Origin of the sequence: Plantactinospora sp. B6F1 (genome assembly GCF_040120695.1) — a bacterium.
Taxonomy (GTDB): domain Bacteria; phylum Actinomycetota; class Actinomycetes; order Mycobacteriales; family Micromonosporaceae; genus Plantactinospora.
This window is the reverse complement of the sequence record NZ_JBEEAC010000006.1, coordinates 1-115343: the sequence shown is the minus strand read 5'-3', so window position 1 is coordinate 115343 and position 115343 is coordinate 1. Positions and strand designations below refer to the sequence as shown.

Sequence of the window (115343 nt, the reverse complement as noted above, 5' to 3'; positions counted from 1 at the left end):
CGAAAACCCGGCGCTGTACGTCGGCCCGGTGGATACGGATCGATCCACCACCGATCTCGTTGCCGTTGCAGACGATGTCGTACGCGTACGCCAGCGCCCGGTCCGGTGCCTCCTCGAACCGGTCCACCCAGTCGGCGTTCGGCGAGGTGAACGGATGGTGCACGGCGGTCCAACCGCCCGCACCGCCACCGTCGGAGTCCGAGGCCGGCTCGAACATCGGCGCGTCGACCACCCAGCAGAACGCCCAGGCGCTCTCGTCGACCAGTCCGGCCCGCCTGGCGATCTCGGCCCGGGCCGCACCCAGCAACTCCTGCGCCTCCCGCCGCTGCGCGCTGGCGGCGAAGAAGACCGCGTCGCCCGGCTTCGCCCCGACCGCGTCGGCCAGCCCGGTCAGGTGCTCGGCCGACAGGTTCTTCGCCACCGGCCCCCGGGCCTCGCCGGACTCGGCGTCCAGCACCACGTACGCCAGGCCACGGGCGCCGCGCGCCTTCGCCCAGTCCTGCCAGCCGTCCAGCTCCTTGCGGCTCTGCCCGGCACCACCCGGCATCACCACCGCGCCGACGTAGCCACCGGCGTCGATCGCCCCGGCGAAGACCCGGAAGGCGGTCCCCCGCAGGTAGTCGGTCAGCTCGGTCAGCTCGACCCCGTAGCGCAGGTCGGGCTTGTCGGAGCCGTACCGGTCCATGGCGTCGTGCCAGGTGATCCGGGGAATCGGCCGGCTGATCTCGTGCCCGGCCAGCTCCCGCCAGAGCGTGGCGACGATCTCCTCGCCGAGGTCGATCACGTCGTCCTGGGTGACGAACGACATCTCGATGTCGAGCTGGGTGAACTCCGGCTGCCGGTCGGCCCGGAAGTCCTCGTCCCGGTAGCAGCGGGCGATCTGGTAGTAGCGCTCCATCCCGCCGACCATCAGCAGCTGCTTGAACAGCTGTGGGGACTGCGGCAGGGCATACCAGGTGCCGGGCTGGAGGCGTACCGGCACCAGGAAGTCGCGGGCGCCCTCCGGCGTCGACCGGGTCAGGGTCGGCGTCTCGATCTCCAGGAAGTCGCGGGCGTGCAGCACGCCCCGGGCGAGCTGGTTGGCCGCCGAGCGCAGCCGCATCGCCCGGGCCGGGCCGCTGCGTCGCAGGTCCAGGTAGCGGTACTTGAGGCGTACGTCGTCGCCGGCCTCCACCTGGTCGTCCACCGGCAGCGGCAGCGGCGCCGCCTCGGAGAGGATCTCCAGCTGGTTGACCGTCACCTCGATCTCCCCGGTGGCCAGCTCGGGGTTGTCGTTGCCCTCGGGGCGGCGGGTCACCTCGCCGGTCACCCGCACACAGAACTCGTTGCGCAGCGCGTGCGCCGACTCCATCCCCTCCCGGAAGACCACCTGCACGACGCCGGAGGCGTCCCGCAGGTCGACGAAGATGACCCCGCCGTGGTCCCGCCGGCGGGCGACCCAGCCGGCGAGGGTCACCGTGCGGCCGGCGTCGCTCGCGCGCAGGGTGCCGGCGTCATGGGTACGGATCACGACAGGTGTCTCCTCACGTCTGTCCGGGCGGTCCGGGCTGCTGCCCCGACATTCTGTCAGGACGGCCCGGACCGCCCGGCGCCCCTCCCGGTCAGCCGGCTGGTCGGCCAGCGGCGTGCCGGAGGCCGGCTGGTCGGCACACGGTCGCGCCCGCCGGTTACTCCAGCCGCCGGAGCGGTATCGCCCGGGTCCGGGTGAAGGCACCGGCCAGCACCGTCGCCAGGACCGGTGGCAGCAGCGCGAGGAGCAGCAGATAGAGCCAGGGCGTACGCCAGTGTGCCGAGGTGTTGAACGCGACGTACCCGGCGGCCGGGCCGAGACCGGCGAGCAGGCCGAGCGGTGCGCCGAGCCCGGCCACCACGGCAGCCTGGGCGGCCACGATCCGGCGGCGTACCCGAGGGCCGGCCCCGACCGCGGTCATCGTAGCCAGGTCGTCGCGCAACTCGGCGCCGGTCAGCCCGACCGCGACCCCGGTCGCCACCACGGTGACCACCGCGCTGACCGCCGCCAGCACCCAGAACATGGTCCTGGTCTCGGTCGGGCCGCGCTGCGGCCGGGCCGGCTCGACCACGATCGGGGCCGCCGGCAGCGGGATGGCGGCGAGCTGGGCCCGCAGCAGCACCGTGGTCGCGGCGGCGACCTCGTCCGGCCGGGGCGTCCGGGTGGTGTCCACCAGCAGCCGCCCCGGTGTCACGGTGAGCCCGAGCCGCTGCGCGGTCTCCTCGGCGAGGACCATCGCGGGCAGGTCCCGGAAGTACTCGCCGGAGACCGCCACCACCACCGGCACGGTCACCGGTGCGGACTCGCCGATCGCGACAGTGGCCCGCCCGTCGACGGCGAGGGTGTCGTTGAACAGCACCGCCGCGCCGTCGCGCAGCGCGGCGACCTCGGCTGCGGTCGGCTCCCGGCCGGTGACCGCCCGGATCGTCTCGGCACCGCCGACCGCGATCGCCAACTGGTCGCCGGCCGGGCCGGAGTGCTGGGCCGGATCCCAGGACGGTGGGACCAGCACCGCGCCTGGCGACAGCTTCGGGTCGGTGCCGATCCGCAGCGCGACCGCGTCCCGGGCCGGCAGTGCGGCGGCGAGGCGCTGGATCCCGGCCGGGCCGAGCGCACTCGCCGCCTCGGCGGGGAGCAGGATCTGCCCGTCCCGGGCCTGCCGCCACACCTCCGCCGCGTCGCTCCGGGCCGCGCCGACCAGCCCCAGCGCGACACTGCCGGCAACCGCCGCGCTGACCGCCGCGACCGCCGCCCCGGTACGCAGCCGGTGCCGGGCCGAGTGCCGAAGCGCCAACCGGGCCGAGACCGGCAGCCCGGCCGCGAGCCACCCGACGACCCGGACCAGCGCGGGCGTGCCGGCGACGACCCCGAGCAACAGCAGGATCCCGCCGAGGGCGATGAGTTCTGCGCGGCCGTCCGGATGCGCCGACCAGAGCAGGATCGCCACGCCGGCCACCAGCAGCACCAGACCCGCCACCAGCCAGCCCAGATCGGTCCGGGACCGGTCCCGGTGGCCGCCGAGCGTGGCCCGGACCGGCCCCCGGGCGGCGGAGCGGGCCGGGAGGTACGCGGCGGCGAGCCCGATCAGCACGGTCAGCGCCGCGACCCCGGCGACCGACCCCAGCGGCACACTCAGACCCAGCACCGGATGGTCCGAGACCCGTTCGACGATCGGCTGGGCCAGGATGACGGTGCCGACTCCGGCCAGCGCGGCGATCCCGGCCGCGACGGAACCGTGCAGCAGCCCGCCGGCCAGCACGATCCGGCCGACCTGGCGCGGGCTGGCTCCGGCCGCGGCGACCAGGCCAAGCTCCCTGCGCTGCCGCCGGGCGCCGACCAGGAACGCCGCGCCGACCAACAGTGCCACCTGGGCGGCCACGAAGCTGACCACCAGGGTCGTGGCGGCGGCCTGGGTAGCCCGATACTGCGCGCTCGGCGCCAGGGTGGACCGGTCCCGCAGGCTGTACTCGATGCCGGCCGGCTCCGGTGCACCGTCCGGCCCGGTCACCGCGCGCCTCCCGGGTGGTGGCCCGGACCAGCTGGCGCCGGCCGGCAGGCCGACCAGCAGCGCCTGGGCGGGCCCGGTCGAGAGCGCCGCCTCGGCCGGTACGACCAACGCCGGCAGCCGCAACGACCGGCTGAGGTCGACGATCCCGACGACGGTCAACTCGCGCAGCGGCATCCCGGCACGAATCGGGTCGCCGACCGTGAGTCCGAGTTGGTCGGCGAGGGTCTGGCTCACCGCCACCTCGGCGGCGCCCCGGGGCACCGCCCCGGCCCGGACGACGTACCGGCCCTGGTTGAGCGGGTCGGTCAGGTCCGTCGCCTCGTACTCGAAACTGGCGAGCCCGTCGCCGGGGGTGGCGACGATCGTACGGCCGGTGGTGTGCGGGGCGGTGTGGCTGCCCGGCGGCAGGGTGCCGGCCAGCTTGGCGAGGTCGTCCGGAGCCGCGCTGATGATCAGGTCGGTGGCGCCCATCGTGAAGGTGGCGTCCCGGTCGACGGTGCCGAGGTTGGCCCAGGCGACCGTCAGCACCGTGGCCGCGTACGCCGGCAGGAGGAGCATCAACAGGATCAGCGCCGAGCGGCCGGGATGGCGCCGGGACGTGCGGCGGGCGATCCGCAACGCGGTACGCCACGAGCCGACGAACTCGCCGGTCATGCGTGCCCGCCGAGGAGCTGTGCTGCGGTGGTTCGGGGTCCGGTGGAGTCGACCAGCCGGCCGTCGCGAAGGAATATGGTGCGGTCGGCCCAGCCGGCGTACCTGGGCTCGTGCGTGACCATCACCCCGGCGGCGCCCGCGTCGACCTGGGTCCGGAGTACGCGCAGCACCGCCTCGCCGGTCGCCGAGTCCAGCGCGCCGGTCGGCTCGTCGGCGAGGACGAGTCGACGCTGCCCGATCAGTGCCCGGGCGATCGCGATCCGCTGCTGCTGCCCGCCGGAGAGCTGGTCGGGGAAGCGGTGGGCGAGTTCGTCCAGGCCGACCCGGGCCAGGGCGGCGAGTGCCTCGCGGCGGGCCGCCCGGGGGCGTACCCCGGCGAGTTCCCGGGGCAGCGCGACGTTCTCGGCGGCGGTCAGGTCGGTGACCAGATTGTAGTTCTGGAAGACGTAGCCGATCCGGTCCCGGCGCAGCCGGGCCAGCGCGGTCGGGGCCAGGTCGGCGAGGCTGGCGCCCTCGACCTCGACGCTGCCCCGGGTGGGGGTGTCGAGCCCGCCGGCCAGGGCGAGCAGTGTGGACTTGCCGGAGCCGGATGGCCCCATCACGGCGACCAGCTCTCCGGCTGCCACCTCGAAGCTGACCCCGGCCAGGGCGTGCACCTCGGTCTCGCCGGAGTGGTAGGTCCGGCTCACCTGGTCGAACCGCAGCACAAGGTCGCTCATCGCACCGGCTCCGTCTCGTCGGCTCCGGCCGGCTGGTGGGCCGCAGATGGCTGACGGACTGTGGTCGGCTGATGGACTGCGGATGGCTGGTCGGCCGCCGAGCTGGCCGGGCGAGCGGTGTGGCGGCGCCGGCGGAGCACGGTGGCTTCGACGTGGTCGAGCCAGCGCAGCTCGCTTTCCAACGCGAAGACCAGGTGGTCGAGCAGGAGCAGCCAGGCGAGGTCGTCGCCGTCCTGGTCGGCGGTGCGGCGCAGGTCGGTGACGTCCCGCATCTGCCGCATCGACTCGGTGCGCTGGGTCTGCACGACGGCGGCCACGTCGACGTCCGGGGTGGTCGCCGCCAGGGCGAGTTTGATGGCCAGCTCGCTGCGCGGCCGGTCGGTGTCGGTGACCGGGGTGGCGAACCACTCGGCCAGGGCCACGCGACCGTGCTCGGTGATGGCGTAGACGGTCCGCCCGTCGTCGTTGGCCCCGGCGGCGGCGACCAGGCCATCCCGGTCCAGCCGGTCGAGGGTGGTGTAGAGCTGACCGACGTTGAGCGCCCAGGTGCCGCCGGTGCGGGCGTCGAACTCAGTCCTGAGCTGGTAGCCGTATTTGGGTCCGTCGGCGAAGAGGGCGAGCAGCCCCCAGCGCACCGCGTTTCGCTGCATGAGCAGGAACCTTACTCGATAAGTAGTTACTGAGTAAATAAGAGGGTGATCGTACGTGCGTTCGACAGTGGCTACGATGGCCGGATGAGAGCCGGCGCCTACCAGCCCTCGATGCTGGACCTCGCCACCGACGACGGGATCGCCGGGGACGGTGCCGCCCTCGGCCCGCTCGCCGGGGCGCTGCGCCGGCACGAGCTGGGCTCCGGCGCCTGGGTCGACCACCTGCCCGGCTGGGTCAGCGGCTCCGACGCGGTGCTGCGTACCCTGCTCGACGAGGTCGACTGGCAGGCCGAACGCCGCCGGATGTACGACGATGTCGTCGATGTCCCCCGCCTGCTCCGCTGGTATGCCGGCACCGAGCCACTCCCCCACCCGCTGCTGACCGCAGCCCGCGATGAGCTGTCCCGGCACTACGTCGCCGAGTTGGGCGAGCCGTTCGTCACCGCCGGGATGTGCCTCTATCGCGACGGACGGGACAGCGTCGCCTGGCACGGCGACACCCACGGCCGCTCGGCCCGGGAAGACACCATGGTCGCGATCGTCTCGTTCGGCTCACCCCGACCGCTGCTGCTGCGCCCGCGCGGCAGCGCGCCGAACCGGGCCGAAGCCGGCCGAGACAGCGGCCGAGGCGGCGGGGCGTCGAGCCTGCGCTTCCCGCTCGGGCACGGCGACCTGGTGGTGATGGGCGGCTCCTGCCAACGCACCTGGGAACACGCCGTGCCGAAGACGACGCGGGCGGTCGGCCCCCGGGTCAGCGTCCAGTTCCGCCCGACCGGCGTCGCCTGAGCGGCAGCCCAGGATTCACCTCGACCCTTATCCGGAAACTGCCGCCTGGCGCTCCGATCCTGAATCGCCGAGCAGCCGTCCACCGGACGCCCCCGCCCGTCTGAACTGCTATCCGAGGGCCACCCACGCCTTCCTGAGTACCCCCGGCCTGGTGCCGGCCGCCCGACCCGCGCGCCGGGAGATCCTCGCCTTCCTCCGCGGTCACCTGCATCCAAGCTCGCGAGGGTGACCAGCACGACGCCGCGGGCCCGGACCGACCGCTCGGTCAATCCGTCGGCAGCGAGTCCACCGCAGCCGCGAGCAGATCGCGGAGGTCCTGTTCGGCACCGGACGGAAAGGTCTCCGGCTTGACCAATTGGTACGCGACGTGGACCTCGAAGTCGGCGCCGACCCACGCCCACCCGTCGAATCGCGCCTCCCCGTCCTGGTAGGGCTTGACGACGAAGCAGGAGTGATCCCCCGGCCCGTCCTTCGTCGGCTCGCCGCCGATCCTGGCGCACCGCTCCGCCCGCCACGCCTCGTCGTAGCTTTCGGTGCCGTCCATCGCGACAGTGATGCCGATGTCGCCGCGCATCCCGCCGGTGCCGGAGGTCAGGTCCACGGCGCAGCGCCGGGTGCCGCTGAACTCACTCAGCTGGGACGAAGGCATCGATGTGGAGCCGGGAGCGAGTCGGGCCAGCATGTCGTCGGTGATCAGCTCACACGGGTCCCGCAGTTCCGATGGGGGCGCCGGCGCCTTCGGCCCGCCGCAGCCGACCAGCCCGACCACAAGCATCCCGACGAGCAGCGTCATACGGGCACCCGTACGCATCAACAAACTTTCCACCATCGATCGTGTGCCGCAAGCTGGGCCTGCCCGACGCACTGGTCGAGCGCGGCGTAGATGTTACCGCTGCCGTCCCGGACGACGCTCGCCTGGCTGGATCCGAGCCAGCCCGCCAACCGGCCCACCCGACAGGCGCGGGCCGTCCCGATAAGGGGGACATCCGGAAGTCGTTGACTCCGCCATGATGCGCCTGACGTTGCGGAGGTCGGCCTTCGGCCGGCAGATCGAACGCGAGCGACAGACCAACCACGAAATGGATTGAACCTGGAGAGTGAGTAATGCGATGTGAGATCTGCGGTACGCCACTCGACAGGCCCGGTCAGGGTCACGCCTGCGGGACCGGGGCGGCGGCACCCCTGGTGGGAAACGATTCGTGATCACCTGAGCGGTGCTCGCCGGCCCGGGAACGGCCGGCTCGACCGCCTCGGCACCAGGGATCGCCGGAATGCCACAGGTGGTCGAGGACTCCCGGGCGACTTCAGGGTGCCGGAAGCCGCCCGGAGGTCGGTCCAGGCGACACGATCCGCTGGCCGGTAGCCCAGCCGTACCCGGAACGGTCGGGTCAGCCGGTCCAGCGGCGTGCCCTCGCACCCCACCGCGCGGCGGCCACCAGTAGCGCGCCGAGCGCCATGGCCAGCCCTCCGATCAGGGGTCGAGCCTGCGACCCCACTGACGAGGTGACGGCCGTCGAGGATTCTCTCGTCCGCCGGTATTGACCTTGGTTATCGGCGACGATATGTTTCTCCGCGCCGGAGCAGAAATGCCGCTCCGGACGCTGACACGGGGGTTTCAGTGGTGCGCGACGTGCCACGTCGCCTCCTTCTGGCTACCCTCCGTCAATTGACGCTGCCCGAATGGGACGCGCAGGAAGGTGGTCGAATGATTTCCACTACCGGCACATCTGGCGACCGGGAAAATGGCGAGCATCCCACAGCCGACGCTCAACCGGCGGCCGGACCTGGTCCCGGCGATCTCTGCTCGGGCTCGCCGGCGCGGGGGCGGCGGGCCTGGTCCTCGGCGGCGGCGCCGTACCGGCACACGCCGGCGGCACGTCGCCGGTGAATTGCGCAGAGTCGTTTCCGACCGATCTGGTGGTGCCCTTCCACGGGGATCTCGTCTCCCGCATCGAACTCTGGGACCAACCGACCTATTATCTCGGCAACACTTTCACCGGGGCATACGACGCAGCGTTCTACCACCGGGTCGAGTACTTTCTGGAGGATTGGTATTACCTCCTCCCCGACCATTGGCGCAACCCCATGAGAATCAACGTCCTCGGGGTGCACGTCGACAAGGCGAACAGCTGGCACATGTACGGCCGGGCCATCGACTTCGCCTCGATCAGCATGCTCGACTCGAACGGCGGGAACCGGTTCACCGCCTTCGAGTGCGCGGTCGACACCTGGGGTACCAAGCGGGACTTCAACATCGACCGCCGCCGCTACTGGGCCGCCGTCGCGGCGATCAACTACCGGTCGGCCGACGTGCTGCACTACCTGTACAACGCCGAGCACCGCAACCACGTACACATGGACAACGGGCGGTCGGGAACGGCGACCACCACCACCTTCAACTCCGGCTCTCCGGTGCTGGTGAAGACCGTCCAGGCGTGCCTGACCTACATCTGGGCATCTCCGTCACGATCGACGGCATCTGGGGGCCGCAGACCGACGGCGGGGTGCGCACCGACCTGACCCGGGTCGGCCTGACCGGGACGATCACCACCGCCGCCAACTGGAAGGCGTTCCTGCACAACAGCACCTGGTACGGCACCCGGAACGGCTACAGCTCGAGCATCCCCCCGGCCCCGACCACCCGGCCGAACAAGCCGCTGTAGGCAGCGGTCGCCGGAGCCAATCGGGCGACCGATCGGGGTGACCCGCGTGGATGGCGGGTCGGCGAGCGGCCGACCCGCCATCCCGACCGCGCCCGGTTGGACCGGCTGCCGTTGCCCTGGCCGGCCGGCGCCGCGCGCCCCCGGTTTCGATACGCGCGATCGGATCCGCCTGATCACGTATCGTGACGGCATGCCTGCGGTGCCCTGGTGGGCCGTGCTCTCGGCAATGGCGCTGCCCGGCCTGCTGGTCATCGGCTGGAGTACCGCAGCCGCCCGAATACGACCCGTGGGCCGACACCATCAGCGCGCTCTCCTCGTACGGCCCTCTCGACCGGGTGATCCTGGTCGGTCTGCTCGCCGGGCTCGGCGTGGCCCACCTGGTCACCGCGATCGGACTGCGGCCGGTCCGTCCACTCGCCCGGCTGGTGTACGCGGCCGGCGGCCTGGCGACCGTCGTCGTGGCGGCGGTCCCGAAGGTCGACTCCGACACCCCGCCGGCACACGGGGTCGCCGCCGTGATCGGGTTCGTCGGGCTCGCCGTCTGGCCGGCCGTGGCCGTACTGCCGCTGCCGCACCGGGCAGCGCCGATCCGGCACTGGCCCGAGCCACCCGGCATGGTCCGGGACCGGCCCTGGGTGCTGCGCCCCGGCGTCGGCTGCTCCGCCACGGTGTTGATGCTCGGCTTCGGGCTCTGGCTGGCGACGCAGCTGACCGACGACGGGTCGGCCGGGCTGGCCGAGCGGTTCACCGCCGCTTCGGAGGCGCTGTGGCCGCTGGTGGTGACGCTTGCCCTGTTCCGGCACGACAGCCGACCCGCCGCACACCCGCAACGGCGGGCGACCCGCCGCCACCCGCAATAGCCGTTGACCGACGCCATCCGCACGGCCGGCGGCCCGTCCGGGCCGGACCCCCGAGCGCGCCGATCGGCGTGACCGGGCCGGACCCTGGAGTGCGCCGATCGGCGTGACCGGGCCGGTGGGTGCCGGAGTGTTCCGGCGGCCCATCGGTCCCGATCACGCCGATCGGGGTTGCTGTCGGCTCAGTAGATGCTCACGCCGTACGCGTTGAGCGCCTCGACGACCGGCTGGAAGTAGGTGGTCCCGCCGATGCTGCAGTTGCCGCTGCCGCCGGAGGTCAGCCCGAGCGCGGTGTTGCCGGCGAAGAGCGGGCCGCCGCTGTCGCCCGGCTGGGCGCAGACGGTGGTCCGGATCAGGCCGGAGACGGTGCCGCTGCCCTGGTAGGTGACGGTGGCGTTGAGCGCGGTCACCCGGCCGCTGCGCACCCCGGTGGTGCTGCCGCTGCGCTGCACCGACTGGTTGACGGTCGGGTTGGCCGCACCGGTGATGTCCCGGTAGCCGCCGTAGAGGTAGACGTCACCCGGCTGCTGGGCGATACCGCTGGCGTACCGGACGATGCCGTAGTCGTTGCCGGGGAAGCTGCTGCCGGCCCGGGTGCCGATCACCGAGCCGCCCGAGCTGGCCGACCAGTTCGCCCCGGCGTTGGTGCAGTGCCCGGCGGTGAGGAAGTAGTAGGTGCTGCCGCTGCGGACGTTGAAGCCCAGCGAGCACCGGCTGCGGCTGGTGTAGATCGCCTGGCCGCCGGAGATGGTGGTGCTCAGCGTGCCGGGGATCGACTGGATCCGGACGGCGCCGCCGAAGCGGGCGATGACGGCCTTGATCCTGGCAAGCTTGGCGCCGGTGACCGTGCTGTCCACCTCGACCGCGACCTGGTTGGTGACCGGGTCGACATACCACGCGGTGCCCGGGATCCTGGCCGACCGGTCCAACTCGGCGGTGACCCGGGCCAGTTCGGCGGAGCCGCGGGTCACGACCCTGGGGGTCGCCCCGGCGGCCCGGACCTGACGGGCCGCCGCCTCGTCGGTCACGGTGACGACCATCTTGCCGTCGTCGTCCAGGTAGGTGCCGGCGGACCGGGCGCCGAGCCGCTCGGAGAGCGCGGTCGCGGCCTCGGGCGTGGCGACCGGGGCGGCCTGCGCGGGCACACCGATCAGCATCCCGGCGACGAGGGATCCGGCCGCGGACGCGATCGCGACAAGGCGGATCGAAGACCTTGTGGGTCGCATGTGGAGCCTCCCATGGGGGGTTTGGAGGTGTCTGCGCCGAGTCGGCACATCCGATATGAGTATTCAGACATCTAAGATCATGAACAAGATGTCTAACATATCGCCTGCAACGGGGCGTACGCCTTATGGCCGCCTCCGTTGTAGAGCGTCAGAACGGTCTATATGATTCGCCCACCTCAGTCGGCTCAGGCAACCGCGATCCGGAGGCCGCCCATGTCCGCTCCCCGCCGTACCCGCACCCTGCTGTCCGCTCTCTCCGCCGCCGCCGTACTCGTCACCTCGGTCGGGCTCGTCGCCAGCCCTGCGCACGCCGACCCCGGTCCACCACCCGCCTCGATGGCCAGCCTCGGTGACTCGATCACCCGGGGCTTCAACGCCTGCGGGTGGTACGTCGACTGCCCGTCCCGCTCGTTCAGCACCGGCGACGACTCCGGGGTGAACAGCCACTACCTGCGCATCCGTGCGGTGAACCCGGCGATCGGGGGTCGCAACCACAACGACGGGCGCTCCGGCGCCAAGTCCGCCGACATGGCCGGCCAGGCCGACATCGCCGTCTCCCAGGGCGTCGGCTACGTGACGATGCTGATCGGCGCCAACGACGCCTGCACCAGCTCCGAGTCGAGCATGACCCCGGTGAGCACCTTCCGGAGCAACATCGACGCCGCGCTGGGCCGGCTCCGCGCCGGGCTGCCCAACGCCCGGGTGTTCGTGATCAGCATCCCCGACATCCAGCGGCTCTGGTCGGTCGGCCGGGGCAGCCTCGCCGCCCGTACCGCGTGGTCGCTCTTCGGCATCTGCCAGTCGATGCTGGCCAGCCCGACCTCCAACGCCCAGGCTGACGCGGACCGGCGCGCCCGGGTACGGCAACGGGTGGTCGACTACAACAACCAGCTCGCCCAGGCCTGCGCCATGTACGGCTCGAACTGCCTGTTCGACGGCAACGCGGTCTTCAACTACCCGTTCACGCTGGGCCAGTTGTCCGGCTGGGACTACTTCCACCCCAACACGTCCGGGCAGCGGGCACTGGCCGAGATCTCCTACGACGCCGGATTCGGCTGGTAACGGGGGGACCTATCCGACCCGGTCGGGCGGGGGGCGGTAGCCGACGAGCCCGTCCCCCGCCGCCACCACCAGCAGTCCGGGCAGCGCCACCAGACAGGTCACCGGGGCACCCACCTCGATCGCCCGGCCCGGCGTTCCCGGCTCGCCGACGGGCTGCCACCGCAGCACGCTCCCGTCTGCCGCCACCAACCAGCTGGTCCGGCCGCCCCGGACCAGGGCCAGCGACCGTACCGGCCGGGTGGCGGTCAGCACGACGACCGGCTCGGGCGGCAGCCCGTCGACCACCGGTGCCGGGTCGGCGGGCTCGCCACCCGCCGCGGGTTCGCCACCCGCCCCCGCCGGGCCGCCGCCGGTCCCGGGCTGCCCGTCGCCGAGGGCCCGGTTCGACCCGAGCAGGTCCGTGACGTCGGCGCAGCGGACCTGCCCGTTCCGGCCGGCCCCGAACACCAGGGCACGCCCGTGGACGGTCGCGGTCAGCACGGCGTACGCGGCACCGCCGTGACCGTCCAGCACCGTCCACCCGGAAGACCCCCGGGCGGCGAGGTCCCCGAGCCGTGCGAGGTCCCCGAGCCGTGCGAGGTCCCAGAGTCGTACGGTGTCGTCCTCGGCGGCGGTCGCCGCGACCGGCACCCCGGCCAGCTCGCCGACCGCCAGCCCCCGGATCCGACCGGAGTGCCCGGTCACCGGTCCGGCCAGTCGGCCGGTCCCGAGGTCGGCCCGCAGCAGCGCGGCCCCCTCCGCCACCAGCAGCATCCGGCGGCCGTCGAACAGCGCCGTGGCGAGCGGCCCGACCGTCGGGGCACCACCGGCCGGACCGGTCGGCTCCCACGGCTCCGCACCGGGACGACCCGCCCGGTTCCGGCCGACCGGCACCGTGCCGATCCGTTCGCCGGTGCCCGGGTCCCAGAGCTCGACGTCGTCCGGCCGGACGTCGGCCAGCAGCGGGTACGTCCCCGGCACCAGTCTCACCCCGCCCGGAATCCCGTCGGCCGGCAACTCGACCTCCAACCCGGTCGCGGGCTCGAACCCTCGGACCCGGTTACCGGACAACGACCCGAACAGCACCGGCCGGTCCGCCGACCCGCCGACCGCGAGACACTGCCCGGGAACGCCCAGCGGATCAGCGTCGGCCCGAGCACCGGGCGGAGGGTCACGCCGGAACGGGTACGGCCGGTCGGGGTCCCAGACCCAGACCAAGCCGGCGCCGTCCCCGGTGACCAGCATCGGGCGCCCGCCCATCTCGATCGAGATCGTCCGGGTCGGCGCCGCCTCGTACGGATAACGGAAAGCCTCGCCCAGTTGCCGGCCCGTCTCCGGCAGCCAGGCCCGTACGGTCGCGTCGTCGCCGCTCCACAGCACCGTACGCTCGCCGAGCCGGCCGGCCAGCACGGAGTTGACCTGGCCGGTGTGCCCGGTGAACGCCGGCCCCAGCGGTCGCCCGTCGCGCAGATCCCAGGCCCGGGCCACCCGGCCGGCGGCGCCGAGCAGGATCGGCCGGCCGTGCCAGTCCGCGAACCCCAGCACGGCCACCAGCCCGGCGGACTCGAAGCCGCACTCGCCGAGCGACTGGACCCGGACACCGTCCTCGCCGAGCGGCTGGACCCGGACACCCTCCTCGCCGGCCGGCGCGAACTCCAGCCGCCACAGCGACACCCGGCCGGTACCGGTGCCGGCCGCCACTACGGCAGCCTCGCCCGCCCCGGTCGTCGCCAGCACGCTGATCCGCTCGCTCCCGGTCCGGAACGTGCGCAGTCGGGCACCCCGGTCGACGCCGAGCGACCAGATCTCCAGGTGCGGCGATCCGCTGGTCAGCACCGCGAACGGGCGACCGGCCAGGGTGACGGTCGCCAGGGACCGCACGTCGCCGCACCACTGCCGCCAGCGGGACCGACCACTGTCGAGGTCGCTCACCTCCAGGTAGCCGGCGCCGGCACCCGAGACGACCAGCTGCTCGCCGTCGATCCGGGTAACCGCGGACGCCCGCGCGTGGGCCCGTTCGTCCACCGCGCCGACCAGCACACCATCGGGCAGGTCGAGCACCACCCGGGCGCCGGCATAGCTGGTGACCAGTGCGCGGGGCCTGCCGGTCCGGTCGTCGGTGAAGCCGACCAACGCGGCGACCCAGGCCGGCACCGGCTGGTACGGCCCGGTGCGCGCCGGCAGCGGTCGAGGTCGCCGACCGGGCGGACCCCAGGTCCAGCGCGGTAGACCGGACCAGGCCGGTTCGGCGGCGGAGCGCTTCGGCGTACGCCGGCCCGTCCCGTCGGTGATCAGTGGCATGCCGTCCCGGGATGCCGCCCGTCCACGGCTCTGGCGGGCAGAGAACGCGGGAAACACGATTGGACTATCCCTCTGGCGAATTGGTCGGTACCGGATCGGGGCAGCGGAATCGGATCGGATCGGATCGGCGGAATCGACCGGCGAATCGACCGGAATGAACGACGCGGAAATGATCTGACGCGTCATGCATCGACGATCATTGACCGCATCCTAGTCCGGATCGAACACTCCGCCGGACCCGCGAAAGGAGCGGCATGCCCGACACTGGTGACATACCCGACACGTTCCGGACCTACCGGGTATCCGTCAGGCGCGGAGGCCCGAGCCGCCCGCCGCCAGGCACGCGCCCCGCACCCCGAGTCACGCCACCCGACCCCGCCTCCCCCGCGCGGGGGAGTGGCCCTCCCCTGTGAGCGTTGCTGTCCCAGCCCGCACAGCGGCTACCGTCGCGATCATGACTGATGCTGCTCGCCCGCGTCGCTGGCCGGCGTACACCATCGCTTTACTGTTTCTCGGATACGCCGCCGGGAAGGCTGCCTTCGCCATGGAGTCCCGGCTCGGCTTTCCGGGTGGTCCGCCTGTCTCGGCCGAGGAGACCGTGCGCTACTTCATGGACCCGGCCGTCGCGCAGTGGAGCGCCACCGCCACCGGCCTGCTGGGCGCGGGCCTCGCCCTCGCCACGGTCACGCCGCTGGCTCGGAGGGTGCCGAGAATGCTGATGCTGCTGGTACTGGCCGCCATGCTGCTCGCCGTCGGCGGCGGCGCCGGGATCATGGCAGTGGACGGCTTCATCGGCCTCGGGATCGGCTGGCAGTGGTACCACGGGGTGGTCGGGACGGTCGTGATCGGGCTGCTCCTGGCGATGATCCACTCCTACGTGACGTCGACGCGGCGCCGTGTCGCGGGCTGAACGGGGACACCTCGGCGCGTACGGAGCGGCGGTGTGTGCGGCCGCGTACGGATCGATGAAGTTCGCGCAGGCGCTGGGGGCCGAGGCGCTCGCCGACAAGGATCCCCTTCCCCCGGAGATGCGCGAACGGCTGCTGTCACGTGATCCGCTGTTCGTGGCGAGCCACTGGGTGCTGGCCGCTGCCGCCGTGGTTGGCATCATCGTTGCGCTGGCAGCGGTTCGCCCCTGGGGAGCGGCCGTTCCGCGTCGGCTGGTGCTCACGATCGCGTGGGTGCTGGGCCTTTTCATGATCGCCCGGGCGATCGGGGTGCTCGGGTTCGGTTTCGTGGGCGACACGTTGTTGCTGGCTGGGGTCCGTCCGCCGCCCGCCGAGCACGCCGCCCTGGCCCGTGACCTGGCGCGCTGGGATCTGCTGCTGTGGTCGCCCTTCTTCCTGCTGTGGGGGACCTGCTGGATGCTGACGGGATGGACGCTGCCACAGCGGTGAACCGCTGAGGTCTGTGGTCCGGTTCGGACCTGATCGATCACCCGCGGCGCTGTCCACCTGCCGACCGACCCGTCCCCGGATGCGCGGCGACACTACACACCCCGGCTATACACTTCGTGTATACGCGTGGTGTAGAGTCCGCCGCATGTCGATCGGACAGACTTTCCTGGGCCTCCTCGAAGCCAGCCCCCGGCACGGCTACGAACTGAAACGGGTCTACGACGAACGGTTCGGCCAGGCCCGCCCGCTGCACTACGGGCAGGTCTACTCGACCCTGGCCCGGCTGCTGAAAAGCGGCCTGGTCTCGGTCGACGGGGTGGAGCCCGGCGCCGGGCCGGAGCGGAAGCGCTACGCGATCACCGCAGCCGGGGTCACCGACGTACAACGCTGGCTGACCCGACCGGAGAAACCTGACGTCTACCTGCAGAACACCCTCTACACCAAGGTCGTGCTCGGGCTGCTCACCGGCCGCGACGCCGCCGACATCCTGGACGTGCAGCGCGCCGAGCACCTGCGCCTGATGCGTACCCTGACCCGACGCAAGGCCGACGGCGACCTCGCCGACCAGCTCATCTGCGACTTCGCGCTCTTCCACCTGGAGGCCGACCTGCGGTGGCTGGAGCTGACCGCCGCCCGCCTCGACCAACTGGCCGCCACGCTCCCCGCCGGCACACCGGCCGGCCCGACCGCACCGCACGGCGATCCGGCGGCATCCCAGAACCACCCGACGGCAGCACAGAGTCACCCGACGGCAACACACGACGACCCGACGGCACCGCACAGCGTCCCGACGCGACGCGAGGTAACGGCATGAACACCGAGGAACAGCCGCTGCTCGCCGCGGTCGAGCTGCACAAGGCGTACGGGGCGACCCCGGCGCTGGCCGGGGCGAGCCTGGCGATCCGGGCCGGCGAGGTGGTGGCCGTGATGGGCCCCTCCGGCTCCGGCAAGTCGACCCTGCTGCACTGCCTGGCCGGGATCGTCCCGCCGGACGCCGGTACGGTGCGGTACCGCGACCGGGAACTCTCCGCGATGTCGGATGCCGAGCGCAGCGCGCTGCGCCGCAGCGAGTTCGGCTTCGTGTTCCAGTTCGGACAACTGGTGCCCGAGCTGACCTGCCTGGAGAACGTCGCACTGCCGCTGCGGCTGTCCGGGATACGCCGCCGCGAGGCCGAGCGCCGGGCGGCGGACTGGCTGGCCCGGTTGGAGGTCGGCGACGTGGCCGGTAAGCGCCCCGGCGAGGTCTCCGGCGGGCAGGGTCAGCGGGTCGCGGTGGCCCGGGCCCTGGTCACCGCCCCCCGGGTCGTCTTCGCCGACGAGCCGACCGGCGCGCTGGACTCGCTCGCCGGCGAGCAGGTGATGCGGCTGCTCACCGCGGCGGCCCGGGAGGCCGGCGCCGCCGTCATGCTGGTCACGCACGAACCACGGGTCGCCGCGTACGCCGACCGGGAGGTCGTGGTGCGCGACGGCCGTACCCGCGAGACCGTGCTGGCGGACCGATGAGCCGGCACCGCGCCACCGGGTGGGTTGCGGACCTCGCCCTCGGCGCCCGGCTGGTCTTCGCAGGTGGCCGCAACGGGCTGCTGCGTACCCTGATGACCGCCGTCGCGGTGGGTCTCGGGGTGGCCCTGCTGCTGACCAGCACCTCCGTCTCCACCATGCTGGACGGCCGGTCGGAGCGGAACGCCGCCCGCGACGACCAGTTCCTGGGTGCCGCCCAGCCGCCGCCCGGCGAGCGGACCCTCCTCGTCACGGCCTCCGACACGGTCTACCGCGACGAGGTGATCCGGGGTCGCCTGCTCCAGCCCGACGGCGCGCACCCGCCGGTTCCACCCGGGCTGACCCGGCTGCCCGGCCCCGGCGAGTTGGTGGTCTCCCCCGCGCTGGCCGACCTGCTCCACTCGCCGGACGGAGCGCTGCTCCGGCCCCGGCTGGATCACCCGATCGTCGGCACCATCGCCGACGAGGGCCTCTCCGGCCCCAACGAGTACGCCTACTACCTCGGCACCGCCCGGCTCCGGGCCGGCGGCGGCACGCTGCGGATCGACCACTTCGGATCGACACCGAGCGGCGAGGGTCTCGACCCCGTACTGACGCTGCTCGTCCTGATCATCTTCGTGGTACTGCTGCTGCCGATCGCGGTCTTCGTCGCCGCCGCCGTACGCTTCGGCGGCGAGGCCCGGGACCGGCGGCTGGCCGCGCTCCGGCTGGTCGGCGCGGACGCGGTGACAACCCGCCGGGTCGCGGCCGGGGAGGCGCTGGTCGGCGCCCTCCTCGGGCTGCTCGCCGGCGCGGCCTTCTTCCTGCTGGGCCGGCAACTGGTCGAGCTGGTCACGCTGGAGGGGATCAGTGTCTTCGCCGGGGACGTCCGGCCCCACCCGGCGCTGGCCGCGCTGATCGTGCTGGCGGTGCCGGCCGTCGCCGTCGCGGTCGCACAGCTCGCCCTGCGCCGGATCGTGGTCGAACCGCTCGGCGTGGTACGCCGGTCCGGCAGTCGCCGGCGCCGGCTCTGGTGGCGGTTGGCCCTGCCGGTGGTCGGCGCCGCACTGCTCGCCCCGCTGCACGGCGGGATCGACCAGACCGGTGGCCCGGTCAACCAGGCCCGGGTGATCACCGGGGTGACGCTGTTGTTGATCGGGGTCACCGCGCTGCTGCCCTGGCTGGTCGAGGCCGTGGTCGGCCGGCTGCGCGGCGGCAGCGTCTCCTGGCAGCTCGCGATCCGCCGGCTGCAACTCGACAGCGAGTCCTCGGCCCGGATGGTGAGCGGGGTGGCGGTCGCGGTGGCCGGCGGGATCGCCCTGCAGATGCTCTTCGCGGGTGTCCAGGGCGTCTACGTCCGCAACACCGGCCAGGACGTCAGCCGGGCGCAGACGATGGTGCTGATCCGCGACGACCTCCCCGGGGTCGACGCCGACTCGCTGGCCGAGCGGTTCCGGGCCGTGCCGGGGGTCGAGGGGGCGGTCGGCGTCCTGGACACCGCCGTCTCGCCGGTCGGTTCGGTGCCGGACGAGTACGGCCAGCGGCCCGGCACCCTGCTGCGGATCGCCAACTGCGCGGCGCTGCGCGAACTCGCCACCCCGGACCGCTGCGTGGACGGCGACGTCTTCCAGATCATCGACGAGCAGTCCCCGGACCCGGCCGGCCTGCCGGCCCCCGGCCAGGCGGTGGAGGTCGGCTTCCGCCACCCGGAGACCACCACCCGGTGGACCGTTCCGACCAGTCTGCGGGCCGTGCCCGGCCGGACCGACCCGGCCGGCAACCAGTTCGCCGGCCTGCTCGCCACTCCGGGTGCGCTCGACCCGGCCACGCTGCGCGGGGTCGGTGCCCGGGTCTACCTCAGCATGGACCTGTCCCGGCCCGACACCATCGAACTCGTCCGCAACGCGGCGGCCGAGTTCGGTCCGGCGGCCGAGGTGCAGACGCTGCGGGCCACCGAGGAGGCCAGCCGGTTCGCCCAGATCCGCCGCGGACTGTACGTCGGGGTGCTCGCCACTCTCCTGCTGCTCGGGGCCAGCCTGCTGGTCGGCATCCTGGAGCAGTTGCGGGAGCGACGCCGTTCCCTGGCCGTACTGGTCGCGTTCGGCACCCGGCGCGGCACGCTGAGCGCCTCGGTGTTCTGGCAGACCGCCGTGCCGGTGCTGCTCGGCCTCGCCCTGGCGATCGTGCTGGGTACGACGCTCGGCGGCATCCTGCTGACCCTGGTCCGCCAGCCGGTACGCCTCGACTGGCCGAGCATCGCCAGCATGTCCGGGATCGCGGGCGGCGTCGTGCTGCTGGTGACCGTTGGGAGTCTGCCGGTGCTGTGGCGGCTGCTCCGACCGAGCGGCCTCCGTACGGAGTGAGCGCTCCGCACGGCCGGCTCCACCGGGTGGCAGCGGCGCGGCTCGACCGGTGGTGATTCGGCCCGGTCCCGGGACAGCCTCCCGGGACCGGGCCGCCCCCCCCTCCCCCGGTGTGGCTCTGTCAGGCCCCGGCACGGCGGGCCAGCCGGGCGTCCCGCCTCTCCTCGAACCGGGTCGCCGCCCGGCCCAGCCCGTCGAGGTGCGCCGCCATCTCCTCGCGGGCGGCCTCGCCGTCGGCGTCCAGCCCGGTGACGTTCCAGACGTCCCACTGCCGCAGCACCGGCAGCAGTACGTCGTCACGGTGCTGGCGCAGGTCGTAGATCCCGGCCAGGGCGATCGCCACCGACTTGCGGGCGAAGCCCTCGATGCCGTTGCCGGGCATCTGGAAGTCGGCGACCACGTCGGCGACCGCCCGCATCGTCTGGCTCGGTGCCAGTTCGAACGCGGCGCCGAGCAGGTTGCGGTAGAAGACCATGTGCAGGTTCTCGTCCGCGGCGATCCGGGCGAGCAGTTGCTCGCAGCGCGGGTCGCCGGTGACCCGGCCGGTGTTGCGGTGCGAGATCCGGGTGGCGAGTTCCTGGAACGAGACGTACGCCAGCGAGTGCAGCACCTCGGTGTCGTGCGGGTTGACGTAGCCGGCGGACATGTGGGTCATCCGGGCCCGCTCCAGCGCCACCGGATCGACCGCCCTGGTCACGGTGAGGTAGTCCCGGATCGCCGTGCCGTGTCGACCCTCCTCGGCGGTCCACCGGTGCACCCAGGTCCCCCAGGCCCCGTCCCGGCCGAAGAGGGTCGCGATCTGGTGGTGGTACGACGGCAGGTTGTCCTCGGTCAGCAGGTTGACCACCAGGGCGGTCCGAGCCACCTCGGGCACCCTGCTCTGCTCCGGTGCCCACGCCTCGCCGTCGAGGATCCCGTCGAAGGTGCGCCCCTCACCCCACGGCACGTACTCGTGCGGGAACCACTCCCTGGCCAGCCGGAGGTGCCGGTCGAGGTTCTCCGCGACGACCGGCTCCAACTCGATCAGCAGAGCGTCCTGGCGCAGCGGTGCGGCGGGGGTGACGGTCACGGGCTCTCCCTACGCATGCGTAACTTACGTTAGCGTAGGTTACGGCCGTCACCCCGGGTCCGCAAGATCAGCCCACCGTCGGCCAGAGATCCGCCGCCGGCGGCTGCCAGACGTCCGGCGCCGCCGCCACCTGGTCACCGGAGCGGATGTCCTTCACCTCGTCCCCGACCCCGTCGGCACCGGGGAACCAGACGAACGGGATACCGCGCCGCTGCGCGTACCGGATCTGCTTGCCGAACTTCGCCGCCGACGGCGACACCTCGGTCGGGATGCCCCGCCGGCGTAGCGCGTCGGCGATCCGGTTGCTCTCCGGCCGGCGCTCCTCGGCCGCGAGCGCCACCAGCACACAGGTCGGCACGTCCCGGGAGATGGTCAGCGCGCCCGCGCCGAAGAGCAGCCCGAGCAGCCGGGTGACCCCGATCGAGATGCCCACCCCCGGGAACCGGGCGTTGCCGTCGCTGGCCAGGTTGTCGTACCGGCCACCGGAGCTGACCGAGCCGTACCGCTCGTACCCGCGCAGCTGGGTCTCGTAGACGGTACCGGTGTAGTAGTCCAGGCCCCGGGCGATGCGCAAATCGGCCACGCAGAGCCCCGGGGCGTGCGCGACCGAGTTCTCCATCACCGCGACCAGCTCGGCCAGCCCCTCGTCCAGCATCGGGTCGGTCACCCCGAGCCCGCGCACCGCGTCGGCGAAGGACGGATCCGGGGTGGCGATCTCGGTCAGCGCCAGGCACGCCTTGGCCTGCGCCTCGGTCGCCCCGGCGGTCTCGGCCAGCAGCGCCGCCACCCGGGCCGGCCCGATCCGGTCCAGCCGGTCCACCGCGCGCAGCGCCGCCAGCGGATCGGCCAGCCCGATCCCCCGGTAGAAGCCCTCCAGGATCTTGCGGTTGTTCACCTGGATCGTCACCGGCGGCCGCCCGTCGGTGCCGCCGAGCGGCAGGCCGCCGAGGGCGTCGCCGAGCACCAGCGGGATCTCGGCCTCGTGGTGCGCCGGCAGGATGTCCCGGTCCACGATGTCGATGTCGGCCTGGAGGAACTCGCGGTAGCGCCCCTCCTGGGGACGCTCGCCCCGCCAGACCTTCTGGATCTGGTAACGCCGGAACGGGAACTGCAGCCGGCCGGCGTTCTCCAGCACGTACCGGGCGAACGGCACGGTCAGGTCGAAGTGCAGCCCCAGGCTGCCCTCGCCGGCACCCGCCGGCCCCTCCTCCTGGAGGCGACTGACCAGGTAGACCTCCTTGGAGGTCTCGCCCTTGCGCAGCAGCTGCTCCAGCGGCTCGACGGCGCGGGTCTCCAACGGCGCGAAGCCGTACAGCTCGAAGGTGCGGCGGATCCGCTCGAGGACGTACTGCTCGATCATCCGCTGCGGCGGCGCCCACTCCGGGAAGCCGGAGATCGGTGTTGGCTTGCTCATGATGCTCCTGTCGGAACTCGCGCGGAACACGCGCGAGCGGGGATTACCAGCCCCGGGTGGGCGCAACCCCCGGCCCGTGGAGGCCGGCGACCTCGATCAGGTACGGATTGCTCGCCCGCTCGCGGCCGATGCTGGTCGCGGGTCCGTGGCCGGGCAGCACGACGGTGTCGTCGGCGAGCGGGAGGATCTTCTCCCGCAGGCTCGTCACCATGGTCGGCAGGCTGCCGCCCGGCAGGTCGGTGCGGCCGATCGACCCGGCGAAAAGCACGTCGCCCGCCAGGCAGATCTGCTCCGCCGCCCAGTCCACCCCGGGTGGAAGGGGCAGGTCGGACCGGACAGCCGGGCCCGCGCCCGGCAGCCGGAACAGCACCGACCCGCCGGTATGGCCCGGGGCGTGGTCGACGGTGATCTCCAACCCGGCCAGCGCCAGGGTCGCCCCGTCGGTCAGCTCCGCCACATCCTCCGGCTCGGCGTACGGCAGCCGGCCGCCGAAGAGCTGGGTCAGGTCCATCGAGAGCGCCTTGCTCGGGTCGGCGAGAAGTTCGCGATCGTTCGGATGCACGTACGCCGGGATGCCCCGGGCGCCACAGACCGGGGCGACCGAGAAGGTGTGGTCGAGATGACCATGGGTCAGCAGTACGGCCGCCGGCCGCAGCCGATGCTCGGCCAGCAGGTCGTCGAGCCGGTCCAGCACCCCGATGCCGGGGTCGACGACGACACACTGTTCCCCGGGCGCGGTGGCCAGCACATAGCAGTTGGTGCCGAAGGCGTCCGCGGGGAAGCCGGCGACGAGCACGTCCGCTCCTCCCATCCGACGATCTCAGTAACAGTTCGACCCTCAGGTCACAGTTACGGTTCGGCCCCACCATATCGGGCGTCGGGTGCGCGCCACCGCCCGTACGCACCCGCCTCCGCGGACAGCGGAGCACACAGTGATAATCTCCGATGGTCTCAAGGTGACCTCGTACAACACTTTCCCAGCCGCTACCCGTACACTCTGGCGGGCGTGTGGCGTGGCGCACTTGACGCCGGGCGGCGAATCGTGCCGTGGCCAGCACGACCACCGGCACCGTGACCACAGGTAAGACGACGACCAGGGCACATGGAAAGGGGAGCTCGGGTGGCTTCCAGCAGAGACCGGCAGCGCAAACTCGCGCGGGCCAAGCTCGACCGGCAGATGGCCCGGCGGGCGGCCGCCGCCCGGCGCAGGCGGCAGGTCCGGGCCGGTATCGGCTCCGCCGTCGCGCTGCTGCTGATCGTGCTGGGCTCCTTCTGGGCGCTCGGCGGCTTCGACCGCGACCCGGCCGACGACACCGCCACCCCGGAGACCTGCACGTGGACCAGCCAGGACGCCCAGGCGAACACGAACCTGAAGGACGTCGGCACCCCGCCGACCCGGGACCTGCCCACCACCGGCACCCGGCCGATGACGATCACCACGAACCAGGGTGCCCCGATCACCGTCGAGCTGGACCTGGCGAACGCACCGTGCGCGGGGGCGAGCTTCACCCACCTGGCCGGGAAGTCGTTCTTCGACAACACCACGTGCCACGAACTGACCACCGAGGGAGCGCTGCACTGCGGCGATCCGAGCGGTACCGGGCAGGGCGGCCCGACGTACACGTTCTTCAGCGAGAACACTCCGGACGCCCCGGCGGCCCCGACCGCCGATCCGTCGGCCAGCGCCAGTCCCTCGACGGACCCGTCGCCGAGCCCGACGGCCAGCACTCCCGCCGCGCCGATCTACCCGGTCGGCACCGTGGCCCTGATCAGCAACCCGCCCGGCGCCAACGGCAGCCAGTTCCTGATCTTCTTCAAGGACTTCAGCCCGACCCAGCCCAACTACCCGATCGTCGGCCGGGTGACCAGCGGACTCGACGTGATCAAGAAGATCGGCGCCATGGAAACCGTGGACAATGGTTCTGGCGTCAAAGTCAAGCCGAAGACCGACGTGGTGATCCAGAGCCTCACCGTCGGTGAGCCGTCCTCGGGCGACCCGACGACGGCGCCGACGGCGGCGACCCAGACGCCGACCGCACCGTCGGCCAGCCCGACGGTCGCCGGACAGTCCTGAGAACCACAGAGACCAGCCCAGCCGCGGACCCGGCCGCGCGCTGCACATAGTCCAGGAGGAGCCACCGTGACGTCCACCAGAGAGCGGCAGCGCGCCGCGGCGCGCGCCAAGCTGGAACGGGAGATGGCCGAGCGCGCCGCCGCCGCCCGCAAACGCCGGCAGGTGCAGGCGAGCATCGGCGCCGGGGTCGCGTTGCTGCTGGTGGTCGCCGGCACGGTGTGGTTGGTGATGAGCATCGGCGACGACAAGGACACCCCGACCGAGGCCGGCGCGGCCACCTGCGCCTGGACCGACATCCCGGCCGAGCAGCGCAACGAGGCGACCAAGGACGTCGGGCTGCCCCCGACCTCGGTGAAGAACACCGGCAGCCAGACCATGACGATCGACACCAATCTCGGACAGATCACCGCCAAGATCAACCTGGCCGACGTGCCCTGCACCGCCGCCAGCTTCACCCACCTGGCCGAGAAGAAGTTCTTCGACAACACCAAGTGCCACCGGCTGGTGACCCAGGGCCTCCAGGTGCTCCAGTGCGGCGACCCGAGCGTCACCGGCGACAAGTGGAAGGAGACCGACGGCACCGGCGGGCCGGCCTACCGGTTCGCCGAGGAGAACCTGCCGACGGACAAGCGGCCGCCGTACCCGGCCGGGGTGATCGCGATGGCGAACTCGGGCCAGCCGGGAAGCACCGGCAGCCAGTTCTTCATCGTGTACGGCGACTCGCAGCTGCCCGCCTCCTACACCGTGCTCGGCACCGTCACCAGCGGTCTGGACCTGGTGGCCCAGGTCGGCGCGGCCGGTGACGACGGCGCCTTCGCCCAGCAGGCCGGTGGCGGCCACCCGAAGAAGGAAGTCCTGATCAAGTCGCTGACCATGAGCGCCCCGGTCGGCTGAGCGCCGGAGCCGTAGACACCACGGCGCCGCGTCGCCCCTCTGCGGGGCGGCGCGGCGCCGTTCTTGCGTGCCCGGACGGGGTCCCCCGCCTGCGTGTGCCCTGCGGACGGGCTCAGGCGCCCGAGGTGACCCGGTAGGCGTCGAAGACGCCGTCCACCTTGCGTACGGCGGCGAGCAGGTGCCCCAGGTGCTTGGGATCGGCCATCTCGAAACTGAACCGGCTCACCGCCACCCGGTCCCGGGTGGTGGTGACGGTCGCGGAGAGGATGTTTACCCGCTCGTCGGAGAGCACCCGGGTCACGTCCGCGAGCAGCTTGTGCCGGTCCAGCGCCTCGACCTGGATCGCGACCAGGAAGGTCGAGGCCGAGGTGAGCCGCCAGCTCACCTCGACGATGCGCTCGGTCTGCACCTTGAGGTCCTCGGCGTTCGCGCAGTCGTCCCGGTGCACGCTCACCCCGCCGGAGCGGGTCACGAACCCGAACACGGTGTCCGGCGGCACCGGCGTGCAGCAGCGGGCCAGCTTGATCCAGACATCGCTGACGCCGCGGACCACCACGCCCGGGTCGTTGCTGTTGCCCCGGCGCTGCGGACGGGTGGCGACCGCGGTCTCGGCGAGGTCCTCGGCGGCCCCCTCCTCGCCGCCGTAGCCGGCCATCAGCTTCTGCACCACGGACTGCGCGGAGACCTGACTGTCGCCGACCGCGGCGTAGAGCGAGGCGACGTCGGCCAGGTGCAGGTCCCGGGCGATGGTCATCAGGTTGTCCGTGGTCAGCATCCGCTGCAACGGCATGCCCTGCTTGCGCATCGCCTTGACGATCGCGTCCTTGCCGGCCTCGATCGCCTCCTCGCGCCGCTCCTTGTTGAAGTACTGCCGGATCTTCGTCCGCGCCCGAGGGCTCTTGACGAAGCCCAGCCAGTCCTGGGTCGGGCCGGCGGTGTCGGACTTCGAGGTGAAGATCTCGATCACGTCACCGTTGGAGAGCGTCGACTCCAGCGGCACCAGCTTGCCGTTCACCCGCGCGCCGATGCACTTGTGCCCCACCTCGGTGTGCACCGCGTACGCGAAGTCGACCGGGGTCGAGGCGGTCGGCAGCGGGATCACGTCCCCCTTGGGAGTGAAGACGTAGACCTCCTGGCTGGAGAGGTCGAAACGGAGCGCGTCGAGGAACTCGCTCGGGTCGGCCGCCTCGCGCTGCCAGTCCAGCAACTGCCGCAGCCACGTCATCTCGTCGATGTGGGCCGGCGGGCCGACGATCGTCTCGCCCTTCTTCTCCTTGTACTTCCAGTGCGCGGCGATGCCGAACTCCGCCGTACGGTGCATGGCGTACGTGCGGATCTGCATCTCGACCGGCTTGCCGCTCGGCCCGATCACCGTGGTGTGCAACGACTGGTACATGTTGAACTTCGGCATCGCGATGTAGTCCTTGAACCGGCCCGGCACGGGCTGCCAGTTCGCGTGGATCACACCGAGTGCCGCGTAGCAGTCCCGCACCGTGTCGACCAGGATGCGCACGCCGACCAGGTCGTAGATGTCGTTGAAGTCCCGACCCCGGACGATCATCTTCTGGTAGATCGAGTAGAGGTGCTTGGGCCGGCCGGTCGTCTCTGCCTTGATCTTGGCGGCGCGGAGGTCGACCTGCACCTTCTGGGTCACCTGCCGCAGCAGCGCCTCGCGCTGCGGCTGATGCTCCCCGATCAGCCGGTTGATCTCCTCGTAGCGCTTGGGGAAGAGGTTGGCGAAGGCCAGGTCCTCCAGCTCCCACTTGATGGTGTTCATACCGAGCCGGTGCGCCAGCGGCGCCAGGATCTCCAACGTCTCCTTGGCCTTCTGCTCCCGCTTGGCAGGCGGCAGGAAGGTCAGGGTACGCATGTTGTGCAGCCGGTCGGCCAGCTTGATGACCAGCACCCGGGGGTCCTTGGCCATCGCCACCACCATCTTGCGGATCGTCTCCGCCTTGGCCGCGTCGCCGAGCTTGACCTTGTCCAGCTTGGTGACGCCGTCGACCAGCAGCGCGACCTCGGCGCCGAAGTCGACGCGCATCTGGTCGAGCCCGTAGTCGGTGTCCTCGATGGTGTCGTGCAGCAGCGCGGCGACCAGGGTGGTGGTGTCCATCCCGAGGTTCGCCAGGATGGTGGCTACCGCCAACGGGTGGGTGATGTAGGGGTCACCGGACTTGCGGTACTGCCCGGAGTGCCACCGGGCGGCCATGTCGAAGGCGCGTTGCAGCAGCCGCGCGTCCGCCTTGGGGTGCGACGCGCGGTGTGTCGCGATCAGCGGCTCCAGCACCTCGCTCACCTGCGGGGTCTGCCAGGGCGCGTTGAACCGGGCCAGCCGGGCCCTCACCCGGCGCCCGGTGGGCGCGTTCGCCAGGGCGAAGCTGGTCGCGGGCGGCTGCGGGCTCCCGCCCGCCATTCCGGCGAACTCGCCGGCCGCCCCGGAGGCCACGCTGGCGCCGATCCCCGCCGGTACGGCCGGGACGCCGCCACCGCCGCCCTCGGCCGGAGCCGCACCCGTGCCAGCGGCCGGGCCGCCACCGGCGGAACCGGCCGGCGAAACGCCAGCGCCCCCGGCCGGAACAGCGCCGGCGCCCGGTCTGCCGAGCGCGGTGGTCGGCACGCCGGCCGCCGGGACGGTGCTGTCGTCGGCAGGGCTGCCGCCGGCCGACGGGGCCGAGCCGAGGGGTCGCGTCGCCGCGCCGGCCCGCCCGGGGCCGGTCTGGGACTGTTCGGCGGCGGGCGCCGGCTCCTCGGGGGGACCCTGGGGACGGCCGGCTCCGCTGGCCGGGGGCTGGGCTGCACCACCGGCGCTGGCCATCGCGTCGGCTGGAGTGGTCGTGACGTCGGCGGGGTTGTCAGCCTCGTTGGTGGGATGCACCATGCCCTCCGCCGGAGGGGCGACATCGGAAGACACCGGCCTCCTCAACATTTCGCCGGGAATGACCCGACCGTAACCGGTCGACCCGGGCCTACGCCAGTCACGGGCAGGTCGCCCGGGCCAGCACGAAGGGCAATCCTACCCGTCCGGAAGGGCTGGCGACGGTCCTGACGGGCGTATGCGGTGGTCGGATGGTGACTCGGGGTGCTAAACGGTCAGCAAGGCATGAACCGCCCGGGGCGCCAGCAGGTCCCGGCCGTTCAGGAAACTCAACTCCAGCAGCACACTGAACCCGGCCACCGTGCCACCGGCCCGCTCGACCAGTTCCAGGGTGGCCTGTGCGGTCCCACCGGTGGCGAGTACGTCGTCGACCACCAGGACCCGGTGTCCGGCGGTGAACGCGTCCTGGTGCACCTCCAGGGTGGCCTCGCCGTACTCCAGGGCGTACGAGGCGGCGTACGCGGCCCGGGGCAGCTTGCCGGCCTTGCGTACCGGCACCACCCCGACCCCGGTCGCGTAGGCGATCGCGGCGGCCACCACGAAGCCGCGCGCCTCGATCCCCACCACCACGTCGAACGAGTCCCGACCGTGGTGGTCGACGATGTTGTCGATCACCGCCCGGAAGGCGGCACCGTCGGCGAACAGCGGCATCAGGTCCTTGAACACGACGCCCGGCTTCGGGAAGTCGGGTACGTCCAGCACCCGGCTGGCCACCAACTGGGCGGTGACCGGGCCGCTGTCGCCACGTACCTCGGTCTGGGTCTCCGTCACACTGCGTCCTCTCCGGGCAAAGGCGCCCGACCCGCCCGCCTCTGCGGCGGCGCGTCGGGCGCCTTTCGATCCGTTCGTCCGGCTCAGCGCCGCTTGCCGCCGGGGCGGTTGCCACCGGAGCGGCCGCCGCGGGCGCCACCGGACCGCTTGCCCGTCGGACGGGAGCCGACCTTCGGCGCGGTTCCGGCCAGCGCGGTCGCCTCGGCCGGAGCCTCCTCGGTCGCGGGCTCGGCGGCCGGCGCCTCGGCGGCCTGCTGCCGGGCCTGGCCGGGTTGCCGGGCGGGGCGGCGGGGGGCTGAGGCGTCCCGGCCACCACCGGCCCGCCGGGCCAGCACCCGCTGGGTGTGCTGCCGGATCCGCGGCTCCCGCTCCTTCAGCGTCACCAGCAGCGGCGTGGAGAGGAAGATCGACGAGAAGAACGCGGCGCCCATACCGACGAAGAGCACCAGGCCGAGGTCCTTCAGCGTGCCGGCGCCGAGCAGTCCCGCACCGATGAAGAGCAGGCCACCGACGGGCAGCAGGGCGACCACCGAGGTGTTGATCGACCGCATCAGGGTCTGGTTCAGCGCCAGGTTGGCTGCCTCGGCGTACGTCTGGCTGCTGCCCCCGGTGATTCCTCTGGTGTTCTCCTGGATCTTGTCGAAGACGACCACGCTGTCGTAGAGGGCGAAGCCGAGGATGGTGAGGAAGCCGACGATGGTCGATGGGGTCACCTCGAAGCCGACCGCCGAGTAGATGCCGGCGGTGAGCAGCAGGTCCAGCAGGAGGCCGCTGACGGCGGCGATCGCCATCCGCAACTCGAACCGGATCACCAGGTAGCCGGTGACCAGCACCACGAAGATCACCAGACCGAGCAGTGCCCGCTGGGTGATCTGGGCACCCCAGGCGGCGCTGACCCGGCTGTCGCTGATCTGGTCGACCTCGATGCCCAGGTCGGCGGCGACCGCGGTGCGGACGTCGGTGGCCTGTTGCTGCTCCAGCGGGGAGGTCCGGAACAGGTAGGTGGCGTTGGCGCCGTTGCCGACCTGCTGGCTGGAGACCACCTGGGCCGGCCCCGCCGGCGTCGACTTGTCGGCGAGCGCGTTGCCGATCGCCGCCTCGGCCCGCTCCATGGTGCCGACCGAGACCGGCACCTGGAACTCGTTGCCGCCCCGGAACTCGATGCCGAGGTGGAAGCCCTGGATCACGAAGCTCAGGACGGCCAGCAGCACCAATCCACCGGCGACGCTGAACCACAGCTTGCGGCGGGGGACGATGCTGAGACCGGCTTCACCGCGGTACAAGCGGCTGGCGAGCCCACTCCTGCTCATCTCAGGCCTCCTTCACGCGGGTCTTGCGGGTCGTCGGCGTCTCGTCGTCGTCCCGGTTGTGCAGAGCCCGACCCAGCCCGCTGACCCGTGGCGACAGGAAGGCCGGGGTGCTCGCGAACAACGTCATGATCGGATGCCGGAAGAGGAAGACGACCACCAGGTCGAGGATGGTGGCCAGGCCCAGCGCGAAGGCGAAGCCCTGCACGGTGCCGACCGAGACGAGGTAGAGCACCACGGCCGCCATGATCGAGATGGCGTTCGCCGAGATGATCGTCCGGCGGGCCCGGGCCCAGGCGCGGGGCACCGCGCTGCGCGGGCTGCGCCCGTCCCGGATCTCGTCTTTCAGTCGTTCGAAGTAGATGACGAAGGAGTCTGCCGCCACACCCAACGAGACGATGAAACCGGCTATCCCGGCGAGGGTCAGGGTGAAGCCGATCTGCCGGCCGAGCACCACCAGCGCGCCGAAGACCAGGATGGCGGAGAGGACCAGGCTGAGGAAGATCACCGAGCCGAGCAGCCGGTAGTAGAAGAATGCGTAGATGACCACCAGGAGCATGCCGATGCCGGCGGCCAGCAGACCGGCCCGCAGGTGCTCGGTACCGAGCGTGGCGGTGATGTTCTGCGCCTCCTGCGCCTTGAAGGTCAGCGGCAGGGCGCCGTAGCGGAGCTGGCTGGCCAGCTCGTTGGCGCTGGCGCTGGTGAAGCTGCCGCTGATCTGGGAGTCACCGGTCAGCACGCCCAGGATCTCCGGCGCGGAGATGATCTTGTTGTCCAGCACCACCGCGACCCGGCACCGGCCCTCGTCGCCGAGGGCCGCCTGGTCGCACTGGCCGTCGGTGTTGTTGTACGCCTCGCGGGTCAGGTTGGTCCACTTGCTCTGCCCCTCGCCGGTGAAGTCCAGACTGACCACCCACTGGCTGGTCGTCTGGTCCAGCACACCGGCGGCGTCGTCGACGTCGGTCCCCTCCACCTTGGCGACGTCCAGCAGGCTCTTGGTCTGGCCGGCCTCACAGGCCACCACCTGCTCGTTCGGCTCCTTGATCGAGCCGGGCGCCCGCTGGTCGAGCTTCTCGCAGGTGATGGTCGGCACGTTGAACTGGACGCTGGCCGGCAGGACCCGGATCTCCTGCGGGGTCAGCTCGGCGAACGGCTTGAGCTTCTCGGCGAGCGCCGGGTCCGCACTGAAGTCCGCCGGCGCCTGGAGCGCGGTGGCCGCGGCCCAGGCCTCGGCACCGACCTTCTGCTCCACCGCCGCGCGCTGCTGCTCCAGCGTCATCTCGTCCGGGTCCGCCGGGGCGGCGCTGGCCGAGCCGCTCGGTGCGGGCGAGGCACTGCCGCTCGGCGTGGGCGTGGGCGCCGGAGCGCCGCCGCCCTGGCCGCCGGCGGCCGGCGACGAGGTGGCGGCGGGAGACGGGTTGCCGGACGGGCTGGCGCTGCCGGCGGGGGTCGGGCTGCCGGACGGGGCCGGGCTGGCCGACGCGCCGGGCGACGGTGCGGTGTTGACCGGGCCGCCACCGTCGGTCATCTTGAGCACCTTGCGGAACCGCAGCTCGGCCGGGGTGCCGACATCGTCGAGGTCGGCATTCTGCCCCGGCACCGAGATCACGATGTTTCGGTTGCCCTCGGTGACCACCTCGGCCTCGGCGACACCGCGGCCGTCCACCCGGGCCTGGATGATCTGCCGGGCCCGCTCCAGGGAGGCAGCCGGGGGCGCCTGACCGGCCTCGGTGGCCGCCTCCAGGGTCATCCGGGTGCCGCCGACGAGATCCAGGCCGAGCTTCGGCTCAAGCCGATCCGTCCAGCTGCCCTTGGCCCCGGCGGCGAAGAACACCAAAAGATAGAGGACGGTGAAGATCAACCCGAGCACGGCCAGCTGCCGCCCGGGTCGCATCTGTCCCTGAGGTGGTGCCACGGCTTTCCTGTCTCCCTGCGCGGTTCGGCCGCTAGTGGTGGGCGGCGGGTCGGACGCCGGAGGAGTCCGGCGAGATGCGTACCGCACCGGCGGGGGTCCCACCGGCCCGTTGATCTATTATGGTCGATGCCAAACCTGCCCCGTCGGGCGGGTCGGTCATTCCTTCGCGTCGACCTCTTCGGGCACCGACTCGACCCGCTCGACCTTCTTGACGACCCGGGCGATCGCCGGCCGCGCGTACCGCGTCTGCACGCCGGGCGCCACCTCGAGCATCACGGTCTCGTCGTCCACGCTGGTGACGGTGCCATAGAGGCCACCGATGGTGACCACCTCGTCACCGGTGCCGATCGAGGACTGCATCTGCTCGGCCTCGCGGCGCCGCTTCTGCTGCGGCCGGATCATCATGAAGTACATGACGACGAAGAGCAGGACAATCATGAGCAGCGGCATGAAGCTGCCAGCTCCGCCGCCGCCCTCTGCTGCCATAAAAGGCACTGTTACGACCTTCCCATCGGCCTCGCCCCGGCACGTGCGCACCGGAGCGGAGGCAGGAACTCACGTCCTGTACAAACCGCGGCGAGTCTAGTCCCTGCACCTGAGAACACCGAATGCGGCACAGATCACGAACGGATCACACCTCCTGGGAACCCGCGGAGAAGAGATCGGGCCCCGGAGACCCGCTCGAACCAAATGTACCATTTGGCGGAGTCCGTCCCAGGTGTCGCCAAGCGGCCTCGGTGGCCACCCGCCCCCGCGGAGTACGGGCCAACAGCCCGGCCCGGACCAGGAAGGGCTCGCAGACCTCCTCGACGGTGTCCGGCTGCTCCCCCACCGCCACCGCCAGGGTCGACAGCCCCACCGGGCCGCCCCGGAAGGAGTCGACCAGGGCCGTCAACACCGCCCGGTCGAGCCGGTCCAGCCCCAGCTCGTCCACGTCGTACACGCGCAGCGCCGCCCGCGCGGTCTCCCGGTTCACGGTCCCGTCCGCCCGTACCTCGGCGAAGTCGCGTACCCGGCGCAGCAGCCGGTTGGCGATCCGGGGCGTCCCCCGGGACCGGCCGGCGATCTCCGCCGACCCGCCCTCGGTGATCGGCACCCCGAGGATCCGCGCCGAACGCTGGATCAGCACGTCCAACTCGTCCGGGGAGTAGAAGTCGAGGTGCGCGACGAAGCCGAACCGGTCCCGCATCGGGCCGGTCAACAATCCCGACCGGGTCGTCGCGCCGACCAGGGTGAACGGCTCGACGTCCAGCGGGATCGCGGTGGCGCCCGGCCCCTTGCCCACCACCACGTCGACCCGGAAGTCCTCCATCGCGCTGTAGAGCAGCTCCTCGGCCGGCTTGGCGATCCGGTGGATCTCGTCGATGAAGAGCACGTCGCCCTCGGCCAGGCTGGTCAGGATCGCGGCGAGGTCACCGGAGCGCTCGATCGCCGGACCGCTGGTGACCCGGATCCCCGCGCCCAGCTCGGCGGCGACGATGTTCGCCAGGGTGGTGTTGTGCACGACCAGGTCGTTGACCGTGAAGGTGTGGTCGTCGGCGACGGTCAAACACCGGCACGGATGCAGGCCGGCGGGCTCGACCGCGACCACCCGGTCAGCGGCGAGACCCCGCGCGAACCGGTCCCGGCGCGGCAGGGCGCCCGGCGTCGCCGGGCCGGGCGAGCCGGGCGAATCGAGAGACCCCGGCAAACCGGGGGACCTGGGCGAGCCGGGGGATCCGGACGGCGCCCACTGCGCCAGCCGCCGACCGCGCTCGTCCAGCACGCCGGCCCGTTCGACGAACCGGGCGACGTCGTCCCGTCCGGTCACGCTCAACCGCCACGGCGCGGGCGGCCGCCCCTGGCCGTCTCGACCGGCCTCGATCCGGGACTGGACGCCGAGCCGCAGCAGCAGGTGCTGCACGTCCCGGAGCAGGCCGGACGAGGCGCTGTGGAACCCGACCAGCACGCCCGGATCGCGCCGGCCCACCGACCCGGCGACCGCGAAGTACGCCCCGAGGAAGGCGCCGACCTGCCGCTCGTCACCCCGGAAGACGAAGGGCGGGAGCCGGTGCGCCGGGCCCCCGACGCCGAGCAGGCGGCCGGCCGACCGGAACTCGTCGGTCGACTCGGCGGCGCCGGCCGTCAGCTCGGGACGCAACACGTTCGCCAACACGTCCCGGTCGGTCAGGTCGCCCGCCTTCGTCCACCCCTCGGTGGTCCAGAACGGGTGGTCCGGCGCCGCCACCACCTGCCGGCCGCTCGCCGTCCGGATCCGCACACAGTCGAGTTCGCCCTGCTCGTGCACGGCCTCGACCAGCGCCGGCCGCCCGGTGCGGGTGACGACGCGGTCCCCCGGCACGATCTCGCCCAGCCGGCGTCGGGTGCCGTCGGCGAGCAGCACCAGAGCCTCCACCGAGACCGGCTTACCCAGGCCCGGCGGCCCGGAGAGCAGGATGTGGTCCGGCGGGGCGCCGCGGCCCATGGCGCCGCGCAGCAGCAGGTCGAGCTGGTCGCGCACCCGGTGCTGGGCGATGAAGTCGGCGAGCCGCTTCGGGCGTACGGTGACCTCGGCGTCCCGCTCCGTGTCGCTCGCGTACGCCGAGACCAGCCCCTCGGAGTCGGTCACCGGGTCCGACCCAGCAGTCGGATGGCCTGCTTCAACAGCACCGGCACCGGCGGCACCTCACCGTCGACCGTCTCCGCCACCGCCGCCACCGCCTGCTCCGCCTGGGACGCCGTCCAGCCGAGCCCGACCAGCGCCTGCCGCACCTGCTCCGGCCAGGCGCCGGCGGTGACCCCGGCCGCGCCGTCCGGGCCGACCGGGATCGGACCGATCCGGTCGCGCAACTCCAGCACCAGCCGCTCCGCCCCCTTCTTGCCGATCCCCGGCACCCGGGTCAGGGTGCCGGTGTCGGCGTTCGCGATCGCCTTGCGCACCACGTCGGGGGCGTGCACCGCGAGGACCGCCTGGGCGAGCCGGGGTCCGACCCCGCTGGCGGTCTGGAGCAGTTCGAAGAGTTGCTTCTCGTCGTCGTCGGCGAAGCCGTAGAGGGTCAGCGAGTCCTCCCGGACCACCAGGCTGGTGGCGAGCCGGGCGGGCGAGCCGACCCGCAGCCCGGCCAGGGTGCCGGGCGCGCACTGCACCGCCAGGCCCACCCCGCCGACCTCGATCACCGCGCCGTCCGGGGACAGCCCGGCGACCACACCCCGGACACTCGCGATCATCCCGTTCCTCCCTGTCGCTTCGGGCCCGGCCGGGCCCCCCGGCGGGACGTACCCGGACGGGCGGCGTCCCGGGCCGCCGCCGGCGCCGTACGCTGCCGGGCCGCGCTGGCCGCCGCCGCGAGGCGGGCCCGGGTGCCACCGCGCCAGATGTGGCAGATCGCCAGCGCCAGCGCGTCGGCGGCGTCGGCCGGCCGGGGCGGCTCGGCCAGCCGCAGCAGCCGGGTCACCATCGCCATCATCTGCGCCTTGTCCGCCTGGCCGGAACCGGTGACCGCCGCCTTGACCTCGCTCGGGGTGTACGTCTGCACCGGCAGCCCGGCCCGGGCCCCGGCCAGCACCGCCACCGCACTGGCCTGCGCGGTCCCCATCACCGTCCGCACGTTGTGCTGGCTGAAGACCCGTTCCACCGCCACGGTGTGCGGCTGGTGCTCGGCGACCAGCCGGGTCAGCTCGGTGTCCAGGTGCAGCAGGCGCAGCGGCAGCTCGTCGGCCGGGTCGGTGTAGACGACGTAGTACGCCACCAGGGCGCACGGCCGGCCGGGTACGCCCTCGACCACGCCGACCCCGCACCGGGTCAACCCCGGGTCGACGCCCAGCACCCGCACGCCGCCCCCTCCCCGTGCCGCAGCACGTACGTGTGTTCGACACCCTACTGGCCTGCTGCGGAGCCGGAAACGCCGACACGCCCGTACCCGATCATCGCCGGCCGGGCTCGGTCGCCCGCCGGCGGTCGCCACATAGGCCGGTGCCGGAGTATGTGGCCGGCGCCCATGTGCCGCCGACCGGTTGCCTCGTAACTTTCTCGGCCATGACGGTAGAACCGGGTCGGGACGACCAGGCCGCGCGAGGGCGGCAGCAGGAGGCTGCGGCGCCGGCCGACGGCCCGACCGGTGCCCGCCACCCGCGGGTCGTCCGGCTCGACCTGTCCGGCAAGACCGCCCTGGTGACCGGCGGTGCCGGCGGCATCGGCCGGGCCTGCGCCGTCCGGCTGGCGGCGGCCGGCGCGAAGGTGATCGTGGTGGACCGGGACGCCGGCCGGGCCGAGACGGTCGCCGCCGAGGTCGGCGGCCGGGCGCTCGGGCTGGACCTCGCCGATCCCGGTGCCGTCGACCGGATCGACCCGGGGCTCGACATCGTGGTCAACAACGCCGGGCTGCAACACGTGGCGCCGCTCGACGAGTTCCCGCCGGAACGCTTCGACCACCTGCACCGGGTGATGGTCACCGCGCCCTTCCTGATCGTCCGGCGGGCGCTGCCGCACATGTACGCCGCCGGCTGGGGCCGGATCGTCAACATCTCCTCGGTGCACGGGCTGCGCGCCTCGGCGTTCAAGGCGGCGTACGTCTCCGCCAAGCACGCCCTGGAAGGGCTGTCGAAGGTCGTCGCCCTGGAGGGGGCGACACGCGGGGTGACCGCCAACTGCGTCAACCCGGCCTACGTCCGCACGCCCCTGGTCGAGGGACAGATCGCCGCGCAGGCCACCGCGCACGGCATCGCCGAGAGCGAGGTGGTCGAACGGATCATGCTGGCCCGGGCGGCGATCAAACGGCTGATCGAGCCGGAGGAGGTGGCAGAACTCGTCGCCTACCTCTGCTCCCCCGCCGCCTCCTCCCTCACCGGCGCCTCGATTCCCCTCGACGGGGGTTGGACGGCGAACTGAGTGGACGCCGACGCAGAATGAAGCCCGTGTCCTCGCCGATCGAGTTTCTGGAGCTGCTGGCCCGGGAGGCCGCTCCGGTCGAGTTCGAGGGGCCGCTGGTGGCCGCCCGGGCGGCCGGGGTTCCCGCCGAACGGCTCGCCGAACTAGAGGCGGCGAAGGTGGTGGCGCTGCGGGTACGGGCGCTGCTGGAACGGCGGCGGCGCCGCGAGGCGGAACTCTCCGGCCTCTACGACACCGCCAGCGACCTCGCCGGGCTGCGCGACTCGGACGACGTGCTGCGGGCGATCGTGCGCCGGGCCCGGCACCTGCTCGGCACCGACGTGGCGTACATGACGCTGGTCGACGACGACCGGGGCGACACGTACATGCGGGTCACCGACGGTTCGATCTCGGCCCGGTTCCAGGGGCTCCGGCTGCCGATGGGCGCCGGACTCGGCGGGCTGGTGGCGCAGACCGGCAGCCCGTACGCGACCGCGAACTATCCGCGGGACGCGAGGTTCCACCACACCGGGGAGATCGACGCCGGGGTACGCGAGGAAGGGCTGGTCGCCATCCTCGGGGTGCCGCTGCGGCTCGGCTCCCGGGTGATCGGGGTGCTCTACGCCGCGAACCGATCGGCCCGGCCGTTCGCCCGGGAAGAGGTGTCGCTGCTGCTCTCGCTGGCCGCGCACGCCGCGGTCGCGATCGACACGGCACGGCTGCTCGCCGAGACCCGGGCGGCGCTGGCGGAGCTGTCGGCGGCGAACACGACGATCCAGGCGCACAGCGCGTCGGTGGAGCGGGCCGCCGCCGCGCACGACCGGATGACCTCGCTGGTGCTGCGCGGCGGCGGGGTGGAGGACGTGGCGGCGGCGGTGACCGAGATACTCGGCGGCGCGCTGCTGGCGTTGGACGCCGAGGGCCGGACGCTGGCCCGGGTCGGCGAGATCGGCGAGCCCGACCGGGCGGCGCTGGACGAGGCGGTGGTGGCGTCGCGCACCGAGGGGCGCAGCGTGCACCGGGGCGACCTCTGGTACGCCGCCGTCGTCGCCGGTACGGAGAATCTCGGCGCCCTGGTCTCCCGCCCGGAGGAGGAACTGGTCGACGCCGACCAGCGGATCCTGGAGCGGGCGGCGCTGGTCACCGCGCTGCTGCTGCTGTTCCGGCAGACGGTCGCCGAGGCGGAGGGACGGGTCCGGGGGGAGCTGCTCGACGACCTGATCGCCCGACCGGTGATCGACGTCGCCGCGTTGCGCGGCCGGGCCCGCCGGCTCGGCGTGGACCTGGACGCGCCGCACGTGCTCGTGGCGGTGGCCGACGACGCGATGACGGGCAGTACCTCGGTGCGGCAGCGGGTCACCTCCTGGGCCAGCACGTACGCCTTGGCACACGGCGGGCTGGCGGCGGGCCGGGACGGGCGGGCGGTGCTGATGCTGCCGGGCGGCGACGCGGGTGCGGCGGCCCGGACCGTGCTCCGGGACCTGTCCCGGGCACTGGGCCGGCCGGTCACCGCCGGAGCGGGCGGGCCGGCGACCGGACCCGCCGCACTGGCCGGGGCGGCCCGGGAGGCGGAGCGCTGCCTCACCGCGCTGCGCGCGCTGGGCCGGTCCGGCGAGGGGGCCAGCAGCGCCGAACTCGGCTTCGTCGGGCTGCTGCTCGGCGCGGTCGAGTCCGGTGGCGAGCGGGAGGTGGCCCGGTTCCTGGTCGACACCATCGGTCCGGTGGTCGACTACGACGCCCGCCGGGGGACCGCGCTGGTGAAGACGCTGGAGGCGTACTTCGGGGTGGGTGGCAGCCTCGCCCGGGCGGCGGAGCTGCTGCACGTGCACGTCAACACCGTGACCCAGCGGCTGGATCGGGTCGGTCAGCTGCTCGGTGCGCAGTGGCAGAAGCCGGAGCGTGCGCTGGAGGTGCAGCTCGCGCTGCGCCTGCACCGGCTGCGCAGCTCATCCGGGCCGGCCGCAGCCGACGGCTGATGCGGTGTCCAGTAACGTTCGCCGGGTTTTGTCGTATCCGTGGCTCATTTGTCGTACCCGTGGCTCAACGGCGGACGGTGGGGCCGCCACCCGCGCTCAGCGGACGGCGATGCCGGCGATGACGGCGTCGACGACCCGCGCCGGCAGGTCGTGCTCGTCCAGGTCAGGCTGGGCGCGGAGCAGCCGCTGCATCACCAGCGGCGCGGTGAGCAGCGCGACGGTGAGCTCGACGTCGAGGTCGGCACGCAGCTCGCCGAGGTCGATCCCCCGGCGCAGCACCTCGCGGATCATCCGCCGTCGCGGCTCGACCATCTCCTGGTAGAGCCGGTACTGCTCGGGGCTGCGGCTGATCACGGGCATCAGGCAGGGCATGATCTGCCGCATCCGGGGGTCCGGGTTGTGCCCGGTGTTGCCGACCAGCGTGACCAGGTCCTCGCGTACGGACCGGCCGGGCGGTGGCGGTGGCGGCGGCTTCAGCCGGCGCAGGGCGTCCTGGAGCAGGGCCTCCTTGCCGGACCAGCGCCGGTAGATGGTCGCCTTGCCCACCCCGGCCCGAGCGGCGATCGCCTCGATCGACAGCGTCTCGATACTGCTGTCTCCGGCGAGCAGGTCGAGCGCGGCCTCCAGGATCGCCTCGTCCGCGCGGATGCTCCGCGGGCGTCCTGGCGCCCGCGGAGCATCCGTCGTCTCGGTCACGTCGCCCATTGTCCCCGGTCGCTCAGGCGGCGACCAACTCGGGATCGGCCACCGGCTCCGGCGGCAGCAACTGCTCCTCGGCCATGCGGCCGGGCAGCCAGCGGAGCACCACCAGGATGCCGAGCGCGGCGATCGCCGCCGACAGCCCGCTGGCCCAGTGCATGGCCGTCACGAAGGCGTCGTTGGCGGCGCTGGTCACGGCCGAGCCGGCCGGACCGAGCCGCTCCGCGACCGCGTACGCCCCGGAGACCGACTCGGACGCGGCGTCCCGGGCCGGCGCCGGCAGCGTACGGGCCGCCGGCTCGATCTGGTCCCGGTAGACCCCGCTGAGCACCGAGCCGAGCACCGCGACGCCGAGCGCGCCGGCGACCTGACGGACGGTGTTGCTGACCGCCGAGCCCACCCCGGCCTTCTCCCGGGGTAGCGCAGACATGATCGACTCGGTCGCCGGCGGCATGATGTTGGCCATCCCGACGCCCTGGACGAAGAAGATCAACCCGATGATCCAGATCGGGGTGGTCGCGGTGGCGAAGGCGAACGCCACCAGCGCCCCCGAGGTGAGGGCCAGCCCGGTCACCGCAACCGCCCGGCCGCCGTACCGCTTGACCATGGCGGCGCTGCGCGGTGCGAAGACCAGCTGGGCGACGGCGAACGGCAGCATCAGCAGACCGGTCTCCAGCGGGCTGTAGCCACGGACGAGTTGCAGGTAGAACGCACTGAAGAACATCACGCCCATGGCGGCGAAGAAGACCAGGCCGATCACCGCGACCGGGGCGGCGAACCGGGGTACCCGGAACAGGCGTACGTCCAGCGACGGGAACTCGACCCGGCGCTCCCAGGCCACGAACGCGGCGAGCACGGCCAGCCCGCCGACGATCGACGCCCAGACCAGTGGCCGGCCGAAGCCGTGCTCGCCACCGTCGATGATCCCGTACGACAGGGCGACCAGGCCGACCACCGAGAGCAGTACGCCGATCACGTCGATCCTGCCCGGCCTCGGGTCCCGCGAGTCGGGCACCAGCAGCGCCACCGCGACCAGCCCGATCAGCACCACCGGCACGTTGATCAGGAAGACCGAGCCCCACCAGTAGTTCTCCAGCAGCAGTCCACCCAGCACCGGGCCGATCGCCACGCCGAGACCGATCGCACCGGCCCAGACCCCGATGGCGCGGCCGCGCTCCCGGGGATCGAAGACGTTCGAGATGATCGACAGGGTCACCGGCATCACGGCGGCGGCCCCGAAGCCCATCAGGGCACGGGCGCCGATCAGTTGCCCCGGACTCTGCGCGTACGCCGACAGCAGCGATGCGAGGCCGAACATCGCCAGGCCGACGAGCAGGAACCACTTGCGTCCGTACCGGTCGCCGAGCACACCGAAGGTGAACAGCAGCCCGGCGAAGACCAGGGTGTACGAGTTGATCGACCATTCCAGTTCGCCCTGGCTGGCGCCGAGGCCGTGCACCGGGTCGGCCAGGGTGCGCAGCGCGACGTTCAGGACCGTGTTGTCCAGCACGATCACCAGCAGGCTGATCACGAGCACGCCGAGAATGGCCCAGCGCCTCGGGTGCCCGGTGTTTTCGGTTAACTCCATGCCTTGATGTCCCCCCGAAGCCCCGCGATCGCCGAATTCGGCCCGCGGGGAAGTTTTTGACCGCACCGACACTAGTCAGCCGAGAACCGAAACGGCACCGTTCCGTATCGTATTGTGAGGCGCCTCACCCCCTGCTGTCGTCAGCCCAGATCGACGACGGTGGGACGGCCGTTCCGAGGGCCGTTGACCTCAACCAGACCTCACCTGAGATATTCCCTGGATGCCCCCTCCGGCCCGGCTGGTCCCGGCCCCCTATCGGGCCGCGTTCGCCGAACCGGCCTTCCGCCGGCTGCTCTCCGGGCTGGTGGTCTCGCACCTCGGCGACGGGATGAGCGTGGTGGCGATCGCCTGGCTCGCGCTGCGGCTCGCCCCGCCGGACCAGGCCGGGCTGATCGTCGGCGCCGCCGTGACCGCGTACGCGTTACCGGCCGCCGCCGGGGCTCTGCTGTTCGCCCGCTGGCTGAGCCGGGCCGCCGCCCGCCGCCTGGTACTGGCAAACTCGGTACTCCGGGCCGGTGCGCTCGGCGCAGTGGTCGTACTGCACCTGCTCGACCAGCTCACCGTCGGGCGGTACGTCGCCCTGCTCGCGGTCTCGTCGCTGCTCGCCGCGTGGGGCACCGCGGGGACGTACACGTTGATCAGTGAGATCTTTCCGGCCGAGCGCCGGCTGCCGGCGAACGCGCTGGTCGGGACGAGCCAGCAGGCCGCCTTCGTGGCCGGCCCGGCGGTGGCCGGCCTGCTGGTCGCCACCATCCACCCGGCGCTGGTGCTCGGCCTCGATGCGCTCAGCTACCTGCTGCTGGCGGTACAGGCAGCCCGGCTGCGTCCACCGGCCGCCGGCGGCCGGCCGTCCGGCGCCCGACCGACCGGCCGGGGCTTCCGGATCCTCGCCCACCGCCCTGAACTGATCGGGTTGATCGCGGTCACCGCCGTCTTCTACTTCCTCTACGGCCCGGTCGAGGTGGCCCTTCCGCTGTACGTCGCCGACGAGCTGAGCGCCGCCGCCGGACTGCTCGGCGGCTACTGGACCGTGTTCGGGGTCGGCGCAGTCGTCGGCGGCCTGCTCGGCGGGATGCTGACCCGGGCCCGGCAGTGGCCGGTGACCATCGCGGTGATCGCCGGCTGGGGCCTGCTGCTGGTCCCGTTCGGCCTGGCCGCCCCGGTCTGGCTCACCCTGGCCTGCTTCGCTCTCGGCGGCCTGGTCTACGGGCCGTTTCCCGCGTTCAGCCTCGCACTGTTCCAGAACGCGGCCGACCCGGCGGACCTGCCCGCGGTGCTGGCCGCCCGGGGCGTGGTCACCGCCGCCGCGACACCGCTCGGCGCGGCACTCGGTGGTCCGCTGGTGACCGCGTTCGGTGCCGCCGGCACGCTGTTCGCCTCCGGGCTCGGCACGGTCGCGCTGGCCCTGCTCACCGCCGGCACGCTGCTGCTGCACAGCCGGGTCCGCCGTACCCGACCTGCGGCCGCAGACCGGTGATCTCGCCGTGCCCGACCGGCGGCCGCACACAGGTGAGCTCGGCGTGCCCAGCCGTCCGCACACAGGTGAGCTCGGCGTGCCCGACCGGCGGCCGCACGCCGGTGATCTCGCCGTGCCCAGCCGTCCGCACGCAGGTGAGCTCGGCGTGCTTGCCCGGCCCACGCCGGCGGGATCGGGGCATAGCGCCCGGACCTGTCCGACGTCGATTCGCCGAACGAGGCGTCCGATCACCGCCAGACGGCGGCCCGGCGCTCGCGCACGATGGTTCACATGAGTGAGGTTATTTCAGCAAAGAGCCGTGTTCTGGATGGAAAGGTAGCGTTCGTCACCGGCGGGAGCCGGGGCATCGGTGCGGCGGTGGCGGTGCGGTTGGCCGAGGAGGGCGCCGACGTGGTGCTGACCTACCAGCGCGACGCCGAGGCGGCCGGCGTCGTGCTGGACCGGATCAAGGAGATCGGCCGGCGCGGGCTGGCGATCCAGGCGGACAGCGCCGACCCCGAGGCGATCGTCTCGGCGGTGGACCGCGCGGCCGGCGAGTTCGGCCGGCTCGACGTACTGGTCAACAATGCCGGGGCGTTCATCGTCGGGCCGGTGACCGAGTTGGGGCTCGCCGAGTTCGAGCAGACCGTGGCGGTGAACGTTCGGGCACCGTTCCTCGCCGCACAGGCGGCGGCCCGGCACATGGTCGACGGTGGACGGATCATCACCATCGGCAGCAACATGGCCGAACGAGCACCGTTTCCGGGCTTCGCGCTCTACTCGATGAGCAAGACCGCACTGACCGGGCTGACCAAGGGACTCGGCCGTGATCTCGGGCCCCGGGGCATCACCGCGAACCTGGTCAACCCCGGCCCGACCGACACCGATGCCAACCCGGCCGACAGCCCCATGGCGGAGACCGTTCGCGGTCTCACCGCCGTCGGCCGGTACGCCGAGCCGGCCGAGATCGCGGCGGCGGTCGCCTGGGTGGCCAGCGCCGCCAGCTCGTACGTCACGGGCGCGACGATCGACGTCGACGGCGGCTTCAGCATCTGATCCGATTCGCCGGCCGGCGGAGGGGTCGGAACCGCGCCTGGACCGTCGGACGACCGGCGGTCCAGGCGACCGACCCACCACCGCGCCCACCCCACCGGCCCAGGCCGACGCCGACCCCCGCTCCCGGCGGTGGCCGGCCCCGGAACGCCCGGCCACGACGACTCAGGTCGGTACGCCCGGCCACGACGACTCGGAGCCGGAGCGCCCGGCCACGACGGCTCGCGGTTCGGCGTGTGTGCCACCGTCGGCGCGGGTTCTAAGGTTGATGCCCGGATCGGCGGGAAGGCGGCGGGACGTGCGGGTGACGATGGCAACTGCCGCAGCCCGCACCGGTCGCGGAAACGAGGACTTCGTCGGCGTGGTTCCCACGGCGATCGTGCTGGTCGACGGTGCCGGTGGGGTGTCCGGTGCCGAACTGGTCTGCCGGCACGGCCCGGCCTGGTACGCCCGCCGGTTGGGGGTGGAACTCCTCGGTCTGCTGTCATCCGACACGAACCGGCCCGTTCCGGCGCTGCTCGCCGAGGCGATCGTGCAGGTGGCGGACGCCCACGGTCCCGGCTGCGATCTCGCTGATCCCCGCAGCCCGTGGGCGAGCGTGGCGATCCTGCGCCTGCGCGACGGCCACGCCGACCACCTCGTGCTCGGCGACTCGTTCCTCGTCCTCGACCGAGCCGGCGACTCCGCCGGAGCGAGGGCCCCGCTCGTCGTCTCGGATCCCCGGGAGGTGACGCTGGCCCGGCCGTACCGGTCCGCGCTGGCAGCGGCGGTCGAGGGCAGTGCCGAGTACGAACAGGTCCGCCGCGACGGCATCGCCGTGCTGCGCGCCAATCGCAACCGGCCAGGCGGCTACTGGGTGGCCAAGGAGGACCCCCGGGCGGCGGCCGAGGCCGTCATCGGCAGCTGTCCCGTCTCCGAACTGACCGGTGCGGTGTTGCTCAGCAACGGCGCCAGCCGGATCGTCGACCGGTTCCGGCTCGCCGGCTGGCCCGAGGTGCTGGCGATGCTCGCGTCGAGCGGGCCCGCCGCGATCATCCGCCGCGTCCGCCAAGCGGAGGCCCAGCAGGCGGTGGCGGCGGACGACGCCACCGTCGCCTACTGCACCGACCTCGCCGAGGGCCCGGCGGCGAGCGTGCCGGGCAGCGGTTCGTGTGCTGTCGCTGCCCCTTGAGGGGCAGCAACAGCACACGAAGCGATCTCAGGGGTGGGGTGGCTCGTCGTTGACGATCGTGAGCGTGCTGCGGTACGCCACCGACGACGAGTCCCCGTCCGGCCCCCGGTCCGGCGGCTCCACCGAGCCTTCGCTCCAGACCTTCGTGGCCCGGTACGGGTAACCGTCCTGCCCCGGCGCCTCGACGCGGAAGAAGACCCGCTGCCCGGCTGACAGGCTGCGGTATCCCGGGGCGACGACGGCGGAGAAGTGCACCCAGCAGCCGCCTGGGGCCTCGACGGCATCGAGCACCCCCCACCCCCGGTCGGGGTCGAACTCGCGTACCACGCCGACGATGGGCTCGCCGGGGGTTGTCGGCTCACCCGAGCTCAGCCGACCGCCGCCATGACCTCGTCGGAGACGTCGAAGTTTCCGTAGACGTTCTGCACGTCGTCGGAGTCCTCCAACGCGTCGATCAACTTGAAGACCTTGCGGGCACCCTCTTCGTCCAGCGGGACGGTGACGCTCGGCACCAGGGAGGACTCGGCCGACTCGTAGTCGATGCCGGCATCCTGCAACGCGGTCCGTACGGCGATCAGGTCACCGGGCTCGGAGACCACCTCGAACGCCTCGTCCAGGTCGTTGACCTCCTCGGCCCCGGCGTCGAGGACGGCCAACAGCACGTCGTCCTCGGAGAGCCCCGCCTTCGGTACGATCACCACGCCCTTGCGGGAGAACATGTACGACACCGAGCCCGCGTCCGCCAGCGAACCTCCGTTGCGGGTCAACGCGGTGCGTACCTCGGTCGCGGCACGGTTGCGGTTGTCGGTCAGGCACTCGATCAACAGCGCGACGCCGCCCGGGGCGTACCCCTCGTACATCACCGTCTGCCAGTCGGCCCCGCCGGCCTCCAGGCCGGAGCCGCGCTTGACGGCGCGGTCGATGTTGTCGTTCGGTACCGAGTTCTTCTTCGCCTTCTGGATGGCGTCGAAGAGGGTCGGGTTACCGGCCGGGTCACCACCGCCGGTACGCGCCGCGACCTCGACGTTCTTGATCAGCTTGGCAAACATCTTGCCGCGCTTGGCGTCGATGACCGCCTTCTTGTGCTTCGTCGTCGCCCACTTAGAGTGGCCGGACATACCTGACCTCCATCGTTACCCGGCGTCTGTGTCGACTGCACCGCGCGTCATGTTCTCCACGAAGAACCGCCGAACCCGCGACAATCCTACCGACGCGGTGGTGGCGTACTCACGCGTGGCACGGGGTCGGATCGGTCGTTGCCGCCGGGCGGGACGGGTCACCGGCCGTCGCTAGGCGGAGACGCCTGCCTCCCGGACGAGATCGACGAACCAGCGGTGCAGCCGCCGGTCGCCGGTCAGCTCCGGGTGGAAGGCGGTGGCGACGGCGTTTCCCTGCCGGACCGCGACGATCCGCCCGGCCGCCGGGCCGCCGCTCACCCTGCCCAGCACCTCCACCCCGTCGGCGACCCGCTCGACCCAGGGCGCCCGGATGAAGACCGCGTGGAAACTCGGCCCCGGGATGCCGGCGATATCCACCGGCGCCTCGAAGGAGTCGACCTGCCGGCCGAAGGCGTTGCGCCGGACGGTCATCTCGATGCCGCCGAAGCTGCGCTGGTCGGGACGGCCGTCCAGCACCTCGGTCGCCAACATGATCATGCCGGCGCAGGAGCCGTAGACCGGCATGCCCGCGTCGACGCGCTTGCGGATCGGATCGAGCAGGTCGAAGGTCTCGGCGAGCTTGCTGATGGTGGTCGACTCCCCGCCCGGGACCACCAGTCCGTCGACCTGCTCCAGCTCCTCCGGCCGGCGCACCGGCCGCGCTTGCGCGCCCGAGGCGGTCAGCGCGGTCAGATGCTCTCGTACGTCGCCCTGTAGCGCCAGAACCCCGACGACCAACCCCGGCGCACTCGCGCGGCGAGTCCTCGCGGAAGCCGAGGTCACCAACCCCGCTCCGCCAGCCGGTGCGGCACGGGGATGTCGTCCACGTTGATCCCGACCATCGCCTCGCCGAGCCCTCGCGACACCTTGGCCAGCACGTCGGGGTCGTCGTAGAAGGTGGTGGCCTTGACGATCGCGGCGGCCCGCTGCGCCGGATTGCCGGACTTGAAGATCCCGGAGCCGACGAAGACGCCCTCCGCGCCGAGCTGCATCATCATCGCGGCGTCCGCCGGGGTGGCGATGCCACCCGCGGTGAAGAGCACCACCGGCAGCTTCCCGGTCTCGGCCACCTCCCGGACCAGCTCGTAGGGCGCCTGCAGCTCCTTGGCGGCGACGTACAGCTCGTCGCCGGGCAGCGAGCCGAGGCGGCCGATCTCGGCCCGGATCTTCCGCATGTGCGTGGTGGCGTTGGAGACGTCGCCGGTGCCGGCCTCGCCCTTGGAGCGGATCATCGCCGCTCCCTCGGTGATCCGGCGCAGCGCCTCACCCAGGTTGGTGGCGCCGCAGACGAACGGCACGGTGAAGGCCCACTTGTCGATGTGGTTGGCGTAGTCCGCCGGGGTCAGCACCTCGGACTCGTCCACGTAGTCGACGCCCAGCGCCTGGAGCACCTGCGCCTCGACGAAGTGCCCGATCCGGGCCTTGGCCATCACCGGGATGGAGACCGCCTGGATGATGCCGTCGATCATGTCCGGGTCGCTCATCCGGGAGACGCCGCCCTGGGCCCGGATGTCGGCCGGTACCCGCTCCAGCGCCATCACCGCGACCGCGCCGGCATCCTCGGCGATCTTGGCCTGCTCGGGGGTGACCACGTCCATGATCACGCCACCCTTGAGCATCTCGGCCATACCCCGCTTGACCCGCGCGGTACCGACCACTCCGGTGGCGCTGACGGTCGGCTCTCCAGCCGCGGTCGACTGGTCGGAACCGGACTGGGCGGTGGATTCGGACACGGCGTTCTCGCTCCTCGACAGTGGTGCGGGCGGGTGAGGTCGGCTCGGGTAGGTGAAGTCGCACTCGATGCTACGCGGGGTGCAACGCCGGACCGACAGCCAATCAGACCCCGGGTGGCCTGCCCTGTGGCCGGGCTCACCCTGCGGCCGGGCTCCTCTGCGGCCGTGGATCGCACCCGTCAGCCGACCGACAGTTCCGGGCGGCTGTTCAGGGTCGGGTCGTCGATGTCGAAGTAGCGCGGCAGTTCGTGCTTGCGGGACATCCGGAACAGGCGTACGACGGGGCGGCGCCGCAGGGACAGCGCGTCGCGTACCAGATCGGTGTGGACCTGACGGGCCAGCGCGAGCCGCCGGCTGGCACCGATCACCGCCGCCGCGGCCGGCTCCTCTGGATCCAGCACGCTGGACCGCAACTGCCGGGTGAGGTCGTTCTCCGCGGCCTCCCGCTCCTCACCCTCGGCGTCGAGGGCGATCCGGGACGCCGCGTACAGCTCCAGCACGTACCGCTCCTCTGCCAGGACCGCGGCGGCGGCCGCCCGGCGGAGCAGGTGCGCGTCCAGAGCCCGGGTGGCCGACCGCACCCGGGCGTGCATCCGGTCGACCCGGGCCGCGATCCAGACCAGGTACGCCGTCACCAGGACCACCGCCACGACGACGCCCACCACCCACCACATGCCCGGCATCGTAGTGCGGCCCCCATTCCCGTCTCGTCGGCACGTCACCGGCGCACCGCGGACCAGCCCGGCCAAACCGCCCGTACCACGCAGTCGGGCAGCACCGGCCCCGGACGGGCGGCGCGGGACGGTCGGTGTGCTTTCGCACCCTTCTGGACCGGTTCCGGGGCCAGTCAGCCGGGCCCGATCCACTCCTCGTCCAGCACCCGACCGTCGGTTGCCTCGATCGCCGTCGCGTACACCTCCAGAACCCGGCGGGCCACCGTCGGCCAGTCGAAGGTTTCGACCACCTCCCGGGCACAACCGGACAGCTCGGTCCGGCGCACCGGGTCGTCGAGCAGGGCGGTCAGGGTACGCCGCAGCGCCGTCGAATCCCCGGTGGGAAAGAGCTCACCGGCCCGGCCCCCGTCCAGCACCCGACGGAAGGCGTCCAGATCGCTCGCCACCACGGTCGCTCCGGCGGCCATCGCCTCGGTCAAGATCATCCCGAAGGATTCGCCTCCGGTGTTCGGCGCGACGTAGAGGTGCACGCTGCGCAGCATCCGCGCCTTCTCCGTTTCGGGGACCCGGCCGAGGAAGGTGATCCGGTCCCGCAGCCCCTCCGGTACGCCCTCGTGCAGTTCGGCCACGTCCCCCGGGCCGGCGACCAGCAGCCGCAGCCCCGGACGCCGCGCGGCAAGCGCGACGAACGCCTCCCGGAGCACGCCGAAGCCCTTCCGGGGCTCGGTGAACCGGCCGAGGAAGCCCAGCGTGCCCCCCTCGCCCGTCCCGCACGGGCCCGGCCACCCGGGCAGCGGCTCGGCATCGGCGAACTTCGCCACCGCCACCCCGTTGGGGATCTCCACCGCCCCGCCGCCGAGATGCTCGACCTGGACCTTGCGGGCCAACGCGCTCACCGCGATCCGGGCGGTGATCCGCTCCACGGCGAACTGCAACACCCCCTGGGCGGCGGCCAGCGCCCGGGACCGGGTCATCGCGGTGTGGAAGGTGGCGACCACCGGCCCTCGGGCGGAGAGCACGGCGAGCAGGGAGAGGCTGAGCGTGAACGGCTCGTGCACGTGCAGCACGTCGAAGCGGCCCCGGGCCAGCCAGCGCCGGACCCGGGCGGTGGAGACCGGGCCGAAACTGATCCGGGCCACCGACCCGTTGTACGGCAGCGGCACCGACCGGCCGGCCGACACCACGTACGGCGGCAGCGGCGAGTCCTCGTCCGCCGGTGCCAGCACGCTCACCTCGTGGCCGAGCCCGATCAGCGCCTCGGCGAGGTCGATCACGTGGTTCTGCACCCCGCCGGGGACGTCGAAGGAGTACGGACACACGATGCCGATCCGCACTGCGCCTCCCTCTCAGGCCGGCTCGGACATCGACGGGGCGCCCGGTGTGCCCGGCCCCGCCCCGGCCGGGCCCGCCGATCCGGCGGCCGACCCAGGCGTACCGGCGGAGATGCCGGGTTCGTCGATCCAGACCCGTTGCAGCATGTGCCAGTCTTCCGGACGCTGCGCGATGCCCTCGGCCAGGTGGTCGGCGATCCGCTGGGTCAGCGTCCGGACCCGCTGGTCGAGTGGGCCGGTATCCGCCGCCGGCACCTCCAGCGGCCCGGTCAGCCGGCCCCGTGGACCGGCCGGGTCGTACCAGAGCGCCGCCACGTAGAGCGGGGCACCGGTCCGGACGGCCAGCAGCGCCGGGCCGGCCGGCATCCGGGCCCGACCGCCGAAGAACCGCACCTCGACGCCGCGCGCCGACAGGTCCCGGTCGGCGAGCAGCGGTACCAGGTACCCGGCGGCGAGCCGCTCGGCCAGCACCTCGAAGGGTGCCCGGGCACCACCGTGGGTCGGCAGGATCTCCATGCCGAGCCGGCGCCGGAAGCCGACGAAACGCTCGAACACCCCCTCCGGCTTGAGTCGCTCCATCACGGTGGCGATCGGCCAGCCGTTCGCGGCGACCCAGGCGCCGGCGGCGTCCCAGTTGCCGGAGTGCGGCAACGCCACCACCGCGCCCCGGCCGGCCGTCATGTCGGCGGCGAGCAGCTCCTCGCCGTCGAGCCGGAAGTCGTCGCGGAGCTGCTCACGACTGCGGGACGGCAGCCGGAAGACGTCGAGCCAGTAGCGGGCGTACGAGCGCAGGCCCCGGCGGACCAGATCTTCAAGGCCGGACTCCGGCAGGTCGGGGCCGACCACCCGGCGCAGGTTGCCGGCGAGCCGGAGCGTCCCGGGGCCGCGCCTGCGGTACGCCTGGTCGGCGGCGGCCCGGAACAGCGCCGCCGCGGCCGGCCGGGGCAGCGCGCGTACCGCCCGCCAGCCGGCCAGATAGGCGAACTCGACCGGGGTCACCGGCCGGCCCGCCGCACTCTCACGCCGCCACCCGCCCGGTCACGCGTCCACGCCCGTCTCGGCGCGCTGCGCCTGCCGGTAGACGTGGGTCATCCGCTGCGCGACGGTGAAGACCGAGACGGCGGCGAGCAGCCAGAGCGCGGTGACCAGCGCCCAGTCCAGCCCGAGGCCGGTCAGCAGCCCGCCGACCCCGACGATGAGCAGCCGCTCGGTCCGCTCGGCGATCCCGACGTTGCAGGTCATCCCGAGCCCCTCGGCACGGGCCTTGACGTACGAGACGAGACCACCGACAACCAGGCAGATCAGCGCGGCGGCGACCCCGACGTGGTCGTCCTGGGTGGCCAGCCAGTACGCGACGGCGCCGAACACCGCACCGTCGGAGACCCGGTCCATGCTCGAATCGAGGAACGCGCCGAACCGGCTCGACCCGCCACGCATCCGGGCCATCGTGCCGTCGAGCAGGTCGGTGAGGGCGAAGAAGGTCACCACGAGCGCACCGGCCACCAGGTAGCCCCGGGCCCCGAGCGCGACCGCTCCGACCACCACGCCGAGCGTTCCGGTCACGGTGACGGCGTTCGGCGTCACCCCGACCCGCAGCAGGGTCCGGGCGATCGGTTCGACGACGCGGGTCATGCCGGCCCGGGCCGACACCTGGAAGATCTTCGCCATGGCCGTCCCACCATAACGGGCCGGGAACGGTGACGGTACGCGCGGTGGCGCATAGTTCACGCCGCAGGCTTGTGTCACGACTTGTACGGGTGTGAGATCGGAGCAGGGGACGTGACGCCGATCACCTGTCACCCGGCACGTCTCCGGCAGCACGGCAGGCCACCCGAGGATATCGCCGCGGAGTCGCCAGGGCAGCTCCCCCGTCGCGCGCGGCGGTCGCCACCAACCACCGGCTTAGGGAGGTGCGCCCCAATGGCGCAGAAGAGTTCGGAGAAAGGGGTCACCGGCCCGGCGCCGGTGGTGGACGAGCCTGGCAGGGTTCGCAACGTGGTGCTCGTCGGGCACTCCGGAGCGGGGAAGACGACCCTGGTCGACGCCCTGCTCGCGGCGACCGGCACGATCTCGCGGCCCGGTTCGGTCGTCGACGGCACCACGGTGTGCGACCACGACCCGGCCGCGGTACGCCAGCAGCGCTCGATCAGCCTGGCCTGCGCGCCCCTGCAGCACAACGGCATCAAGGTCAACCTGTTGGACACCCCCGGCTACGCCGACTTCGTCGGCGAGCTCCGGGCCGGGCTGCGGGCGGCGGACGCGGCGCTCTTCGTCGTCTCCGCCGTGGACGGGATGGACGGGGCGACCGCCGCGCTCTGGCAGGAGTGCGCCGCGGTCGGGATGCCCCGGGCCGTGGCGGTCACCCGGCTCGACCACCAGCGGGCCGACCTCGACGAGACGGTGGCGCTCTGCCAGCGGGTCTTCGGCGACAACGTACTCCCGCTCTACCTGCCGATGCTCGACGACGAGGGCGTGGACGTGGTCGGCCTGATGGGCCTGATCACCCGCCGGGTCTTCGACTACTCCGCCGGCCTGCCGGCGACGGTCCGGGACCCGGACCCGGAGCACCTGCCGGCGATCGGCGACGCCCGCAACGAGCTGATCGAGGGCATCATCGCCGAGAGCGAGGACGAGACCCTGCTGGACCGCTACCTCGGCGGCGAGGAGATCGAGACGCAGCTCCTGATCAACGACCTGGAGAAGGCCGTCGCCCGGGGGCACTTCTATCCGGTGGTGCCGGTCTGCGCGGAGACCGGGCTCGGTGTCGACGCCCTGCTGGAGCTGCTGGTCTCGGCGTTCCCGACCCCGCTGGAGCACGACCTGCCCACCGTCACCGGCGTCGACGGCTCGCCGCAGCCGCCGCTGACCTGCGACCCCGACGGACCGCTGGTGGCCGAGGTGGTCAAGACCACGATCGACCGGCACGTCGGCCGGGTCTCCCTGGTCCGGGTCTTCTCCGGCACGCTCCGCCCCGACCAGGTGGTGCACGTCTCCGGGCACGGCATGGCCGAGCGCGGCCACCCGGACCACGACGCCGACGAGCGCGTCTCGCACCTCTACTCGCCGCTCGGCGCCGCGCTGCGCGAGGTGCCGTACTGCGTGGCCGGCGACATCTGCGCGATCACCAAGTCGGGTACGGCGGAGACCGGTGACACCGTCTCGGCCAGGGAACACCCGCTGCTGATCGAGCCCTGGGAGATGCCCGAGCCGCTGCTGCCGGTGGCGATCGTCGCGAAGAGCCGGGCCGACGAGGACGCGCTGGCCAAGAACCTGGCCCGGCTGGTCGCCGGTGACCCGACGATGCGACTGGAGCGCAACCCGGAGACCCATCAGCTGGTGCTCTGGTGCATGGGCGAGGCGCACGCCGAGGTGGTGCTCGACCGGCTCCGTGGCGGCGGGGTGGACCTGGAGACCGAGCCGGTCCGGGTGGCGCTGCGCGAGACCTTCGCGGTGTCCTCGAAGGGGCACGGCCGGCACGTGAAGCAGTCCGGCGGGCACGGTCAGTACGCGGTCTGCGACATCGAGGTGGAGCCGCTGCCCCGGGGCGCGGGATTCGAGTTCGCCGACCGGGTGGTCGGCGGCGCCGTGCCGCACAGCTACATCCCGTCGGTGGAGAAGGGGGTACGCACCCAGATGGGCCGGGGCATCGTCGCCGGCTATCCGGTGGTGGATCTGAGGGTGACCCTGGTGGACGGCAAGGCGCACAGCGTGGACTCGTCCGACGCCGCCTTCCAGACCGCCGGCTCGCTGGCGCTGCGGGACGCGGCGGAGAAGGGGCAGGTCAGCCTCCTGGAGCCGGTCGACGAGGTGGTGGTGCGGGTGCCGGATGCCAACGTCGGTGCGGTGATGAGCGACATGTCCGGGCGGCGAGGCCGGGTGCTCGGCACCGAGCCCGATCCGGCCGGCGCCGACCACACCCTGGTCCGGGCGGAGGTGCCGGCGACCGAGCTGATCCGGTACGCCGTCGAACTCCGGTCGATGACCGCCGGTGGCGGCACCTTCCGACGCTCCTTCGCCCGCTACGAACCGATGCCCGCGCACCTCGCCGACCAGATCCGCAAGGAGCACGCCCCCCGCTGACGTGTAGGGAAGGCCCCCGCTGGGGCAGAAAACGCCAAGCGGGGGCCCTTCCCTGCAAGCAGGCGCTCCACCTCGGCGGACCCGGACCGGCGGGGCCGGCCGCTACCTGTTCCGGCCGAGGGAACACGAGGTACGCAGCCACCGCGCACACCTGCCGGCGGTGCGCCGGGTGGAGTCCTGGCCGGAGCTGATGGCGCTGATCGAGGGTGTCGATCAGACAGATGTTCGAATACCCTGAGCGTGGGTATCCGGCCGGTGAGGAGGTCGGGATGACACCGCTGCTGCGCGCCGCACTGGAGTACGCCGCTGCCGGCGTACCCGTGCTCCCGCTGCACTCCCCGACCGCGACCGGCTGCACCTGCCGGCGGCCCGACTGCGACCGCCCGGGCAAGCATCCCCGCTGGCACCGCAGCCTGCTCCGGCACGGCCTGCACGACGCGAGCGCCCGGCCGGAGGTGATCCGGCGGTGGTGGACCCGCTGGCCGGAGGCGAACCTGGCACTGCGCACCGGTGACCGGTTCGACGTCTGCGACGTCGACCCGCCGGACGGGGTCGCCGCGCTGCGTGCCGTGGTCCGGGGGCGCCGGATCACCGGGCCGGTGGTCCGGACCGGTTCCGGTGGCTGGCACCTCTACCTTCGCCCGACCGGCGCGGGCAACCGCACCGGACTGCTGCCCGGCGTCGACTGGCGCGGCGCTGGCGGCTACGTCGTCGCCCCGCCGTCCCGGCACGCCAGCGGCCGGGACTACCGCTGGATCCGCCGGCCGGAGGTCCCGCTCGCCGCCTGCCCGCCGGAACTGACCGCGCTGCTCTTCCCGCCGGCGCCGCCGCCCCGCCCGGGACTGGCCGGCCCGGGCGGCGCCGACCGGCTGCGGCACCCCGACCGGTACGCCGGCGCCGCGCTCGCCGCCGAGGCGAGCACCGTTGCCGGGGCGACGACCGGCACCCGCAACACCACGCTCTACCGGGCGGCGTACCACCTCGGGCAGCTCGCCGCGCTGGATCTGCTGGACGACCACGACATCACCGTCGTCCTCGCCGATGCCGCCCGCCGCAGCGGACTCGGCCGCCCCGAGATCGCCCGGACGATCCGGTCCGGGCTGCGCACCGGTCATCGGCAGCCCCGGCACGGCCTCGCCGCCTAGCTCCGTCTCCGGCCGCGCCAGACCAGATCGCGCGCCTGGTCACCGCACCCGGCGACACACTGTCGTGGAGGGCGACACCCTGCTGAGGAGACTGTCGAGCTGCCCCGCCCGTGCAGCCATGCCCGTCATCCGCCGTACGCTGTCCCGACAACCGGGTTTGGGGTATGCCCCACCTGTGCACCCAGCTCGACAGTGCGCGTGCCAGCTACTTGCCCGCCGGCTTCGTCGCTCAGCCGGCCGTTCGTCTCCCGCCGGCCTCGTCGCTCAGCCGGCCGTGCTCGCCCAGGCGGTGCCGAGCAGGGTACGGGTGTCGGCGAGCAGCTGCGGCAGCACCTTGGTCTGGGCGATCACCGGCATGAAGTTGGCGTCCCCGCCCCACCTCGGCACCACGTGCTGGTGCAGGTGGGCGGCGATGCCGGCACCGGCCACCCCGCCCTGGTTCATGCCGATGTTGAAGCCGTGCGCGTTGCTGACCCGCCGCACCACCCGCATCGCCGTCTGGGTGCAGTCGGCCAGCTCGGCCGTCTCCGCGGCGTCCAGCTCGGTGTAGTCGGCGACGTGCCGGTACGGGCAGACCAGCAGGTGCCCCGGGTTGTACGGATAGAGGTTGAGCACCACGAAGACCCGCTCGCCCCGGTGCACCACCAGGTTCTCCTCGCCCTCCCGCTCCGGAGCCAGGCAGAACGGGCATCCGGTCGGCTTCTCGTGCCCCTCCCCCGGCCTGTCCGGGCCGGAGATGTAGGTCATCCGGTGCGGGGTCCAGAGCCGATCGAGCCCGTCGGGCATGCCGAGTTCCGCGTGGGGCGCCGCGCCTGTCACGCCGACGATCCTACGACCCGGCCTCCCCACCGGTCGGTTCGGCGGTCGGACCGGTGTTGACCCGGGCTCGGACCACCTCCACGACGTGCGCCACCGCGTCGGCGAGCGGTACCCCGTTGCGCTGTGACCCGTCCCGGTAGCGGAACGAGACCGCTCCCGCCTCCACGTCCGCGTCCCCGGCGATCGCCATGAACGGGATCTTCTGCTGCTGGGCGGTACGGATCTTCTTCTGCATCCGGTCGTCCGAGGTGTCCACCTCGGCCCGGATCCCCTCGGCCCGCAGCGCGGCGACGAACCCGTGCAGGTGGGTGGCGTGCTCCTCCCGGATCGGGATGCCGACCACCTGCACCGGGGCCAGCCAGGCGGGGAAGGCCCCGGCGTAGTGCTCGGTCAGTACCCCGAAGAACCGCTCGATCGAGCCGAAGAGCGCCCGGTGGATCATCACCGGCCGCTGGCGAGTGCCGTCAGCGGCCTGGAATTCCAGGCCGAACCGCTCGGGTTGGTTGAAGTCGACCTGGATGGTGGACATCTGCCAGGTGCGCCCGATCGCGTCCTTGGCCTGGACGCTGATCTTCGGGCCGTAGAAGGCCGCGCCGCCCGGATCCGGCACCAGGTCGAGCCCGGACGCCTCGGCGGCGGTCCGCAGCGCCTCGGTCGCCTCCGCCCAGTCCTCGGCCGAGCCGATGAACTTCGGCGAGTCGTCCCGGGTCGACAACTCCAGGTAGAAGTCGTCCAGGCCGTAGTCGCGGAGCAGGTCGAGGACGAACGCCAGCAGCGTGGTCAGCTCGCCCGGCATCTGCTCCCGGGTGCAGTAGATGTGCGAGTCGTCCTGGGTCAGCCCGCGTACCCGGGTCAGCCCGTGCACCACTCCTGACTTCTCGTACCGGTAGACGGTGCCGAACTCGAAGAGCCGCAGCGGCAGCTCCCGGTACGACCGCCCGCGCGCCCGGAAGATCAGGTTGTGCATCGGGCAGTTCATCGCCTTGAGGTAGTAGTCCGCGCCCTCGAACTTCATCGGAGGGAACATGGTGTCGGCGTAGTACGGCAGGTGGCCGGAGGTCTCGAAGAGCTGCGCCTTGGTGATGTGCGGGCTGTTGACGAACTCGTAGCCGGCCACCTCGTGCCGGCGCCGCGAGTAGTCCTCCAGTTCCCGGCGGATGATCCCGCCCTTGGGGTGGAAGACCGCCAGGCCGGAGCCGATCTCGTCGGGGAAGCTGAACAGGTCCAGCTCGGCGCCGAGCTTGCGGTGGTCGCGCCGGGCCGCCTCCTCCAGCACCTTCAGGTACGCCTTCAGCGCGTCCCGGGTCGGCCAGGCGGTGCCGTACACCCGCTGGAGCTGCGGGTTGCGCTCGTTGCCCCGCCAGTACGCGGCGGCCGAGCGCATCAGCTTGAACGCGCCGATCAGCCGCGTGCTGGGCAGGTGCGGCCCCCGGCAGAGGTCGGACCAGCAGACCTTGCCGCTCTCGGCGTCCAGGTTGTCGTAGATGGTGAGGTCACCGGCGCCGACCTCCATCACCTCGCCGGCGTCGAAGCCCGTCCCGCCACCCTCGGACCCGGCCCCCTCGCCCTCGCTGCGCTGCCGGTCGCCCTTGAGGGCGATCAGCTCGATCTTGTAGGGCTCGCGGGCCAGTTCGGTGCGGGCCGCGTCCAGGCTGTCGAAGCGGCGCCGCCGGAACCGCTGGCCGGACTTGACGATCTCCTGCATCCGCTTCTCCAGCCGGTCGAGGTCCTCCGGCTGGAACGGGCGGTCGACGTCGAAGTCGTAGTAGAAGCCGTTGTCGATCGGCGGGCCGATCCCGAGCTTCGCCTCCGGGAAGGTGTCCTGGACGGCCTGGGCCAGCACGTGCGCGGTCGAGTGGCGCAGCACGTTCAACCCGTCCGGCGAGTCCAGCCGTACCGGATCGACGACGGTCTCCACCTCGGGCGCCCAGTCCAGGTCGCGCAGCTGCCCGTCGGGGTCGCGGACCACCACGATCGCCCCGGGGCCGGCGTGCGGCAGGCCCGCCGCGGCCACCGCCTCGGCCGCCGTCGTCCCGGCCGGGACGACAACGGGGTCGGCACCGACGGGGGTACGGGGTTGGGACACGGTGGCTCCTCACGATCATGGACGAATCGGGCGTGGCCGACGGGATCGGCTCGCCCAGATGTTATCGGTCCTGCGTTTTCCTCCTGCCGGCGCCGCTACCTCGGCGTTAGATTGACGCCGTGGCACCCGTGGACGCCGTGAGCGCACTACAGCGTAGATACCAGACCTTCTTCGGCACCGGGCCGGGCGTACCGTTCGCGGTGGCGCCGGCCGGTGGTCCGGTGCGGACCTTCGGCGCCGGGGCACCGCAGTTCACCATCGTGGTCAAGGACGAGCGGGGCGCGAAGGCGCTGGCCGCGCTCGACCAGTTCGCCGTCGCCGTGGCCTACCTGCAGGGATCGCTGGACGTCGAGGGCGACCTGGCGGCGGCGCTGCGGATGCGGTCGTTCTTCACCGACCGGCACCCGATCGCCTTCCTCGGCCGGTTCGTGCCGGCGCTGCTGCGCGGCCGTCGCGAGGACGACCGGCGGGCCATCTCGCACCACTACGACGAGGATTCGGACTTCTTCCTCACCTTCCTCGACCACCGGCACCGCTGCTACACCGAGGGGGTCTTCGCCTCCGACGACGAGCCGCTGGAAGACGCGATGACCCGGAAGATGGACCTGGCCCTGGAGGCGATCGGGGTCGGCCCCGGCGACCACGTGCTGGAGGTCGGCGGCGGCTGGGGGGCGTTCAGCGAGCATGCCGCCCGCAAGGGGGTACGGGTCACCACCACGACGCTGTCGGTGGAGTCGGAGCGCTTCCTCACCGAGCTGTTCGACCGCGAGCGGCTGCCGGTGCGGGTTGTCCGGGAGCATATCTTCGGCTACTCCCCGGGCGAGCGCTACGACGCGATCGTCAACATGGGGGTCACCGAGCACCTGCCCGACTACCGCACGACGCTGCGCAAGTACGCCGAACTGCTCCGTCCGGGCGGCCGGGTCTACCTGGACGCGCTGGCGATGCGCCACAAGCACATCGTCTCCACCTTCATGAAGCGGTACGTCTACCCGGGCGGTTCGGCCCCGCTGCTGCTGCACCAGTACCTGCGGCACGTGGCGCACTCGCCGTTCGAGCTGCTCAACCTGGTCGACGATCGGCACAACTACTACCTGACCTGCCGGGAGTGGGCGCGCCGGCTGGACGACGCCCGGGACGAGATCGTGCGGCGCTGGGGCGAGCCGCTGTACCGCCGGTTCCGGCTCTTCCTCTGGGGGTCGGCGGCCGGCTTCGACACCGGGATGGTCCAGGCGTACCGCTGGGTGCTGCAACTGCCGCCGGCCCGGTAAGGCAGGGCCCTTCTTATCGCGTTTCTGTTGTAGAAGGGCCCCCCTCCGTGCACCCGGGATTGCGGGTGGGAGCGCTCCTGCCTAGGGTTGAGGCCGAGCCGAGAACGACGATCGTCGATTGCTGCGGTCACCGTACGGCGGGGAGCGGCGCCGGCCGTGCGGGAACCTGCCGCCGGAAGGACGTCCCGTGCGTACCCGATCCCGCGCCGCGCTGCTCATCGCCGGCCTACTGACCCTGGCCGGCCTCGGCATCGGCCTGCCCGCCCCGCCGGCCGTGAGCGCCGCCGCGCTGCCCTACCAGGACTCGGCGCTGCCGGTCGCCACCCGGGTCGACGACCTGCTCGGCCGGATGAGCCTGGACGAGAAGATCGGCCAGATGACCCAGGCCGAACGCGCCTCGGTCACCCCGGCCGACATCACCGGCTACCGGCTCGGTTCGGTGCTCTCCGGCGGCGGCTCCGCGCCGACCCCGAACAACGCCACCAGCTGGGCCGACATGTACGACCGGTTCGCCAACGCCGCCCTCGGAACCCCGCTGGGCATCCCGCTGATCTACGGCTCGGACGCCGTGCACGGGCACAACAACGTGGTCGGCGCGACGATCTTCCCGCACAACATCGGCCTCGGCGCGACCCGCGACCCCGAGCTGGTCCGGCGAATCGGCCGGGCCACCGCCGAGGAGGTCGCCGGCACCGGGGTGAACTGGACCTTCTCCCCCTGCCTCTGCGTGGCCCGCAACGACCGCTGGGGCCGCACCTACGAGTCGTTCGGCGAGGACCCGGCGCTGGTCAGCTCGATGACCACCGTGATCGACGGCCTCCAGGGCGAGGCACTGGCCGGCCCCGCCTCGGTACTGGCCACCGCCAAGCACTACCTCGGCGACGGCGGCACCACGAACGGCACCGACCAGGGCAACACCCAACTCTCCGAGGCCGAGTTGCGCGCCGTGCACCTGCCGCCGTTCGCCGAGGCGGTCCGCCGGGGCGTCGGCTCGGTGATGATCTCGTACAGCAGTTGGAACGGGCAGAAGCTGCACGGGCACGACTACCTGATCAACGGCCTGCTCAAGGGCGAACTCGGCTTCGACGGCTTCGTGGTCTCCGACTGGAACGGCATCGACCAGCTCGACGGCGCCACCGGGTTCACCGCGGCCGAGGTCCGGCAGGCGGTCAACGCCGGCATCGACATGGTGATGGCGCCGACCGGCTGGCGGCAGTTCATCACCCATCTCCGGGCCGAGGTCCAGGCCGGCCGGGTCAGCCAGGCCCGGATCGACGACGCCAACCGGCGGATCCTGACCAAGAAGGTCGAGCTGGGCCTCTTCGAGCGGCCGCTGGCCGACCGGTCGTACCTCTCGACGGTGGGCAGCGCGGCACACCGGGCGCTGGCCCGGGAGGCGGTGGCGGCCTCGCAGGTGCTGCTGAAGAACGACGGCGGCATCCTGCCGCTGGCCACCGCGAACAACCGGATCTTCGTGGCCGGCAAGAGCGCCGACAACATCGGGTACGCCAGCGGCGGCTGGACGGTCTCCTGGCAGGGCGGCAGCGGGGCGATCACCCCCGGCACCAGCATCCTGCAGGGGATCCGGAACGCGGTCGCCTCCTCCAGCACCGTCACCTACCAGGCCAGCGGTACCGGCATCGACAGCTCGTACCGGGCCGCGATCGCGGTGATCGGCGAGACGCCGTACGCCGAGGGGCGCGGGGACCGGCCGAGCGGGATGGGTCTGGACGCCACCGACCTGGGCACGCTGGACCGGCTGCGCGCCTCCGGGGTGCCGGTGATCGTGGTGCTGGTCTCCGGCCGGCCGCTGGACATCGCCGGACAGTTGCCGGACTGGCGCGCCCTGCTCGCCGCCTGGCTGCCCGGCACCGAGGGCGCCGGGGTGGCCGACGTGCTGTTCGGGGTACGCCCGCCCACCGGCCGGCTGCCGGTGAGCTGGATGAGCAGCGCGAGCCAGCAGCCGATCAACGACGGCGACGGCAAGACGCCGCTCTTCCGGTACGGCTTCGGACTCGGCTACCCCGACCAGCCGCCGCCGACCACCCCACCACCAACTACCGCGCCACCGACCACCCCACCACCAACTACCGCGCCGCCGACCAGCCCGCCACCGACCACCGCGCCGCCGACCAGCCCGCCGGGCGGCGCCGGCTGTCAGGTGACGTACGCGGTCAACGAGTGGTCCGGCGGATTCTCCGGAAACCTCACGATTCGCAACACCGGTACGTTCGCGTGGACCGGCTGGACCCTCGGCTTCAGCTTCCCCTCCGAGGGGCAGCGGGTGGTGCAGGGCTGGTCGGCCCGGTGGACGCAGTCCGGCACCGCGGTCACCGCGACCAACGAGAGCTGGAACGGCAGCCTCGCGCCCGGCGCCTCCGTCGGGATCGGCTTCACCGGCAGCCACACCGGCAGCAACCCCCGGCCGACCGGTTTCACCCTGAACGGGCAGCCCTGCGGCACCGGCTGAGCCGCCATCGGTCCGCCCGGATCCGACCGACCGGCGATCCGGGCGGACCGCCGCAGCCGCCATCAATTCACCCGACTTGCCACGGGCAGTACGGTCATCAGGTGGCCACCGTCCTCCTGGTCGAAGACGACCATGTCGTACGCGGCGCCATGCTGCGCTCCCTGGCCGACCGCGGGCACGCGGTGCACGCGGTAGGCACGGCGCTCGATGCCCTCCGCCGGGTCGCCGCGGAAACCCCCGACCTGGTCGTACTCGACCTCGGGCTGCCCGACCTGGACGGCGCCGACGCGCTGCGGATGTTGCGCGGCATCACCGACGTACCGATCATCATCGCCACCGCCCGCGACGACGAGCAGGCGATCGTCCGGCTGCTCCGGGCCGGCGCCGACGACTACATGGTCAAGCCGTTCACCGGCGCCCATCTGGATGCCCGGATCACCACTGTGCTCCGCCGGGTCGGCCGGGCGAGCCGTGCCGTCGAGCCGGCCGTACACTCCGTCGGCGGGCTGCGGATCGACGTCGGCGAACGGAGTGCACTCCTCGACGGGGTGCCTCTGGCGCTGACCCGCAAGGAGTTCGACCTGCTGGCCTATCTCGCGGCACGGCCCGGCCGGGTAGTGTCCCGCCGGGAACTGTTGGAGGAGGTATGGCGGCAGCCATCGGTCGGCGAGGATCAGACCATCGACGTACATCTGTATTGGCTGCGCCGCAAAATGGGAGAGTCCGCGGCGAAGCCCCGCTACCTGCGCACCGTGCGGGGGGTCGGGTTCCGGTTGGTGGTACCGGACTGAGGTTGGCGCTGGCCTACCTCGGGGCCGGCATGACCACGATCGTCGCGCTCGCCTTCCTGGTCCCGCTCGGCACGGCGTTGCAGCGCGACGCCCGCGAGGACGCGCTCGGCGAGGCCGCCCGGCGCAGCGCGGTGGTCACCGGCGCGCTGGCGGTCACCGCAGACCCGGCGGCGCTGGGCCGGGTCGTCGAGTCGACCGCCGGCAACACCGGCGATCCGCCGGTCGTGCACGGACTGTCGCTCGGCGGCGAGCCACGGGCCGCCGCCGGCGACGTCGACCGGGCGATCCAGACCGGTGCACCGGTCGTCGCCGAGGTCTCCGGCGGCGTGGTCCGGCTCGAACCCGTACCGGTCGCCGGCCGGGTGCTGGTGGTCGAGGTCTTCGTCTCCGAGGCGGCGCTGACCGCCGGCACCGGTGGCACCTGGCTGATGCTGATCCTGGTGGCGATCGGCCTGGTGGTCGCCTCGGTGATCGTGGTGGACCGGCTCGCCGCCAGGGCGGTCGCCTCGGCCCGGGGCCTGGTGCAGGCGGCGCTCGCCGTCGGCGACGGCGACCTGGACGTACGGATCCAGCCGAGTGGCCCCCGCGAGCTGGCGGAGGCCGGTTACGCCTTCAACCGGATGGCGGACCGGCTGGTCACCTCCCGCACCGACGAGCGCGAACTCGTCGCCGACCTGTCGCACCGGCTGCGTACCCCACTGACCGTGCTGCGGCTGGACGCCGACGCCCTCGACTCCGACGACACCAGCGTCGGCTCGTTCAGCGCCGCCGAGCTGGACCGACGGCGGACGATCCGCCGGATCCGGCAGGCGATCGTGACGCTGGAGGGTGAGATCGACGTACTGATCAACACCACCCGGAAGACGGTCGCCCAGGAGGCCGCGCCGGGCAGCTGCGACGTCAGCGAGGTGGTCCGGGACCGGATGGTCTTCTGGTCGGCGCTGGCCGGCGACCAGAACCGGTCGCACCGGGTCATCGGCGCACACACCCGGATCCCGGTGCCGGTGCCCCGGGCCGAGCTGGCCGCCGCCCTGGACGCGGTGCTCGGCAACGTCTTCCGGTACACCCCGCAGGGCACCGCGTTCGAGGTCGCCGTCAGCCGCCGGGACGGCTACATCGCGGTCCGGGTGGACGACGCCGGGCCCGGCATCGCCGATCCGGACCGGGCGCTGCGCCGGGGGGCCAGCGACCGCGGCTCCACCGGGCTCGGCCTTGACATCGCCCGCCGGGTCGCCCAGCAGGCCAACGGCTCGGTCAGCATCGACCGGGCCCGGCTGGGCGGAGCGAGCGTGGTCATGCTGCTGGCCGACCCGGACGCGGCCCCCCGGCAGGTGAGCCGGTTCGGGCTGGTCGGCCGGCTGGCCCGGGAGAAGGACGCGGTCACCCGCCGCCGCTGGTCCCGGCCGCGCTCCTCCGGCGACTGACCGGATTCCCGATTGGACCGGGCGGCCCGGCAAGGAGTTTCTGGTTCCGTGCAAGTCTTCCTTAGGTCTGGATTAACGCCCGTCCGAGCGCCCCGCCTCGGTGGCAACATCGAACCCGATCCCATCCTGCTCCACCGGGTCACCTACCCACAGATGTTTCGCCCAGCCCGGCCCGTGGAGCCTGGCGCGCGGCGGAAGCACGGTCCCCCACACCTGGCTTCCGCCGCGCGCCGACAAGTTCGGCAGAGGTCGAGCCGGCGTGCCGCCGCCGCGATGCGCGCGGTGACGTACCGGTCGATCTCGGCCCCATGATCGCTGACCCGGCGCGGCCGCCCGCAGCACCCCGCGCCGGGTCAGCCTTTCTCCCAGTGCGTCGGCGGCTTTCTCACAGAGCTTCGGCGACTTCCGTCCAGCTCTTCGGCGATGCCCGGAGTCAGGACCGGTGTGCGGTCAGGTAGGCGTCAATCTCGGCGACCAGCTTGTCCCGCTCCGGCGGCGCCAGGAACGAGGCGGTGACGGCGTTGCGGGCCAGCCCGGCCAGTCCGGCGGCGTCGAGGTCGAGCAGTCGGGCGGCGATGGCGTACTCGTCGTTGAGGGTGGTGCCGAACATCGGCGGGTCGTCGGAGTTGACCGTCACCAGCAGCCCGGCCTCGACGAGCCGGCGCAGCGGGTGCTCCTCGATCGCGCGAACGGCCCGGGTCCGGACGTTGGAGGTCGGGCAGACCTCCACCGGGATCCGCCGCTGCGCCAGGTGTTCCAGCAACGCCGGGTCCTGCACGGCCGAGATGCCGTGCCCGATCCGCTCCGCGCCCAGTTCACGCAGCGCGTCCCAGATGGTCCCCGGACCGGTGGTCTCACCGGCGTGCGGTACGGAGCGCAGCCCGGCCGCACGGGCCTGGTCGAAGTACGGCTTGAACTGCGGCCGGGGCACGCCCACCTCCGGACCGCCGAGCCCGAAGCTGATCAGCCCGTCCGGCCGCTCGTCGAGGGCGATCCGCAGGGTCTGCTCGGCCGCCGGCAGCCCTGCCTCGCCGGGGATGTCGAAGCACCAGCGCAGCGAGACGCCGAGTTCGGTCTCGGCGGCCCGCCGCGCGTCCTCGATCGCCTCACAGAACGCCGGCGCGGGGATCCCCCGGTGCACGTGCGAGTACGGCGTGACCGTCAGCTCCGCATACCGGACCTGCTGGCGGGCGAGTTCCCGGGCCACCTCGTAGGTGAGCAGCCGGACGTCGGACTGGTCGCGGATCAGGTCGACCACGCTCAGGTAGATCTCGACGAAGTGGGCGAAGTCGCGGAACTCGAAGTAGCCGGCGAGCGCCTCCGGGTCCGCCGGCACCCGGGTCCGGCCCTCGTGCCGGGCGGCCAACTCCGCCACGATGCGCGGCAGCGCGGAGCCGACGTGGTGCACGTGCAGCTCCACCTTGGGCAGTCCGGCGATGAACGCCGAGAGGTCGGTCACGGAAACTCCCTACTGACGGGCGCCGGTGCGGGCGACGAAGAAGACGCGGTGGAACGGGAACTGCACCAGCCCGTGCCGGACCGGGTACGCCTCGACCAGGCGCTCGTTCAGCGCGGCCCGGAAGTCGTCCCAGTCCGTACCCTCGCCGCCCAGCGCGGCCTGGAACGGACGCAGCGCCGTACCCTCCAGCCAGCTCAGCACCGGATGGTCGGTGGCGCCGGAGGGGGCCGGGAGCAGGTGCACGTAGGTAGTTTCCCAGGCGTCGACGGCGCAGTTCGCACCGGTCAGCAGGTCGGCGTAGCCGGCCGCGTCCCGGACCGGTGCGGTCCGGCGCAGGTCGGCGACCAGGTGCCGCCAGCGTGGGGCCTCGGCCACCTCCCGCAGCGCGCGGTGCGAGGCGGCGTCGAAGTTGCCCGGCACCTGGACCGCGAGCCAGCAGCCGGGTTCCAGCTCGCGGGCCCAGCGCAGCAGCAGCTCCTCGTGCCCGGGCACCCACTGCAGCACGGCGTTGCAGACCACCACGTCGATGTCGGCTCCGGGCGCCCAGGTCCGGACGTCGGCCACCGCGAACTCGACCCGGGAGCGGGTGGCGGCGGCGAGCATCTCCGCCGAGGAGTCCAGCCCGACGACCCGGGCTGTCGGCCAGCGGGCCGGCAGGGTCGCGGTCAGGTGACCGGGGCCGCAGCCCAGGTCGACCACTGTCCGGGGGCGCTCGGCGGCCACCCGGGCGAGCAGGTCGTGGAAGGGGCGGGAGCGTTCGTCGCCGTACCGGAGATAGCTGGTCGGGTCCCACATGACTCCCCTTAAACCGTACGTACGTCTTGCTCAGCATAGCGGCGCCGCGCCGCCCCGGCAGGCCCGAATCCGCCCCGGGATAGGCTCCCGGGCGTGGAGAAGCGGAGATTCCCGCGGTGCGACCGCGAGGTCGGCGTCGTCGGGCTCGGCGCCTGGCAGCTCGGCGCCGACTGGGGCCAGGTCAGCGAGTCCGAGGCGCTGGCGGTGCTGACCGCCGCCGTCGAGGGCGGAGTCACCTTTCTGGACACCGCCGACGTGTACGGCGACGGGCGCAGCGAACAACTGATCGGCCGCTTCCTGCGCGAGCGGCCCGACGCCGGACTGACCGTCGCCACCAAGATGGGCCGCCGGGTGCCGCAGACCCCGGACGCGTACGTCCTGGAGAACTTCCGGGCCTGGACCGACCGGTCCCGGGCGAACCTGGGGGTCGACGTGCTCGACCTGGTGCAGTTGCACTGCCCACCCACTCCGGTCTTTTCCACCGACGCCGTCTACGACGCCCTGGACACCCTCGTCGCGGAGGGACGCATCGCCGCGTACGGGGTCAGCGTGGAGACGTGCGACGAGGCGCTCACCGCGATCACCCGGCCCGGGGTGGCCAGCGTGCAGATCATCCTCAACGCACTGCGGCACAAGCCCGTCGAGCGGGTACTCCCGGCCGCGCTCGCCGCCGGAGTCGGCGTCATCGCCCGGGTGCCGCTCGCCAGCGGCCTGCTCTCCGGCCGGTACGACGCGCACACCACGTTCCCCAGCGACGACCACCGCAACTACAACCGGCACGGCGAGTCGTTCGACGTCGGCGAGACGTTCTCGGGGGTGGACTACGAGACGGGGCTGGAGGCGGTACGGCGACTGCGTCCGGCGGTGCCGGAGGGTGCCACGATGGCGCAGTTCGCGCTCCGGTGGATTCTCGACCAGCCCGGTGTCACCGTGGTCATCCCCGGCGCCCGCAACGCCGGACAGGCCCGTGCGAACGTGGCCGCCGCGGCGCTTCCACCGCTGTCGGCCGAGGCGACCGCCACGGTGGACGCGGTCTACGCCGAACTGGTCCGCCCGCAGGTGCACAGCCGCTGGTAGGTCGATCGCCCGGAGCGCGCGACCGTCCCGCGAGGCGACGTGCGTTCAGCCCCGCCGTACGGTTGGCTGGTTACGACGGGTCCGTCGTCGCGGCGGACGCGACCGTTCGTCGTCGCGGCGGACGCGACCGGTTGGTCATCGCGCCCGACGCGACCGGTTTCATCGTGCGACGGACGCGACCGGTTCGGCGCGGACGTCATTGGTTCGGCGCGGACGCGCTTGATTCGGCGCGGGAGAGGATCGGCGATACTGATGAGGGGATGGCTCCCGCTCACGCTCGGGTTGCTGGCCGTCGTCGTCGGCGCAGTGTGGACGTTGCAGGGGCTGGGCCGGCTGGGCGGCAGCGTGATGAGCGGCGAACCGCTCTGGGCCGTGATCGGCCCGGTGGTGGTGGTCGCCGGGCTGGTACTGGTGGTGCTGGGCCTGCGCGCCCGCGGCCGGAGCAGGCCCTCCTGACCGGCGGCGGGCCGGCGCTGCCGGTCGGACCAGTCCTGACCTGCGCCGGACACTCGTCGAGCCCCTGCGCCGGACACGCGTCGAGCCCCGCGGGGCGCGGGGCTCGACGTGGATCCCAAAGCAATCGAAACTCGGGCCGGCGGGGGCCGGCCGTCACGGAATCAGATGGGGCGAACCTGCTCCGCCTGCGGCCCCTTCTGGCCCTGAGCGATCTCGAACTCCACCCGCTGGTTCTCCTCCAGCGTGCGGTAGCCGCTGGTCTGGATGGCCGAGAAGTGGACGAACACGTCAGCACCCCCGCCGTCGACGGTGATGAAGCCGAAGCCCTTGTCTGCGTTGAACCACTTCACGGTTCCCTGCGCCATGTGTATCTCCTTCTAAAACTGGCGGCCGAGCACGCCGTGCGGCCGGTTGGCCGTTTTCGAGCAGCGGCGCCTTGAGTCGGCCCCCACGAAGGAGGACTTCCCTCGACCCACGCCGTCTCTCAACAGCGTGGAACAGCAAACCACGTACGCAAAAACTTCGCATAGCCTACCCGACGAAATTCTCCGACATGTGACCTGAGAAGGCGGCCGGCGGCCCGAGGCATCGACGGTAGGGGACGGCGACGGCGCGGTCCACAGCGCACGGTAGCGCCACCGGCGGACCCGACACCGTCGAGCGGACCGAGCACGCCACCGCGGCGAGCGGCAGCACCATCCCACCCACCCGACGACCGGCCCGCACGGGATAGCGGTCGGGGTCGGGGCCTCGCCGGGAGCGATCCTCGCCCCGGGGCCTCGCCGGGATCGGCCGGTTCAGTCGGGCCAGCGGCCGGTGAGCCTGCGTACGCCGACCGCGCCGCCACGGTCCACGGCGGCCCGGACGACCGCGAAGATCGCCCCCTGCAACGCGGCGGCGGCCAGGATCTCGCCCCAGCCCCGGTCCTCGTCGACCGGGTCGGGCGCCTCACCGTCGCCGGCGGTCATCTTCCAGACCTGCCGGAACACCGCTCCGGCGGCCACCCCGGCGGCCATGCCCAGGAGGATGCCCACCGGCCGGTACGCCACCTTGCTGACTGTCCTGCTCACCCACGTCTCCCTCGTGCCACCAGCACCACGACCGCCAGCGCCAGGGCCCCGGCCGCGAACACCGCCCAGGACACCGGATGGCGCAACGCTACCGAACCTGCGTCGTGCACCGACGACCGGACGTTCGCGGTGGTCTGCCCGGCCCGCCGCTTCACCTGCTCCCGGGTCTGCACCGCCGAGCCCTTGAGCCGGGCCTTGACGTCCGCCTTGGCCGCCAGGGCCTGCACGGTCTCGCCCAGCTCGGCCCGGGTCTGCCTGATCTCCGCCCGGAGCGCCTCCGGGTTGCCGAAGCCGTTGCTGCGGGTCATCACTGTCCCCTGTCCCGGACCGCCGTGGCCACCGTGTTCACGTCCGCCCGCAGGCTGTCCGCCGTCGCGCTCGGCATCGGCGGCACCGCACGGCGTACCCGGCTCCGGCCGACCAGCGCCAAGCCGCCGGCCAGGATGAAGAGCGCCCCTGCGACGACCAGGGCGGCGGCCCATGCCGGGATCACCAGCGCCAGGCCCAGCACCGCGGCGGCGACCAGCAGGCCGAGCCCGCAGAGCGCCAGCACCGCACCACCGCCGAAGAGCCCCATCCCGATCCCGGCGTGCCGGCCCTTGTGGGCAAGCTCGATCCGGGCCAGCGCCAGCTCGTCGCGGGCCAGCCGCTTCACCTGCTCCTTGGCGCGCTGCATCAGCTCCGCGGTGGACTGCTCCGCGACCGGTCGAGCGGGGTCGCGTACGACATCGGCCATGCTGTCCCTCCTATCCCGGTTCCTGGGCTGTATGCCCCGGTCGCCGGTGGTTCAATCCTGCCGTCCGCCCGTGGCGCCCGATGTCCGTTCGCCACCGCCCGGCACGCCGGCACCCCGCACGGTGTCCGGTTCGGCCGCGCGGTGTCCGGTTCGGCCGCGCGGCCGAACGGTGCCGGGCGGGCGGCTGGTCGGTGCGACGGAGGAGACGCACCGTCCCGCCCCGCTGTGGTTAGTGTCCGCCACCGGACGGGCCGATGACGGCCGATCCGGCAGGTCAGCGGGGTGACGCCTCGGCCGGCTCGTCGGGGCCGACGAAGGCGCTGCTCCGGGCCTCGCCGTCACCGGTACCGCCGAAGAGCCGGGCGTCGTCCGGCGGCTCGTGCTCGGCCGCGCGCCTCTCGGCGGGGCGGCCAGGAACCGTCCGGTGCGGCTCGGTGGAGCGGCCGGGTGCCGTCCGGCGCGGCTCGGCCCCCGGCCAGGGCAGCCGACCCGAGGCGTCACCGATCTCGGTACGCAGCCGGGGCAGCGCGGTGGGCCGCTGGTCCCGCAGCCAGCCGACCAGGTGCTCGCGGACCAGGCAGCGCAGGTCCCAGAGCTTCGGCGCATCGGCGGCGCTGACCAGTGCGCGCAGCCGGACCATCCCGCCGACCGCGTCGGTGACCTGGAGTACGCAGGTCCGCCCGTCCCACAGCTCGGTACCCTCCACCAGCCGGCGCAGCTCCTCCCGCATCGCCTGTACCGGCACCGACCAGTCCACCTCGAACTCGGCGGTACCGAGCACGGCGGCCCGGGTGCGCGTCCAGTTCTGGAACGGCTTGGTGGTGAAGTACGACGTCGGCAGGATCAGCCGCCGGTCGTCCCAGATCTGCACCACCACGTAGCTGAGGGTCAACTCCTCGATCCGGCCCCACTCCCCCTCGACCACCACCACGTCGTCGAGCCGGACCGCGTCGCTGAACGCCAGTTGCAGCCCGGCGATGACGTTGCCGAGCACGCTCTGCGCGGCCAGCGCGGCGACCACACCGATCACGCCGGCCGAGGCGAGCATGCTGGCGCCGACCCCGCGCACGCTGGGGAAGGTCATCAGCATCACCCCGACCGCCAGCACCACGATGACCGCGATGGTGACCCGGCGCAGCATGACGACCTGGGTCTTGATCCGCCGGGCCTGCCGGTTGTCCGGTACGTCGGTCCGGAACCGGGCCAGCGCGGTGTCCTCGCTGACCAGCAGGAAGGAGGCGACCAGCCAGGCGATGGCGGCGATGACCGCCAGCACGAGCAGGTGCAGCAGGGTCCGCCGCCACGGCGTACCGATGCCGTAGCCGGTGCTGAACCGGACGCCGAACTGGATCGCCAGCACGGTCGCAGCCACCTGAAAGGGTCGGTGCGAATGCTCGGACAATTCGCTGAGCAGCACGGACCGCCGGCCGAGTCGGCGTACGGTCCGGTGCACCACCTCCACCACGACCAGCGCGAGCAGCGCCGCGCCCACCGTCGCGATGACCGTCCACAGATAGCTGTCCACCAATGTTCTTCCTTCCATGCCGAAGCCGGGTGCCGCCACGGGATGTCTCCCGAGCCGCACCCGGCGAGGGCTGCCGAGCATGCGGGGCAAAGAGTGCAGAATGCCCCAGAAAGCGCTATGAATCCAGGTCAGACCTTCCGGTACCTCGCCTGGACCACGCAGAACACGGCGAACGCGGCGATGCCGAGCGCCACCAGGGTGAGCAGGATCGAACCGTACGCCTGCTCCCGCAGGGTGTGCAGGGCGGCGTCCAGGCCGCGGGCCCGGTCCGGGTCGTAGTTCAGCGCGGCCGTCAGCACGAGCAGCCCGGCGATGCCGTACGCGACGCCCTTGGCGACGTAGCCGGCGACGCCGAGCCGGCGGGCGAGCTTGCGGGTCTGCGGGCTCATCTCACCGGTCTTCAGGTGCCGCTCGAACTTCTTCACCGCGCCGTACCAGACCAGCCCGGCACCGAGCCCGGCCAGCGCGAGCCCGGCCAGCCCCACCAGCAGCCGGCCGCCGGTCGAGGACATCAGCTCCTCGGTCATGGCCTGCTGCTTGTCCGCACTGGACGAGTTCGCCTGCTGCACCACCTGGTAGGCCGTCCAGGCGAAGTAGCCGTAGACCAGAGTCCGGCCGACCGAGGTGAGCCGCTCGACGACCCGCTCCCGGCCCCGGTACTCCCGGTGCCCACCGACCGCCTCGAAGGCCTGCCAGATCGCCATCGCGAGCAGGCCGACCCCGATCGCACCGACCAGGAAGCCGCCGAGCGGCTGCGCGGCCAGCGTGCGCAACGCGCCGGACTGGTCGCCGTCGTCGGCGGGCCGGCCGAAGGCGATCTGCAGCGCCAGCCAGGCGAAGAGCAGGTGGACGAGCCCGTAGCCGACGAAGCCGGCCCGGGCGAGAATTTCCAGGGGCTTGCTGTTGGCGGCCCGGGCCGCGCTCGCCCCGGCAGTTGAAGTCGCAGACATGGGCGTGTCAATGACCCATCGAGGAGATTTCCAAACGTCCGGATCACGGCTCAGCCGGCGTTGCGGCCGATCCGCACCACCACACGGTCCTGGTCGGCGCTCTCCACCGTCGCGTACATGCCGCCGACCTCGGTGGCCTGCTGGCCGACGGTCAGCGTCAGCTGCTCGCCGGCGACCTCGATGGTCACCCGGTCTCCGTCGACACCGACCAGCTTGGCCTCGACCCCGAGAATGCTGGTCCGGGCGTCGACACCCCGGTCGAAGGTCACGGTGCAGGAGTCCAGTCCGCAGTCCGTGCTGGCACCCTCGGAGCTACAGCCGGCGATTACGGCCACACCGAGGGCCAGCCCGGCGAAGAGACCGGCGGCACGACGGGCGATGGTCATCGGGCGGTACGGGGGATTCGTCACCCGACCCACGGTACCCGGGGTGATCCAGGCAACGACCCGGTCCAGTTGCCGGCACCGGCCGATATCGTGCCTGCCATGCCGTTCGAGATCGCCCGGGTCCGGGCCGCCTACCCCGCCCTCGTCGAGGGATACGCGCACTTCGACGGGGCCGCCGGCACCCAGGTGGCCGCACCGGTCGCCGACGCGGTGGCCGGCACCATGCGGACCGCGGTGGCCAACCTGAACAGCGCGCACCTGCCCGGTCAGCGCTCCGGCGAACTGGTGGCGGCGGCCCGGGCAGCCGTCGCCGACCTGCTCGGCGCGAGCCCGGACGGGGTGGTGTTCGGGCCGAGCGCGACCGCGCTGACCTACCACGTGGCCCGGACCCTGTGCCGGGGGTGGCGTCCCGGCGACGAGGTGGTGGTCTCCCGGCTCGACCACGACGCCAACGTCCGGCCCTGGGTGCAGGCCGCCGAGGCGACCGGCGCGGTCGTCCGGTGGGCCGAGTTCGACCCGGAGACCGGCGAGCTGCCGGCCGACCAGTACGCCGACCTGGTCGGCCGGCGTACCCGGGTGGTGGCGCTCACCGCCGGCAGCAACGCCATCGGCACCGTGCCGGACGTGGCCGGGATCGCCGCGACCGCGCACGCGGCCGGTGCGCTGGTCTACGTCGACGGGGTGCACGCCACCCCGCACGGTCCCACCGACGTCGCCGCGCTCGGCGCCGACTTCTATGTGACCAGCGCCTACAAGTGGTCCGGCCCACACGTCGCCGCCGTCGTCGCCGACCCGGCCCGCTGGGCGGAACTGCGCCCGGCCAAGCTGCTCCCGTCCCCGGACCGGGCGCCGGAGCGGTTCGAACTCGGCACGCCGAGCTTTCCGCTGCTGGCCGGGATCCGGGCCGCCGTCGACCACCTGGCCGCGCTGGACCCGGAGGCGACCGGTGACCGGCGGACCCGGGTACGGGCCGGTCTGGCCGCCGCGCTCGCCCACGAGGAACGACTCTTCGCCCGCCTGCACCAGGGTCTGGCCGGGCTGCCCGGGGTGACCATCCACGGCTCGCCCGGGCACCGCTGCCCCACCGTCTCGTTCCGGCTCGCCGGCCAGACCCCGCAGCAGACCGCCGCCGCGCTCGGCGAGCGCGGGGTCTGCGTCTCGGCCGGCGACTACTACGCGTACGAGTACTTCTCGGCGCTGGGGCTGCGGGACAGTGGCGGGGCGGTCCGGGCCAGCGTCTACCACTACAACACCGCCGACGATGTCGACCGGCTGCTCGGCGAACTCGACCGGCTGGTGGTGGGCGGGGTCACCGGCAACACCGGGCTGGTTGGTGGAGAATTGCTCCGATGAACTCTCTCGTCCAAGAAAACGCCGCCCGCCGCCGCTTCGAGATCCTGGTCGACGATGCCCTGGCCGGCTTCATCGGCTACCAGGTCGAGTCCGGGACGATGGTGCTGGCGCACACCCAGGTCGACAAGCAGTTCGAGGGCAAGGGTGTCGGCAGCGCACTGGCCAGGGGCACCCTCGACCAGCTCCGGGACCGGGGCGAGCGGGTCCGGGTCACCTGCCCGTTCCTGCTCGCCTTCCTCCAGCGGCATCCGGAGTACTCGTCGGTGGTGGCCGACGGCTGAGCCGCCGTCCCGGGCGCGACGATCGTGGGCCCGGTGAGCCGTCCCGGGGCGCGACGATCGTGGGTCCGGGCACGGGCTACCGTCGTACCCGTGGCGGAGCCGGGAGTGCGCACGACGGGCCGGGCGGGTCGGTGGATCATCGTGCTGGTCGCGGTGGTGGCGCTGGCCGCCGCCGGAGTCGGGGTCGGGCTGTGGCGGGGCTGGTTCGCCGACCCGTCGGTCTCGGACGCACCCCGGATCCGGCCCGGCACCGTGCAGACCCTGGTGGCGAACCTCGAGGCGCCGTGGGGACTGGCCTTCCTCCCCGACGGCTCAGCGCTGGTGACCGAGCGGGACAGCAAGCGGATCCTCCAGGTTTCCGGCGGTACCGCCCGGGAGGTGGCCCGGATCGAGGAGGCGACGCCGGCCGGCGAGGGCGGCCTGCTCGGCATCGCCGTCTCCCCCGACTACGCCACCGACCGCTGGGTGTACGTCTACTACACCGCCGCGGACGACAACCGGGTTGCCCGGCTGCGCCTCGGCGAGGGAAGCCCGGAGATCGTGCTGAGCGGCATCCCGCGCGGCTCGCGTACGCACAACGGCGGGCGGATCGCCTTCGGCCCGGACGGCATGCTCTACGTCGGCACCGGCGACGCCGGGGACCGGGACGCGGCGCAGGACCGGAACAGCCTGGCCGGCAAGATCCTGCGGATGACCCCGGACGGCGCTCCCGCCCCCGGCAACCCGTTCGGCGACACCCTGCTCTACAGCTACGGGCACCGCAACGTGCAGGGGCTCGGCTGGCACGCCGACGGGACGATGTACGCGGCCGAGTTCGGCCAGAACCACTACGACGAACTCAACCGGATCACGCCGGGCGGCAACTACGGCTGGCCGGAGGTGGAGGGCGACTCCGACGACTCCCGGTTCGTCGCCCCGGTCGCCACCTGGGGTACGGCCGAGGCGTCCCCGAGCGGGCTGGCGGTGGTCGGCGACCGGATCTGGCTCGCCTGCCTGCGCGGACAGCGGCTCTACCGGATCGGCACCGACGGGCAGGGCGCCGAGGCGCTGCTGACCCGCGAGTACGGCCGGCTGCGGCATGTCGCACCGGCGCCGGACGGGTCGCTGTGGGTGCTCACCTCCAACCGCGACGGGCGCGGATCGCCGGAGGACGACGACGACCGCATCCTCCGGCTCGTCCCGTGAAGGCGCGGTCCAGACTCGTCCCGTGACCGGGCGGTCCGCACCCGTCCCGTGACCGTCCGAACTCGTTCCCTGACCGGGCGGTCCAGATCGGTTCAGATCGCGTGTTCCGGGGCGGGTAGCTCGGTGAACGGGAAGCGGAGCCGGAAGTCCGGCCAGGGCACGCTGAGCCGCAGCCAGTCGCCACCACGACCGTCGTCGACGACCAGCTCGGCGATCTGACCGAGATCGGCGAGCGAGCGCCGGGCCTGCTCCTCGGTGACGCCGGCCGCGCCGGCCAGGCTGGTCAGGCTGGTACTGACCACGCGGCGTCGCCATCGCCGCCGGGTGCGCTGGGCCAGCCGGCGAATCGCGATGGCCACCAGCACGGCCTGGTCGTCCCGCTGGGCCCGCACCTCCAGCTCCCGCTCCGCCTCGGTCAGCGGCAGCAGTTCCAGCGGATCGCGGTCCAGCCGGGGCGTGACCCACGGATCGTCACCGTCGAGATCGGTCAGCTCGAAGAGGCCGAACTCCGCCAGGCAGAGCAGTAGCTCACCGACGGTGTGCGGGACCGGCAGGTCACGCCGCCGGCACATCTCGGCGAACACCTCGATCCGGGTGGCGCGGATCCGGACCATCCAGGCGTAGTGCTGCCGGGCGTGCAGCTCGGCGTCCTCGGCGTCCCGGCCGGCGCGACGGCGGCGGGCCCGCGCCACCCAATCGTCGACGCTGCCGGGATCACACCACGCCGAGCCCTCCCACGGGACGATCGCCGACCAGGCCGACCGGGGAAACTGGGACTCCCCCGGCACGAGGGTGAGGTAGACGAAGGCGCAGGGTAGCCACCGGGTCCAGGACTGGGTGAGGGCGGCCCGCTGCCAGCGAGGGGTCACCGGACGAACGATACAGCGACTCGGCGTGAACGTGGGGGCACCCTTTGTGACAGCGATGGTACGAATAGCGGGCTGCTGGTGCTGTCCGACCTCGATCCGGACGCGGTCGACCCGACCGTCCGATCAGGACCTGCCGGTGAGCAGCTCGGCGGCGGCCCGACCGGCGAGCACCTCGGCTGCGGCCCGGCCGGCGGCGCGGGTGGCGCCGTAGGTGGCCAGGTGCACCCGGCCGATGACCATCGAGGGCAGCCCGAGTTCCACCACCACGGCGTCCGGACGGTCGGCCAGGATCCGGCGTACCGCCGCCGTCATCCAGTCGTGCCGGTGCAGGTCGCGGACGACCAGCACCAGTGGCCGCCCGGCCGCCGCGGTGAGCGCCCCGGCCGGCGGGGCATGCTCGGTGCTCAGGTCGTCGGCGGCCAGCCGTACCGTCGTGGTGCCGGGGAGCAGGGCGGCCAACGGGGCACCCACGCCCCACGGCGTCTCGGCACCGATCGCGATGTTCCGGGGCGGCTCGAACTCCAGCACCTGGGCCGGGCCGGTCAACGGCAGCACGGCCGGGCCGGCGCCGTGGCTGACCCGGACCGCCCGCCGGGCGGCGGCCAGGCCCAGCGGGGAGCCGTCCGGACCGGCGGGTGTCCATCCGGCGCGGTGCGTCCGGGCGGCACTGCTCCACTCGGCCAGCTCACCGACCCGCTTGGCCGCCTCGACCAGGCGCTCCTCCGGCAACACCCCGGCGAGCACCGCGTCGACGATCGCGTCCCGCAGCCGCAGGGCGTCCGCCTCGTCGGCGTGCTCGCCCCCGACACAGATCGCGTCGGCCCCGGCGACCAGGGCCCGGACGGTCGCTCCGGTGAAGCCGTACCGGTCGGCGACCGCGCGCATCTCGATGCCGTCGGTCACCACCACACCCTGGAAGCCCAGCTCCTCGCGGAGCAGGTCGGTCAGCACCCGCCGGCTCAGCGTCGCTGGCCACTCCTCGTCGACCGCCGGGACCAGCAGGTGGCCGGTCATCACCGCCTGCACCCCGGCGTCGATCGCGGCCCGGAACGGCGGCAGCTCGCAGGCGTCGAGTCGGGCCCGGGAGACCGCGATCCGGGGTACGTCGAGATGCGAGTCGACGCTGGTGTCCCCGTGCCCGGGGAAGTGCTTGGCGCAGGCGGCGACCCCGGCCGACTGGAGGCCGCGTATCCAGGCGGCGGTGTGCCGGGCGACCAGCCCCGGATCGGCCCCGAAGGACCGTACGCCGATCACCGGGTTGTCGGGGTTGGCGTTCACGTCGGCGTCCGGGGCATAGTTCAGGGTGATGCCGGCGGCGGCCAGCTCGGCGCCGAGGTCGCGGGCGACCGCCTCGGTCAGCTCGGGATCGTCGATCGCGCCGAGCGCCAGGTTGCCCGGCCGGGAGCTGCCCAGCCGGGACTCCAGCCGGGTGACGTCGCCGGCCTCCTCGTCGATCGCCACCAGCACGTCCGGCCGTTCCGCCCGCATCGCGTCGGTCAGCGCGGCGACCTGCTCTGTGTCGACCACGTTGCGGGCGAACAGGACCACCCCGCCGAGCCCTTCACCGAGCCACCGGCGCACCCAGTCCGGCGGCCGGCTGGTGCCGACGAACCCGGGCTGGAGCACCGCCGCCGCCAGGCTGGACAGGTTGTCCGTCGTTCCGCTCATCCCGCCGGTTCCCCCGCATCTACTGTGGACGGCCGCCATCCCTGGTAGTGGCGGGTGCAGCCATGGTCACACCACCTCAGCAAATAGTCAAGAAACCTTCCTATTAGCCGGAACGGCTGCGTCGCTGGGAGCTGACCGGGACGACGTGCGACAGTGCTGGAATGCAGTCCAGCATCCCGGAGACCACGGCACGGCTCAGCGAACTGCCGCAGCGCCTGCTCGCGGCCCAGGAGACGAGCTGGTTCGACATCCCGGGCGTCCGGATCGTCGGCGCCATCCTCGGTACCGTGCTGCTGCTCGCCGCGCTGCGCTCGATGTTCGGCCGCCGCTAAAGTAGCCGCTACCAAAGCCGGGGCGGATCAGCACTTGGCGATGGTGACCTGGATCGAAGCACCTACCACCGCCACCCGACGGCAACGACGCCTCGGCAAGCTCGCCTCGATCGATCACCTCGGACGATCAACAAGGCCTAGAGAACCTCGATGACCATTCGGACAGGTCATGCCCGCCCTGCTACCTCCGGCCAGTTCCCGGGCGACGGCGCGAGCGGCCCGAAGCCGCTGCAGGGCCGCCTCGTCGATACCGTCGAGGATCCGCCACGCGGTGGCGTCAGAGGCTATCGTCCCGAGCAGGCCTGGCTCCTGCCGCAACACCACCAGGTCCGCGATCGCCTCGCCGCCGGTCAGCTCGCCCCTTCCGATCGCGGCTCCTGGCCAAGACCAGCGGGAGGTACCGGAAGCCGAGCCACGTGCCCCAGCCGAAGGACGCGAACGCCGCAAGCCCACAGATCAGCGCCAGCACACCGCTCCCGTGTCCCATGCCCTGAATCAGCAGGAGTCCCAGACCAGGAAGCGCGAACATCGCGCCGGCATGGCGGATCGGGCCAGGAAAATCCGGCATATGACCGGTCAACACGATCGTGAGGCCCGCGCCGACGAGGCCGCCTCCCATGACGAGCCCGGTAACAGTTGCCAGCGTCGACATCTTCACATCCTCACGTTTGCTCCAAGGCTACAAACCCCACCCGGCCGGCGCTGCTCCAAACAGGAACGTTCAGCGTCGACGGACACCTACGGTGGAACGGTCCGAGGTCGTGGCGAGCCACTAACGAGCACGCCAAACTCATCGCGCGTTAGGCAACACTAAGAGGCGTTGACCTCCGAGCCCCACGGACCTCACGCAATTCACACGTGACGACCCCGAGATCTTCTGGCACGGCTCACTGCGGCCTGCCCCGAGATGACCCACCTGGCCGCCGTTGTCGCCGGCTTCGCCGAACTCCTGACGCCCAAAGCGGGAAACACCGACAGGCTCTCGCTCTGGATCGCCCCGGTCCACGCGGCCGATCTACCCCACCTGCACGCCTTCATCCGAGGCCTGGAACAGGACCGCGACGCTGTGAACGCCGCGCTCACGCTTCCGTACAGCAACGGCCCCACCGAAGGCGTCAACACCAAGACCAAACGGATCGCACGCCAAATGCACGAACGAGCAGGCTTCACCCTGCTCCGCCACCGCATCCTCCTCGGACAGCAGCACTCTCCGTCACCACCGAAAGCGACACACAGCAAATGCGAGTTCATGCAGCTCGCACATCGAGATTCATTTTGAATTTCTAGCGACGAACGCCGCCCAAATGGCCTGTAAACTGCCGGAACCTCGATCCAACAAGTGCGACTGGAGTACTATTTCTCAGGTTCTGGCCTCCACGCTACGAGGGGAAGGGCACTAGCGCAGGAATCAGCAGCGCCAGCATAACCCAGATGCCGAGGATCCAATACGTATGGCGCCGCCATGGGAACGCGGGAACAGCACCACCGCCAGCCAGCGCCGGAACGACTTCTCCAGCCCGGGCCCGTTCTATCTTACGCGCTGCCCGGCGTGCCCCAGGATAGCCCAAAACACGTCCGACAAGCGACGCCTGGAAGGCGTAGCAGTCAATTTCACTGCCCCCTTCGGTCCTGACGACGAGACCCCGCTCAGTCGAAACCCCACTGACTTCTCCCCAAGAAATGCGGTGAGTCGATCCTGGATTAACGACTACCAGGCCGACGGCAGTCGCTTCTACATAAGAGAACATCGTAAACAGCGCTATAAGATAGCAGACGACGGTGAGGAACGTGGCGACAGTCACGAGCTCGGCCCAGCTGTTCGCCGGATTCAGGCTGAACATCACCATCATAAAGACGCAGAGCAGACAGAGCAGGAGCCCACCCGCCCAGTTGGTCCAACTCCTCATTGCCATCCCATCGTCACCAACGGTCAGGGCCGTTGGTCGCGGCCCACATGTTCGCGTTACCAGACAGAGCTGGAAGTGTAGCAACCGGATCGAAGGTGTTGATCAGCTGCTTGGACCTAGTGGACGCATAACTCAGAGCCGGAATTGAGTGAATTACATCATCCGTTACGTACCCTGCGTTGATCACCGATATTGGGGCCCTGGCCCTGACCGCGTTGCCCATCACAGTCGTGCGAGTCGGCATCTTCTCGGCTAGGCCCGGGTTGAATTTCCAGGGGGTGTCCCGCAGGTACGCACGTCCGGATCCAGCCGCCGCCCGAGCCAGTCCAGCACCGGCGATAATGAAGGCAGCGTCAGTAATGTGCCCGCGCCAGTTCATTTCGGAAAGATCCCAGTCGTTTTTGTAACCGTCCACGAGAACGCCGCCAACAAGGGCCGCTCCGGCGACGACGGTGCAAGCGCCAGCGGACGCGACGATACAGACGACACCTCCTACCACGATCAAGCCCTTACTGATGCCAAGACCATCGGCTGACACCCAGCCAGCAATGAAACCGAACGGGTGGTGCCGGCAATCCCTCGCCAGCACCACCCGTTCAAAACACATCACCCGACCGTCGACCTACTCCCACACGCCCCGCGACGCACCCCCGGACCGGCCGAGCCGATGCCGGCCGCCGGCCGGCGGCGCGGCCGTCGTTTCGGTGTGGGATGCGCTGGGTACCACCGGCGACCGATGAAGCTGACACCCCTGCACGCCAGCCGGCTCCGCCGTACCGCACGGCACCGGTTCGGTTGGCGATCGCTGCGCCCCGACCAACTCACCGCGATGCGTGCGCTGATGCGCGGCCGGGACGCTCTCGTCGTACTGCCGACCGGGGCCGGAAAGTCGGCCGTCTACCAGGTACCGGCGACGCTGTTGCCCGGACCGACGGTGGTGATCTCGCCTCTGCTCGCCCTCCAGCAGGACCAGATCACCGCGCTCAACGACCGTGGCCGACCGGAGCTGCGCGCGGTACGGATCAGTTCGGCGGAGAGCCCCGGGCAGCAGACCGCCGCCCTGGACGAGATCCGGTCCGGCCGGGCCCGGTTCCTCTTCACCACCCCCGAACAGCTCAGCAACCCGGACCGGCTGGCCGAGGTACGCGCGCTGCGCCCGGCCCTGGTCGCGGTCGACGAGGCGCACTGCATTTCGGCCTGGGGGCACGACTTCCGTCCCGACTTCCTGGCGCTGGGGCACCTGATCCGGGAGCTGGGCCGCCCGCCGGTGGTCGCGCTGACCGCCACCGCGTCGCCGCCGGTCCGGGACGACATCGTCAGCCGGCTCGGCCTGCGCAAGCCCCGGGTGGTGGTCTCCGGGCTGGACCGCGCCAACCTGTTCCTGGAGGTGGCGAACTGCGCCACCGAGGACTACCGGTGGCGGCGGCTGCTCGCGCTGCTCCGCGCCGAGTCCCCGCCCGGGATCGTCTACGTGCCGACCCGCCGGGCCGCCGAGGAGTTGGCCGAGCGGCTGACCGCTGCCGACTTCCCGGCGAAGTACTACCACGGCGGGATGCCGGCCGGGGCCCGCGAGGACCTGCACGAGGAGTTCCTCGCCGACCGGGTACCGATCATGGTCGCCACCTCGGCGTTCGGGATGGGGATCGACAAGCCGAACATCCGCTGGGTGGCGCACATGGCGCTGCCGGACGCGCCGGACAGCTACCTCCAGGAGATCGGCCGGGCCGGGCGGGACGGCGAGCCGGCCCGCGCGCTGCTGCTCTGGCGGGCCGAGGACGTCGGGCTGCGCCGGTACTTCAACGGCGGCACCCCGGACCCGGAGGAGCTGCGTGACCTCGCCGCGCTGCTCCGGGAGGGGCCGACCACCCGGAAGGCGCTGCGCGAGCGGACCGGGCTCGGTGCCCGCAAGCTCGGCCAGCTCCTCGCCCTGCTGGAACAGGTGGGCGCCGCCGACACCCGGGCCGACAACCGGCTCGGCAGCCCCCGGTACGCCCCGAAGCCCGTCGACGCGGCCACCGCCGCGCTGGCCGAGACGGAACGGCAGCAGACGGTGCAACGCTCGCGTACCGACATGATGCGGGCGTTCGCCGAGACCCGGAGCTGCCGGGGGCAGACCCTGCTGGCGTACTTCGGCGAGCGGCTGCCGAAGCCCTGCGGTCACTGCGACAACTGCCACGCCGGACGGGACGCCACCGGCTTGGACGCCACCGGGTCGAACGGCACCGGGTCGAACGGCACCGGCACGAAACGGCGCCGCCCCGGCCGGCGTGCTGCCCGAAACGCCTCCAAAGCCAGCGAACCCTTCCCGGTGCACAGCACGGTCCGGCACACCGAGTGGGGTTCCGGAATGGTACTCAGCTACGAGGGTGACCGGATGACGGTGCTCTTCGACGAGGTGGGCTACAAGACGCTGTCGGTGCCGGTGGTCAGCGAGCAGGGCCTGCTGGAGCCAATTGACGACTGAGCTGCGGTGTCTCGGGGTACGGAGCACAGGACGCCGGGACGCCCGGGACGTCGTACGGCGATTCGGTTTGCCCTCGGGCCCGCCGTGCCGTGGGATGTGATGGTTTGTTCTCAGTGGAGGGAGGTTGCCGTGACCGAGCAACCGCTGTATGCGAGCGAGTTCGGATTCTCCGACGACGAGTGGGGTCTGCTGGTCGGCCTGCCGCAGTCGGTGCTGACCGCGGCGAGCGCCGCCGAGTCGGACGGTGGCCGTCGGACCCGGACGGAGAACGCCGCCGGGCTGGAGAGGATCGCCGCCGGACGGGAGTCGGCCAGCCCGCTGGTCGCCGCCGTCGCCGGAGAGCTGATCATCCGCATCGGTGACCCGGAGGTGGGCGAGGAACTGCCGGTGATCGAACCGGACGACCCGAAGGCGCTGATCGCCGACGTGCTGAGCCGGGCGCGGAGCGCCTCGAAGCTGCTCGCCGGCCGGGTCTCCGAGGGCGAGGCCGGGGCGTACCGGCACTGGCTTCTGACCATCGCCGAGTACGTGGTGACCGCCGCGTCGACCGGTGGGGTGCTGGGGCTCGGCGGCGACGAGGTGACCGAGTCGGAGCGGCGCTTCCGCGACGAGCTGGCGCACGTACTCAACGACTGAGTGCCGGGTACGGCGGTGCCCCGTACCGCGACGGTACGGGGCACGGGTGCTGCTGCGGTCAGCGGGGCGTGACGTCGCGGACGAACGCGCGCCAGGCCGTCGGGCCGAAGGTCAGCACCGGTCCGGCCGGGTCCTTGCTGTCCCGCACGCCGACGATGTCGGGAAGGTTCTTCGCCACCTCGACGCAGGTGGATCCGCCGTTGCTGCTGCGGGTCGACTTCCGCCAGATGGCACCGGTCAGGTCTGCCATGTCGCCGCCACTTCCTTGATCAGTCCGAGGGTCTGCTCGGTGGGCAGGGCTACCGCCCGAATGGCCTCCCACGCCTCTTCGAGGGTATCAATCTCGTCCTGCTGGCTGACCACGTGCGCGCGTAGCCGGTTGTCCAGGTGCGCCGCCGCCCCGGACGGTCCCTTGGCCAGGATGAATCCTCCGGCGAGGCCGACGTGTCCCCCGGCGGTGGCGGGGACGACCTGGATGTGGATGTGCGGGCGCTCGGCGAACTGGACGAGGCGTTCGCACTGCTCGGCCATGATCGCCGGGCCGCCGACGCAGCGGCGCAGCACCGCCTCGTCGACCATGACGAAGAACTGTGGCGGCTTCGAGCCGGCGAGGATGCCCTGCCGCTCCATCCGGGACTGGGTGCGCTGCTCCACCTCGTCGGCGGTCATCAGGCCGCCCCAGCCGAGCACCGCCCGCGCGTACGCCTCGGTCTGCAACAGGCCGGGCACCAGTGCCGGCTCGAACCAGCGGAGCAGCCGCGCCTCCCGTTCGATTTCGAGCCACTCGCGCAGCCAGACCGGCTCGCGGCGGCGCAGTACGTCCGGCCAAAGGTCCCCTATGTCCCGGCCGACGGCCGCCGCGACCTGGGCACGATGTCGAGTCTGCGGAATCCGTCCAGGGGTCACCCACCGTGCCGCCGTCTTGGGGTCCACGCCGATCTGACCCGCGAGCGATTCGGCCGTCTGACCGGTTTCGGCCATCGCGACTTTGAGGGCATGGTTCATTCCAACTCCTTATCGGACGTACCCGGCGATCGAAACCCAATCCGTGGCGCGGTGTGATTGTTCCATCACTGGGCGCAGGCTTCAATCCATGCACCGACACAGGCACCGGCACAACCGCCGAGCCGGCCAGGCAGGCCCGCGAGCGGCCGAGCCAGACCCACAAACGGCGCAGGGCACAGCACGCCGCCCGCCACGTCGCGCTCTGGGCGCGGCGTGACGGGCGGCAGGCCCTTGAGTGGGCGGCTTCCCCTTTCTTGCGAGCGATCAGCGTCGGGTGGTCAACCCGTAGGCGTTGTGCAGCGTCTGCACGATCCGGTTACCCGCGGCGTCCCACGCCTCGGTCCGCAACTTCACGGTCTCCGAGCCCGGCCGCCTCGGGTGGTCCGCCTGGACCCGGTACGTCCCGTCCGGCAGCTGCCTGACGTGCAGCTTCGTCCAGGTCCGGCCGTCGTCGTAGCTCGCCTCCATCCTCAGGCCGGCGATCTTCGGCAGCGCTGCGGTGGTCGGCTGCCGATAGGGCTCGACCGTGAACACGTGCTTGCGACCAGCCGGCAACCGGTTGTCGAGGTTGAGGTCGAGGTCGTACCGCAGGAAGATCAGCGGTTGCACGCCACACTTGTCCACGCAGAGGTCGAGCCCGTCGTAGCCGCGCGGGATCTCCTTGCCATCCGGAGTCTGCGACCGGAAGACCCACTCGCTGTCCACCTTGGTGCCGTACCCACCGTGCGGCGAGATGTCCTCGAAGTGCTGGGTCATCCGGTACGAGGTGGGTCGGTCGGGTAGCTCGTAGTACGGCATCATGCCCGGGATCCCGACCAGGCTCTGCTGGGGCAGCTCCACGCCGTCGGCGTAGAGGTGGATCTCGTCGACCCCTTCGATGCCCTCGAACTCCTTCGAGTTCGAGTAGGTGGTCGGCTGGTCGTAGTGTCCGTCCTCGTCGGCGGTCATCGTGAAGATCGGCATCATGTCGCCGGAGAACCACCCGGTGTACCGGCAGACGGCGCACGGCGGACCCTCTGACAGTACGGCCATCGTCTGCTGGTCAACAGCCAGTGAGCTCGGCGGGGTGGGTCCCTCGCCCCAGGTTTCCACCCCGTTGTGCGGCCGGGTGAAGACCTGGTAGTCGTACATCCCCCCGAGCTGGTACCAGGGCTGGTGACCGGGGCCCTTGACCAGCCACTCCGCCAGGTCGGCGGTGACCACCCGGCGGAACCAGAGGGTGGTGTCGGAGACCGGCCCGATGTGCTGGGTGCGGGCGGTCGGTCCGACCGTCTCCTCCAGGGTCAGCAGGGAGAAGGACGAGGCGAGGGCGTCGACCGGGACCAGGGTCGGCCAGGACGGCAGCGCCCCCAGCTCCTGCGCGACCGGCCGGTCGGCGTGGTACTCCTGCCGGAGGTTCACCAGGTCCCTGTCCCGCACCCGGTTGGTCAGGGAGCGGGGGATCTGGTTCTGCTCCAGGTAGGACAGCGTGTAGACGTCCGGGATGGACGGCTGGCCGTGGTAGTGGAAGGTGGCCTTGCCTCTGGCCGGTCCGTTGCCCCTGGCCCCCTTGCCCCCGGCCAGCCGGGCCTGGATCGCCTTCCCCTCCGCCGCCGGGACCGCGATGGTGGGCAGCGGGAAGACGCTGTACGGCAACTGGAATCCGGTCAGCCGGGGCATCCCCTCGTTGCCGTAGGCGAGCACCGCGGCGGCGCCGGCCCGCGCGGCCCGGTTCAGCGCCGGGAGTACGCTCTCGGCGCCGAGGGACGGGACGACCGACCGGTCACCGACGGCCAGTAGCGCGACCTTGCCGCGCACCTTGGCCCGGGCGAAGTCCGCCTCCTCGCCCGCGCCGACATCGACGATCGGCAACCGGCCCTTGCCGTCCAGCCGCTGCACGCTCGCCGAGTAGTGCTGGTATCGCGGATGCAGGTTGCCCTGTCCCTTCAGCTCCGGAACCCGGGCGGTGAGCACCGGGGTACCGAGCAGGTGCCCGTGTTCGAAGAAGAACTTCCCGACCGTGACCCGCTCGGTCGGCAGCGCCCAGCCCTTGACGCCGTAGGGCGCCTGTCCGGTCACCTCGCCGAAGCCCATCGGTGAACCGTCCACCTGGTGCCAGAAGTTGAAGCTGACTCCGTACTCCTCGGTCGGCCGGTCCGTGCGGACCTCCATCGGTACGGCCCGGTTCATGTCGAGCGTGATCGTGGTGTCGGCGGAGAGTTCCACCTGCGGGTCGGCGAGCGCCACCGCGTTGTTCAACTCGTTGGTGTCGTAGTCGAAGAGGGCGACCGAGGTCACCGCGTAGACGCCCTCGTCCAGGTGTTCGCTCACTGTCGCGGCCGCCGGCAGGATGATCCACTCGCCGGTGTCCACGTCGGTCCGCCGGATGATGACCGAGCCCCGCGCCACGGCGGCGGCGTCCGTCCGGTCCACCACCTTCACCGTCAGGTCGTGACCCAGCGACTCCTTGTAGGCGCCGACCGGCGTCCGCAGGGTCAGGTCGCCGGCCGTGGCGACGATCTGGCCGGAGTAGAGCCCGGCCGTACCCTTCTCCGTGTCGAGCGCCACCGTCACGTCGGCGGTGCCGCCGGCCGGCACCTGCACGCTGGACGGCGTCACCGTCAGCATGCCGGCCGGTGCCGCGCCGTCCGGATTCGCCAGGGCCGCCGTAAGGGCGAGCGTCACCGGCTCGGATCCGGTGTTGCGGTAGGTCACCGTGCGGCTGGCGGAGCCCTGCTGGGGGTACCTGAGCCGACCGAAGTCCGCCGCCGAGGTCGTCGGGACCACCGTCGACCGGACGGCGGCGGCCACGTCGAGCTGGCCGGAGCCGGTCTGGTAGACGGTGAAGCGGTCGTCCTTCGCCGTACCGATCAGCGCCGCCTTGAGCTGGGCCGCGGTCCAGTCCGGGTGCTGCTGGGCCAGGATCGCCGCGGCGCCCGCCACGTGCGGGGTGGCCATCGAGGTGCCCGACATCGGCTGGTGGCCACCGCCCGGCTTGGCCGCGACGATCTCGAAGCCCGGCGCGGCCAGTTCCGGCTTGAGCGCGTAGTCCCCGAGCCGGGGACCGTTGCTGGAGAAGTTGGTGAGCTGGCCGGACTTGTCCACCGCCGCCACGGTCAGCGCCGCGTCGGCCGCCCCGGGCGAGCCGACGCTGCGGGGCGCTCCCTCATTGCCGGCAGCGATCACGAACAAGGCACCGGTGCTGGCGGTGAGGGTGTTGACAGCCATGCTCACCGGGTCGGTGCCGTCGGTGGGGTCACCGCCGAGGCTCATGCTGACGATGTCGGCGTCCTGGTCGGCGGCGGCCCACTCCATCCCGGCGATCACGTCCGAGTCGTAACAGTTGCCGCCGTCGTTGCAGACCTTGCCGACCAGCAGGTTCGCTCCGGGTGCCATGCCCCGGAAGCTGTCGCCGGTGCTGGCGATGGTGGCCGCGACGTGAGTACCGTGCCCGTGGCCGTCGGCGACCGTCTGCCCCTGCACGAAGCTCTGGCTCGTCACCACCTTGCCGGCGAGGTCCGGGTGCTGGGCGTCGATGCCGGTGTCCAATACCCCGACCCTGACCCCGGTGCCGTCGAAGCCAGCCGCCCACGCCTGCGGCGCACCGGTCAACGGGACGCTGACGTCCAGCGACACCCGGGCCGTGCCGTCCAGCCACAGCCGGTCCAGGCCGGCACCGAGCTGCCCCGGCCTGGGCGACACCTGCGCCCAGAACGCTGCCGCCTCGTTCTTCGCCACGTCCAGCGCGGCACCGTTGATGCTGTCGAGGGCCCGCACCTCCCGGCTGCCCGGCAGTTCGTCCGCCCTGGCCCGCAACGTCTTCTCGGCCGTCGCCCTGGAACGGGCCGACCGCAGGTCCGGGCCAGCCCCCTGATAGCCGACGACGACCGGCACGGTGGCCGCCGAGCCGTCCGTGCGGTTCTCCGCGATCAACCGGCGGACGTCGAAGAGCCGCCGGTCCAGCCGCCCGGCCGCGACCAGCTCCGCCGCGTCCGACGGCAGCACGTAGAGGTTGTCCTGGTCGACCAGCGCCCGGACGAGGACCTGCCGGCCGTCCGGGCGGGCCGACACCTCCGTCTCGACCTGGGGCTTGCCGGAGGCGGGGATCGTCACCTGCACCCGGTCGCCGGTGACCAGCGTGATGTCGTGGACCTGCGGTGCGCCGCCGGCAAGCTCCCGCAGTGCCGGGATGACCGGCCGGGCTGCGGGTGGTTCGGCGTTCGCCGGGGCGCTGGCCACCGCCAGCGGCAGCGCCACGAGCAGGGCCGTGGCGAAAGCGGTATATCGACGGTATGGGTGCATCTGCTCTCCTACCTGATCTGTGTGCCGCGGATTGTGATCCCCCGCCGTCCCGGCCGCCTCCGCCGTGCCCGCGTGCCAGGGGTCGCTGGCGAGCAGGAGCGGTCAGATTCCCGATCGCTCACAACGGCAGCCAGTCTTCGTCAGTCTGTCCACTTTGGGGCTTCTCCGTCGGATCGTCGTCGTCGTCGACGGCGGCGGTGACCGCAGACGGTGAAGGACCCGGATTCGGATTCGGCTCCGGGGCCGGGGGCAGCTTCGGCCCTGGGTCCGGATTCGGATTCGGGGCCAGCTTCGGCCCTGGGTCCGGATTCGGATTCGGCTCCGGGGCCAGCTTCGGCTTCGGGGCCGGCTTCGGGTCCGGGTCGACGTCGGGCGGGGATGCTCCGGCATTCACGCTTGCAGCGTGCGCAGGTCAACGCGGCGTAGCAATGGCGGGAAGACCGCCAACTAATTGGTCGGCGTACCACCAACGGTGGCGGGTGCGCCGCGCATCCGGTCCCGGACCTGCCGGCGGGATCCCGCATCGAGCTTGCGGGTCACCGCCGCGACGTGCTTCTCGACGGTACTGACCGACAGGTACAGCGCGTCCGCGATCTCCTGGTTGGTCCGGCCGTCGGCCACCAGCGCCGCGACCTCGCGCTCGCGCGGCGAGAGCTGGTCACCATAGCCGCGCCGCCCCCGGCGGTGCCGGGCCGGGACGGCGACTCCGTACCGGCGGGCGGAGCCGGCGGCCCGGTCGAGATCCCAGCTGGCGCCCAGCCGCTGGTACGTCGCCAGCGCCGTACGCAACGACTCACCCGCCGCCGCCGGGTCCCCGCCGGCGAACTGACTCCCGGCCGCCCGCTCCCAGGCCTGCGCCGCCTCGTACGGGCAGCGCAGCCGGTCGTACTCGGCGGCGGCGGCGAGCAGTCCGATGGCGGCGGACCGGTGCCGCCGGCACGCCGCCGCGAGCACTCCCCGGGAATGCCGCAGAGCAGCCCCGGCCAGCGGGACGTCCAGGGCTCGCAGTTCCCCGGCCGCCTCGGTGAGCAGTTCCCGAGCACCCGCCAGATCACCGGCGAGGACCAGCGCCTCGGTCATCGCCGGCAGGCAGCGGGCAACCGGAGCCCAGATGCCGCGTCGCCGGATCACCGCGATCTGCTGCCGGGTCATCTCCGCGGCTGCCGCCGAGTCGCCGTCGGCGAGCGCGAGACGAAGCGCGGCGGCGGTGCCGAGGCCACCGTGGCTGAGCACGGCCGAGCCTTCCGTGGCCGGCGCACCCAGCCGTTCCCGTGCCTCGGCCAACTCACCCCTTGCCAGCCGCAGTCCACCCGCGATCAGCTCCACCTCGGTACGCGCCGGTACGAAGTCGACGAGTTCGGCGAAGAGCCGCTCCACCCTGGGCAGCAGGCCGTCCCACTCGCCGGTGCAGTAGTCGAGGAGGGCCCGGGCCGACAGCAGGCTGGCGGCGCGCTGCGGCAGCTCCCAGGCTCCGGAGTACGCCAACGCCCGGGCGACCAGCTCGGCGGCCCGGTCGTGGTGGCCGGCATAACACGCCTCGACCCCGATCGCGTACCACGCCCACGCCTCGACCCGGTGCTGCCGTCGCGCCGCGCCCGGGTCGGCCTCGGCGATCCGGGCGAGCCGGTCCAGCAGCTCAAGCCACTGCCGGTCACCGTTGAGGACCTGCACCATCGCCACCTTGCCCAGCATCCGGATCTGGTCCTCCACCACGGCGACCCGCGCCAGCTCGGCCAGGGCCCGTTGTTGCCAGTCCCGGTACTCCGCCAGGGGCACGTCCAGGTCGAGCGGGATTCCCAGGCAGGCCATCGCCCAGGCCCGCAGGTCGTGCCGGTGGGGATCGAGATGCTCCACCGCCACCCGGCACAACTCCCGCTGCCGGTGCAGATCGCTGCGACCCGCGTCCATCGCTATCGCGGTCAACAGGGACAGCTCGCCCCGGACCGGCGAGCTCAGCTCCCGGTCGAGAACCCCCAGCAGCAGGTCCACGATCTCCTCGTCACCGCTGGTGTCGGCGGCCAGCGTGCGGCCGAGGGTCACCGCGAGCCGCCCCGCCCGGTCGGCGTCCAGCGGTGCGTCCCGGAGCACCTCCTCCAGCAGCCGGACGGCCTGCGCGCCGTGCCCCACCGCCAGCGCCTGCTCGGCGGCGCGCTCGGCGGCATCCACCCAGGCATCCGTCCGGCTCCCCCGGCGCAGATGCGCGGCGATCCGGCCCAGCGGTGGCGGGTCCAGCAGTTGCAGCGCGTCCGCCGCCTGGGCGTGCAGCCGGGCACGCCGGACCTCGGGGATCGCGTCGTAGACCGCCTGGGCCGCGAGCACGTGCCGGAAGCCCACCCGGTCACCCTCCTCCGCCAGCACCCCGGCGGCCAGCGCCTCCTCCACCGCGCGCCACACCCGCGGTGCGGGCAGCCGGCAGGTGTCGGTGAGCACCTCCAGCGGCACGAAGCCCTGCAGGACGGCCGCGCCGGCCAGCACCGACCGGGTTTCGGGCGCGAGGTGGCCGATCCGTTCGAGTACCTGGTCCCGGATCCCGGCCGGTACGTCCAGGCGGTCCAGCGCACGACGGGCCCAGCCGCGCTGCCGGTACATGATCTTGCCCTTGGCACGGAGCAGCGCCAGCAGTTCCTCGATCGCGAACGGGAGGCCGGAGGCCCGCTCGCAGAGATAGCCGGCGAAACCCTCGGAGATCCGGTCGATGCCGAGGATGGCAGCGGCCAGGGCGCCGGTGCCGGCGACGTCCAGCGGCGCCAGACGTACGTGGGCCTGGTGCACCACCGCCGGCAGGCGGGCCGGGATCGCGCGGACCTGCGCGGCGACCTCCTCGTCCCGGTAGGTCAGCACCAGCGACAGCTTCGGCGGCGGATCGGCCAGCAGGTAGCGCAGGAAGTCGGGGGTGTCCGCGTCGGCCCAGTGCAGATCCTCCAGCACCAGCACCAGCGGCCCCGCCGCCCGAAGCAGCTCGACCAGCGCCCGGAAGACGCGATGCCGCTCGACCCGCCGGTCGGAGGTCGGCTCCGGCAGCGGCGGCAGCACGTCGGTCAGCTCCGGCACCAGGGGGCGCAGGGCGCCGGTCACCGTGGACAGGGTGGCGCCGCGCAGTGGTCCCCGCAGCTGACGAACGGCCTCGATCACCGGAAACAGCGGGAACGGGTCACTCACCCGCCGGCACGCCGCCACCACGACCGGCGCCCGGGCGTTCCGCTCACCGGAACGCAACTCGTCCACCAGCCGGGTCTTGCCGATGCCGGCCTCGCCCTCCACCACCACGAGCGAGGGCGGCCGACTCGTCGCCTCGACCAGCGCCGCCAGCTCACGGTCCCGACCGACCAGCGCCACCGCGGAGATCGCGGCGGGCTCGCCGGATACGGAGGAGGACGTCGCCGCCGTGCTCATGGCGCCTCCCGTCGCTAGCCAAGATTGCTGGCATTGTGGCACGTCAGCAGGCCGCTCAGGGTTTTCCGGCCGGGGCGTTTGCCGGCTCGACGCGCGGCGTGCCCGGCGGGTGGATCCGATCGATCGACGCGGGTCGCTACCGGGCGAGCAGCGCCAGGACGGCGCGTTCGGCCTCGGCGTCGGTGCTGCCCGGGCCGACCTCGGCGACGGTGCCGCTCCGATAGAGGTCGATCAGACGAGGGTCCACATAGGAGGCCCGAGCCACCGCCGGGGTGTTGCCGAGCCGCCCGGAGACCCGGCGCATCACCTCGGCGATCACCCGGCGCCGGGCGGTCACCGACTGCTGCGGCCCCGCCTCGGCGAGTGCCCGGGACGCCCACAGGGTCGCGTGCCAGGTGCGGAAGTCCTTCGCCGTCATCTCGCCGCCACTCGCCGTCCGCAGGTATTCGTTCACCTCGTCGCTGCGTACGTCCCGCCAGCCGCGGCCGTCCCAGTACCCGAAGAGTCGCTGGGCGGCCCGCCGCCGCCGGCGCAGTTCCCGCAGCACCCGGCAGGCCTCGGTGTCGTCGATCCGCAACACCTGGTCGATGCCACCCTTGGCCGGAAACTCGAAGACCACCGCGCCGTGCCGGGTACGCGTGTGCTCGGGTCGGAGCGTCGCCACCCCGTACGTCGGGTCGTCGCCGGCCGCGTACTGGTCGCTGCCGATCCGGAAGGTGCCCATGTCCAGCAGCCGGGCCACCGTCGCCAACACCCGGGGACGGCGCAGTCCGCGCCCGGCCAGGTCGGCGCAGACCTGTTCGCGCAGTACCGGCAGCCGGGCGGCGACCTCCAGCACGTGGTCGAACTTGGCCTGGTCCCGCCGCAGCCGCCAGGTCGGGTGGTAGAGGTACTGCCGGCGCCCGGCCGTGTCGACCCCGACCGCCTGGATGTGCCCGGCCGGATGCGGACAGATCCAGACGTCCTTCCAGGCCGGCGGGATCACCAGTTCGCGGAGCCGGGTCAGCTCGTCCCGGTCCCGGATCGGCCGCCCGTCGGTGTCCAGGAAGACGACGCCGCGACCGTGCCGGCGCCGGCCGTAGCCCGGGGCCGACAGGTTGCTACGCCGTAACCGCACGGTGGCCCCGCCCCATCCGGTCGACCTCGCCCGCGGCCGCCAACACCTCGTCCACCTCGATCGCCGCGAGCGCCGGATGGACCCGGGACGAGTCGTCCGGGTCTGCCTGGCGCGTCGGCAGCGGGCCCGGCGAGCGGTGCAGGGCCCGATGCCATGGCCGGTCCGGCGGCGGGCCCCAGAGCTGCGGCCGGATCGGTCCGAACAGCACGACCGATGGCGTCCGGTACGCGGTGGCCAGGTGCGCGACACCGGTGTCCGTACTCAGCACCAGGCGGGCGTGCGCGACCACGGCGGCCAGCTCGACCAGGCCGAGCCGACCGGCGAGCACCGCCGTGTTCGGCAGTCCGGCCCCGGTGGCCACCCGCCGCACCAGGTCCCGCTCGTCCGGCGAACCGGTCACCACCACCCGGTGCCCGGCCCGGGTCAGCTCCCGGGCCAGGGTGGCGAACCGGGTCGCCGACCAGCGGCGCGCGGTGCCCTTCCCGCCGGGGTGCACGACGGTCACCCCGACCGGTACCCGCCGGGGCGCCGGGCGGCGCAGGTCCAGGTCGTCCGGGTCGCACTCGACGCCGTACCAGCCCAGCAGCCGGCACCAGCGGCGTACCTCGTGCTCCTCGGCCCGCCAGTACGGGCCGTCGAGGTGACCGGCCTCGGCGCAGTGGAAGCCGCAGAGCCGCCGCGGACCGGCGGAGGCGAGCAGCCGGTGCGACTGCGGCCCCCGGCCGTGCAGGTTGACCGCCCAGTACGGTGCCGGCCCGGCCCAGCGGACCGGGTCCAGCCCGTCGGTCGGCAGCACGTTGTCGACGTCGCCGACCAGCTCCACCAGTGGGGTGAGCCAGCCCGGGGCGGCCACCGTCAGGGTGTGCTCCGGGAACGCGCCGCGCAGCCCGCGCAGCGCCGGCACCGCCGTCGCCAGGTCACCCACCCCGAGCGCCCGCAACACCAGGATCACGGATAGGACGTTTCCCGGTCGGCGCAGACCACCATCTCCCGGATCGCGCACCCGGGCGGCTGGCGCAGGGCGAAGAGTACGGCGTCGGCGACGTGCGCCGGATCGTTCAGCACCGCGTCGGCACCCGGCCGGTACCGCGGGTCGCGCTCGTCGAAGAAGGCCGTACGCATCCCGCCCGGCACCAGCAGCGTCACCCCGACCGTCCCGGCCAGTTCGGCGGCGAGTGCCCTGGTGAAGCCGACCACCCCGAACTTGGCCGCGCAGTACGCGGTCGCGTCCCCGACCGCCTTGACACCGAGGGTCGAGGCGACGGTGACCACGGTGCCGTGCGAGCGTTCCAGGTAGGGCAGCGCGGCCCGGATCACCGCGGCGGTGGCCAGCAGGTCGACGGTGACGACCCGCTCCCAGGTCTGCGCCGGCACCTCGGCCAGCCGCCCCGGTACGTCGACTCCGGCGGCGGTGACCACCCCGGCGAGCCCGCCGGCCTGCTCGGCGAGTTCCCGGGTGGCCGCCTCGGCGGCCCGGGTGTCGGAGAGGTCGCAGTGCACCCATGGCACGGCCCCGGTCGGCGCCTGCCGGTCGAGCACCAGCGGCCGACCGCCCGAGTCGGCGATCGCGGCCACCACCGCCGCGCCGAGCCCGCTGGATCCGCCGCTGACCAGGACCGCCCCGCCGAGCCCTCCGGCGCCGCTGCCGGTGGCGGCCGGCAACTCACCCGGCGGGGGCGCCAGCGCGCCGCCGGCCCCGTCGAGACCGCCGCTCACCGGGCCCGTCCCACCGGTCGGCGGCCGGCCCGGGCGGCGGCGATCATCCCGGTGGTCGAGCGCCCATCCAGATAGGGCACCACCACGGTGTGGCCGCCCCAACGCTGCATGATCTCGGCCTCCGGCAGGTCCGGCCCGTCGGCGCCGGTGCCGTAGTCGCCGCCCTTGACCCAGATGTCCGGCCGTAGCCAGGACAGTGCCGCGTGCGGGGTCGACTCGTCGAAGACGACCACCGCGTCCACGCAGCCGAGCGCCGCCAGCAGCCGGGCCCGGTCGGCGTGCCGGACCAGCGGCCGGTCCGGGCCCTTCAGTCCGGCCACGCTGTCGTCGGAGTTGACGCAGACCACCAGGCAGTCCCCGAGTTGCCGGGCCGCCTCCAGGGTGGCCACGTGTCCCGCGTGCAGCAGGTCGAAGCAGCCGCCGGTGGCCACCACCGTGCCCCCGGCCGCGCGGACCCGGGCGACCACCTCACCGGCGGCCCGGGGGCCGATCCGGTCGCTCCAGTCCACCGCCGTGATCCGCACGGTGTCGGTGTGCTGGGCGCCTCCGGCACGGCTCGGGTCGACCGCACCGGACCGGCCGACCGCACCGGAGCGCCCGACCGGGCCAGCCCCGCGCACCGCGCCGGGCCGGGCCGCCGTCGTCCCCGCGCCGCCGGCCACCGCGACCCGGGCCGGAGCCGCCGGTACGGCGTTCGCCACCCCGCCGGCCGCCACGTACCCGGACGCCTCGGTCACGGCCTGCTGCACCGCCTCGGAGACCAGCGCGCCGTCGGCGAGTGCCACGGTGGCGGCGGCGGCGAACCGGTCACCGGCACCGCAGGTGTCGCCGTCGGCGCAGGTCGGCGACGGCACCACCAGCGGGGTGGAGCCGGCGTGCGCGAGCAGGGCACCCTCGCCGCCCATCGTCACCGCCACCGCGCCGACCCGCCAGCGCTGGCGCAGCGCCTGGGCGCACCGGGCCGCGCTGACCAGTCGGGAGCCGCCGGTCGTCACCCCGGCGAGTTCCCGGGCCTCGACCTCGTTCGGGGTGGCCAGCCGGACGCCGGGCGTCGCCACCGGACCACGCGGATGCGGGTCCCAGACGATCGGCGCGGCGGTGCCGGCCAGCGCGGTACGCAGGGCCGGCAGCCGGGCCACGCCCCGGCCGTAGTCGCTGACCAGGATCCCGGCCGCCCCGGCCAGCAGCTCGAGTACCGCCTCGCTCGGCTCGCCGGGCGGACCGGCCGGCCCGCCCCGGTCGTGCCGGAGCAGCACCCGGCCCCGGGTCCGCAGCCGGACCTTCTCCGGCGTCGCCCCCGGCAGCGCCAGCCCGTAGACCTGCACCCCGGCGGCGGTGAGCAGGTGGCTCAGCCGGGCACCGCCCTCGTCGTCGGCGAGCGCGGTGACCAGGGCGACCTCGTAACCCCGACCGGCGGCGAAGAGCGCGGCCAGCCCCGCCCCGCCCGGCCGGTCGACGCTGTTGTTCTCGTCCAGCACCGGCACCGGCGAGTCCGGACAGAGCCGGTTCACCACGCCCTCGACGTCCCGGTCGAGCAGCGTGTCGCCGACGACCACGATCCTTCCGGTCACGGCGCCTCCTCGGACCCGCCCGGCCGGAGCGTTCCCGGCACCCGCAGCACCAGTTCGTCCTCCACCCCGGACGGGCGTACCGGTCCGGGGCGGCCGGCCGGGCCGGTGGCCGGCGACGCCGCGCGGGCCACCGCCGGGGCCGGGCCGGCATGGCTGGCCGGGCCGAACGGCACCGGCAGGTACGCGTCGACGTAGCCGCAGAGCACGTGCGCCGAGACCAGGTGGAGTTCCTGCACCACCTGGCTGTCCGGGCAGGGTACGGCGAGCACCTCGGTGCAGGCGTCGGCGAGCGGGTTCGGCGTCGGGCCGGTCAGCGCCCAGCAGCGCATGCCCAGCTCCCGACCGGCCCGGGCTGCCCGGACCAGGTTGGCGCTGCGCCCGCTGGTGGAGAGGAGCAGCAGGACGTCGTCGGGTCGGCCGTGCGCGCGTACCTGCCGGGCGAAGACCTCGTCGAAGCCGTAGTCGTTGCCAATCGCGGTCAGCGAGGAGGTCTCGGCGCAGAGTGCGATCGCCGACAGCGGGGCCCGGTCGTCGCGCAGCTTGCCGACCAGCTCGGCGGCGAGGTGCTGCGCCTCGGCGGCACTGCCCCCGTTGCCGGCGACCAGGATCCGGCCGCCGCCGGCGAGCAGCCGGGCCAGTTCGTCGCCCCAGCGGGCCAGCCGGGCGGCCTCGGTCCGGTATGGCACCAGCGCGGCGGCGAGCCCGGCCAGGTGGCGGTCCAGCACCTCCATCGACCCGGTCATCCGGCGACCACCCCGCTCGGCCGGCGCACCTCGCTGACCGCGGTGTAGACGGCGACGATCTGGTCGGCGGTACGCGTCCAGGAGTACCAGCGGCGGGCCCGGTCCAGCGCGGCGGCGGCGTACCCGAACCGGCGTACCCGGTCGGCCAGCAGGTCCCGGACGGCGGCGCCGAGCGCCTCGGGATCGCGCGGCGGCACCAGGTCCCCGGTGCGCCCGTCCACGACCGTGTCGGTGAGCCCGCCGACGGCGGTGCCGACCACCGGTACCCCGCAGGCCATCGCCTCCAGCGGGGTCAACCCGAACGGCTCGTACCACGGCGCGGCGACCAGCACGTCCGCCGACCGGTACCAGTACGGCATCTCCTCGCGGGGCACCGCGCCGATCAGGCGTACCCGGTCGGCCGCCCCGACCTCCTCGGCGAGCGAGCGCAGCCGGCGGACCTGGGGGTCGTGGTCGACCTCGCCGGCCGGTGGCCCACCGACCACCACGCACTCGGCGTCCGGGACCAGCGGCATCGCCCGGATCACGTCCTGGTAGCCCTTCCGTTCCACCAGCCGCCCGACGGTGAGGATCCGGGGCCGGCCGGGCACCCGGGGCACGGCCGGACCGTCCGGCGAGAAGGTCTCGTCGTTGACCCCGGACGGGATCACCGTCATCCGGGCCTGCGGTACGCCCATCCGGACCAGCTCGCGGACCTCGTCCTGGCTCTGCGCGATGACCCGGTCGACGGCCCGGCCCAGCGCCCGCTCGTAGCCGACCCGGCGGGCCGGGCTGGTGTCGGCGGCGCCCTGGTGCCGCCGCTTCACCGTGCCGAGCGCGTGGTACGTCTGCACCACCGGGATCCCGGTCTGCCGCCCGGCGGCGATCCCGGCCAGCCCGCTCATCCAGAAGTGCGCGTGCGCGACGTCCGGCACCCACTCGTCGCCGCGCCAACGCGCCACCAGCCAGCGGCTGAAGTCCTTCATGAACGGCAGCAGCTCGTCCTTGGCGATCGGCTCCGGCGGCCCCGCCGGTACGTGCACCACCTCGACCCCGTCGCGCAGCCGTACCGCCTCCGGCGCGTCGGCACTGTCCCGCCGGGTGTAGACCCGCACGTCGTGACCGGCGTCGGCGAGCGCGGCGGAGAGCTCGGCGACGTGCGTGTTCTGGCCACCGGCGTCCTCGCCGCCGAGCACCGCGAGCGGGCTGGCGTGCTCGGAGATCATCGCGACGCGCATAGTTCCTCCTCCAGCAACCGGTCCCAGTCGGTGAGGAACCGGTCCAGGCCGTACCGGGCCTGCGCGACCTCGCGGGCCCGCCCCCCGAGCTGGCGGGCGGTCTCGGGCTCCGCCACGAGCTGCCGGGTGGCGGCCAGCAGGGTGTCGAGTCGGGTGGAGAGCACACCCGCCCCCGGCGGTACCGCCTCGACCGCCTCGGTGGCGGCGAGCACCACCACCGGCATGCCCATGGCCATCGCCTCGATCAGGCTCAGCCCCAGCGACGTCCACCGGCACAGGTGCAGGTACGCCCGCCGCCGGCCGATCTCCGCCTGCATCCGCCCCTGCGGCAGGTCGTCGTAGACGGCGAGCCGGTCGGCGGGGAGTCCCAGCCGGTCCGGCAGCCCGGCGACCCCCATGCCGAAGACGTCCAGCGGGGCGATCCCGGCGAAGAGTGGCAGCAGGTCGGTGCCGGTGACCCGCCAGCGGCGCACCGGCTCGTTGACCACCACGGCGAGCCGGTCGAGTTCGCCGGTGTGCTGCGCGGTCGGTGCCACGATGCCGTGCTCGACCACGGTGGTCCGGGTGGTGCCGGTGTCCCAGTACAGCGCGTTGAAGTGCGTGACGTGCGCGATCAGCAGATCGTCCCGGTCGGCCAGCGGGTGCCGGCTGTTCGGCACGTCCCCCTGCTTCGGGGTGTTGTGCTCGACGAAGACCGCCGGAACGTCCCGGCCGATCCGCCGGCCCAGCCACTGCGCGACCAGGTCGACCTCCTCCGGCCGTTGCAGGATCACCAGGTCGACGTCGGCGGTGGCCAGCTCCTCCGGGGTCACCTCGTCGACGGTGTCCGGCCACCGGTAGGTGCGGGCCCGGCCCAGGCCGTACGGGCCGCGGTCCGGGGTGACCGGGACGAGGTACCGGTGCTTGCCGTGCACGAAGGCGGTGGTCCAGGAGCCGTGCACGTGCCAGAGCAGGATGTTCACCGCCGCACCTCCTCCGCGCCGGCCAGCGCCACCGCAGCCGACGGCGGCGGGCCCGGCGGTGCCGTCGGGGCGGGGCGAGCCAGGCCACCGCGTCGGGCGGCGGCGCCGAGCAGCCGGACCGCCTCGACCACCTCGCGCGGCTCGATGTCGGACAGGCACGGGTGTCCGGGCACCGGGCAGGTGGTGGCCCGGGTGTGCCGGCAGCCCGCGGCGGCGACACCGAGCCGCACGGTCGGCACCCGGTACGGCCCCCACTGTCCGAACGGGACGGTCGGGGCGAAGAGGCTCACCACCGGTACGCCGAGCGCGGCGGCCAGGTGTGCCGGGCCGGTGTTCCCGACGACCAGGCAACCCGCCCGGGCGATGATCGCGGCCAGCCCGGTCAGCGAGGTCTGCCCGCCCAGGTCGATCCCGGTACGCCCGGCGACCCGGGCGGTCAGCGGCCGCTCCCCGGGACCGCCGGTCACCACCACCCGATGCCCTGCGCCGGTCAGCGCCGTGACGATCTCGGCACACAGTTCGGGCGGGCAGGCCCGGGCCTGCACCGACGACCCGGGGTGCAGCACGACGTACCCCGGCTCCGGCAGGGTGCCGTCGGCGGGCGCCGCACCCGCCTCCGCGCGCAGCCGCAGCACCGGCTCGTCCCCGGGCGGCAGCACGAAACCGGCCGCCGCCGCCAGCGACAGCGCCCGCTCGGCCTCGGGGACCCCCGGCGACACCCGGTGCCGCACATCGAGCAGCGAGCCCGGGTAGTCCGGGCTGATCGCCGAGATCCGGCCCACCCCGGCCATCCGCAGCACCAGGGCGAGCGGCAGCGCGGACTGGTGGAACGAGGTGAACAGCACCGCCTCGTCGGCCCCGGTGTCGGCCAGCCGGGCGGTGAGCCGGTCGACCTCGGTCCGGTCGACCGGGCCGGGTTCCGGGTCGATCCAGGGCAGCCGCCACTCGACCAGCTCGTCGATTCCCGGCAGCAGTTCGGCGGCGGCCCGGCCCCGTGGCCCGCAGAGCAGCACCACCCGGTCGGCACCGGCGGCGACCGCCCGGATCGCCGGGCCGGTCACCAGCACGTCCCCGGCCGAGTCCGGCCGGGCCACCAGCACGCAGCGGGGGCGTCGGGGCGGGGCGCCGGGAGCCGCGCCGCCCAGCGTGGAACGGTGCCGACGGAGGATCAGGTCGACCGCGCCGCGCAGGTCACCGGCGACGGCGGGCGCGGCGGCCACCTCGTCCGGCCGGGTGGCTGGCGTCGGTACCAGTACCGCGCTCGCGCCGGCCGCGCCGGCAGCGGTCATGTCGGCACCGATGTCGCCGACGAGTACGCAGCGGGTCGGCTCGGTGCCGAGCGCGCGGGCCGCGTCCAGGACCATCCCGGGTGCGGGCTTGCGGCAGTGACAGCCACGCGCCCCCGGGGCCGGTTCGGCGTGCGGGCAGACCTGCCAGGTGTCGAAGGGCCCCAGAAGTTCGTCGACCCGGGCATTGACCCGGGCCAGATCGGCGGAACTGAACCGGCCGCGGGCCACCCCGGACTGGTTTGTCACCACCCCCAAGCGCAGCCCTGCGGCACGGAGCCGGTCGAGCGCATCCCGGGCGCCCGGCATCGGCCGGACCAGGGCCGGATCCCCGTTGTACGGCACGTCGTGCACCAGCGTGCCGTCCCGGTCGAAGAGCACCGCGTCGAACAGACCAGCCCTGGCCCACACCCCGGCCGGGCCACCGTGCGGTGCCCCTGACCTGCACTGATGCGGGTCGACCTGGTCGTTGCGCACGGCCGCGGGTTCCCGGGAGCAGGAGGAGTAAACATCAATTCGTCCCGGCCCGCGGGCGCGCCGGACCCGTCCGACGTCCCCGTCGGGCCTGCGGTCCGCTCTGGTCGTCGTCGCGGTCCGCTCTGGTCGTCGTCGCCAGTCGGCATACCCCGGGTGGGTCGCCGCTATCCAGAGCCGAACCGTTACCCGGCCGCCAACCCCGGATTTTCGGGCCGCCAGGTGAGGTTCACCGAGGTGCGGGCCGGTATGCCCCTTCCGGCCCGTGTTGCGGCCCGCGCGTTGTGTCAAGTTAGGCTTTGCCCCTGACCGCTGTCGGCCAACCGAGGATGCCCCGATGATCGAACCCGTGCAGCTGCCATCTCCCTGGCGGGACGTTCGCCTGACCGTCGTCGTCCCCACCTACAACGAGGCGGGGAACCTGCCTGTGCTGGTCGAGCGACTACTCGCATTGCCGCTGCCCGGGCTGCACATCCTGGTCGCCGACGACAACTCCCCGGACGGCACCGGCGAGGTGGCGGACAAGCTCGCGATCGAGCATCCGGACCGGATCCAGGTCCTGCACCGCGCGGGCAAGGAGGGGCTCGGGCGGGCGTACGTCGACGGGATGACCCGGGCTCTGGAGTCCGGTGCGGAGTACGTCGCGCAGATGGACGCGGACCTGTCCCACCCGCCGGAGGCGCTGCCCGGGATGCTCGGTTCACTGCTCTCCACCCGGGCCGGTGTGGTGATCGGCTCCCGGTACGTCCCCGGCGGGCAGCTCGACGAGGCGTGGCCGCTCTACCGGCGGGCGCTCAGCGGTTGGGCCAACTTCTACGTGCACACCCTGCTCCAGGTGCGGATCCGGGACCTCACCGCCGGCTTCAAGATCTGGCAGGCGGACGCGCTGCGCGACATCGGCCTGCACCGGGTGCAGTCCAACGGATACAGCTTCCAGGTCGAGATGCACTACCTCGCCACCAAGCTCGGGCACACCATTCTCGAGGTGCCGATCCGGTTCCAGGAGCGCCTGGACGGCGACTCGAAGATGACCACCGCGACCAAGATCGAAAGCGCCCTGATGCCGTTCAAGCTGCGCGGACGGCACCGCAACATCACCCGGTCACCGAAGGCGCCCTCCATGGTCGGGGACCCGGCGTCGACCGAGGTTCCGGCATCGACCGTGCCGCCGGCACCCGCTCAGGTCACGGAGCCCGCCCAGGTCGCGGCACCCGCCAAGGTCACGGCGCCCGCCCAGGTCACGGAGCCCGCCCAGGTCACGGAGCCCGCAGAGGCCGTGCAGCAGCCGGCCGAGGTCACCGATCAGCCTGCCAAGGCGAAGCAGTCGACCAAGGTTACGGAGGAGGCGGCCAAGGCGGACGAGCCGGCCAAGGTTACGGAGGAGCCAGCCAAGGTTACGAAACCGGTGAAGGCGACGAGGCCGAGGGCCACGAAGTCGACCGACGGCACGAAGCCGGCGAAGGCTACGAAAACTACGAAGGCAACAAAGGCCACGAAGGCCACAAAGGCTACGAAGGCTACGAAGGCCTCGAGTGCTACTAAGGCAACAAAGGCAGCGAAGGCGGCAAAGGTCGCCGAATCGGTGCAGGTGGCTGAGCCGGTCGAAGCCATCGAGCCGGCGCCGGTCGGCGAGCCCGCGACCGTGGCGGAGCCGGTAACGGCCAGCGAGCCGGCAACGGTCGCGGAGCCGGCCGTGGCTGCCGCGTCTGACGAGAGCGGCCCCGCCGACAAGGTACCCGCGGCGCCGAGGCCGACCCCGGGTAAGCGCGGGTCAGGGGTGAGCGGCGCGGATCAGGCGTAGACGGCGCGCTGGGCCCGGGAGAGGACGGCGGCGTACGCCCCGCCGGTCAGGGTACGATCCCGGGCCAGTGCCGCTCGCGCCGCGTTCGCCCCGGGGCCGCCGTGCACCCCGCCGCCCGGGTGTGCCGATGCACTGGCCAGGAACAACCTGTCGATCGGGGTGTCCGCCCGGCCGAGCCCGGGCACCGGGCGGAGGAAGAGCTGCTGGTACGCGGCGGAGGTACCTCCGCCCACCGCGCCGCCGACCAGGCTCGGGTTGCCGGCCGCCAACTCGGCCGGCCCAGCCACGTGTCGTGCCCTGACCAGCCGTCCGAAACCGGGGGCCGCCCGTTCCAGCACCGCCTCGATCCGCTCGACGTGCGCCCCGACCTCCTCCGCCCGCCAGCCCCGCCGGAACGGCAGGTGGGTGTACGCCCAGAGCGACTCGGTACCGGCCGGCGAGCGGCTCGGGTCCGCGACCGTCATCTGTCCGGCCAGCACGAACGGCTCGGCCGGCACCTCGCCCCGGTGCAGCGCGGCCGCGTACCGGCGCAGCTCGGTGACGTCGCCGCCGAGGTGCACGGTGCCGGCGCCGGCCACCGCCGGATCGCGCCACGGCATCGGCCCGGTCAGTGCCCAGTCCACTTTGACCGTGGAGCCGTCCCACCGAAAGTGCGCCAGGTCGTCCACCAGCCGGGACGGCAGCCGCCCGGCACCGACCAGGTCGAGGAAGAGCGCCGGGGCGGGCACGTCGGCCAGCACGGCGCGGCGGGCCCGCCACAGCAGGCCGTCCGCCGAGCGCACCCCCACGGCCCGGTTCCGGGCCACCAGCACGCGGTCGACCGGAGTGCCCGTACGCAGCCGGCCGCCCCGGTCCCGCAGTCGGGCCAGTAGCGCGTCGGTGATCCGCTGTGCCCCACCGACCGGTACCGGCCAGCCGACCTGTTGGCCCAGCATGGCCAGCAACCAGCCGTACACACCGGAACCGGGCTCGTCCGGAGTGAGATCGGTGTGCAGCGCACAGCCGGTGAGCAGGGCCGGGCCGCCCGATCCGGTGAAGAGTTCCGCCCCGAGTCGGGCGCTGGGCAGCACCAGCCGGCGGGCCAGCCGGAGCATCCCGGCCGTACGCAGCCGGCGGGCGAGCGCCAGGCCGCCGCGTACCGGCGGGAACGGCGTGAAGAGCGCGTCGAGCAGGGGCGCGGAGATCTGCCGCCACTGCGCGTACGCCTCGATCCACCGTTCGTCGTCCCCGGCGCCGAACCGCGCCAGCGAGGCGGCAGTGACCTCGGGATCGCGGTCGAGCAGTACGGCGTCGTCGTCGGGAAACAGGTGCGCCAGCACGTGCGGGGCATGCCGCCAGGTCAGTCCGTAGCCGTCCAGGCCCAGCCGGCGCAGCACCGGCGAGGCGTAGCCGAGCGGATAGAAGGCGCTGTAGAGGTCGCTCAGGTAACCCGGGGCGGTCACCTCGGCCGACCGGACCGCGCCACCCGGCTCGCCGGTCGCCTCCAGGACCAGCACGTCCCACCCGGCATCCGCCAGCAGATTCGCGGCGACCAGGCCGTTGTGTCCCGCACCGACGACGACCGCGTCGGCGGTTTCCCCCAGCGCCGTCACCCGAGCACCCTATCCCGCCCGGCCTGCCCGGCCGGCTTGATCACCCGCCGGAGTGCCGGTGGCGGGAATGGTTTGGACCCCCCGGACCGGGGCAAACTGCGCTCCATGTATCAGGTGCAGCAACTCGTCGCCGGGGTGTGGGACGGCAGTGGCGATGCGGGATGGTTGACCGTGGTCGATCCGGCCGACGGTACCCCGGTCAGCCGGGTCCCGGTGGCCACCGGGGCCGAGGTCGAGGCGGCGGTCAAGGCGGCCAGGTCGATGGCCCCCCAGTGGGCCCGGACCACACCCGCCGACCGCGCCGCTGCGCTGCACCGCGCCGCGGACGCGATCGAGGCGTGCGCGGAGCGGCTCGCCGAGGCGGAGACCGCCGAGATGGGCCGACCGCTGGCCGCCGCCCGCGCCGGAGTCCAGGCCGGTGTGTCGACGCTGCGCCAGTACGCCGAACTCGCCCCCGTGCGGGGCGGTCGCACGCTCGACGGCGACCCCGACGCCATCGATCTGATGGTGCCGCAACCGCGCGGCGTGGTCGCCGTCGTCACGCCGTGGAACGACCCGGTCGCGGTCTCCTGCGGGCTGCTCGGCGCGGCCCTGGCCACCGGGAACACCGTCGTCTACAAGCCGAGCGAGCGGAGTACGGCCAGCGGTTGGCTGCTCGCCCGGCTGCTCGACGAGCACCTGCCGTCCGGGGTGCTCTCCCTGCTCACCGGCGATGGATCGGTAGGTGCCGCGCTGGCAGAGCAGAAGGTCGATGTCGTCGCGCACGTCGGTTCGAGCGCCACCGGACGGTCGATCGCCGCCGCCTGCGCCCGCTCCGGCGCCAAGGCGCTGCTGGAGAACGGCGGCAGCGACCCGCTGATCGTCGACGGTGACGTCGACCCGCTCTGGGCCGCCGAGCAGGCCGCGACAGGTGCCTTCGCCAACGCCGGGCAGCTCTGCGTCTCGGTGGAGCGGATCTACGTCCTCCGGCCGGTCTCCACCCCGTTCCTCGCCGCTCTGGTGGAACGGGCCGGGGCGCTGCGGCCCGGACCGGGCCGCGACCCGCAGCACGACCTCGGGCCACTGGTCGACCGGCGACACCGTGACCAGGTGCACGGGCAGGTCGAGGCGGCGGTGGCGGATGGTGCCGGGTTGCTGTGCGGCGGCACCGTTCCGGACGGGCCCGGTTCCTTCTACCCGCCCACCGTGCTCGCCGACTGCACCGACCAGATGGCGGTGATGCGGGAGGAGACCTTCGGCCCGGTCGCCCCGGTGATGGTGGTCGACTCGTTCGACGAGGCGCTGTCCAGGGCGTCTTCCTCGCCGTACGGGCTGGCGGCGACAGTGCTCACCGGATCGATGAGCCACGCGCAGCGGGCCTGGCGGGAGCTGCCGGTCGGGACCGTGAAGATCAATGCCATCTTCGGCGGGGCACCCGGCGGCGCCGCCGAGCCTCGGGGCTGCAGCGGTCAGGGCTTCGGGTACGGCCCGGAGCTGCTGGACGAGCTGATCGCCACCAAGGTCGTACACATCGAGGGACCGGGTGGGGAAGGCGGCCGGTGGTGAACCCCGCGGCCCCGCCGCGCCCAGCGCCCGTGCCCCTCCCCGAACCCATGCCCCTCCACCGCTGATCCGCCCTGCGGCTCAGCGGCGGTTCCGGCTCTTCTCCCGCCCACGGGAGGCGGTGGTCTTCCGGTTGTTCGCCTTCTGGATCGCGTCGACGAGTTCGGCCTTGGTCATCCGGGACCGACCCTTGAGGTCGAGGCGCCTCGCCACCTCCATCAGGTGTTCCTTCGGGGCGTTGGCGTCCACCCCACCGGCGGTCGGTGCGCGCCGCGCCGGCCCACCGCCGGCCGCCTGCTCGTCACTCGGGCCCTTGCGCCCCTTCGGCTCCCAATGGTCACCGACCTTCTCGAACGAGTGCTTCAGCGCGGCGAACGCGGTCCGGTGCGACCGCTGCCCCTCGCCATAGGTCTCGACCGCCGAGTCGTGGGTCTTCGCCCAGGTCCGCTGGGCCTTCTGCGGGGAGCGTCGCAGGGTGCTGGGCAGAACCTCGCGTCCGGGCATGATCTTCCTCCTCCGGATCGTTCCTGTCTCTCGTATCGTCGACTGTCTCCGTGCTTCGGTTTCCCGAGCCACCGCCGACAAACCCGAACCCGACCAGCCGACAAACCCGAACCCGACCAGCCGACAAACCCGAACCGGACCCCCGCCCGGCCACCCGCTGTCGGTCCCCACGGCACCGGAAGTTTGTCCGATTCCCGCGCTGGGTACCGGGCAGCCCAACCCGGCCGCGACGCAAGCAGCCCAGCCGCGACGCAACCAGTCGGCTTGGCCGACAACGCAGACGAGGGGGGAACATGACGTCGACCACCGAGCCGGTCCCGGCGGTACGCGGTCGGGACCGGCGCATCCCCCGCCGGCTGCGCCAGTTGCGCTGGTCGACCTGGCGCGGGGTCCTGGTGCAGAGTGTCCGGAACTTCCTGCGGGACAACTGCGCGGACTGGGCCGCCGCACTGACCTACTACGGGGTGCTGGCGCTGTTCCCGTCCGCGATCGTGATCGTCGCACTGGTCGGCCTGGTCTCCAACGGCGAACGGACCATCGACACCATCGCCGGGCTCGCCGAGGACATCGGCGCCGGCTCGGTGGTGGCGAACGAGGGCGTGCTGAACGTCCTGCGGGACGTGGTCAACAGCCAGGGGTCGGCGAAGGTGCTGCTCGGCTTCGGTGTGCTGGCCGCGCTCTGGTCCGCCTCGGGCTACGTCGGCGCGTTCACCCGGGCCTCCAACGCGATCTACGGGGTCGCCGAGGGGCGCCCCTTCTACCTGCTGCGTCCGTTGCAACTCGGGCTGACCGCGATCGCGCTGATACTGCTGGCGGTGGTGGCCACCGGGCTGATCGTGAGCGGCCCGGTCACCGAGGCGGTCGGCGACCGGCTGGGGATCGGCGACGCCCCCCGGACCGCCTGGACGGTGGCGAAGTGGCCGGTCCTGGTCGCGATCATGATGCTGCTGCTCTCGCTGCTGTTCTGGATCGCCCCCAATGTCCGGCAGCCCCGGTTCCGCTGGCTCACGGTCGGCGGTGCGGTGGCCCTCGTCGCCTGGGGCGTCGTCTCGGCCGGTTTCGGCTTCTACGTCTCCCGGTTCGACTCCTACAACGTCACCTACGGCAGCCTCGGTGCCGTCATCGCCTTCCTGGTCTGGCTCTACCTCTCCAACTGCGCGGTGATGCTCGGCGTGGAGATCAACGCCGAGTTGCAGCGTGGCCGGGCCCGCCAGGGCGGCGCGGAGGAGCCGGTGGATCCCGCACTACCGCCCAGGTCACCGGCGGACGAGCCGCGGTGAGGCCCCGGTATTCCGTTTAGCGCGATTCCCCTCGGGTAGCGGATTAGACATGGAACGTGGGAACAGCAAGCACGGCCCCCGGCTGGACGAGCAGTTGGACCGGGAGGTGCAGGGCACCGTACAGGGCTCGGTCGGCGGCCGCGCGCAGGAGTGGCGCGACCCCGAGCCGGCCGGCGAGGACCAACCCGGTCTGACCAGGGCGCCCAGCAACGACACCAGGTCCGGCGCTCCGCAGGGGATGACCTCGGAGGAGGTCGAGCAGCGGAGCCGGCTGGGCCGGTTCATCCCGCTCTCCGCCCTGCCTGGTGACCGGGAGGGACTGCGCCGTAGCGCCGAGGAGAACGAGGCGCCGGACGAGGTCCTCGCCCAGTTGGACCAACTGCCCCCGGATACCCAGTTCCAGACCGTATCCGAGGTGTGGGCCGCGCTCGGACACGCGAACGAGACCCATCGCTGGTGACGTCCCCGGGCTCACCGGCCCGGTGGCGCAGGAACAGACCGACCGACAAGGAGGATGCCAGATGAGTGGCGTGACCAAGTCCGTCGATGTGGCGGTGCCGATCCGGACCGCGTACGACCAGTGGACCCAGTTCGAGGACTTTCCGCAGTTCATGGAGGGCGTCGAGGAGGTCCGGCAGATCTCGGACACGATGACGCACTGGAAGGTCGAGATCGGTGGGGTCAACCGGGAGTTCGATGCCAGGATCACCGAGCAGCTGCCCGACGAGCGGGTGGCGTGGACCTCGACCGACGGGACCCGGCAGGCCGGCGTGGTGACGTTCCACCGGCTCGACGAGAACCACACCCGGGTCACCGCGCAGATGGAGTTCGAACCGCACGGCATCACCGAGAAGGCCGGTGACAAGCTCGGCATGGTGGACCGGCGGGTCGCCGGTGACCTGAACAGGTTCAAGGAGTTCATCGAGCGGCGCGGCACCGAGACCGGTGCCTGGCGCGGCGCGGTCGCCCGGCCACAGCCGTAACCCCGGTCCGGGTACGACGCCCGGTGGCCGCCGGAAGGGGTACGCCCCCGCCCAGCGGCCACCGTCGTCCGCCCGGGCGGACGACGCCGTTCCGCCCGGGCGGCCGGACGCCGTTTCGTCCGGGTGGACCCGGTCCGGGTACCGGAGGTTCGGCGCGACCGGCGGTGTTTGCCCCTCGGGCGGGCCGGGTAGGGCGACAGGCATGACCGACAGGGACAGGCACGCCTGGCGCGACGAGGACCGGTTGCCGCTACGGGATCTGGAAGGGGCGATGGGTGCGTCGACGCCCGACGGGCAGGTCGACGACGTGACCGGCAACGACGCGGGCGCCGAGTCGGCGTTCGGGCACGGCGCGGAGGCGGACGACCCCGACGGGTCGTACGACGAGGAGCAGGCCGCGCAGCGGACCGACGACCAGCGCCGGTACCGGCCGTCCACCACCGGGCGCAGCGGGCCGCACTGACCCGGCTCAACCGGCCGGTACGGGGTGCCGGGCCGCCCGCCGGTTGGACGCCCAGTACAGACCGATCATGGTCAGCGAGAGCAGTACCAGCGCCGGTCCGAGCACCGCCACCGAGGTACGCCCGATCAGCACCCCCAGTGCGCCCGGGATCAGCGCCCCGCCCAACCCGGAGGCCCCGATCTGCAACCCGATCGTCCGATCCGCGTGCTGCTGCCCCACCCGATCGGCGGTGGTCAGGGTGAGCAGCGGGAAGACCGCCGCCGCGCCGAACCCGACGACGGCGAGGCCGGACACCGCCAGCCAGCCCGGCCCGGGGATCGCGACGAGCCCGGAGCCGGCCGCCATCGCGTACATGCTGCCGCGCAGCACCGTCCGGGTGCCCAGCCGCTCGGCGATCAACCCCTGCACCACCCGGCCGACGAAGAGGCTGCCCCAGTAGAGCGAGACGCAGAGGCCGGCCACGGTTCGGCTGACCCCACGGTCCTCGGTGAGCAACAGGAAGGCCCAGAGTCCGGCACCCACCTCGATCGCCACGTACACCGCGAAGGTCAGGGCGCCGAGCCAGACGGCCGGGATGGCCAGGGTGGCACCGATGCGTACCGGCTCGGCGGGCGCCGCCGGTTCATCGATCGCCTGGTCGGCGGGACGCCGGCGCTCCCAGGTCCGGACGGTCAGCACGAAGGCCAACGCCAGCCCGGCCTGGGCGGCGGCCACCATGCCGTACCCCCAGCGCCAGCCCAGCCCGACACCGAGCGCGGTGGTCATCACCAGCGGCCCGATCGCGACGCCGAGGCCGAAGCAGGCGTGCAGCCAGTTCATCTGGCGCGGTCCGAACGCACCGGCGGCGTAGGCGTTCAGCCCGGCGTCGATCGCGCCCGAGCCGAGGCCGAGCAGCAGCGCACAGCCGATCATGACCGGCAACGCTGGCGCAGCGGCATAGCCGGCGAGCGCCAGGCTGGCCAGGGCGGTGCTACCGGCCAGCAGCCAGCCGACACCGACCCGGGCGATGCTGAACCCGGCCACCACACTGGAGACGAGGTAGCCGACCGTACCCGAGGTGAGCAGCAGCCCGACCACCTCGGTCGGCACCCTCAGCTCGACGGTGATCGACGGCCAGCCGACCCCGAGCAGGCCGTCCGGGAGACCGAGGCTGACGAAGGCCAGATAGGCCAGAACGAGTACGGCGAGACCCGTCCTGCGACGGGAGGGAGTGGACACGTCCGCCGATCATGCCGGACGGGCGGACCCCGGCCAACGCCCGACCCGCGAGGAATGCCTACCGGCCCCGCAGAGCCGGATCAACGGGACACGTGCCCTGAATTCGTCCGAACGGACGACCGGCAGCCGGGATCCGGCGAGGCAGAATTTCGGGATGCGTCAGGCTCCTGGTTTCCTCTCCGTCCGTCAGCGTCGCCTCGCATGGCTCGCCTTCCTGATCACCGCGGTGCAGGCGCCGGTCTCGGCCGGCCTGGTCGACGACGGCTCCTGGTTGTTCAGCCTCTGCGTCTCGCTGATGGTCGCCACCGTGATCCTGGCCGACGATGCCATGCGGCGCCGGCCGGCGGACGCCGGCTCGATCGAGTAGGTCAACCAACCACCGCCCGCGGCTGCTCCAAGCCGGGCGGATCACCGCGCGGGCCGTGCCCGGACCGCGTCCGACGGGCGGATTCGGCGGCTCCGGTTAGGCTGCTGGCATGCCAGGCACGGTCGGGCGGGTACCCGCTCCCCCCTCCACCGTGGCCGATGCGCCGCCGACTCCGGTTCCCGCCGTCGGGCCATCGGCCGACGGCCGCTGGTCGGACACCCCGCTGGGCCCGCCCGCCCGCTGGGATCCCGCGCTGCGGGCGGCCGTCGACCTGGTGCTCTCCGCCCCGGTGCCGATGGCCCTGGCGTACGGTCCGCAGCTCGCGCTCGTCTACAACGACGGCTTCGCCGACCTCATTTCGGCCCGGCACCCGGACGCGTTCGGCCGGCCGGCGGCCGAGGTCTTCGCCGAGGTCTGGCACGTGCCGGGCGTCGGCGACGTGATCGAGCGGGTCTACCGGACCGGGGAGCCGTTCCTGGAGCGGGACAGCCCGCTACCACTGGTCCGCGACGAGCTCGGCATCTCGGAGCAGTCCCTTCCGGTTCGCGGCCACTCGCCGGTCCGGGACTCCACCGGCACCATCGTCGGGGTGCTCACGGTGGCCACCGAGGCAACCCAGGTCACGCAACGCCTGCAGAACCTCAGCGAGCTGGCCTCGGCGCTGGCCGGGACACTCACCCTCGACGACGTCGCACGGGTCACGTTGCGTAACGCCAGCACGGCGTTCGTCGCCGACCAGGTCGAGTTCGGGGTGGACGACGGCAGCGGCTGGCGGTTGGTCCGGCGGGTCCGGGGCGAGGTGCTGGACGAGGCCGACGAACGGCTCCCCCCGTTGTGGCGCCGGCACGGTGCCGACTCCCGCGCCCCACTGGTGCGCACCGCCGACAGCGGTACGCCGAGCTTCGCCAGTGACGGCCAGCCGCTGCTGGACAGCGCGGTCGACCGGCACGACGAGAAGATCAGAGCACTGGCCGCGCTGCCGCTGCGTACGCCGGCGCTGCGCGGCGGGTTGACCGTCGGCTACCGGCGGCCGCACCGTTGGCCGCCGGCCGAGCGCGCCCTGCTGGCCGCCTCGGCGGAGTTGGTGGCCCAGGCCGCCGAGCGGGCCCGCCGGTTCGAAACCCAGCACGGCACGGCGCAACTCCTCCAACGCAGCATGCTGCCGGAGCACCTGCCCGACCTGCCGCTGCTGCGGATCGCCGCCCGGTACGACGCCGGGGTCGACGGCAACGCGGCCGGCGGCGACTTCTACGACGCCTTCGCGCTGCCGGACGGGCGGTTGGCGGTGGTCCTCGGCGACGTCGCCGGGCACGACGTGCAGGCAGCCGCGCTGATGGGGCAGGTACGCGCCGCGCTGCGGGCGCTGGCCCTGAGCGACCCCGATCCGGTTCCGGTGCTCGCCGGGCTCGATCGACTGGTGGCGAGCCTGAGCGCGGAGGCGCACAGCGACGAGCTCTTCGTCACCGTGGTCTACGGTCTGATCCAGCCGGAGACCGAGCGGCTGACGATCGCCAGCGCCGGCCATCCGCCGCCGCTGATCCGGCGCGGCGCCCCCGGGAAGCCGGGCACCGCCGGGTACGTCGAGGTGCCGCCCGGGGTGCCGCTCGGACTGCACGGGCACCGGACGGCGGTGACCGTGGACTTCCCACCGGGCGACACGCTGCTGCTGTTCAGCGACGGTGTGGTGGAGCGGCGGCAGCGGAGTCTGACCGACGGGTTCGCGGCGCTCGCCGGCACCGTGGCCGGGGCGGCGACCGGTGACCCGCGTACGCTCTGCGCGCTGGCCAGCGGCGCGGTGCCGGGCAGCACCGAGGACGACGTCGCGGTCCTCGCCGTCGAGCACGCGAGCACGCCCAGCCGGTCGGCGAGCATGGAGGTGCCGGCGGAGCCGACCGCGCCGGGCCGGGTACGGCACTGGATGACCGGCCAGCTGAACCTGTGGGGGGTGCCCGAGCAGGTGGTCGGCGCGGCGGTGCTCTGCACCAGCGAGTTGACCACCAACGCGCTGCTGCACGCCGGCACCGCCGCCCGGGTGGAGATCGACCTCAGCCCGGAGCGGTTGCTGGTCTCGGTCGCCGACAGCGGCACCCGGGGCGCGGTTACCCGGGCCCGGACCGAGAAACTGAGCAGCCGGGGCCGGGGTCTCGGGCTGATCGAGCAGCTCAGCGACGCCTGGGGGACCGATCCGACGGTACGCGGCTCGACGGTCTGGTTCGAGATGATGATCCCCCCGACGGCCGGTGCCTAACCGGTCGGCGGCTGGGCTCGGCGGTCCATGTGCAGCCGGACGGTGGTCGAGGTGCTGTCGGTGTGCACCTGGACCAGGTCACAGAGGTAGTTGACCAGCAGCAGGCCGCGCCCGGTGTCGCTGACCGGCGACGGCGGGAGGCGACCGGCGAGCCGGTCGGTCAGCACGCTGGAGCCGGTGATCTCGCAGACCAGTCCGTCTCCGTCGGGCCAGACCCGGACCACCGCCGGCCGTCCGGAGTGCACCACGGCGTTGGTGGCGATCTCGTTCGCCGCCAACCGCAGGTCTTCGACCTGATCCCGGTCGAGCCCGGCCTCACGGGCCAGCGCGGCGACCATGGCCCGCATCCCGGAGAGGCCGGCGGCCTCGAAGAACAGCGTGGAAGCCGTCGACGGCGGGGCCGGAAAGGGGAGGTTCAACGAGTCGACCACGCCCTCCGGGCGGCCGTATCCGGCGCTGGCCCGCCGGTCACCGTCCCGGATCAGGAAGGGGTGGGTGCTCGCCGCGTCGGCGATGACGTCGGCGTCCAGCCGCGCCGCGTCGTACGGGCAGAGCACGCTGGCCGCCCGGTCGGCGAGGGCGATGTTGATCAGGGCTTCGTGCTGAACGCACCGGGGGTAGGCCAGCGCCGAGCGGCCGGGCCAGACCGGCTCCCCGACGACGCGTACCCGGGCCGGCGCGTGCTCCTCGACGAAGGCGTGCAGCACACCGGGGATGATCCACCCCGGGTTGCGCCCCTCGCGGGCCATGTCCACGAAGCGCAGCTCGGTGCCGGCGCCGAGGGTGGCGCGCAGCAGGTCGAGCCGGATGCCGGGCACCGCGACCAGCACCGGTTCCCCGGCACCGAGCCCGGCCTCCACGAAGGATCGGATGCCGCTGACGTAATCGTCGTCGGTCCGGTAGAACAGGGCGTCGTGCCGCAGGGTGCCGGCCTCCGGCCGGGCGGCTCGTTCGAAGTTCATCGCCCACCGACCGTACGCGACACGTCCACCACCCACCTCCGTGCAGCAGCGTACGCGGCACCGGCAAATTCCGGCCACGCAGAGTCAACGGACCGGTTCGCAGGGGTGTGCCGGCGCCGTGCCGAAGTGCCGCGGACTGCCGATGCGGCCACCGGGAAGACTCCGGGCACAAGCCGCTGACCTGCGGTGATGACGGACGACGGAAACCGGGGCTTCACACGGACGCAACATGGCCTTACCGTTGTCGATGTCTATGGGAGCGCTTCCAGTGATGCCCCTCGATCTCCCACCACCTCGAAGGGAGTACCGCATGCACCTCAGACCCGCGCTCGCCGCGGTCGGTGCCGTCGCCGTCACGGCACTCGCCGTGACGACAGCGGTCGGTGTCGGCCTGTTGAACCCTACCCCGGCCAAGGCCGCCGACTCGGCCTTCTATGTCGACCCGGACACCAGTGCCGCCCGCTGGGTCGCCGCCAACCCCAACGACTACCGTGCCGCCGTCATCCGGGACCGGATCGCCAGCGTCCCGCAGGGCCGGTGGTTCACCCAGAACAACCCCGGAACCGTACGCGGTCAGGTCGACGCCTTCGTCGGCGCCGCGGCCGCAGCCGGGAAGATCCCGATCCTGGTGGTCTACAACATCCCCAACCGGGACTGTAGCGGCGCCAGCAGCGGGGGTCTGCCCAGCCACACCGCCTACCGACAGTGGATCGACCAGGTGGCCGGCGGCCTGAACGGGCGACCGGCCAGCATCATCCTCGAACCCGACGTACTCGCGCTGATGTCGAACTGCATGAACTCCTCCCAGCAGGCCGAGACCCAGGCGTCGATGGCGTACGCCGGCAAGGCGTTCAAGGCCGCCTCCAGCCAGGCAAGGGTCTACTTCGACGCGGCGAACTCGGCCTGGCTCAGCCCGTCCGCGATGGCGTCCCGACTGGTCGGGGCGGACATCGCCAACAGCGCGCACGGGATCTCGGTCAACGTCTCCAACTACCGCACCACGGCCGAGTCGGTCAACTATGCCAAGGCGGTGGTCGCGGCGACCGGCGCACCGAACCTGAAGATCGTGGTGGACACCAGCCGGAACGGCAACGGCCCGGATCCCCGGAGCGAGTGGTGCGACCCGGCGGGTCGGGCGATCGGCACCCCGAGCACCACCCAGACCGGCGATTCGGCGGTCGACGCGTTCCTCTGGATCAAGCTGCCGGGCGAGGCGGACGGTTGCATCGCCACCGCCGGCCAGTTCGTCCCGCAGCGCGCGTACGACCTGGCGATGGCGGCCCCCAACCCGCCCACCACGCCGCCGACGACCGCACCCCCGACAACGGCGCCGCCGACGACCGCGCCCCCGACGACCGCGCCGCCGACAACGGCGCCCCCGACCACCCCGCCGGCCGGTACCAGCTGCCAGGTGACCTGGACGGCCAACGCCTGGACCGGCGGATTCACCGCCGAGATCCGGGTGACCAACAACGGGCCGGCGATCAACGGCTGGACCCTGACCTTCACCGTCGGCTCCAACGTCCGGTACAGCAACGGCTGGAACGGCGCCTGGAGCCAGTCCGGCACCCAGATCAGCGTCGGCAACGCGGCCTGGAACGGGTCGCTGCCGACCGGCGGCACCACCAGCGTCGGTTTCCAGGGCACCTACAGCGGCACCCTGGGCACCCCGACCGGTTACACCCTGAACGGCAACGCCTGCACGAGTTGACCCCCGCCACCCCCG

Annotated in this window: 94 protein-coding genes and 8 pseudogenes (1 of these 102 running past the window's edge); 41 read left to right on the top strand and 61 right to left on the bottom strand. The window is 72.7% G+C overall.

Annotated features, from left to right (window positions below; genetic code table 11):
* From aspS to ABNF97_RS11200, 4 genes are all read right to left on the bottom strand, one after another.
* Positions 1-1510, bottom strand: the 5' portion of a protein-coding gene (gene aspS, locus ABNF97_RS11215; protein ID WP_349338479.1) for an aspartate--tRNA ligase. It extends 317 nt beyond the left edge of the window; only the first 1510 of its 1827 coding nucleotides appear in the window; the start codon lies at positions 1508-1510; the stop codon falls past the left edge of the window.
* Positions 1511-1667: 157 nt separating this feature from the next.
* Positions 1668-4172, bottom strand: a complete 2505-nt coding sequence (locus ABNF97_RS11210; protein ID WP_130460322.1) for an FtsX-like permease family protein — start codon at positions 4170-4172, stop codon at positions 1668-1670.
* Positions 4169-4891 (bottom strand): ATP-binding cassette domain-containing protein, encoded by a 723-nt coding sequence (locus ABNF97_RS11205; RefSeq protein WP_130460323.1) that lies wholly within the window; start codon positions 4889-4891, stop codon positions 4169-4171. The genes ABNF97_RS11210 and ABNF97_RS11205 overlap by 4 nt, the downstream gene beginning before the upstream one ends.
* Positions 4888-5541 (bottom strand): helix-turn-helix transcriptional regulator, encoded by a 654-nt coding sequence (locus ABNF97_RS11200; protein ID WP_130460324.1) that lies wholly within the window; start codon positions 5539-5541, stop codon positions 4888-4890. Before ABNF97_RS11200 ends, ABNF97_RS11205 begins: the two co-directional genes overlap by 4 nt.
* An 84-nt stretch (positions 5542-5625) precedes the next feature.
* Here ABNF97_RS11200 and ABNF97_RS11195 point away from each other — a divergent pair, with 84 nt between their 5' ends.
* The gene (locus tag ABNF97_RS11195) at positions 5626-6327 is read left to right on the top strand and encodes an alpha-ketoglutarate-dependent dioxygenase AlkB (protein WP_130460325.1); all 702 of its coding nucleotides are present in this window, start codon (positions 5626-5628) and stop codon (positions 6325-6327) included.
* A 265-nt stretch (positions 6328-6592) separates the two neighbouring features.
* Here ABNF97_RS11195 and ABNF97_RS11190 read toward each other — a convergent pair whose 3' ends face one another.
* A complete protein-coding gene (locus ABNF97_RS11190) occupies positions 6593-7120 on the bottom strand; it encodes a hypothetical protein (RefSeq protein WP_349338478.1) in 528 nt (175 codons plus the stop codon).
* 1127 nt (positions 7121-8247) lie between these two features.
* Between ABNF97_RS11190 and ABNF97_RS11185 the strand changes: the two genes are divergently transcribed.
* The 3 genes from ABNF97_RS11185 to ABNF97_RS11175 all read left to right on the top strand — a co-directional run bounded on the left by ABNF97_RS11185 (position 8248) and on the right by ABNF97_RS11175 (position 9850).
* Positions 8248-8847: a hypothetical protein gene (locus ABNF97_RS11185; RefSeq protein ID WP_349338477.1), complete on the top strand. Its 600-nt coding sequence runs from the start codon at positions 8248-8250 to the stop codon at positions 8845-8847.
* Positions 8832-8990 carry a hypothetical protein gene (locus ABNF97_RS11180; protein WP_349338476.1) on the top strand — a complete coding sequence of 53 codons (159 nt, stop codon included), beginning with the start codon at positions 8832-8834 and terminating at the stop codon, positions 8988-8990. Before ABNF97_RS11185 ends, ABNF97_RS11180 begins: the two co-directional genes overlap by 16 nt.
* A gap of 182 nt (positions 8991-9172) precedes the next feature.
* The gene (locus tag ABNF97_RS11175) at positions 9173-9850 is read left to right on the top strand and encodes a DUF998 domain-containing protein (protein ID WP_165436571.1); all 678 of its coding nucleotides are present in this window, start codon (positions 9173-9175) and stop codon (positions 9848-9850) included.
* A gap of 179 nt (positions 9851-10029) precedes the next feature.
* On the opposite strand, the gene ABNF97_RS11170 is transcribed toward ABNF97_RS11175, so the two are convergent.
* A complete protein-coding gene (locus ABNF97_RS11170; RefSeq protein ID WP_130460329.1) occupies positions 10030-11073 on the bottom strand; it encodes an alpha-lytic protease prodomain-containing protein in 1044 nt (347 codons plus the stop codon).
* A gap of 213 nt (positions 11074-11286) precedes the next feature.
* Here ABNF97_RS11170 and ABNF97_RS11165 point away from each other — a divergent pair, with 213 nt between their 5' ends.
* Positions 11287-12135 carry a GDSL-type esterase/lipase family protein gene (locus ABNF97_RS11165; RefSeq protein ID WP_349338475.1) on the top strand — a complete coding sequence of 283 codons (849 nt, stop codon included), beginning with the start codon at positions 11287-11289 and terminating at the stop codon, positions 12133-12135.
* A 9-nt stretch (positions 12136-12144) separates the two neighbouring features.
* Here ABNF97_RS11165 and ABNF97_RS11160 read toward each other — a convergent pair whose 3' ends face one another.
* Complete coding sequence (locus ABNF97_RS11160; RefSeq protein ID WP_349338474.1) at positions 12145-14415, bottom strand: WD40 repeat domain-containing protein; 2271 nt, start codon at positions 14413-14415, stop codon at positions 12145-12147.
* A gap of 454 nt (positions 14416-14869) precedes the next feature.
* On the opposite strand from ABNF97_RS11160, the gene ABNF97_RS11155 reads away from it, so the two are divergent.
* The 5 genes and pseudogenes from ABNF97_RS11155 (at position 14870) to ABNF97_RS11135 (ending at position 19654) form a co-directional block, all read left to right on the top strand.
* Entirely contained in the window at positions 14870-15325 is a 456-nt protein-coding gene (locus tag ABNF97_RS11155; protein ID WP_130460332.1) for a hypothetical protein, read from the top strand.
* Between the two features lie 55 nt (positions 15326-15380).
* Positions 15381-15812, top strand: coding sequence for a DUF3995 domain-containing protein (locus tag ABNF97_RS11150; protein ID WP_130460333.1), 432 nt, complete (start codon positions 15381-15383; stop codon positions 15810-15812).
* 145 nt (positions 15813-15957) lie between these two features.
* Positions 15958-16467: pseudogene (locus tag ABNF97_RS11145) on the top strand (PadR family transcriptional regulator); the annotation flags it as partial.
* A gap of 155 nt (positions 16468-16622) precedes the next feature.
* Positions 16623-17315, top strand: a complete 693-nt coding sequence (locus ABNF97_RS11140; RefSeq protein WP_349338473.1) for an ABC transporter ATP-binding protein — start codon at positions 16623-16625, stop codon at positions 17313-17315.
* Positions 17312-19654 (top strand): FtsX-like permease family protein, encoded by a 2343-nt coding sequence (locus ABNF97_RS11135; RefSeq protein ID WP_349338472.1) that lies wholly within the window; start codon positions 17312-17314, stop codon positions 19652-19654. The genes ABNF97_RS11140 and ABNF97_RS11135 overlap by 4 nt, the downstream gene beginning before the upstream one ends.
* Before the next feature lie 121 nt (positions 19655-19775).
* Here the strand turns inward: ABNF97_RS11135 and ABNF97_RS11130 are convergent, their stop codons facing one another.
* The 3 genes from ABNF97_RS11130 to ABNF97_RS11120 form a co-directional block, all read right to left on the bottom strand.
* Complete coding sequence (locus ABNF97_RS11130; RefSeq protein WP_349338471.1) at positions 19776-20723, bottom strand: acyl-ACP desaturase; 948 nt, start codon at positions 20721-20723, stop codon at positions 19776-19778.
* A gap of 67 nt (positions 20724-20790) precedes the next feature.
* Positions 20791-22137 (bottom strand): histidine--tRNA ligase, encoded by a 1347-nt coding sequence (hisS, locus tag ABNF97_RS11125; RefSeq protein ID WP_130460336.1) that lies wholly within the window; start codon positions 22135-22137, stop codon positions 20791-20793.
* A 43-nt stretch (positions 22138-22180) separates the two neighbouring features.
* The gene (locus tag ABNF97_RS11120; RefSeq protein WP_130465551.1) at positions 22181-22933 is read right to left on the bottom strand and encodes an MBL fold metallo-hydrolase; all 753 of its coding nucleotides are present in this window, start codon (positions 22931-22933) and stop codon (positions 22181-22183) included.
* Between the two features lie 324 nt (positions 22934-23257).
* Between ABNF97_RS11120 and ABNF97_RS11115 the strand changes: the two genes are divergently transcribed.
* Entirely contained in the window at positions 23258-24211 is a 954-nt protein-coding gene (locus ABNF97_RS11115; RefSeq protein ID WP_130460337.1) for a peptidylprolyl isomerase, read from the top strand.
* Positions 24212-24277: 66 nt separating this feature from the next.
* Positions 24278-25105: a peptidylprolyl isomerase gene (locus ABNF97_RS11110; RefSeq protein WP_349338470.1), complete on the top strand. Its 828-nt coding sequence runs from the start codon at positions 24278-24280 to the stop codon at positions 25103-25105.
* A gap of 112 nt (positions 25106-25217) precedes the next feature.
* Here the strand turns inward: ABNF97_RS11110 and ABNF97_RS11105 are convergent.
* The 10 genes and pseudogenes from ABNF97_RS11105 to ruvC all read right to left on the bottom strand — a co-directional run.
* Positions 25218-27641 (bottom strand): annotated as a pseudogene (locus tag ABNF97_RS11105) (RelA/SpoT family protein); the annotation flags it as partial.
* A gap of 546 nt (positions 27642-28187) precedes the next feature.
* Positions 28188-28751, bottom strand: coding sequence for an adenine phosphoribosyltransferase (locus ABNF97_RS11100; RefSeq protein WP_130460338.1), 564 nt, complete (start codon positions 28749-28751; stop codon positions 28188-28190).
* Between the two features lie 83 nt (positions 28752-28834).
* A complete protein-coding gene (secF, locus tag ABNF97_RS11095; protein WP_349338468.1) occupies positions 28835-30061 on the bottom strand; it encodes a protein translocase subunit SecF in 1227 nt (408 codons plus the stop codon).
* A 1-nt stretch (position 30062) separates the two neighbouring features.
* Entirely contained in the window at positions 30063-31973 is a 1911-nt protein-coding gene (gene secD, locus ABNF97_RS11090; protein WP_349338467.1) for a protein translocase subunit SecD, read from the bottom strand.
* A 156-nt stretch (positions 31974-32129) separates the two neighbouring features.
* Positions 32130-32459 carry a preprotein translocase subunit YajC gene (gene yajC, locus ABNF97_RS11085; protein WP_130460340.1) on the bottom strand — a complete coding sequence of 110 codons (330 nt, stop codon included), beginning with the start codon at positions 32457-32459 and terminating at the stop codon, positions 32130-32132.
* Between the two features lie 145 nt (positions 32460-32604).
* Positions 32605-33507 (bottom strand): annotated as a pseudogene (ruvB, locus tag ABNF97_RS11080) (Holliday junction branch migration DNA helicase RuvB); the annotation flags it as partial.
* Between the two features lie 246 nt (positions 33508-33753).
* Positions 33754-34233 (bottom strand): annotated as a pseudogene (locus ABNF97_RS11075) (LAGLIDADG family homing endonuclease); the annotation flags it as partial.
* Positions 34234-34373: 140 nt separating this feature from the next.
* Positions 34374-34581: pseudogene (locus ABNF97_RS11070) on the bottom strand (Holliday junction branch migration DNA helicase RuvB); the annotation flags it as partial.
* A complete protein-coding gene (gene ruvA / locus ABNF97_RS11065) occupies positions 34578-35180 on the bottom strand; it encodes a Holliday junction branch migration protein RuvA (protein WP_349338466.1) in 603 nt (200 codons plus the stop codon). The pseudogene ABNF97_RS11070 and the gene ruvA, both read right to left, overlap by 4 nt.
* Before the next feature lie 92 nt (positions 35181-35272).
* Positions 35273-35785: pseudogene (ruvC, locus tag ABNF97_RS11060) on the bottom strand (crossover junction endodeoxyribonuclease RuvC); the annotation flags it as partial.
* Between the two features lie 203 nt (positions 35786-35988).
* Between ruvC and ABNF97_RS11055 the strand changes: the two are divergent.
* Both ABNF97_RS11055 and ABNF97_RS11050 read left to right on the top strand, forming a co-directional pair.
* On the top strand, positions 35989-36840 hold the full coding sequence (locus ABNF97_RS11055) for a 3-hydroxybutyrate dehydrogenase (protein WP_349338465.1): 852 nt from the start codon (positions 35989-35991) through the stop codon (positions 36838-36840).
* 17 nt (positions 36841-36857) lie between these two features.
* A complete protein-coding gene (locus ABNF97_RS11050; RefSeq protein WP_349338464.1) occupies positions 36858-38795 on the top strand; it encodes a helix-turn-helix domain-containing protein in 1938 nt (645 codons plus the stop codon).
* Between the two features lie 96 nt (positions 38796-38891).
* Here the strand turns inward: ABNF97_RS11050 and ABNF97_RS11045 are convergent, their stop codons facing one another.
* Both ABNF97_RS11045 and ABNF97_RS11040 read right to left on the bottom strand, forming a co-directional pair.
* Positions 38892-39500, bottom strand: a complete 609-nt coding sequence (locus ABNF97_RS11045) for a TetR/AcrR family transcriptional regulator C-terminal ligand-binding domain-containing protein (RefSeq protein WP_130460345.1) — start codon at positions 39498-39500, stop codon at positions 38892-38894.
* A 13-nt stretch (positions 39501-39513) separates the two neighbouring features.
* The gene (locus ABNF97_RS11040; RefSeq protein WP_130460346.1) at positions 39514-41082 is read right to left on the bottom strand and encodes a DHA2 family efflux MFS transporter permease subunit; all 1569 of its coding nucleotides are present in this window, start codon (positions 41080-41082) and stop codon (positions 39514-39516) included.
* Between the two features lie 220 nt (positions 41083-41302).
* Between ABNF97_RS11040 and ABNF97_RS11035 the strand changes: the two genes are divergently transcribed.
* The 3 genes from ABNF97_RS11035 (at position 41303) to ABNF97_RS11025 (ending at position 44762) form a co-directional block, all read left to right on the top strand.
* Positions 41303-42559, top strand: coding sequence for an MFS transporter (locus ABNF97_RS11035; RefSeq protein ID WP_130460347.1), 1257 nt, complete (start codon positions 41303-41305; stop codon positions 42557-42559).
* Positions 42560-42829: 270 nt separating this feature from the next.
* Positions 42830-43594, top strand: a complete 765-nt coding sequence (locus ABNF97_RS11030) for an SDR family NAD(P)-dependent oxidoreductase (RefSeq protein ID WP_349338463.1) — start codon at positions 42830-42832, stop codon at positions 43592-43594.
* Between the two features lie 307 nt (positions 43595-43901).
* A complete protein-coding gene (locus tag ABNF97_RS11025) occupies positions 43902-44762 on the top strand; it encodes a hypothetical protein (protein ID WP_349338568.1) in 861 nt (286 codons plus the stop codon).
* 27 nt (positions 44763-44789) lie between these two features.
* Here ABNF97_RS11025 and ABNF97_RS11020 read toward each other — a convergent pair whose 3' ends face one another.
* From ABNF97_RS11020 to pgsA, 8 genes are all read right to left on the bottom strand, one after another.
* Positions 44790-45089, bottom strand: a complete 300-nt coding sequence (locus ABNF97_RS11020) for a cold-shock protein (RefSeq protein WP_349338462.1) — start codon at positions 45087-45089, stop codon at positions 44790-44792.
* 41 nt (positions 45090-45130) lie between these two features.
* Positions 45131-45880, bottom strand: a complete 750-nt coding sequence (locus ABNF97_RS11015; protein WP_130460350.1) for a YebC/PmpR family DNA-binding transcriptional regulator — start codon at positions 45878-45880, stop codon at positions 45131-45133.
* Positions 45881-46051: 171 nt separating this feature from the next.
* Positions 46052-46657, bottom strand: a complete 606-nt coding sequence (pdxT, locus tag ABNF97_RS11010) for a pyridoxal 5'-phosphate synthase glutaminase subunit PdxT (protein ID WP_486484895.1) — start codon at positions 46655-46657, stop codon at positions 46052-46054.
* A 41-nt stretch (positions 46658-46698) separates the two neighbouring features.
* Entirely contained in the window at positions 46699-47577 is an 879-nt protein-coding gene (pdxS, locus tag ABNF97_RS11005; RefSeq protein WP_130465557.1) for a pyridoxal 5'-phosphate synthase lyase subunit PdxS, read from the bottom strand.
* Between the two features lie 254 nt (positions 47578-47831).
* Positions 47832-48335 carry a hypothetical protein gene (locus tag ABNF97_RS11000; RefSeq protein WP_130460352.1) on the bottom strand — a complete coding sequence of 168 codons (504 nt, stop codon included), beginning with the start codon at positions 48333-48335 and terminating at the stop codon, positions 47832-47834.
* Between the two features lie 164 nt (positions 48336-48499).
* On the bottom strand, positions 48500-49660 hold the full coding sequence (locus ABNF97_RS10995; protein WP_130460353.1) for a glycosyltransferase: 1161 nt from the start codon (positions 49658-49660) through the stop codon (positions 48500-48502).
* A gap of 12 nt (positions 49661-49672) precedes the next feature.
* Positions 49673-50656, bottom strand: a complete 984-nt coding sequence (locus ABNF97_RS10990; protein WP_130460354.1) for a phosphatidylinositol mannoside acyltransferase — start codon at positions 50654-50656, stop codon at positions 49673-49675.
* 39 nt (positions 50657-50695) lie between these two features.
* Positions 50696-51325, bottom strand: a complete 630-nt coding sequence (gene pgsA / locus ABNF97_RS10985) for a phosphatidylinositol phosphate synthase (RefSeq protein ID WP_130460355.1) — start codon at positions 51323-51325, stop codon at positions 50696-50698.
* 252 nt (positions 51326-51577) lie between these two features.
* On the opposite strand from pgsA, the gene ABNF97_RS10980 reads away from it, so the two are divergent.
* Together ABNF97_RS10980 and ABNF97_RS10975 are read left to right on the top strand one after the other, a co-directional pair.
* Positions 51578-53737, top strand: a complete 2160-nt coding sequence (locus tag ABNF97_RS10980) for an elongation factor G-like protein EF-G2 (RefSeq protein ID WP_349338461.1) — start codon at positions 51578-51580, stop codon at positions 53735-53737.
* Between the two features lie 269 nt (positions 53738-54006).
* Complete coding sequence (locus ABNF97_RS10975) at positions 54007-54882, top strand: bifunctional DNA primase/polymerase (RefSeq protein WP_349338460.1); 876 nt, start codon at positions 54007-54009, stop codon at positions 54880-54882.
* A 264-nt stretch (positions 54883-55146) separates the two neighbouring features.
* Here the strand turns inward: ABNF97_RS10975 and ABNF97_RS10970 are convergent, their stop codons facing one another.
* Both ABNF97_RS10970 and thrS read right to left on the bottom strand, forming a co-directional pair.
* Positions 55147-55668: an HIT domain-containing protein gene (locus ABNF97_RS10970; protein ID WP_130465558.1), complete on the bottom strand. Its 522-nt coding sequence runs from the start codon at positions 55666-55668 to the stop codon at positions 55147-55149.
* 43 nt (positions 55669-55711) lie between these two features.
* Positions 55712-57787 (bottom strand): threonine--tRNA ligase, encoded by a 2076-nt coding sequence (gene thrS / locus ABNF97_RS10965; RefSeq protein ID WP_349338459.1) that lies wholly within the window; start codon positions 57785-57787, stop codon positions 55712-55714.
* Positions 57788-57906: 119 nt separating this feature from the next.
* Here thrS and ABNF97_RS10960 point away from each other — a divergent pair, with 119 nt between their 5' ends.
* The 4 genes from ABNF97_RS10960 to ABNF97_RS10945 all read left to right on the top strand — a co-directional run bounded on the left by ABNF97_RS10960 (position 57907) and on the right by ABNF97_RS10945 (position 63743).
* Entirely contained in the window at positions 57907-59058 is a 1152-nt protein-coding gene (locus tag ABNF97_RS10960) for a class I SAM-dependent methyltransferase (RefSeq protein ID WP_349338458.1), read from the top strand.
* Positions 59059-59245: 187 nt separating this feature from the next.
* Positions 59246-61528 (top strand): glycoside hydrolase family 3 N-terminal domain-containing protein, encoded by a 2283-nt coding sequence (locus ABNF97_RS10955; RefSeq protein WP_349338457.1) that lies wholly within the window; start codon positions 59246-59248, stop codon positions 61526-61528.
* Between the two features lie 101 nt (positions 61529-61629).
* The gene (locus ABNF97_RS10950) at positions 61630-62319 is read left to right on the top strand and encodes a response regulator transcription factor (protein WP_349338456.1); all 690 of its coding nucleotides are present in this window, start codon (positions 61630-61632) and stop codon (positions 62317-62319) included.
* Between the two features lie 29 nt (positions 62320-62348).
* A complete protein-coding gene (locus ABNF97_RS10945) occupies positions 62349-63743 on the top strand; it encodes an ATP-binding protein (protein ID WP_130465561.1) in 1395 nt (464 codons plus the stop codon).
* 433 nt (positions 63744-64176) lie between these two features.
* On the opposite strand, the gene ABNF97_RS10940 is transcribed toward ABNF97_RS10945, so the two are convergent.
* Together ABNF97_RS10940 and ABNF97_RS10935 are read right to left on the bottom strand one after the other, a co-directional pair.
* A complete protein-coding gene (locus ABNF97_RS10940) occupies positions 64177-65202 on the bottom strand; it encodes an adenosine deaminase (RefSeq protein WP_349338455.1) in 1026 nt (341 codons plus the stop codon).
* 9 nt (positions 65203-65211) lie between these two features.
* Entirely contained in the window at positions 65212-65997 is a 786-nt protein-coding gene (locus ABNF97_RS10935; protein ID WP_349338454.1) for a trans-aconitate 2-methyltransferase, read from the bottom strand.
* A 93-nt stretch (positions 65998-66090) separates the two neighbouring features.
* Between ABNF97_RS10935 and ABNF97_RS10930 the strand changes: the two genes are divergently transcribed.
* Positions 66091-67074 (top strand): aldo/keto reductase, encoded by a 984-nt coding sequence (locus ABNF97_RS10930; protein ID WP_349338453.1) that lies wholly within the window; start codon positions 66091-66093, stop codon positions 67072-67074.
* A 252-nt stretch (positions 67075-67326) separates the two neighbouring features.
* Positions 67327-67530, top strand: a complete 204-nt coding sequence (locus ABNF97_RS10925) for a hypothetical protein (RefSeq protein ID WP_349338452.1) — start codon at positions 67327-67329, stop codon at positions 67528-67530.
* A gap of 161 nt (positions 67531-67691) precedes the next feature.
* On the opposite strand, the gene ABNF97_RS10920 is transcribed toward ABNF97_RS10925, so the two are convergent.
* From ABNF97_RS10920 to ABNF97_RS10890, 7 genes are all read right to left on the bottom strand, one after another.
* The gene (locus ABNF97_RS10920) at positions 67692-67895 is read right to left on the bottom strand and encodes a cold-shock protein (RefSeq protein WP_007075740.1); all 204 of its coding nucleotides are present in this window, start codon (positions 67893-67895) and stop codon (positions 67692-67694) included.
* A gap of 432 nt (positions 67896-68327) precedes the next feature.
* Positions 68328-68600, bottom strand: coding sequence for a DUF4235 domain-containing protein (locus ABNF97_RS10915; protein ID WP_349338451.1), 273 nt, complete (start codon positions 68598-68600; stop codon positions 68328-68330).
* Entirely contained in the window at positions 68597-68908 is a 312-nt protein-coding gene (locus ABNF97_RS10910; protein WP_349338450.1) for a DUF3618 domain-containing protein, read from the bottom strand. Before ABNF97_RS10910 ends, ABNF97_RS10915 begins: the two co-directional genes overlap by 4 nt.
* On the bottom strand, positions 68908-69336 hold the full coding sequence (locus ABNF97_RS10905) for a phage holin family protein (protein ID WP_349338449.1): 429 nt from the start codon (positions 69334-69336) through the stop codon (positions 68908-68910). The genes ABNF97_RS10910 and ABNF97_RS10905 overlap by 1 nt, the downstream gene beginning before the upstream one ends.
* A 274-nt stretch (positions 69337-69610) precedes the next feature.
* Positions 69611-70861: a mechanosensitive ion channel family protein gene (locus ABNF97_RS10900; RefSeq protein WP_349338448.1), complete on the bottom strand. Its 1251-nt coding sequence runs from the start codon at positions 70859-70861 to the stop codon at positions 69611-69613.
* 128 nt (positions 70862-70989) lie between these two features.
* A complete protein-coding gene (locus ABNF97_RS10895; RefSeq protein ID WP_130460366.1) occupies positions 70990-71811 on the bottom strand; it encodes a DUF1206 domain-containing protein in 822 nt (273 codons plus the stop codon).
* 50 nt (positions 71812-71861) lie between these two features.
* The gene (locus tag ABNF97_RS10890; RefSeq protein WP_349338567.1) at positions 71862-72197 is read right to left on the bottom strand and encodes a hypothetical protein; all 336 of its coding nucleotides are present in this window, start codon (positions 72195-72197) and stop codon (positions 71862-71864) included.
* A gap of 99 nt (positions 72198-72296) precedes the next feature.
* Between ABNF97_RS10890 and ABNF97_RS10885 the strand changes: the two genes are divergently transcribed.
* The 3 genes from ABNF97_RS10885 to ABNF97_RS10875 all read left to right on the top strand — a co-directional run bounded on the left by ABNF97_RS10885 (position 72297) and on the right by ABNF97_RS10875 (position 75016).
* Positions 72297-73550 carry a cysteine desulfurase-like protein gene (locus ABNF97_RS10885; protein WP_349338447.1) on the top strand — a complete coding sequence of 418 codons (1254 nt, stop codon included), beginning with the start codon at positions 72297-72299 and terminating at the stop codon, positions 73548-73550.
* The gene (locus tag ABNF97_RS10880; protein WP_130460368.1) at positions 73547-73831 is read left to right on the top strand and encodes a GNAT family N-acetyltransferase; all 285 of its coding nucleotides are present in this window, start codon (positions 73547-73549) and stop codon (positions 73829-73831) included. The genes ABNF97_RS10885 and ABNF97_RS10880 overlap by 4 nt, the downstream gene beginning before the upstream one ends.
* Positions 73832-73975: 144 nt before the next feature.
* Positions 73976-75016 (top strand): PQQ-dependent sugar dehydrogenase, encoded by a 1041-nt coding sequence (locus ABNF97_RS10875; protein WP_486484897.1) that lies wholly within the window; start codon positions 73976-73978, stop codon positions 75014-75016.
* Between the two features lie 92 nt (positions 75017-75108).
* Here ABNF97_RS10875 and ABNF97_RS10870 read toward each other — a convergent pair whose 3' ends face one another.
* Together ABNF97_RS10870 and ABNF97_RS10865 are read right to left on the bottom strand one after the other, a co-directional pair.
* Positions 75109-75885: a DUF6042 family protein gene (locus tag ABNF97_RS10870; RefSeq protein WP_349338446.1), complete on the bottom strand. Its 777-nt coding sequence runs from the start codon at positions 75883-75885 to the stop codon at positions 75109-75111.
* Positions 75886-76008: 123 nt separating this feature from the next.
* Positions 76009-77553 (bottom strand): glycoside hydrolase family 3 protein, encoded by a 1545-nt coding sequence (locus ABNF97_RS10865; RefSeq protein ID WP_349338445.1) that lies wholly within the window; start codon positions 77551-77553, stop codon positions 76009-76011.
* A gap of 161 nt (positions 77554-77714) precedes the next feature.
* Between ABNF97_RS10865 and ABNF97_RS10860 the strand changes: the two genes are divergently transcribed.
* Positions 77715-77885 (top strand): hypothetical protein, encoded by a 171-nt coding sequence (locus ABNF97_RS10860; protein ID WP_165436556.1) that lies wholly within the window; start codon positions 77715-77717, stop codon positions 77883-77885.
* A gap of 277 nt (positions 77886-78162) precedes the next feature.
* Here ABNF97_RS10860 and ABNF97_RS10850 read toward each other — a convergent pair whose 3' ends face one another.
* On the bottom strand, positions 78163-78537 hold the full coding sequence (locus ABNF97_RS10850; protein WP_130460372.1) for a hypothetical protein: 375 nt from the start codon (positions 78535-78537) through the stop codon (positions 78163-78165).
* A gap of 216 nt (positions 78538-78753) precedes the next feature.
* Between ABNF97_RS10850 and ABNF97_RS10845 the strand changes: the two are divergent.
* Positions 78754-79083, top strand: a pseudogene (locus ABNF97_RS10845) (transposase); the annotation flags it as partial.
* A gap of 722 nt (positions 79084-79805) precedes the next feature.
* On the opposite strand, the gene ABNF97_RS10840 reads toward ABNF97_RS10845, so the two are convergent.
* Positions 79806-80399, bottom strand: a complete 594-nt coding sequence (locus tag ABNF97_RS10840; RefSeq protein WP_207230373.1) for a hypothetical protein — start codon at positions 80397-80399, stop codon at positions 79806-79808.
* A 129-nt stretch (positions 80400-80528) separates the two neighbouring features.
* Between ABNF97_RS10840 and ABNF97_RS10835 the strand changes: the two genes are divergently transcribed.
* Both ABNF97_RS10835 and ABNF97_RS10830 read left to right on the top strand, forming a co-directional pair.
* The gene (locus ABNF97_RS10835; RefSeq protein ID WP_349338444.1) at positions 80529-82256 is read left to right on the top strand and encodes a RecQ family ATP-dependent DNA helicase; all 1728 of its coding nucleotides are present in this window, start codon (positions 80529-80531) and stop codon (positions 82254-82256) included.
* A 129-nt stretch (positions 82257-82385) separates the two neighbouring features.
* Positions 82386-82892 (top strand): hypothetical protein, encoded by a 507-nt coding sequence (locus tag ABNF97_RS10830; RefSeq protein ID WP_130460376.1) that lies wholly within the window; start codon positions 82386-82388, stop codon positions 82890-82892.
* 58 nt (positions 82893-82950) lie between these two features.
* On the opposite strand, the gene ABNF97_RS10825 is transcribed toward ABNF97_RS10830, so the two are convergent.
* The 12 genes from ABNF97_RS10825 to ABNF97_RS10770 form a co-directional block, all read right to left on the bottom strand.
* Entirely contained in the window at positions 82951-83142 is a 192-nt protein-coding gene (locus tag ABNF97_RS10825) for a DUF397 domain-containing protein (protein WP_130460377.1), read from the bottom strand.
* The gene (locus ABNF97_RS10820) at positions 83130-83897 is read right to left on the bottom strand and encodes a Scr1 family TA system antitoxin-like transcriptional regulator (protein ID WP_130460378.1); all 768 of its coding nucleotides are present in this window, start codon (positions 83895-83897) and stop codon (positions 83130-83132) included. The genes ABNF97_RS10825 and ABNF97_RS10820 overlap by 13 nt, the downstream gene beginning before the upstream one ends.
* 264 nt (positions 83898-84161) lie before the next feature.
* The gene (locus tag ABNF97_RS10815; protein WP_349338443.1) at positions 84162-88178 is read right to left on the bottom strand and encodes a S8 family peptidase; all 4017 of its coding nucleotides are present in this window, start codon (positions 88176-88178) and stop codon (positions 84162-84164) included.
* 447 nt (positions 88179-88625) lie between these two features.
* On the bottom strand, positions 88626-91571 hold the full coding sequence (locus tag ABNF97_RS10810) for an ATP-binding protein (protein WP_349338442.1): 2946 nt from the start codon (positions 91569-91571) through the stop codon (positions 88626-88628).
* A gap of 136 nt (positions 91572-91707) precedes the next feature.
* Positions 91708-92688, bottom strand: coding sequence for a DNA topoisomerase IB (locus tag ABNF97_RS10805; RefSeq protein WP_349338441.1), 981 nt, complete (start codon positions 92686-92688; stop codon positions 91708-91710).
* Complete coding sequence (locus ABNF97_RS10800; protein ID WP_130460382.1) at positions 92672-93640, bottom strand: glycosyltransferase family 9 protein; 969 nt, start codon at positions 93638-93640, stop codon at positions 92672-92674. The genes ABNF97_RS10805 and ABNF97_RS10800 overlap by 17 nt, the downstream gene beginning before the upstream one ends.
* Positions 93637-94350, bottom strand: coding sequence for an SDR family NAD(P)-dependent oxidoreductase (locus ABNF97_RS10795; RefSeq protein WP_130465563.1), 714 nt, complete (start codon positions 94348-94350; stop codon positions 93637-93639). Before ABNF97_RS10795 ends, ABNF97_RS10800 begins: the two co-directional genes overlap by 4 nt.
* A 50-nt stretch (positions 94351-94400) precedes the next feature.
* Positions 94401-95975: a PfkB family carbohydrate kinase gene (locus ABNF97_RS10790; RefSeq protein WP_349338440.1), complete on the bottom strand. Its 1575-nt coding sequence runs from the start codon at positions 95973-95975 to the stop codon at positions 94401-94403.
* The gene (locus ABNF97_RS10785) at positions 95972-96718 is read right to left on the bottom strand and encodes a D-sedoheptulose-7-phosphate isomerase (protein ID WP_349338439.1); all 747 of its coding nucleotides are present in this window, start codon (positions 96716-96718) and stop codon (positions 95972-95974) included. The genes ABNF97_RS10790 and ABNF97_RS10785 overlap by 4 nt, the downstream gene beginning before the upstream one ends.
* Positions 96715-97935 (bottom strand): glycosyltransferase, encoded by a 1221-nt coding sequence (locus ABNF97_RS10780; RefSeq protein ID WP_349338438.1) that lies wholly within the window; start codon positions 97933-97935, stop codon positions 96715-96717. The genes ABNF97_RS10785 and ABNF97_RS10780 overlap by 4 nt, the downstream gene beginning before the upstream one ends.
* The gene (locus ABNF97_RS10775; protein ID WP_130460386.1) at positions 97920-98897 is read right to left on the bottom strand and encodes a glycosyltransferase; all 978 of its coding nucleotides are present in this window, start codon (positions 98895-98897) and stop codon (positions 97920-97922) included. The genes ABNF97_RS10780 and ABNF97_RS10775 overlap by 16 nt, the downstream gene beginning before the upstream one ends.
* The gene (locus ABNF97_RS10770) at positions 98894-100594 is read right to left on the bottom strand and encodes an HAD-IIIA family hydrolase (RefSeq protein ID WP_502930477.1); all 1701 of its coding nucleotides are present in this window, start codon (positions 100592-100594) and stop codon (positions 98894-98896) included. Before ABNF97_RS10770 ends, ABNF97_RS10775 begins: the two co-directional genes overlap by 4 nt.
* Before the next feature lie 400 nt (positions 100595-100994).
* On the opposite strand from ABNF97_RS10770, the pseudogene ABNF97_RS10765 reads away from it, so the two are divergent.
* Positions 100995-101759, top strand: a pseudogene (locus ABNF97_RS10765) (polyprenol monophosphomannose synthase); the annotation flags it as partial.
* A gap of 689 nt (positions 101760-102448) precedes the next feature.
* Here the strand turns inward: ABNF97_RS10765 and ABNF97_RS10760 are convergent.
* Positions 102449-104041 (bottom strand): phytoene desaturase family protein, encoded by a 1593-nt coding sequence (locus tag ABNF97_RS10760; protein WP_502930476.1) that lies wholly within the window; start codon positions 104039-104041, stop codon positions 102449-102451.
* Positions 104042-104155: 114 nt separating this feature from the next.
* Here ABNF97_RS10760 and ABNF97_RS10755 point away from each other — a divergent pair, with 114 nt between their 5' ends.
* The gene (locus ABNF97_RS10755) at positions 104156-105595 is read left to right on the top strand and encodes an aldehyde dehydrogenase family protein (protein ID WP_349338436.1); all 1440 of its coding nucleotides are present in this window, start codon (positions 104156-104158) and stop codon (positions 105593-105595) included.
* Between the two features lie 78 nt (positions 105596-105673).
* On the opposite strand, the gene ABNF97_RS10750 is transcribed toward ABNF97_RS10755, so the two are convergent.
* Entirely contained in the window at positions 105674-106096 is a 423-nt protein-coding gene (locus tag ABNF97_RS10750; protein WP_130460388.1) for a ChaB family protein, read from the bottom strand.
* 293 nt (positions 106097-106389) lie between these two features.
* On the opposite strand from ABNF97_RS10750, the gene ABNF97_RS10745 reads away from it, so the two are divergent.
* The 4 genes from ABNF97_RS10745 (at position 106390) to ABNF97_RS10730 (ending at position 108822) form a co-directional block, all read left to right on the top strand.
* Entirely contained in the window at positions 106390-107376 is a 987-nt protein-coding gene (locus ABNF97_RS10745; RefSeq protein ID WP_130460389.1) for a YhjD/YihY/BrkB family envelope integrity protein, read from the top strand.
* A 49-nt stretch (positions 107377-107425) separates the two neighbouring features.
* Complete coding sequence (locus ABNF97_RS10740; RefSeq protein WP_130460390.1) at positions 107426-107836, top strand: DUF2795 domain-containing protein; 411 nt, start codon at positions 107426-107428, stop codon at positions 107834-107836.
* Positions 107837-107897: 61 nt separating this feature from the next.
* Entirely contained in the window at positions 107898-108359 is a 462-nt protein-coding gene (locus ABNF97_RS10735; RefSeq protein WP_130460391.1) for an SRPBCC family protein, read from the top strand.
* Between the two features lie 202 nt (positions 108360-108561).
* Positions 108562-108822: a hypothetical protein gene (locus ABNF97_RS10730; protein ID WP_130460392.1), complete on the top strand. Its 261-nt coding sequence runs from the start codon at positions 108562-108564 to the stop codon at positions 108820-108822.
* Positions 108823-108828: 6 nt separating this feature from the next.
* Here ABNF97_RS10730 and ABNF97_RS10725 read toward each other — a convergent pair whose 3' ends face one another.
* Positions 108829-110040, bottom strand: coding sequence for an MFS transporter (locus ABNF97_RS10725; protein WP_349338435.1), 1212 nt, complete (start codon positions 110038-110040; stop codon positions 108829-108831).
* Positions 110041-110194: 154 nt separating this feature from the next.
* Here ABNF97_RS10725 and ABNF97_RS10720 point away from each other — a divergent pair, with 154 nt between their 5' ends.
* Both ABNF97_RS10720 and ABNF97_RS10715 read left to right on the top strand, forming a co-directional pair.
* Complete coding sequence (locus ABNF97_RS10720; protein WP_130460394.1) at positions 110195-110407, top strand: hypothetical protein; 213 nt, start codon at positions 110195-110197, stop codon at positions 110405-110407.
* Positions 110408-110516: 109 nt separating this feature from the next.
* Entirely contained in the window at positions 110517-112655 is a 2139-nt protein-coding gene (locus ABNF97_RS10715; RefSeq protein WP_349338434.1) for an ATP-binding SpoIIE family protein phosphatase, read from the top strand.
* On the opposite strand, the gene ABNF97_RS10710 is transcribed toward ABNF97_RS10715, so the two are convergent.
* On the bottom strand, positions 112652-113617 hold the full coding sequence (locus ABNF97_RS10710; protein ID WP_349338433.1) for an anti-sigma factor RsbA family regulatory protein: 966 nt from the start codon (positions 113615-113617) through the stop codon (positions 112652-112654). The genes ABNF97_RS10715 and ABNF97_RS10710 overlap by 4 nt on opposite strands.
* Before the next feature lie 310 nt (positions 113618-113927).
* Between ABNF97_RS10710 and ABNF97_RS10705 the strand changes: the two genes are divergently transcribed.
* Positions 113928-115328: a glycoside hydrolase family 6 protein gene (locus tag ABNF97_RS10705; protein ID WP_130460397.1), complete on the top strand. Its 1401-nt coding sequence runs from the start codon at positions 113928-113930 to the stop codon at positions 115326-115328.
* The last annotated feature ends 15 nt before the right edge of the window (positions 115329-115343 follow it).

Coding starts and splice junctions, on each gene's coding strand:
- secF (WP_349338468.1), bottom strand. CDS start 30,061: ATGAGCAGGAGTGGGCTCGCCAGCCGCTTGTACCGCGGTGAAGCCGGT.
- ABNF97_RS11040 (WP_130460346.1), bottom strand. CDS start 41,082: ATGGAGTTAACCGAAAACACCGGGCACCCGAGGCGCTGGGCCATTCTC.
- ABNF97_RS11150 (WP_130460333.1), top strand. CDS start 15,381: ATGAAGTTCGCGCAGGCGCTGGGGGCCGAGGCGCTCGCCGACAAGGAT.
- ABNF97_RS10720 (WP_130460394.1), top strand. CDS start 110,195: ATGCGTCAGGCTCCTGGTTTCCTCTCCGTCCGTCAGCGTCGCCTCGCA.
- ABNF97_RS10710 (WP_349338433.1), bottom strand. CDS start 113,617: ATGAACTTCGAACGAGCCGCCCGGCCGGAGGCCGGCACCCTGCGGCAC.
- ABNF97_RS11025 (WP_349338568.1), top strand. CDS start 43,902: ATGGCAACTGCCGCAGCCCGCACCGGTCGCGGAAACGAGGACTTCGTC.
- pgsA (WP_130460355.1), bottom strand. CDS start 51,325: ATGGCGAAGATCTTCCAGGTGTCGGCCCGGGCCGGCATGACCCGCGTC.
- ABNF97_RS10890 (WP_349338567.1), bottom strand. CDS start 72,197: ATGACCATCGCCCGTCGTGCCGCCGGTCTCTTCGCCGGGCTGGCCCTC.
- yajC (WP_130460340.1), bottom strand. CDS start 32,459: ATGGCAGCAGAGGGCGGCGGCGGAGCTGGCAGCTTCATGCCGCTGCTC.
- ABNF97_RS10980 (WP_349338461.1), top strand. CDS start 51,578: ATGGCGCAGAAGAGTTCGGAGAAAGGGGTCACCGGCCCGGCGCCGGTG.
- ABNF97_RS11015 (WP_130460350.1), bottom strand. CDS start 45,880: ATGTCCGGCCACTCTAAGTGGGCGACGACGAAGCACAAGAAGGCGGTC.
- ABNF97_RS11055 (WP_349338465.1), top strand. CDS start 35,989: ATGACGGTAGAACCGGGTCGGGACGACCAGGCCGCGCGAGGGCGGCAG.
- ABNF97_RS11195 (WP_130460325.1), top strand. CDS start 5,626: ATGAGAGCCGGCGCCTACCAGCCCTCGATGCTGGACCTCGCCACCGAC.
- ABNF97_RS11000 (WP_130460352.1), bottom strand. CDS start 48,335: ATGCCGGGCATGTGGTGGGTGGTGGGCGTCGTCGTGGCGGTGGTCCTG.
- ABNF97_RS10740 (WP_130460390.1), top strand. CDS start 107,426: ATGGAACGTGGGAACAGCAAGCACGGCCCCCGGCTGGACGAGCAGTTG.
- ABNF97_RS10905 (WP_349338449.1), bottom strand. CDS start 69,336: ATGGCCGATGTCGTACGCGACCCCGCTCGACCGGTCGCGGAGCAGTCC.
- ABNF97_RS10705 (WP_130460397.1), top strand. CDS start 113,928: ATGCACCTCAGACCCGCGCTCGCCGCGGTCGGTGCCGTCGCCGTCACG.
- ABNF97_RS10970 (WP_130465558.1), bottom strand. CDS start 55,668: ATGCCCGACGGGCTCGATCGGCTCTGGACCCCGCACCGGATGACCTAC.
- ABNF97_RS11160 (WP_349338474.1), bottom strand. CDS start 14,415: ATGCCACTGATCACCGACGGGACGGGCCGGCGTACGCCGAAGCGCTCC.
- ABNF97_RS10735 (WP_130460391.1), top strand. CDS start 107,898: ATGAGTGGCGTGACCAAGTCCGTCGATGTGGCGGTGCCGATCCGGACC.
- ABNF97_RS10920 (WP_007075740.1), bottom strand. CDS start 67,895: ATGGCGCAGGGAACCGTGAAGTGGTTCAACGCAGACAAGGGCTTCGGC.
- hisS (WP_130460336.1), bottom strand. CDS start 22,137: ATGAGCAAGCCAACACCGATCTCCGGCTTCCCGGAGTGGGCGCCGCCG.
- ABNF97_RS11135 (WP_349338472.1), top strand. CDS start 17,312: ATGAGCCGGCACCGCGCCACCGGGTGGGTTGCGGACCTCGCCCTCGGC.
- ABNF97_RS10730 (WP_130460392.1), top strand. CDS start 108,562: ATGACCGACAGGGACAGGCACGCCTGGCGCGACGAGGACCGGTTGCCG.
- ABNF97_RS10880 (WP_130460368.1), top strand. CDS start 73,547: ATGAACTCTCTCGTCCAAGAAAACGCCGCCCGCCGCCGCTTCGAGATC.
- ABNF97_RS10865 (WP_349338445.1), bottom strand. CDS start 77,553: ATGAGCGGAACGACGGACAACCTGTCCAGCCTGGCGGCGGCGGTGCTC.
- ABNF97_RS10745 (WP_130460389.1), top strand. CDS start 106,390: ATGACGTCGACCACCGAGCCGGTCCCGGCGGTACGCGGTCGGGACCGG.
- ABNF97_RS10935 (WP_349338454.1), bottom strand. CDS start 65,997: ATGTGGGACCCGACCAGCTATCTCCGGTACGGCGACGAACGCTCCCGC.
- ABNF97_RS11155 (WP_130460332.1), top strand. CDS start 14,870: ATGACTGATGCTGCTCGCCCGCGTCGCTGGCCGGCGTACACCATCGCT.
- ABNF97_RS10820 (WP_130460378.1), bottom strand. CDS start 83,897: ATGAACCATGCCCTCAAAGTCGCGATGGCCGAAACCGGTCAGACGGCC.
- ruvA (WP_349338466.1), bottom strand. CDS start 35,180: ATGATCGCGAGTGTCCGGGGTGTGGTCGCCGGGCTGTCCCCGGACGGC.
- ABNF97_RS10785 (WP_349338439.1), bottom strand. CDS start 96,718: ATGACCGGGTCGATGGAGGTGCTGGACCGCCACCTGGCCGGGCTCGCC.
- ABNF97_RS11045 (WP_130460345.1), bottom strand. CDS start 39,500: ATGGGCGACGTGACCGAGACGACGGATGCTCCGCGGGCGCCAGGACGC.
- ABNF97_RS10975 (WP_349338460.1), top strand. CDS start 54,007: ATGACACCGCTGCTGCGCGCCGCACTGGAGTACGCCGCTGCCGGCGTA.
- ABNF97_RS10945 (WP_130465561.1), top strand. CDS start 62,349: ATGACCACGATCGTCGCGCTCGCCTTCCTGGTCCCGCTCGGCACGGCG.
- ABNF97_RS10895 (WP_130460366.1), bottom strand. CDS start 71,811: ATGTCTGCGACTTCAACTGCCGGGGCGAGCGCGGCCCGGGCCGCCAAC.
- ABNF97_RS11170 (WP_130460329.1), bottom strand. CDS start 11,073: ATGCGACCCACAAGGTCTTCGATCCGCCTTGTCGCGATCGCGTCCGCG.
- ABNF97_RS10715 (WP_349338434.1), top strand. CDS start 110,517: ATGCCAGGCACGGTCGGGCGGGTACCCGCTCCCCCCTCCACCGTGGCC.
- ABNF97_RS10835 (WP_349338444.1), top strand. CDS start 80,529: ATGAAGCTGACACCCCTGCACGCCAGCCGGCTCCGCCGTACCGCACGG.
- ABNF97_RS10860 (WP_165436556.1), top strand. CDS start 77,715: ATGCAGTCCAGCATCCCGGAGACCACGGCACGGCTCAGCGAACTGCCG.
- ABNF97_RS10925 (WP_349338452.1), top strand. CDS start 67,327: ATGAGGGGATGGCTCCCGCTCACGCTCGGGTTGCTGGCCGTCGTCGTC.
- ABNF97_RS10780 (WP_349338438.1), bottom strand. CDS start 97,935: ATGCGCGTCGCGATGATCTCCGAGCACGCCAGCCCGCTCGCGGTGCTC.
- ABNF97_RS11050 (WP_349338464.1), top strand. CDS start 36,858: ATGAAGCCCGTGTCCTCGCCGATCGAGTTTCTGGAGCTGCTGGCCCGG.
- ABNF97_RS11200 (WP_130460324.1), bottom strand. CDS start 5,541: ATGCAGCGAAACGCGGTGCGCTGGGGGCTGCTCGCCCTCTTCGCCGAC.
- ABNF97_RS10825 (WP_130460377.1), bottom strand. CDS start 83,142: ATGGCAGACCTGACCGGTGCCATCTGGCGGAAGTCGACCCGCAGCAGC.
- ABNF97_RS11030 (WP_349338463.1), top strand. CDS start 42,830: ATGAGTGAGGTTATTTCAGCAAAGAGCCGTGTTCTGGATGGAAAGGTA.
- ABNF97_RS11205 (WP_130460323.1), bottom strand. CDS start 4,891: ATGAGCGACCTTGTGCTGCGGTTCGACCAGGTGAGCCGGACCTACCAC.
- ABNF97_RS10910 (WP_349338450.1), bottom strand. CDS start 68,908: ATGACCCGCAGCAACGGCTTCGGCAACCCGGAGGCGCTCCGGGCGGAG.
- ABNF97_RS10885 (WP_349338447.1), top strand. CDS start 72,297: ATGCCGTTCGAGATCGCCCGGGTCCGGGCCGCCTACCCCGCCCTCGTC.
- ABNF97_RS10815 (WP_349338443.1), bottom strand. CDS start 88,178: ATGCACCCATACCGTCGATATACCGCTTTCGCCACGGCCCTGCTCGTG.
- ABNF97_RS11140 (WP_349338473.1), top strand. CDS start 16,623: ATGAACACCGAGGAACAGCCGCTGCTCGCCGCGGTCGAGCTGCACAAG.
- ABNF97_RS11035 (WP_130460347.1), top strand. CDS start 41,303: ATGCCCCCTCCGGCCCGGCTGGTCCCGGCCCCCTATCGGGCCGCGTTC.
- ABNF97_RS10840 (WP_207230373.1), bottom strand. CDS start 80,399: ATGTGTTTTGAACGGGTGGTGCTGGCGAGGGATTGCCGGCACCACCCG.
- ABNF97_RS10850 (WP_130460372.1), bottom strand. CDS start 78,537: ATGTCGACGCTGGCAACTGTTACCGGGCTCGTCATGGGAGGCGGCCTC.
- ABNF97_RS10755 (WP_349338436.1), top strand. CDS start 104,156: ATGTATCAGGTGCAGCAACTCGTCGCCGGGGTGTGGGACGGCAGTGGC.
- ABNF97_RS11190 (WP_349338478.1), bottom strand. CDS start 7,120: ATGACGCTGCTCGTCGGGATGCTTGTGGTCGGGCTGGTCGGCTGCGGC.
- ABNF97_RS11210 (WP_130460322.1), bottom strand. CDS start 4,172: ATGACCGGCGAGTTCGTCGGCTCGTGGCGTACCGCGTTGCGGATCGCC.
- ABNF97_RS10810 (WP_349338442.1), bottom strand. CDS start 91,571: ATGAGCACGGCGGCGACGTCCTCCTCCGTATCCGGCGAGCCCGCCGCG.
- ABNF97_RS11165 (WP_349338475.1), top strand. CDS start 11,287: ATGTCCGCTCCCCGCCGTACCCGCACCCTGCTGTCCGCTCTCTCCGCC.
- ABNF97_RS10750 (WP_130460388.1), bottom strand. CDS start 106,096: ATGCCCGGACGCGAGGTTCTGCCCAGCACCCTGCGACGCTCCCCGCAG.